Below are 107,942 nucleotides of genomic sequence, written 5' to 3' on the forward strand. Positions count from 1 at the left end.
CAGATGGCACAGCTCACTCACCGCCTCGGGCGCCCCCTTGGCCGCCAACTGCCAGCCGCTGGCGGGATCGCGCCAGAGGCGCGAGAAGACCAGAAGATCGGGGCTGAGGGGGTACTCCCGCTCCAGGGGCCAGTCCCCGTGAAGGTGCTCGGTGCCCTGCAATTGGCCCTGGGCCAGACGAACGATCGCCTGCTCCATGGCATCCACCGGGTTCGGCCGACTGGCAAGCACCGCCAGCTCCAGCAACGGATGGAAGGGTTCGCCGAGCTGCTCCTGTGCCGTCGACCCGCCAATCAGCTCGGGCCATCGCGCCAGCTCGGGCCAGGTGATCAGCGCGTTCACGGCCATGCGGTTCTCGGTGAGGGTGCCGGTCTTGTCGACCGCCAGCACCGTGGCGCTGCCGAGGCTCTCCACCGCCGCCGGCCAGCGGGCCAGCACGCCGCCGCGGGCCAGACGCAGGGCCCCCAGGGCCAGGAACAGCGACAGCACCACGGGAATTTCATTGGGCAAGACCGCCAGCGCCAGGGCCAGGCCCGCCAGCAGCGCCTGGGGCCAGTCGCCGCTGCTGGCCCCGTTCAACGCCGTCAGCAGGGCGCAGAGGGCCAGGGCCATCACCGTGAGCCGCTGGGTCAGGCGCCGGGTCTGGCGCTGCAGCCGGGTGGGGGGCGCCTTCAAGGTGGCCAGGCTGGAGCCAAGGCGCCCCAGGGCCGTGGCTCCACCCACCGCCTCGACCCGAACCACCCCGCGCCCACCGGCCACAAGGGTGCCGGCGCGCACCGGCGCACCAGGCTCCAGCCGCGGCACCGGCAACGACTCCCCGGTCAGCAGGGATTCATCGAGACTCAAACCAAGGCTCTCCACCACCGCCCCATCGGCCGCCACCCGATCCCCCTCGTCCAGGAGCAGCCAATCGCCCACCTGCACCTGCTCCACGGGAATCCGCAGCTCGTCTCCGTTGCGACGCACCCGCGCCTGGGGGGCCGAGAGGGCCGCCAGGGCGGCCAGGGCCTTGCGGCTGCGCTGCTGCTGGACCCCATCGAGCAGGGAGATGAAGGCCACGAACGCCAGCAGCACCACAGCATCGGTGGGCTCTCCGATCAGGCCGTAGAGGACGGCGCAGGCCAGCAGCAACAGATTGGTGGGCTCCAGCACGCTCAGCCACCCCATCCCGGCTGGCTCAGCATGGCGCCAAGAACGGGAACCGACGGCAGAGGTAGCGTTGCTCTTCTTGTCTCCAGCGGGCTCTCCGCATCTGCATGCCGCAGTCGCTGTTCGAGAGCCTGAAGCGCTCGCTGGTGGGGGATCCGCTGCCCACCAGTGCCCATGGCGAGGAACGGCTCAACAACGCCGAAGCGCTCGCGATCCTCAGCTCCGATGCCCTCTCCTCGGTGGCCTACGCCACCCAGGAGATCGTGCTGGTGCTGGGCGCGGCCGGCGCCGCTGCCCTGGGCTTCACCCTGCCGATCACCGGGCTGATCGTGCTGCTGATGGTGGTGGTGGCGATGAGCTACCGCCAGACCATCAAGGCCTACCCCCAAGGGGGTGGCTCCTACCGCGTCTCCCACGAGAACCTGGGCCCCCTGCCCGGTCTGGTGGCCGGAGCCTCGCTCTCGATCGACTACGTGCTCACCGTGGCGGTGAGTGTGGCGGCGGGCATCTCCGCCCTCACCTCCTATTTCCCCGTGCTGGAAGCCGAGCGGGTGCCGCTGTGCCTGCTCGCGGTCGTGCTGCTGATGGTGGCCAACCTGCGTGGCCTGCGCTCCAGCGCCAAGCTCATGAGCCTGCCCACCTACCTGTTCATGGTCACGATCTTCGTTCTGATCGTGGGCGGGCTGGTGAAGGTGGGCCAGGGTGAACTCGCCGCCCTTCCGGAGGCCGAGCAGAGCCTGAAGCTGGCCCAGGCCCATGGCAAGGAAACGCTGGCCATGGGCAGCTTGCTGCTGATGCGGGCCTTCAGTTCCGGCTGCGCCGCCCTGACCGGGATCGAGGCGATCAGCGACAGCGTCATGGCGTTCAGGCCGGTGGAATGGCGCAATGCCCGGCGCGTGCTGACGGTGATGGTGCTGCTGCTGGCGAGCATGTTCACCGGCATCAGTGCCCTGGCGCACCAATTAGGAGTCGTCTACCGGGAGAACGGACCAACGTTGCTCTATCAGATCGGCCAGGCGGTGTTCGGAAACGGCCCGCTGCTGTTCGTGCTGCAGCTCGCCACCCTGCTGATTCTGCTGTTGGCGGCCAACACCGCCTACGCCGATTTTCCCCGCCTCTCGGCCTTCCTGGCCCAGGACGGCTACATGCCCCGCCAGTTGGCCTCGCTGGGGGACCGGCTGGTGTTCAGCAACGGCATCTTGATGCTCAGCGCCCTGGCGGGCGCGCTGGTGGTGATCTTCGGCGGCAGCGTCAGCCGCCTGATCCCCCTGTATGCCGTGGGGGTGTTCACCAGCTTCACCCTCTCCCAGGCCGGCATGGTGGTGCACTGGTGGAAGGAGAAAGGCAAGGGCTGGCTGGGCAAGGCCCTGGTCAACGGCTTCGGCAGCCTGGTCACGGCGGTGGTGTCGGCGGTGCTGCTGTTCAGCAAGTTCACCCAGGGGGCCTGGCTGGTGGTGGTGGCCGTGCCCCTGGTGGTGGGGCTGTTTCTGACCATCAAGGCCCACTACCTCCAGGTGGCCAAGCGTTTACGGATGGCGGGCGACGTGCAGCTGCACCTGCCCGATCCGCCGGCCACCGGCGGGGCTCCGGTGGTGGTGCTGGTGGGCCAGTTGCACCGGGGCAGCTTCGAGGCGATTCGCTACGCCCGCAGCATCGCCGGAGAATTGGTGGCCGTTCATGTGGACCTGGGGCTGGGCAAGGCCGACGCCTTCCGCGATCAATGGCAGCGCCAGCTGCCCCAGGTGCCGCTCGTGGTGCTGGAGTCGCCCTTCCGGTCGCTGCAGGCTCCGGTGCTGGATTTCGTGCATCAGTTCGAAATCGACCACCGCAAGGACCGCGACAAGTTCTGCACGGTGGTGCTGCCGGTGTTCGTCACCCGCCACCGCTGGGAGAACCTGCTGCACAACCAGTCCACGATTTCCCTGCGCAGCGCCCTGCGCCGCCAGGGCACCCGGGTGGTGACCACGGTGGGCTTCTATCTCTGAAGCGTTCACAGGCCAGGGGCTGCCACTGAGCCCTGCTGAGCTGAGCGCCCATGAAAAAGGGAGCGGTGCCAGGCACCGCTCCTGAACTTGCCTCTGGCCCCTGTGGGCCTGGGGCTGGATTCACCAGAGGCCGCGGATGGGCTGGGGTGCGGGAGCGACGTAGGGCTCGGGCTGGGGGGTGGGAGCCACGTAGGGGGCGGGAGCCGGCTCGGGCTGAACGGCCACGGGGGCTGCTGGAGCACCACCGAAACGGAAGCGGGCACCGAGCTTGGCGCCCCAGTTGTTGGTGGAGCCGTAGTTGACGTCGGAGCCGTCGAAGCTCGTGGCGCCCTGATACACGCCTTCCAGGAACACATCGGTGTTGCGGCTGGCGGCGTAGGTGACGCCCACCTTGGCCTGATAGCCGAACAGGCCTTGGTTGTCACTGCTGGTGCGGCCCAGCGGGGTGTTGATGCTGGGGGTGCTGAGGTTGGTGTAGCCGATGCCGCCGCCGATGTAGGGGGTCCAACGGCTGTTGGTGGTGATGTCCCAGTAGGCGCTGGCAAGCACGTCGTTCTTGTTGACGATGCCCGAGCTGTCGGCACTGCCGAAGCCATCCACGCTGATCCGATTGACGCTGCTGCGGCTGTAGCCATAGGTGAGCTCGGTGCGGATGGCGCCGAAGTCGTAGCCGATGCCGGCCTCACCGGAGAAGCCACCACCCTGCTCGATGTTGCCACTCAGGGGGAAATTGCGGGCATCCCAGCTCAGGTCCTGGGGCCAGCTGGCACCGAGGCCAATGGTGGCGTACCAGCCGGTGACGTTCGAATAGGACGCGGGAGTGGTGCCCCATTCCTGGGCGCTGGCGGGCTGGGCGGCGAGGGTGCCGCCGATCAGGGCGCCACCGGCACCGAGCAGAAGCAAAGCCTGAAGAGAGGTACGCATGGAAAGGTCCAGAACGGTTCTGTTCTCCTTGTATCGAGGTTTACAGCCCCTGACCGGGGCAACAGTGTCACTGGAAGCGCTGTCACAATCGCGACATAAAACGGTTGGTTTCGAATCCCTTCGCCCCCCCTGCGGCGTCCGTAAAACCAGAGCAGAGCGTTGGAGGCCCAAGCCATGTTTCTCAAACTGAGCCAGGACGGCAGCCTGGTGGAGCTGTTGGAGCCCGCCCAGCTCTGGGATCCGTTCATCCTTGTGCTGCAGGGCCGCCTGCATGCGGGGGAGGAACTGCAGGATCCCCAGGGCTTCGCCAAATCCGAGCTGCGCTTCCTCTCGGATGAGCCCCTGCCCCGCTGCTGGCAGGACCCAGGCTTTCACGCGGCCCTGGGCAAGAAGCTGGCCAGACCAGCCGGCCTGACCACGGCCTGAGCCCGGGCGACTGGCCCCAGGCGACTGGCCCCGGGCGACTGGAGGGAGCCGCGGCTCAACCGAGCAGTTGCTTGCGCAACTTGCGGATGCGCACCAGCAGTTCGGCGCGGTTGCGCTGACGCAGGGCAAGGCGGGCCAGGAACCCCAGCACGCTCACCACCCCCACCAGCTCCAACAGCCCCCCCACCAGGGGAACCTCATCGATGGCTGAAAGGGTGGCCCCGGTGATGCGCAACAGGAGCACCGCCACCACCGCCAGTGCCAGCACCTGCAGGACCGGCAGGAGATCCCGCAGGGAGCTCAGCTGGAGCGAGCTGATCTGACGCAGGAGCTCCCGCACCACCGGGTAGGGCAGCCCCGCCCCAGGGGCAGGGGCCGGCCCCGCCGAGGGGGGCTCGGGGAAAACGTCCGGAGTCGCCGCGACGGGCACCAGGGGACCCTCCTCCGCCAGGGGAATCGAGAGAATCAAGCGTTCGGGAGCCGGGGCCTCGCCAGGCTCCCCGCCGGCGGGGGCGGGATCGGAGAAGGGCAGCACCACGGGCTTTCAGACGGCCGCCAGGCCCTTCTCGTTGAAGACCCCTTCAAACAGCACCGAGCTGAGGTAGCGCTCGCCGGAATCAGGAAGGACCACCACGATCGTCTTGCCGGCGTAGGCGGGTTCCTGGGCCAGGCGCACCGCAACGACCGTGGCTGCCCCGCAGGAGATGCCCGCCAGGATGCCCTCCTCACGGGCGAGACGCCGAGCCATGGCGACGGCTTCCTCGTCGCTCACCTGCTCGATCCGGTCCACCAGATCGAGATCGAGGTTGTCCGGCACGAAACCGGCGCCGATGCCCTGGATCTTGTGGGGACCGGGCTTGATCGGCTCACCCGCCTTGGTCTGGCTGATCACCGGGCTGTTGATCGGCTCAACGGCCACGGACACCAGGGGCTTGCCCAGGGTGTGCTTGATGTAGCGGCTGACGCCGGTGATGGTGCCGCCGGTGCCCACCCCGGACACGAACACGTCGACATCGCCATCGGTCTGCTCCCAGATCTCCGGGCCGGTGGTGTCGTGGTGCACCTGGGGATTGGCGGGATTGGCGAACTGCTGCAGCAGCACGTAGCGATCGGGGTCGGAGGCGGCGATGGCCTGGGCTCGGGAGACCGCACCGCTCATGCCCAGGCGGCCTTCGGTGAGCTCCAGGTGGGCCCCGTAGGCGGTGAGCAACTTGCGCCGTTCGAGGCTCATCGTCTCCGGCATCGTCAAGGTGAGCCGGATGCCGCGGGAGGCGGCGACGAAGGCCAGGGCGATGCCGGTGTTGCCGCTGGTGGGCTCGATCAGTTCCTTGCCGGGGCCGAGCAGCCCATCCTTTTCGGCCTGCCAGATCATCGCCGCCCCGATGCGGCACTTGACCGAATAGGCGGGGTTGCGGCCTTCAATCTTGGCCAGCACCCGCGCCTGGGCGTCGCCGACGACGCGGTTGAGCTGCACCAGGGGGGTGTGGCCGATGCTCAGGCTGTTGTCAGCGAAGACGGCGCCCATCAAATGGTCGTGGTAGGTGAGCGCACCCTAAGGGAGCCCTCCGGCTCGGGCCAAGACCGGCTGTCAAGTCAGGCAGACACCACCTGCAGGCGTTGCGGAGCCGTACATTTCAGCGATTCCGGTCCCGCAAGGAGTCGCCAGCGATGGGCCTCAGCGCACTGCAGCACGGTGGAGCGGCGGTGCTGCCACTGCTGCTGCTGTCGATCGTGGTCGTGGCCATCGGGATCGATCGGGCCCGTTACTGGAAGGTTCAGGGCCTCGGCCCGGCCCGGGCCGAACGGCTGCTGGCGGAGGCGCTCCAGGGCAGCTCGGACCCTGGCCAGTCACGGCTGCGTCAGGAGCTGCTGCTGCGCCAACTGGAACGCCAGGGCGCCAGCGGCGAAGCCGTGCTGGAAGCCGCCGCTGTGATCGGCCCCCTGCTGGGCCTGATCGGCACCGTTGCCGGGCTGATCCGGGCCCTGGCGGAGCTGGGCCCCCAGCTGGTGCTGCCCAGCGGCGGCGCCAGCCTGACCAGCTACTCCCAGGTGCTGGTGAGCACTCTGCTGGGGCTGGTGGTGGCCTTGATCGCCACCGTGGTGCTGCGCACCAACCGGGGCCTGCGCCTGCGGCAGCGGCAGCAGCTCGAAACCGCCGGCTTGCGCCTCGCCCTGGAGGCTCAGCCGTGAGCCCGCCGCTGTTCGCCCTCACCGGCCTCACCCTGGTGTTGCTGACGGCTGTGGCGACCGTGCCGGAGCTGCTGCGGGCGAACGAGCCCAGGGTGAACCTGCCTCCAGCCAAGGAGACCCGCGCTCCCTGGGTGGTGGTGCGCTCCGGGGGCGGCCGCTGGTTTCTCAATGGATCTCCGATCGAGGCTGGGGCCCTGGTCGCCAACCTGAACACCGCTCCACCGGGGGGAACGGTGCGCTTCCTGGCCTCCTCGGCCCTGGCCACCGGCGAGGTGAGCCGCTCCCTGGCCTGGCTGCGCCGGCAAAGCCGCCAGCCGGTGCTGCTGGAGCTCGCCCAGAACCCGCGATGAGCCCCTTCAACCCCACGGTCAACAGCGCCACCGGCGCTACCGGGAGCCTCGATGGCCTTGCCTACGGGGCCCTCTCCACGGCCCTGGTCCTGCTGGCGGCGGGGCTCCTGGTGGTGCCCCAGCTCCTCGCCCTGCGGCCCGCCCACAGGGGGGTGGTGGCGCTGCACCTGGCCGCTGACGGCGGCCTGCGGCTCTGGAACCGCCCGATCACCCCCCAGCAGCTGCCCCAGGTGTTGCGGGAGGCTGGTCGGATCAGCCCCAAAGCCCGGATCCGGCTGATCCCTGACCCCGCCACCCCCTGGGGGGTGGTGCAGTCCGTTCTTCCCATGCTCGAACTCGGTGTCCTTCCTTTCGAAGTTCAACTTCCCCGATCCCCGGCCCAACCTTGAGCGCTTCGTCCCGCGGTCTTGGGCCGCTCGGCTCATGGCGGCCAAGCCCTCACCGGCGTTAATGGCCCGTTGGCCCGGGCCCTGGCGTGCCCTGGCCCTGCCCGTGGGCGTCGCCGTGGCGCTCCATGCCCTGGGGCTTGCGGGGGCCACCCTGGTCGAGTCCAGGCGCCCCACGCCGGCGCTGCTCACCAGCGGCGACGACACCCCGGAACTGTTGCGCTTCAGCCGCCGTGCCAGCCAGGTGTCGGGCCAGCTCACGAGCCAGGGCCAAGCTCCGAACCTGAGCCTGGTGCCCTTGCCCCTGGACAGCACCCTGCCGCCACCGCCCCCCGACCTGGCCTTCCTGGGCCAGGCCGGGGGACCCCCCGGCGGCAAAGCCGCCAAGGGCGGCGCCCGAGTCGCTTCCCCCAAATCAGCCAGCGGATCCCCAGCGCCCACGGCGCCGCCCCCCCTGCGCCTGGGAGAGCTGGTGACGGCGGAGCGGGCTTCCCTGGAGGGACTTCCCAGCGATCCGCTTGTCGCCTTCAAGCTCGCCGCTGCCCTCGCCGCCCGTTCGGACAGCGCGGTCGACTCCCCGGTCCCCGACAAAGCCGCCGAAGCGATCGCCCGGCGCCAGCTCAAGCTGACCGCTGGCGGCGAAAAACCCTTCCTGCTGCTCTGGAAACAGGCACGTCCCCTGACCGGGCGCCCAGCGGCCCTGGAGGAACTGCCCGAAGGGGTGGAGGTGCGCAGCCTGAGTCTGGCCGCCGTGCGCCGTCAGGGTCTGAGGCAACCCCACGGCCTCTCGATCAGTTACGGAACAAGCCTGCTGCTGCTATGGGTGGAGGGCGAGGAGCTCTGGCTGATCCAGCAAAAGAGCTGAAGCGTCGCCGACCTCCTTAGGTTGCAGGTGTTGACTCGATCCGATGGGGATCTCCCTGGTGGTGCGCTGGCAGGCCGGTTCAGGGCAGCCCCTGGCTCTCGGTGCTGATCCCCGCCCGCGATGAGGAGCGCACAGTGCCCCACCGGCTGCTTCGGCTGCTGGCCGCCCTGCGGCTCTACAGGTGAGGCCGCTCCAGGGAGCTCAGAGCACCCGTTTGAGGTGCTCCGCCAGCCGCAGGGCCAGGGCGATCACCGTGAGCCCGGGCCCGACGCTGGGGCAGCTCGGGAACACGCTGGCATCGGCCATGTAGAGGTTCACCAGCTGATGGCTCCTGCCGTGGAGATCCACCACGGAGGCGGTGGGATCGCTGCCCATGCGGGCGGTGCCGCAGGCGAAGCCCAGCACCGCCAGCGGCGACTCGCCGCGGGGATGAAGCGGAAAGGCCCGCACCACCGTGGTGGCGGGGTCCGCTTCCAGGGCCTTGATCGTGGACAGCCAGCGGTAGACGAGACGGTCGTGGGCCTCGCGGTTGTTGGCGGTGTAGGTGATCTGCACGCCCTCGCCCCGCAGGCTCACCCGGTTGGCGGGATCGGGCCTGACGCCGCTGCTGGCCCACCAGCTCACCGTGCGCACCGCCAGCTGCTCCAGCACGGCCTTGGGCAAAAGCCGCGTGACCAAGGAAAGCAGGGGCGGCGATTCGGCGAACAGCGGATCCTGGAGCACACCGCCACCGTTGCGGATCTGCCCCAACGGCACGCACACGTTCTTGTCGCCCCAGTAGTAGTCGTTGATGGCCAGACCACAGCCGTAGCGGCCGGAATCGGGCTGGGCCGCCAACTGCAGGATCGAGGAGAGCTGGGGCTTCATCAGGTTGCGGCCCACCTGGCCCGAACCGTTGGCCAGCCCATCGGGATGCTGGTCGTTGTGGGAGCGCAGCAGCAGAGCAGCGGTGTTGATCGCACCGGCCGCCAGGACCACCACATGGCCGTTGAACAGCCAGTTCTGGCCGTCGATCTCCGCCTGCACCCCCTTGACCTCGCGGCCACTGGGGTTGACGTGCAGCCGCGTCACCCGGGCCCCCGTGCGCAGGGTCACCCGTTGGGAGGCCACGGCCCCATCCACCCCGAAGCGCTCGGCGTCGCCGCTGGGATCAAGCTGCGACATCGACCAGCTGATCGGAGGGTCATAGGCGGTGACACCGAGGCGGGCCAGGTCGGTGCGCAGGCTCTCGAGGATCGGTTCAAGCGGCCGGGGTGGATGCAGATACTCCCCCGTGCGCGGCGGCTCGGTGGGGTCGACGCCCTGGCGCCCGTGCACCCGATAGAGCCGTTCGGCGCGGTCGTAGTGGGGGGCTAGATCGGCGTAGCTGAGCTCCCAGCCCGCACAGGAACCATCGAGATGGCGCTGGGGGGCGAAGTCCCGCTCGCGGAAGCGCTCGAGCACCCCACCCCAGATCTTGGTGTTGCCCCCGAGGGCGTAGATCATCTGGGGCGGAAAGGGATCGCCATCGGTGCCGAACCACTGCTCGCCGGGGTGATAGCGGGTGTTGCGGATCAGATCGACATCCGCCAGGTTCTGATCGGTCAGGGCCATGGCGCCGCCCCGTTCCAGCACCAGCACGCTCTTGCCGCTCTCAGCCAGGGCTCCCGCCAGGGTGCCGCCGCCGGCGCCGGTGCCGATCAGGATCAGGTCATAGGTGTGGTCGTCGATGATCACGGCATCACTCCTTCAGCGCCAGACGTAGAGGAGCAGAAACAGCGCGATCCAGATCACATCGACGAAGTGCCAGAACAAGGAGGCGGCCACCACTCCCTGCTCACCGCCGTCGTAGTTGCCGGGAAGAAACGACCTCACCAGCATCAGGGCCATCAGCAGCACCCCCGTGGCCACGTGCAGGCCATGGAAGCCCGTGAGCAGGTAGAAGGTGCCGCCGAAGGTGCCGGAGGTGAAGCCGAAGCTCAGGGATTGCCATTCCAGCGCCTGGCCGTAAAGGAAGTAGGCCCCCATGGCCATGGTCAGCAGCCAGAAGGCGCGGAAGCCCCAGAGGGAACCGCGGTGCTTGAACCACTCCGCCAGAACGATCGTGCCCGAACTCGACACCAGGACCACCGAGTTGATCAGGGGGGTGCGCCACTCGAGCCCCTCCACCCCCGGCGGCAGCCAGTCACTGGCCGAGAGCTTCAAGACGGCGTAGCCGCTGAAGAAGGCCAGAAAGATGACACTCTCTGAGCACAGAAAAATGATGAACCCCGTGAGTGTGTGATTGCCATGGGCGGCATGGCCGCCATGGGATGGGGCAGCTTCGAGGGAGGCGGAGGCCTCAGCTGGAGCGGGAGTGGAACTCATGCCCTCACCGCCAGCAGCGCCAGGGCCTGCTCAATCTCCTCCTGGTGCTCCACCAGGGGCCTGCCGGTGCCGTAGCCGTAGGGCGCACTGATCACCGTGGGCACATCATCCTCGAAGTTCTCCAATGGCGGCGGCGAGGGCAGCAGCCACTCCAGACCGATCGCCCGCCAGGGGTTGGCGCCGGCGCGCTCGCCGCGCACCACCGAGCTGACCATGTTGATCAGGAAGGGAATGATCGAGACCCCCAGCAGGAAAGCGCCGAGGCTGGCGAGCACGTTCCAGAAGGCGAACTCCGGGTCGTAGGAGGACACCCGCCGTGGCATGCCCATCAACCCCAGGGGGTGCATGGGCAGGAAGTTGAGGTTGGCGCCCACAAACGTGAGCAGGCAGTGGAGCTTGCCGAGGCCCTCGTAGGGCATGCGGCCGGTGAACTTGGGAAACCAGTGGTAGATCGCCGCGAAGATGCCCATCACGGCGGCGCCGTAGATCACGTAGTGGAAATGGCCCACCACGAAGTAGGTGTTGTTGACGTGGATGTCGATCGGCACCGTGGCCAGCATGATGCCGGTGATGCCGGCAAACACGAAGTTGACCAGCCCCCCCAGGCAGAACAACATCGGTGTGGTGAGCTGCAGCTTGCCGCCCCAGAGCGTGGCCAACCAGGCGAACACCTTCACGCCGGTGGGTACGGCGATCAGCATCGTGGTGACCATGAACAGATCGCGCATCCACTGGCTCACGCCACTGGGGAACATGTGGTGCACCCACACCACTAAGCCCAGGCCCACGATCACGAACGAGGCGATCGCCACAAAGGGATAGCCGAACAGCGGCTTGCGGGCATAGACGGGAAACAGCTCCGAGAAGATGCCGAACACCGGCAGGATGATCACATACACCGCCGGATGCGAATAGAACCAGAAGAAGTGCTGATAGAGCACCGGATCACCACCGCCGGTCGGGTCGTAGAACGTGGTGCCCACGGTGAGATCGAGCAGCAGCATCACGGCGCCGCCGGTGAGCGCCGGCAGGCCGATCAGTTGGATCGTCTGGGCCGCCAGGGCCGTCCAGCAGAAGATCGGCATCCGGAACAGGCCCATCCCAGGGGCGCGCATGCGCAGGATCGTGGTCACGAAATTGAGGGCGCCCAGGATGGAAGAGATACCGGAGAGGGCCACGGCCAGGATCCAGAGGGATTCACCGTTGATCAGGTGGCCCAGGGGGTTCTGTACGCTCACCGGCGGGTAGGACCACCAGCCCGCCGAAGCCGGTCCGCCGGGGACGAAGAAGCTGGCGATCAGCACCAGCCCGAAGACGGGAAACATCCAGAACGCCACCGCATTCAGGCGCGGGAAGGCCATGTCCGGGGCGCCAATCATCACAGGGATCAGCAGGTTGTTGAGCCCGTTCAGCACCGGAAAGGTGAACAGGAACAACATGATCGTGCCGTGCATGGTGTACAGGCCGTTGTAGACCGTGCGGTCGACCAGATCGGCCGCCGGGGTGAGCAGTTCGCCCCGCATCACCATCGCCAGGAAGCCCCCGATCAGGAAGAAGGCAAAGGAGAGCACCACGTATTGGATGCCGATCACCTTGGCGTCGGTGCAGAAGCTGAAGTACCGCAACCACGACGGCGGCGATGGCTTCGGTGGAGATGGGCTGGGGCTGGTGGGGGAGAGGACGGTCATCGCTCAGGCGTCGTGGGGGAGAGAAGCGGAGCCGGGAACATTCACCAGGGGCGGCGGCGCGGGGGGCACCGTGGCCCAGCGGATTCCCCCCGCCGGCTGACGCGTGAGCCGCTCGGCCTCCTCAACGGCCAGGCTCAGGCCCGGTTGCAGGGGCTGGTGGGCGGCGGCCACGAGCCAGGAGGCGAAGGCCTCGGGGGGCTCCACCACCACATCGGCCTGGTTGGCGGCGAACCAGGCACCGCTGAACTGGGAATCCCGCAGCCGGTAGCGGCCGCTGCGGGTGGGGGTGAGCGAGAAATCGATCGCACGGCCCGGCACCACGTCCTGCTTGAGGCGGAAGGCGGGCACGTAGAAGCCATGCAGCACGTCCGGGGAGGTGAGCACGAAGGTGACGGGCTGATCCAGGGGCAGGTGCAGCTCGGTGGAGGAGACCTGCGCCCGCGGGTAGCGGAACTCCCAGGACCACTGGCGGGCGATCACCTCGATCCGCAAAGGACCCGTGTCCTCAGGCGCCCCAGGGCTGCGGTCGCTGGCCTCGATCACCGCCCCAGGGCCAACTGCAGCCCCAGCCCCAGCCGCAGCTCCAGAGCCGTGCACGTGCTCCATCGGCCCCAGCACCCCGAGCTCACGGTTCACGCGGATGCTCACCACCGCGATCGCCATCACGATCACCAGCGGAATCACCGTCCAGACGATCTCCAGCCGCGTGTTGCCCTCCATCGGCGGGCCGTCCTCCTGGTCGTACTTCTCGGCGCGGTTGAACAGCAGCACCCAGAGCAGCACCGAGAGCACCCCGAGAAACACGAAGCTGCCGATCGCGGTCTCGAGGCTGAACAGCCCATCCACCAGCGGCGCGGCATTGGAGGCCTGCACAGGGAACCAGCGGTAGGACTGCTCCCCCATCCAGAGGCTGGCGAGCACCAGTACCACCAGCCAGAGGCCAAGCAGCAGCCAACGGATCACGGCAGCGCCTCCCGCAGGTCGGCACCGGAGGCCAGCAACTGGACTGCGGTGATGTGCACCCCGAACTCCGCCGCCAGCTGGGCCCCGAGGGTGCCATGCAAACCCATGAGCACCGCGATGCCCAGGCCGGCCAGCAGGTAGCTCCATTGCACCTGGCGGCCCATGTCCTTGCGCCAGGCGAAGCGCTGGAAGCCGCGCCAGAGCGCCATCAGCGCGATCAGCAGAAGCAGGGCCACGCCGCCCACCCCATGCCAGAGCATCGTCACCTGGCTGCCGAGGCCGAAGGGGCTGAGCACCCCTTCGAGCGGTTCGGCCAGCAACATCTCATAGAAGCCACTGGCGACGGTGAAAAAGCTGAGCAGAACGCTGGCCAGCAGGTTGTACCAGCCCACATCGTGGAAGCCGGCGCGCGTGACCGGCAGGGCCAGGAAACGGAACAGCCGCTTCTCGAAGGGGTAGAGGGCGCCGATGATGTCGAAGCCGATGGCGACGGCATAGAGGCCGATGCTCAGATGCACCAGGTTGGGGTGAATCGGCAGGCCGTAGGGCAGGCCGTTGGGGCCGAAGGCCAGCTCAGGACCCATCAGACCAGCCCCCGTCGCAGGGCATCCACCACCGGCACCGTGTGCAGGCCGTAGACCCAGATCAGTCGATCCCCCAGCACCACCTGCACCACCACGAGTGCGCTCAGCAACGCGCCCGCCCCGAGGAACGCCACGGGGAGTTGCTTGGGATCCCGCAGCCGGATCACGTAGCGCCAGGCCGTGAGCACCGAGAGCACTCCCGCCAGGGCCCAGCCCAGGGTGGTGTGCTGATTGAGCAGTTCCCGCGAGGCGCCGTAGGGGTTGGCCAAGCCCGCTTCGATCGAGCCAATGATGATCGCCACGAAGATGGTGGCGGTGGATACCAGCAGGTTCCAGAAACTCACCTCCAGCAGGGCCGGACGCTTGGCCACCAGGGCGATCAGATCAAACACGACCACCATCAGGGCCGAGGCGATCACGAAATGCACCACGATCGGGTGCAGCGTGTCGGGCCACGGCAGGTTGTGGTCGTTGAGGGCCGGTAGCAGCTCGAGCATGGACCGCTCCCGCCTGGTCGCGCGTTCTCTCAGTGTGTCGGCAGTCGCAGGCCACTGCGGGCAATGTCACCAAAAGGCTTCACGGTTGCGGCTCTTAGGCTGCTGCCTACTTACAACCGGCCTTCTCGATCGTGCTGCCGTTCGTCTCGGCGACGGCGCTGACGATCGCCATCGGCGGGGTGGCGATCGCCGCCGGGGTGGCCCAGTTTCTGCGGCTCACCGGCGAGGCGGAGCTGAACGGCAAGCTCTTCCGTGGCCTCTCGGGCCTCTTTTATCTGGCCACAGGCGCCTGGATCCTGATCCACCCAATCGACAGCGAGGTGAGCCTGACCCTGCTGGTGGGCCTGCTGCTGGTGTTCGAGGGGGTGATGGAGCTGGCGGGCGCCGCCTCCATTGCCGGTCAGGCGCGGGGACTGGTGATCGTCGATGGGGTGGTGACGGCGATCCTGGGCGGGCTGCTGGTGGCCGAGTGGCCGAGCGACAGCCTCTGGGCGATCGGCACCCTGTTTGGCGTGGCCCTGTTCTTCTCGGCGATCAACCTGATCACGGCACCCACCGCTCCCGCCGCCTGAACATGGGGGGACCAGCAGGTCCTGGCGGGGTCAGGACTGGCAGTTCTTGCCCCAGGTCTGGGTGCAGGTGCCGTCGTCGTTGCAGGCCACCGCTTTGATCGGTCGATCGAAGCGCTCGGAGAAGGCCTGCTGCACGATCGCCGAGGGGGCTTCGCCCTTGAAGACCTTGGTGGCTTTGCAACTGGCCTGGGCCAGGGCCGCAGGTGCGAGCAAGGGGATCGTGAGCAGGGGCAGGAGCAGGAGACGTCGCACGGGCACTAGAAGCGCACGAATCCAATCCTACCCAAGGTCTTTGCTGAGCGATCTGCCCAGTTGCGAGCCGATGGGGCTGACGAGCACCAGCGGAACAAGCGACTGAATCAGGTTGAGAACGCCGCCAAAAGCTGGATTTGAGGCCATGGCCGTTGAAACCACCTCCGTTGTAGAGACCACCGTTGAATTGGCCGTTGTTGAATGGCAGGCTGTCGTTCCCCCAACGGGGAACGACGAGCTGTACCTCCCACTAGCGGAAGACGCCCGTGACCCCATGATTGGCAATTGGCAATGGCCATTGGCCAGCTGACGTCGCTGTCATTGCACAGGACTGGCCGCTGCGTTGGCGACCAATCCATGCAAAAACGAAAGAATTTTGCATCACCAGAGTGAGGTATTCTACGAGTTATCGCCAAAAGGCTTTTGATCTTCAGGGGTTGGCGCGCCTAAAAGTATCAATTGCAGTGACCAACTCAGGACTTGAGGAGCCAGTGATGAAGTCAAGCTTAAAGGTTTGGCCCTTGCTCAAATACTCGGCGTAGGCGGAGCGTAGATGAGGCTTGAAAGTGTCTGATTTCTGAACGTAAGCCGTGAAGAATGGAACAGCGGTGCCACTGATATAGCTACCAATCAAATTCTGACTTGGAATGGTGAGAGTGCCCACAGATTCAATGGCCTCCTTGATGCCTGGGTCGATTTGCGAGAAGTTCACATGGGCCTGCCCCTCAGCCATCATCCAGTACTTCTGGGGGGACTTAAGCCAGGTGAAACTGGAGGCCTGCTCAAGCGCTGCAGGTGCGGCGGGATCATAACTACCTGAGGCAAGCAAGACGGGAATAGCGATGCGGCTTAGCCCCACCGGACCGAAGATAGAACGGTTGACTGGATTAGCTGCAAAAACAGCACCGGCTCTAGGATCCTGAAGTTGGTAGGCCTTACGAGGCAAGAGAAGTGCCCGGCACTCAAGCAATAAAGAAGGAACCAGGCCACCAGTCTCCTTATCGCAAGACTTCTGGAGGTAATCAAAATCAATTGTGGCCCCAGAAAGGGCTAGAGCGGTATAACCACCGAAGGAATGACCAAATACGCCCACACTAGCAAGATCCAGCCTACCACCATAGTCTGAGGCATTGCGACGATTCAATTCGTCTAGAACAAAGCTCAGATCTTTCGGACGATTAATGAAGTCATTAATATCAAAAAGGTCTTTGTGCAGGCCACGTAGTGTTTCCTTCAGCCGAATGCTATCGCTTCCTGGATGCTGAGGTGCTGCAACAACAAAACCATAGGACGCTAGCTGTCGAAGACCCTCCGCATAGGCTTCTGGGCGAGAAAATAGCCCATGGGAGAAAACGACTACATGAATCTTCTGCTGAGAATCACCAACAGGGCGATATACATTTACATAAAACTTTCGATCACGAGTTTTGTCATTCAGGTTCCATACCGCTTCTTCAACCTTGAAGGGGCCCGGCTTGCGCGGATCAGGCAGATTGGCATAGTTAAAGTTTGAATCAGTTGCCGCCTCCTTTGCCGTGAGGGAACGGAGCAGCTTGGTGAGAGTATCGGTTGCCACAATTATTTTTTTACCTACTTTCGCCCCAGCCTGGATCTTCTCTCCTTGGATCCGAACGCCTGTCGGAAGTTGCTGGAACACGCTCAACAAGCTCAGTCCTTCCTTGGAGAAGGCTGCACCAATCATCGCTGAGCGCAAGGCATACATCCCATTACCACCACTGCTGAGTGTGATGCCATTGCCGAGGCGCTTCAAAACCGATTCACCGATACCAGAGTAAAAGAATCTGCTGACCAGCAGAGGATCCAATTTTGCTTGCTTCACCAGGACAGTACGCAGACGTTCCTGCTGTTCCGGTGTGGTGAACTGCAGGAAAAATGCCAGGTCATCTGGAACGACACCACCATCGGCAAAGGTTTTGAGAGAGCTGATTTTTAAAGAGCGAATCAGCGGACCATAGGAAAATGAAAGAGTTTCACTTGCGCTTGCCGGCAAACCAACAACGAGTGCACAAGAAAGGCTTGCGGAAAGGAATGCGAGTGCACGTTTTTTCATTTACCCAAGTTTGAAACTCATCTAATTTTAGCACAATATAAAAATCTGTCCGCAGGCATCCTCGGAAACTGGACTACTGTTACACTTCTATCTGGCATCGTGGCGCAAACCGATCGACGTTTATTGCAGAAGAGTGGCTTGGATGGAGGGTCAGGTTCTTCTGTTAGAGAACATCAGCAGCTTCTCAAACCAAAATTTGACCGATCACCCTTCATGCCGTCATTCTCAACACCCTGATTTTGGGTTCCCAAAGCTGACGAGCAGCTTTTCGCGGCACTGGCGGTTTGATGCCGCCGATGCGGTGGTCTTAATCTTGCCGGATGGCGTGGTTCATTAACCTCGGCCGGCTGAGGCTGAAGCGCTAGAAAAGCCTTAGGACTCAGCTGCCGTTGCCGTAGGCCACCTGGCAGGCGGCATTCAGCAACTGGGCCTCGTTCGCTGATTGGGGCGGCTGGTCTGAGAACAACCCTTGCTGGCAGTCCACCTGGGCGGCCAGGGGCTCCCCTGATGAGATGTAGGTGAAGTTTGCGCCGTAGGGCGCAGTGGCCTGGAGTGAACTGTAGTCGAGTTGGTAGAAGCTCTGGGGCACGGCGATCACCGTGGATTGTTGAGCGACAGATTGGTTGACCAGAGCATTGATGGTGGCCGCTGTCGCCAAGCCCGTGAGGCCCCAGGCGGCTGAGCTGGGTCTCCACCAGCCCCAGCCCACGGGATTCACCCGATACCAACCAGTGCTCCAGCTGCGTGCACCCCAGTAGCCAGTCCGCCCCCAGGCGGGATTCCAGGCGCCCCGGGCGCCTGGAGCGCGGGCGAATCCAACACCGGCAGCGCCGTAGCCCGCGCCTGGGCGCACCCCAGCGCCTGAGGCCGGGCCACCCAGTCCTCCACGGTTGACGCCGCCCGCACCGAGACCAGCGCCACCGCCTACACCGGCGCCACCGCCAAGACCCGCGCCGCCGCCTGCACCTGCGCCACCACCGAGCCCTGCTCCACCGCCCAGACCACCGCCGGCTCCTGCGCCACCGCCAAGACCCGCGCCGCCGCCTGCACCTGCGCCACCACCGAGCCCTGCTCCACCGCCGAGACCACCGCCGGCTCCTGCGCCACCGCCAAGACCCGCGCCGCCGCCTGCACCTGCTCCCCCGCCGGGGCGTGCACCACCGCCCAAGCCACCGCCTGCTCCTGCGCCACCGCCGAGACCCGCGCCGCCGCCTGCACCTGCTCCCCCGCCGGGGCGTGCACCACCGCCCAAGCCACCACCTGCTCCTGCGCCACCGCCGAGACCCGCGCCGCCGCCGCCACCCCTACCGCCACCTAAGCCGCCGCCGCCACCCCTACCGCCACCTAAGCCGCCGCCGCCTCTGCCTCCTCCCCCACCGAAACTCCGACCCCCACCGCCTCTGCCGCCACCGCCTCCGCGTGCCTCTACAGCGATCGGTGCACAGAAGCTGGTCAGCAGGGAAGCCAGGGCCAGGGTTCTCCACCAGGTGCCTGCAATGGGGGAGTACATGATGTGACCACGATTTAATAAATATTTTTTAGACGAGGAAAACACAAAAAAACCAGGCCATTCTGAAAATGTCACATGACTGCAGCTCAGGTCTGAGTTTGTGAGCGGAAGGCAACTGCTCTACCGACTACGGGCAAGGCAGCTCTAAAATGCACACCCTTTCCGAGGCAGCAGGCCATGCGGCAGATCCTGTGAGCGCGAGAAATTAGTGGACGAGATAAAAGTTGTGGTGCCTTGGCGGGCGCTGCTCAACCTGATGGAACCCCACAACCTCAAAATTGGCAGGAAATGCTTTCGCCCGCAGGATTAACGGTCAGCAATCCTGCGAATGTGCGCGCTGCAACAATGGTATTCGTTCAATGGCCCGGCGAAAGAGGAAGTACTGATCGTGTTGCACAGCGTGCGAGGGTTTGTCTGCATCGAACTAGCCAACAATAAGGATTTCAAAAAAGATCGCCCTTCCTGTCTATTTATATGGGGAATGATGCGCCGTTCTGCACATGCTCGAGAAATAAACGGTTGGCAAGCAGATCTTTCAAGCGGACACAATAAATTTCAACGAGAGAGAATAAACCAGAGCAAGGGGTAGGATTTGTACGCCAGATTAATGACCGCACGTAGTTCTGCTCCTGGGGATCTCAGCATTCGCCGAAATACTCAAATCCTCAATCGACTAGGAAGCATTCTCAACAGCGCCAGTCAAGAATGAAGCAAAGAATACGTTGACGCATTTCACAGGGATCTCACAAGCAAAAACAGTAAATTGCGGCCAAGCTGGAGGTAAAGAAAGCCAAGATCGGCCGACCAGGCGCAAGGCACCACCAGGGCAGTAGCCAAAAAATGCATTGCTTACACCAGAATTGTGTAGGGTATATTCTCCTGCCTGCAGAAGCGACGGATGCAAGGCCTTAGAAAGCCAAAAGCCTGCGAATTGTGGATCCAACAAAATCTGCAATACACAGCACGCGAAAAAACAGATTCCTCCGTGAAGTCTGATCCGACATCAAGACTTGCTCATCACGCCAAGGATTGATTAAGACAAAGTCTAAATCTGCCGAAGAAAACCGTCCACTTCAGCCGAGGGCCCAACTCCTCGCTGGTGAGCTTCCCGGTCAACCTCAGACAGCGGCTGTCAGCGCGGCCTTCAGCGGCGCTTCCCCGACAACCTGATTGGCCTGCCCCTGGCGATAGGCGGCCAGTTGATTTTCGATCTGCCGGCGCACGATCTCCCGGTACTCCATGAAGTGCTCGTTGTGGGCACACACGGCCAGGTATTGCTCAATCACCTTGGGGTTGGAGCGAAGGATGTCGAACAGGTGATGCCAGAAGGCCCAGCGGGTGGAGCGCTTGATCCCCTGACGCCAGCAGACGATCAGCAGCGCCCGGATCACCACCGGATCAGGAAGCTTGAAGGCACTCTTCACCCTGGCTGGGCCAAGTTTGAGGAAATAGCGATGCACCCGATCGAGGTACTTGCGCGGTTCATAGAGCTGGCAGAACGCTTCGACATACTCCTGGGCAATGTCTTCCACCGGCCGGGTCGGCACGAAGTTCATCAGGGTGGTCTGGTTGATGTTGCCAACCTTGTCGATCAGCCTCCCTTCCCTCTCAAGCCTGTGCCAGAGAGCCGTGTGGGGCAGGGCCTGGAGCATGGCGAAGGTGGTGGTGGGAATCCCCGCCGCTTCTGAGAAGGCAACGATCCGCTGGCCGGCACCGACCTTCTCCCCATCGAAGCCGATGATGAATCCGGCGATCACCCTCAGGCCGGAGCGGGTGACCTTATCGATCGAGTCGAGCAGAGGCGAGCGCATGTTCTGGAACTTCATGGTCGCCGCCAGGCTGTCGGCGTCGGGGGTTTCGATGCCCATGAAGACAGCGGCAAAGTTGCAGGCCAGCATCTGATCGATGAGTTCCTGATCATCCGCCAGATCGAGGGAGGCTTCGGTATCGAAGCGGAAGGGATAACCATGCTCTCGCTGCCATTGCTCCAGCGCCGTGAGCATCAACTTGACATTGCGCTTGTTGCCGATGAAGTTGTCATCCACCATGAACACCCCACCCCGCCAGCCGAGGCTGTAGAGGCTCTCAAGCTCGCCGACGAGTTGTTCCGGCGACTTGGTCCGGGGTTTGCGCCCATAGAGCACGATGATGTCGCAGAATTCGCACTGAAACGGGCAGCCGCGCGAGAACTGCACGCTCATCGAGTCGTAGGCCCCAAGCTCAAGCAGGTCGTAGCGGGGGATGGGGGTGGAGGTCACATCCGGCTTGACGCCCTCGGAGCTGAAACGACCTCCCTTCTCGCCCTTCTCCCAGGCAGCCACGAACAGGGGCAGGGTGATCTCGCCTTCATCGAGAATCAGGTAGTCGGCGCCGGCGGCAACAAGCTCCTCGGGGGTGGAGGATGGGTAGGGACCGCCTACGGCCACGGGCTTGCCGTGATGCCTGGCCAGATTGATCTGGCGAATGATGTCGTCTTTCTGAACGATCATCGCCGACATGATCACCAGATCGGCCCACATCCACTCTTGATCGGTGACTGGCCTGATGTTGACATCAGCCAGCTTGAAGGTCCAATCCTGGGGCAGGATAGCCGCAACAGTGATCAATCCAAGGGGCGGGAGGAGAACCTTCCGATTCACCAGCTCCAGTATTTTCTCGTAGCTCCAGAATGTTTTAGGAAACTCGGGATAAACCAGTAAGACATTCATTCAGTGGTATCCACATCTGGGGCAGAGCATTGATTAGATCTGGCTCCAGTGGGCGAACTATGGCACGGCTTACCGTTCAGGCATTTCTTTCGGTGAATTCTTGAATCCGGTCTTGCCTGAGGGTTGGCGGCAGCGGAGAGCAATCAACGCCCACCCCCCGCACGCCAGGCTCCCGCTCGGGGCGCAACAGCAACGCCTGAGGCTGGGCCTCCCACTCCACCGGCTCCCACCCCGGGAACAGGGGCAACGCCTGCGCCTGCAGCACCGGCTCCAACGCCAGGGGCGACTCCAACCCCAGAGGCTGGACCACCCACTCCTCCTGCTGCAGGAGCACCTACAGCGGCACCCCTTACGGCAGGAGACGCCAGACCGGGGCCAGCCGCACCTGCACCCAGGCCCGGACGTACACCGACGCCTGATGCTGGGCCTCCAACGCCTCCTCGAATGGGTCGAGCTTCAGCGCCAAAAGGAAAGAACAGAATGCAGCTGAGGGTAATCCCACCCATAAAAATAAAATTCTTCATCGATGCCACAACGTCTGTTGCAAGCCTAGCGGCTGAACAGGCAGCCGACTCGGACTCAGCTGCTTTGTGAATCTGTATTGCCAACAGATCAGGAAACTTCACACTCGAGACCGGCATTTCAGCAGCCAGCTGGAGCATGTGAAGGAATGGGTGTCATCGTTTCTGTCACTCATTGGATTCAAGTCGATGGCACGAAGTCAACCCTTGAGGCTTCCAAGGTTCTTACTTCCCTGAACCACACCCGTAAGTGGGCCTCATGACCCGAAGGAAGTGGGCCCACTCAGGTGTTAGAGGAATCCAGCACGACGGCCATGTCGAACAACTGACGTAGCGATGTCGGTTCGATGCCGTTGACGGATCCAATCACAACGACGCGCGTGTGCGGCCTTCGCTGGCCCCACTCATTCTGAAAGGAAATCTCCACGCGCTTGCCGACCACCTGGAGCACAGCAGGCTGATCCAGTGCTTCGGCAACGTAGGCCACCCCCTTGGCCCGGTAGACGGTCGCCGGCAATTGCCGTAGTGCCTCACGAAGAGACTCCAGAACAAGCGGCTGATCCGTTTCGTAGCTCCAGGTGGTGAAGGCCTGCAAGTGATCGGTAGGGTCATGCTCGCAGTGCCCATGGGTGCAGTCAGGTTGCTCCAAGGAATGCAACTTGGATTCCAGCTGAACTGGATCAAATCGCCCAGCACCCATTAGCACCTCAAGTGGAACATTTCCCTGGCATGATTCGATGAGGCGATAGCGGCGGAAGCGTTCATCAAGCCATTCCGTGATCCGGTCAATATGTGATTGCTCCACAAGGTCGACCTTGTTCAAGATCACGAGATCGGCAAAGGCAATCTGACGAATCTTGAGTTCCATCATTTCGGGAACTGCAAACACCTGCTCGGCATCAACCACGCACATGATGCTGTCCAACCGTACTTGGTCGCGGATAAATTCCGCCGTAAAGGTCAGCATGATGCCAGAGGGATCGGCGACACCACTGGCTTCCAAAAGCAGGTAGTTGGGCCGCTCAGGTCGGTTGATCGTCTCGATTACCGTCTGGGCCAGGTCATCACGGATCGTGCAACAGATGCAACCGTTGGCCAAGCTGATGACATCACTTTCCACACCAACGACGAGCTCGGCATCGATATTGATGGATCCAAAGTCATTCACGAGAACGGCAACGCGCAGCCCGTGATTGCCGTTGAGGATGCGATTCAATAGGGTCGTCTTACCGGATCCGAGAAACCCGGTGAGGATCGTCAGCGGAATGGCTGTTAGATGATCAAGCATCACATGGACCACCAGTGGTTTGTTTCATCAACACCTCAACGTTGATCTTAACCTCCGGCCAACTATGGGCCAGATCATTCTTAGCAAATGCCGGCGTGTACTTGCCGGGATCGATCTCGATCAAACGGTAGATCTCATTTTGCTGCGCCTCTCGAATGAGCCTGGGCTTGGGGGCAGTGGTGACCTTGGGTAGCGGTTGCCCGCCGGGTTCGGCAGACCCCGCAAGCATCTGCTGCCGTGTGTTCTTGGCTGGAGCACCAAGGCAAGGCAGAGCCCAGATTCCCTGCGGCTTGATTGCCTACATTAACCGCCTTCACATCTGGAACGCCGATCACGAACAGGCCATCCCAGTGGAAGCACATTTCAGAAGTAATTTCTCCGTACAGCTGTGACTTACATTCAATGTGTTTGACGGCTACTCGTCACCCCAAAAGATTGACTGGATCTTCTTGACGATTTTATCTTTCACAATGCTCTTGATGTCAATCTTGAAATCCTTGGGCCAGTTCGGATTGGGCTCACGGTAGACATCCGGAGGATAATACTTCTTCGGATCGATCTCCAGTGCCAGCCGCGTCTCTGGATCTTCGATATCCGACAATCTGCGCCTTGGATTCGGAAAATCGACGGTGGTCTTGTTCAGGCTGATGTCGAATAGTTCCATCGCCTCCTTGGCCGATGGACGAGAGAAGTTTGCCGACTCGGGCAACGCCGCCTTGCGAGTCCAGATGGCCTTCTTGGTGACGTTGACGACGACGCCATCCGGTGCACCGAACTGGAAGAGGCCGTCCCAATGTGTGCGCACGCCCGCCAGAATTTCAGGGATCAATTCCTCGTCGTAGCTGAGGTGTGTGGCCATCGCCAGGCGCGGCTGCACCTGCTTGAACAGGTAGCCCGCTGCGTAGTGAACCGTATGCGCCACATCAATGGGGACAAGGCCCATGAGTGGTGGAATGCCGAACTTAAGGGCCTGGATGTTCATGGTGTCGGGTTGCAGCTCAGACACGAAGACGTCAACACCCTGGGAGTATTTCACTGTATTTTCATCTGGACGGCCATCACCTGTGAAAACGAAAGAAAGGCCATTCCAGTCGAGGCGATAGGCCGAGGCTCCGTCCTTGCCGTGGACACGACGCCAGTGCCGGATCACCACGCCGTCTTCTTCATAGCAGATGCCGTTATCATCGCGATAGTCAAACTCGTTGACATCGACTTCGTAACCATCCCCGATTGGAAAGAGGTTGAAGCTGTCGGTGTGCCAGTGGGTCATCGCCTTCATCCCCTCGATCATGGCTTTGAGGCCATCCTTGGGTGTGCGGCCGGAGGGGCCGGTCACGCGGAGCGGCTTCCAGCGCCCCATCCAGGGGGAAAAAGCGTAGATGTAGGGAAGCTCGCCGTAGTGATCGACGTGCAGGTGGGTGATGAAAATGTCGTTCACCAGCTGGAGTGGCACCTGCATGGCGACGATGTTGCGCAGGCAACCAGGGCCGAGATCGAAGAAGAAGCGCTTGCCGTTGCCCAGCTCGACCATGATCGACGTGCCCGCCTGCCTGTGTGTGGGTGGCACCGGCGCGCTGCCCACAAACGTGATGCGCATCTCGTCGCTGCCAAGCTCTTCCACGCCAGGGAAGAAGGTGTTGGCGTTCGCCACAGAGGGTGTGGGCCGGTAGTACGGCGGCAGCGTTATCCCCGTACTTGGCCCGCCACCGTAGGGATTCCTCGAACCAGAAGCGGAGCTGTTATCGATCGCCATTGATTGCTCTCTCTGATCAGTGATGGTGATTGGCTGCTGCTGCTGCCGCGAGTTCTGAAACTCAACATGCACTCAGTTTGCACGTTGCGATCGATTCAGCCTCGCAACATGACTGGGGCAGTGGCCTCAATTTCGTTGTGCTGGCGGTGTTTTTTTGCAAATTTAGCGCAAGTTTCGTTCACGGTACCGGCCAGGTGCCCATTGTTACGCTTGGGGGACGTCACACCGTGGCACCAGATCAAAAGGCGCTCCAAGCCTGGAGGACGGCGGATAGCTGGAGCGCGCGTTGTGTCGCGGCAGGACAGTCCACGAGCCAAATCCCGCAGGGATTGGAGCCCGGGAGATCAGAAGAAGAACTTGACCCCGGCTTCGATACCGTTCTGATCGATGTTGTAGGCATTTTCAGGGGTGGCCCCATTGGTGCCGCCCAGGTGCATGTAGCGCCAGGAAAGATTCAGCTGGGTGGAGTTCCCGATCGCATAGCCCACGCCCACCTGGGTGTTCCAGGAGTAGTCATCGGCATTGTTCACACCGAAGCCGCCGATGTCGCCGCGGGCGAAGAGCCTCAGGCGGGGTGAGAGAAACACCATCGCCTGGGTGCCGATCAGGGGTTGGACCACGGTGCCGCCGAACTCACCGGTGCGCACGATCGTTCGCGATGGCCGCTCGAAGGTAGCCGTGCCGCCAGGCCTTGTCGCCGAGACACTCTGGTTCGGTCCCTGCACCGTGGCCGTCACGGAAGGCCCCTGCACGCTGAGGGTCCGGGTCGGTGTCTCGCGCTCGAAGCCGAGGTTGAATCGCATGTCGACGAGCCGAACGCCCGCGTAGGGAATGATCGCGAAACTGCCGGCCTTGGCGGTCGCCGTTTCTCGATCTCCGAAGCGGTAACGCAGGGCGAAGTCGTAGATGCCCTGAATGTTCCCCACGCTGGCGGCCACGCTGCTTTCGCTCGAGCTGGCCTTGAGGCTGGGCCCACTGACGCCGACGGTGACGCCGCCGCGCGTGAACTCCCTGCCTGCAAAGGCCTTTTCAAACTCCCGGCCAGGGATTGTTCTCCCCTCTGCGCCCTTTAAAGACACATAGCTCAGGTCGGTGAGGAACCCGAGGCGGTTGTACTCGACGCTGCCGCGGATGGCGGCGATCCCGGTCAGGGGGCGCAACACCTGATCAAGGCTGAGATCCAGGTCGGCGGTGATGCCTTTCACCGTGGTGCTGCCCGTGGTGCGCAGGGGGGCAAAGCCGTAGAGCTCCACTGAGCCGGCCCAGGTGGAAGCCGGAGCGGGAGCCGTTACTGCAGCGGCTGGCGCAGCTTCGCCCTGCGGGGCCTGCGGAACCTGCTGGGCTGTGGCGTTCGGCGCGATCGCCAGCAGCGCCAGGATGCCGCCGGTTGCGCCCATCGCGGACGCTAAAGATGATCGAAAATCTCTTGAAGGCACTGGATTCTCAAAATTGTTGAGCCACCTTAGCAAAGGTAAAAGGGGTCACCAAACAGCGACGTTTCGACCTCAGGGGCTGCAGGAGACAAGGCCCTGGCCGATGGGCTGGTGGTGAACACCAAGTGCTGCCAGCGCCCATCAGTCCTGCGCGCCCCGCACTGGAAGCAGCTTCCCGCCGGTAGCCAGGGCAGCTTCGGAGAAACGCATCGCCACCACCTCTTCATTCATCGTCCAGAAGTGATGGGAGCGCTCCAGCTAACCTGAGCCAGCCTGGAGGCCGCTCCCTCATTGACGATCCCCACCCGCGCAAGGGCCCTGGTGCTGGCCGCTCTCTCCACCCTGCTGGTGGGACCGTCCCAGGCTGGATCCCCGTGGTTGAAGTGCAGCTTCAACGAGCCCACCGCCACGAACCCCGGCAACACTGTGAACTGGTTCATGATGAGCCAGGAAGCCAAGAAAAGCGTGGAGTTCATCAACTCCTCCAAAGAAAAATTCACCCTGAGTGCGCTTTATACCCCCAGTCAGATTGTGTTCATCTACCCTAAGTTGGTGAGCCGCGATATCAGCTATGAAGTGGAGTTCCGCCTCAACCGCAAGACCCTGGCGATCAGCAAACAGGTCAGCAATGAGCTCGATACTTCCAGCGGCAGTTGCGTCTTCACCTCCGCTCCATGAGCACCAGGCTCAGCCGCTGGATCTACGGGGTTCTGGGGGCTCTCGCCCTGGTGATGGTCCTGCTTCAACCGCTGAGCCATGCCGCTCCGCTGCTCGCCGCGGGCGATGGCACTCCATCGGCACCATCCCCGGCGGCTTCGGCCGGCAGCTACGAGGTGGCCAACGTGCACATCCTCGGCATCCCCGCCATCAGCGTCGCCTCGCCGGTGGTCACGTCCGGCAGGGCCGGCCCCAACGCCCTCCGCCGGGCGTCGGTGATTGAGGGAAATCTCTCCCTCCTCTACTTCCCCCAGGTGCTGTGCGGCAGCGCCCAGGCTCTGAGCGAAGAGCTGCTCGAACGCCTGGTGCTGAAAGGCTCCGACCGGGCCTGCAGGGGGGCTGGCTGGGGCCTTGGCGGCCACCCGGACGACCTGAAGATCGAGGTCGTTCGCGACGCCGACGGACTCAACGTGCTCGAGGCTCGGTTGCCGAATCACGCCGAACCCCTGCCGCTGCTGACGGTCACCGCGGCTGATTCTCGCTTCAACGGCATGAGCTCCGATGCCCTTGCCCGGCGCTGGAGAGGTCTGCTGGAACGGCGACTGCGCCACGCGCGCCGCATGCTGCAGGCCGACGCCCTGCAACAGCGACTGGGGATCACCGTGATCGCCGAGTTGTTGCTGGGGGCGGTTCTGGCCCTGACCCTGTGGCTTCTCTCCCAAAGCCGCCGGCTCTTCTCCCGTTGGCAGCTGATCGAGAGCACCAGTCTCAACCTGCGGCAGAGGCTGGCCCTGCAGCTGAGCAAGGGCGCCAACAGCTTGATGTTCCTGATCGTGCTTGCCCTGGTCACTGTGATGGTGGGCCTGGCGGTGATGGTGGTGCCGGGACAGATCCCCCTGGGACTGGCGCTGCTTCTTCAGCCGTTAAGCGCCTTGGTCAAAGTGTTGCTGGTGGGTCTGCTGGCGGTGCTGCTGCGGCTGCTCGCCGACTTTCTCCTGCACCACTGGTCCGCCAGCCTGCGGGTACCACTCGATCAGCGCGCCCGGCGGGAGCAGCGCTACCGCAGCCTGCTGCTGGTGTCCCATCGACTGATCGACCTGGGTTGCATCACCCTGGTGGCGGTGCTGATCCTGATCGGCATCCCCGGAGTGCAGGACGCCTCCGCCTCCGCGCTGGTGACCGGAGGGGCCCTGCTGGGTGGTCTGGCCTTCGTGTTCCAGAACCTGCTGCGGGATTTCGTCGCAGGTCTGCTGGTGCTGATCGAAGACCGCTATGCCATCGGCGACTTCGTGGAGATCGCTGGGCTGGGGGGAACCGTGGTGGATGTGGGTGTTCTGAGCACCTTGCTGCGCACCATGGATGAACGGGTGGTCGTGATCCAGAACGCCAGCCTGGATGTGGTCAGGGTGGTCAACCACACCAAGTTCCGCTCTGGCGTGGATGTGCGCCTGGTCCTGGCCCAACCACTGGACGACGTTGACCGGGCCCTGGCGGTCATCGCGGCGGCGGCAGCAGGCTTTGCCACCGATCCCGACTGGGCCAGCAAACTACTGAAGGCCCCCTGGTGTCGCGGGGTGGTGGCGATCATGCCCCTGGGGGTCGACGTATCGGTGATGCTGACCACCAGCGCCGGCGAGCAATGGCTCTGCGGCCGAGAACTGCGCCGTAGACTGCTCAAGGCCCTGGCGGAGGCCGATGTTCTGCTGGCTAGAAGCTCGCCGGCAATTGAACAGTGAAGCAGCTGCCCTCCCCGGGCTCGCTGGTGCCCTGAATGGCGCCGCCGTCGGGGCGGTCGCTGCGGGCGCGCCAGAAGCGATCGAACACCTGGGGCCGTATCCAGGGCGCACAACTCCGTGCCGCTGATCAGTACAAAGCCTCCAGCCCTTGCCAAGAGACATTCCTGTTCACCGCCTTGTGCCATCAATATCAGTCAAGCAAGCGAAGGCGAGAATTCGCGGTTGCTTGAAGCCATCGCGGCGCTCAGGATCAACACCGGAAAGAAGCTCAAAGCCCTCATCAAGGCTGCATGCCTAGGGCCGCAGGTTCAAGATGTTGGGAGACAGAGTTCACAGGACTTCCTTGAGAGCCTTACTGCGGAGCCAAGAACGTAAAAGGCTGGGCCTCCTTGAAGTTGGCCGTCTGGTCCCCGCCCAGACCGGGATTCGTGTGGAGGGAGAGCTTACGGACGCCTGAAACCGCCTTGAAATCGATCTGAGTGAGCTTGACCCATACAAGACTGGGGCTGGCCGTGTCTTCGAAGAAGTAGACCCTGTTCTTTTGGTCCGCGACCGTACGCCAAATGGTTGATGAGATGTTGGGTTGGCCCGGCGTACTGATACCGCGGGGGACGCTGACGTTACGCATCACGCTGAAGACGGAGGCGACCGCCTCGCGCGGATTGGCCGACTGCTGAGCTGCGTTGATGTAGAAGCTGGCGCGGGCAAAGCGATCGGCAGCGCGGTTCGTACCAGGCAGCATCACCGTGCCGCCGATTTGCTTCCAATATTCATTCAGGGCCAGCTGCTGGTCGTAAGCGGGAGAATTCGTCATCACTTGATACTTGCGACCATGGTGGATCACAAGCTTTCCACCGATATACTCAAAAATGGCCGAATCGCCAGAGGGATCTGAAATCGACAGGTGAATCTTGCCCTCGACTCCATTCGGGGCGATCACACTGATCGGGCGGAAAGCCTCCTTGCGCATTGCTGCGACGGCCTCGTCGACTGTTGCGAAGCGGTCGAGGACGTATTGCGTCCATGCGGCGATGGAAACCTGGGGACGGGTGTCGTTCTTGGCGCTTGGATATTCACTTTCCACCAGGAAGAGCAAATTAGCGACCAGCCCCTTTTCGTTCATGCCGTCGGCCGTACCCGCTTCATAGACGGATGCGATCACACTGCCGTAATGACTGACCCACTGAAGACCCTTAACTCCCATGCCGCCATCACGTTTCATCCCTCGAGGGAAGATCCACAGATTCGTCTGCATGTCTTCTAGCCAGTCCATACTTCTGCCGGTGACGGTCTGCCCCTCCTGTCCGAAGTAAACTGCGCGGCTACAGGCCGATGCGGGGTGAATGGGTAAGGCGATCAAAGAAGCGAACAGCATTGAGGCCCATGAATGCTTGAGCAAGCCCATCTGAGATATCCCGTTGTGGCATCAATTCATTGAGTCATCATTCCACTTGTTCGTTGCGCGTTCAACCAATTACCTTCGATTGTGACATCTTCCCTCGTCGCGCCAATCAAACAGCCTGGCGATTGCAGCGACTCTGCAGCCCAGCCACAGGCGCTTCTGATGTTCTTGCTCACTGCCGATCAGCCATCTACGCCGGGTACAGCTGAAAACGATCGAGGCCCGGCATCGGCCAATGACTTAAAGCCGCTCGCCCAGCAACCGCGCCTCCGATGACGCGGCAGCCGTGAGCTCCGACAGCTCCTGGCGCTGCTGCGTGGATGGATCGGGCAGGGCGGCCAACACCCGGTAGCGGCGCAGGGCCCACTGGGGCGCGATCAGCAGACCTGCCAGCAGCGCCAGCGCCGAGCCCAGGCTGTAGTCGATCCAGCGGTGGGGGATGTACCAGGCCACCAGGGGGCCATAGCCGATGAAGGCCACGCCGCTGGAAATCAGCGCCGTGCGCAGGTAGCCGGAGAGCCCCAGGGCGTTCACCAGGGACGCCGTGCCCCCCATCACCAAGCCCACCGCCAGCTCCGACATCCCAAAGCTGTTGAACACCAGCAGCGGCATCAGCACCCCGAGGCTCACGCCGATCAATCGGTCCTTCACCCTGGCGGCGGTGGCCCCCACGCTGTCGTCAAGCAGCAACACCACACCGAAGTAGAGGTATTTGGGGGTGACGGCTCCGATTCCCTCGCCGATCGCCAGGGCCAGGCTGGCCAGCACGAGCTTGCGCCAGAACCAGGGGGAGCGAAAGCCCCGGCCCAGACGCTGGGCCAGGGGGAGATCAGGGGGTGCTTCCGGTTTCACCTCCGCGATCACACCGTCAACCTTCCCGGCTCCAGCCGGGGCCAGCAGGGCCTGCACCAGGGAACCCACCACCAGACCCAGAACCACCCCCACCAACTGACGGGCCGTGGAATCCAGGGTGGGGCCCGCGCTGAGCAGGGGCAACACCGCCAGCACCGGCAGCAGCACCCCGAGCGGGGCGAGCTTGGCCGGGAAGGTGAGGCCGATCACCAGACTGCCGGCCGCCGCGATGGCGAACAGGAACACCTCAGGCGCGCCACTGAAAGCGGCGCTGATGCCCAGGCCGAAGAACAGCCCCAAGGCGGCCACGGCGGTCAGGGCCGGATAGAAAACCAAAGGCCAGGGCGTGAAGTCAGGTCGGATCACCAGGGCGGCGATCAGAGTGGCGTAGGCCACGGGATGGGAACCGAGAGCGAAGGCGTGGGCCACGGCGTTGGCCAGGGCCGCGGCGAGGCCAATGGTGAGCGCAAGCCTGAGTTGCCGCCCCAGGGGGAGGCTGCCGGCCGCCGCCGTCACAGCCGTGGGCCCCTGAGCGCCTGCACCCAGCCCACCAGCAACACGACCAGCAGCAGGGCACACCAGAACCAGAGCCGCGGCGCCACGCTGTGGGCGGCCACGACCAGCAGCAGCAGGGCAAGCCAGGGGGCCGGCGTCAACCAGGGGCTCAGCCAGCGCCGTAGCTGACGGCGGGTGTTGTTGATGCTCGCCATGGCTTAGACGCCCCCCAGCCAGCGCAGGAACGGCAGGACGAAGCTGAGCAGGGAGCGCCGTTCCACCGTCGCCGAGACCAACCCCGGCGCCCCGGCTTCAATCGGCAGGTTGGGCCCCTGGCCCCGGCTCCAGCGCAGGCCGCTGGGGGTGGGGGCCGTTTCCACCTCCACCCGGGCCAGCACCAACGGTGAGGTGGCCTTGTCTCCCAGCACCGCCAGGGGATCCCCCCCCTCCCCGAAGGCCTCCTGGCGCGTGCGCACCATCAGGCTGCTGGCCTCCTCGGCGCCCCCCACCGCCGCCGCCAGGGCCTCCAACCCCAGGGGGGCTGGGGAGAGGGACACGATCCGGCCCCGCACGGTTCCGTAGCGCTGCTCGGTGCCGCCGTACTGGGCGCGGGTCTGGAGCTGGGGCTCGAGTTCGATCTCGTCTCCCCGTCGCAGCCGCGCCGCGTCCGCTTCGGTGAACAGGGCCACGGCGATGCGCGGGCCCCGGGCCACCCGTTCACCAACACTGCCGATCCGCTGCCCTGGGGCAACGCTCTGGCCGGGATTGACCGCCAGCGAAAGCAGCTCGCCGCTACGGGGGGAGAGCACCACCTGGGCCGACTGACGGGACTTGATCTCGCTCCGGTTGGCGTCGAGCTGGGCCAGGGCTCCCTCAAGGGAGTGGATGCTGGCCGCATTGCGCAGGTAGAGATCCTGGGCACCGATCCAGAGGGGGCTGTAGCGGGGGATCACCTCCTCCCTGCGCAGGTCGTCGAGGGCACGAACCTGCTTCTCGATCGGTTGGTTGCTGGTCCGGATGGCGGCGATCTGGGCCCGCAGGGCTGCCTGCTGGAGATCGATGGCCTTGAGCTGCTCCTGCAGGGCGCCGAGATTGGGCCCCACGGCACCGCCGCCGGGAGCGGCCTCATCGATGCGATTGATCGTGGCGACGAGTTGGCCTTGTTCCACCGGATCGCCCACGGCGAGCGCCAGGCGTTGGATCTGGCCGGCTGAACGGGCATAGATCCCCACCCGGCTGTGGGGATCTAGGAACACCGCTGCCCCATGGACCACCACGGGAATGGTGGGGCCCGTGGCCCAGTGCACGGTCGCGGCGCTCACCAGCAGCATCGGCAGCAGGGCTGCCCCCCGCTCCAGGAAACCTGCGGGTGGAGGAGGCGCTGCGTTCAAAACAGTCCTGCGCTCGACACCTACCCTAGCGATGGTTCCGCTCCTCCAGAAGCCTTGCTGCGACGACACCTGACGGGGATCGTGCTGGGGCTGGGGAGCTGGGCAGGCGTGCTGGTGATCCTCCCCCTGACGCTGAGCTTCGGTTCGAGTGCCCGCGCGGACCAGGCTCCAGGCGCGTCCCAGCCCCTGGCCCTCAGCCTGCTCCAGGCCCGGGAGCTGGGGCTGAACCAATCCCTGGGGCGCCGCCAGAGCAGCCTTGGGGTGCGACAGGCCGAGGCGGCCCTGGCGATCACCGGCAGCCGCTTCCTGCCCCACCTGAACCTGGTCGGTCTGGGGAGCTACGCCCAGGTGGGGAGCAACGTCGGCTTCATTTCCAACCTGGCCACCGTCGGCGATCTCAACTTCTCCCTGGGACGCAATGGCTACACCGTGATCCGGAACAGCTTCGGCAACGTCGGACTGGCCCTCAATTACAGCCTGCTCGATTTCAGCCGGACGCCCCTGCGCCAGGTGGCCAGCGCCGAGTTGGGGGTGAGCCGGGCCGTCAACGCGGAACAGGAACGGCGCAGCCGCTTTGAGATCACCGCCGGGTATCTGAATCTCCAACTCGCCGATGCCCTGATTCCGGCGTGGCAGGCGGCCCTGACGCTCTCCAACCGGCTGCGCCGGGATGTGGACGCCATCCGGGCCAAGGGCCTGGCGGCCCGCATCGACAGCTTCCAGGCCGAGGCCCTGGTGGCCACCGATGAAGCTGGATTGGCCGAGGCCCGCGGCCAGCGGCGCATCGCTTCGATCAGCCTGGCGCGGGTGCTGAACCTGCCCGCCCAGCAGACGCTGGTGGCCAGCGATTTCCTGAGCCCCGTGGCCGCCTGGCCCCTGGATGAAGCGGCCAGCCTCGCCGCCGCCCTGCGCCAGCGGCCGGCCCTTGAGGCGATCGAGCTACAACGCCAGGCGGACCTGGCCAGGGCCCGGCTGGCCCGCTCCGCCCTGCTTCCCAGCCTCGGGGTGGTGCTGGGGGGCGGCATCAACGGCGACAAGCTGACGTTCGCCAACACAGGCAACCTCAACGCCTCCGCCGCCGTCGGATCGAAAGGGGTCGCTGGAAGCCTGCCGGTGGCCAGCAACGGCACCGCCTCCGGCTCCTTCTACGACTACGGCGTCCTGCTCACCCTGCGCCAGCCCCTGTTCGACGGCGGAGCCAGCCGTTCCAGCGCCGAGCTGGCCCAGCTGCTGGCGGAGAGCAAGGCGGTGGCGCGCCAGCAGGCCGAACAGCTGATCGTGCAGACCGTGCAGACCTGGCTCAGCTCCCAGCAGACCGCCGGCCTGCAGCTCGAAGCGGCCCGGCGGGCCGTTGCCGCCAACGAGCGGGCCGTGGGCGATGCCCAGCTGCGCTACCGGGGCTCCGTGGCACCGCTGACGGACGTGCTGATCGCCCAGCGTGATCTGCAGGTGGCCCGGGCGGCCCGGGCCACGGCGATCCACCGTTGGAACCTGGCCCAGGCGGGCCTGGAGCTGGAAACGGGGGAGCACGATGATCGTCCATGGGCCTTCCCACCTGCTGAGGTCCCAGCCCCACGCCAACAACGCCACCCATCTGCTGCAGCACGGCGGTAGCGGCATCAGGCCTGCGCTCTGAGCAACGCAAAACCCCGCCGCTGCTGAACCAACCAGTCGTCCGCCGTTCAGCCGCAAGCGCCGTCCCTACGCTGGACGTAGGGATGCTCCAAGGGTGACCATGCTGTCCGATTTCCACACGGCCCTGGCCGTCTCCAAGGGCACCGGACTGCTGCCCAGAGACAGCCAACCGGACGAGACCCACAGTGGACACACCGTGGATGGCTACGTGCTCCGCGATGCCCATGGGGCGGTGCTCTGCGAGGTGCCCCTGGAGGCGCTGCGCTCCTGGCTGCCATCGGATGGGATCGACCACCCCCTCAGCATCGAGGCCATCATCGGCGCCCCCACTGGTGAGCGCTGGGAGTATTGCTTTCTGCTGGTCGAATTCGCCCCGAAGGAGCGCGGTTCCGTGCTGGAGCGCGTACTGATTAACGGCCAGCCGATCTCCACCAGCACCAGCGACGGTCCGTTGCCCACGGCGCAGTTCCACGAGCTGCTCAACCTGATGGGCGACCGTGGCTGGGAGCTGGTGACCAGCGCCTTGCGCAACCTCGATGACCAGGGCTTCGGCCGCTCCTATTCGCTGATCTTCAAGCGCCGCCCCGTTGACTGAACGAGCAGACCCAACCTCGATCTACACCCACCCCTCATCCAGTGTGCACCCATGGGCCACCGACACGACAAGCACAAAGGAACCTTGGCGGAGAGCAGCGCTTCCGAGACTCCACAGAAGAAGCTCTCCCGCAAGAACTACGAGCGGGAACTCGAAGGGCTCCAGGTCGAACTGGTGCAGCTCCAGCAGTGGGTGGTGAAGACCGGCGCCAAGGTCTGCATCCTGTTTGAGGGGCGGGACGGCGCCGGCAAGGGGGGCGCGATCCGGCGGATCACCGAGCGGGTCAGCCCCCGCGTCTTTCGGGTGGTGGCCCTGCCGGCCCCCAGCGACCGGGAGAAGACCCAGATGTTCGTGCAGCGCTACCTACCCCATCTGCCCGCCGGCGGCGAAGTGGTGATCTTCGATCGCAGTTGGTACAACCGCGCCGGCGTGGAACGGGTGATGGGCTTCTGTTCACAAGAAGCCGTGGAGCGGTTCCTGCGCATGGCACCCAGCGTGGAAAAGGCGATCGTGGATTCAGGCGTGACGTTGCTGAAGTACTGGCTGGAGGTGGATCAGGAGGAGCAGACCCGGCGGCTGGAGGGGCGCATCCACGACGGCCGCAAGACCTGGAAGCTCACGCCGATGGATCTGGAGTCGTATAGCCGCTGGTACGACTACTCCCGCGCCCGCGATGCCATGTTCGCCGCCACCGACAGTGCCCATGCCCCCTGGTTCGTGGTTGATTCCAACGACAAGAAGTGCGCCCGGCTGAACATCATCCGCCACCTGCTCGATCAGATCCCCTACGAGCCCATCAAGGCCCCGTCGATCACGCTGCCAAAACGCCAGAAGCGCGGCGATTACGTCGACCCGAACAGCTCGCCCCAGCGGATCCCAGAGCCGTTCTGACCCCATCGATCTGCTCGGGGTTGGGGGCGTCGAAGTTGTCGAGATCGACGTGCATCGCCTTCACCGCCCGGGCGGTATCGCCGGTGTCCTGGCGGCGCACGGCCAGCTCGCGCTCCAGCCGCTGGGCGCCGCCCATGTAGGCGGTCATCTGCACCCGCCGGAGCGACGCCAGGGGCATGCCCAGTTCCATGGCCACCGAAGTGGCCGTGGCGTTGTGGCGGCCGTAGGGCCAGACGATCGCCCGCGGGCAGTACCCCCGCCGCTGCTCGATCAGTTGGCTGTTGCGCTCAAGATCAACCCCGAGGCGGCAGCGATAATCGACTTCGCTCTCGTACCCATGGCCCGGACTGGAGCGGCCAACTGCAGGCGGCATTGGAGGCCAGCCCCCGGGGCGAGGTGGAGGGAGGCACCGTGCTGGAGCGGCTCAACGAGCAATTCACCGGCCAGGAGGCGGAAGCGGTGTTCGACACCTTCATCAGCTGGACCCGCAGTTGCGGCCTGTTCCGCTACAGCCGCGAGCAGAACCGCTTCCAGCTGGCGGCAAACGAACCCCAAGGGGGCTGAGCCCCCATCGCTCAGGCCGGCTCAAGCGTCCAGCCGCCCCGGCCATCAAGCCGCAGCAGCGACTGGTGGAAGGCCCGCAGGCTGGGGCGATGCCCGACGCTGATCACGGCGACGCCCTGGCGCTCCAGCAGCCCATAGAGCTGTCGCTCGGCGTCGAGATCCAGGGCGCTGGTGGCCTCGTCGAGCAGCACGAAGGGGCGCTCCGCCAGCAGCAGGCGGGCGAAGCCGAGCCGTTGCTGCTCGCCGCCGGAGAGCAGCCGCGCCCAATCGTCTTCGACTCCCAGATCCGGATAGCGCTCCGCCAGGGAACCGAGTCCCGCCTCGACCATTGCCTCCCGCAGGGCGTCATCCGGCAACGGCGGCGCCTCCAGCGGCAGGCCGTAGAGGAGCTGCTCCCGCAGGCTGCCCAGGGTCATGTAGGGCGCCTGGGGCAGCACCATCCATTCAGACGGGGACGGCCCGCTGAAGGAACCGCCGGCGGCGGGGGCCAGCCCACAGAGCACCCGCAGCAGGCTGGTCTTGCCGCAGCCACTGGGGCCGGTGATCAGGAGCCGCCCCCCGCGCTGCAGGCGCAGATCAAGGCGCTCGATCAGGGGCGGGCCGCCCCCCGGATCGGAGACGCTGAGCTGGTGCAGCTCAAGCTCGGGCGAGTCGACGGCGCGCCTTGGTGCGGCCATCGAGACCGCCGGTTTGCGGGGGCGGGTCACCATGGCGCCGCGCAGTTCGCCGATCCGGTGCAGGCTGGCGAACAGGCTGGAAAAATCATCGGCGCGCACGATCAGAAACGACAATGCCGCCTGCACCTGGCCGAAGGCGATGCTTCCCACCGTGAGCTGACCGAGGCTGACGCGGCCACTGAAGTAGGCGCCCGAGAGCACCAGATAGGGCACGAACTGCATCAGGAAGCCGTAGAGCCCCGTGCCCTGCTCCACCAGCACCCGCCAGCGGATCACCCGTTCAAAGTTGAGGAGCACCCGGGCGAAACGGCCCCGCAGCCCCCGCGCTTCCCGGGCCTCGCCGCGCAGGAAGGCGATGCTTTCACCGTGGCTGCGCACGTGCATCAGGGCGAAGCGGAAATCGGCCTCGAGAGATTGCTGGCGAAACCCCAAAGCAGCCAGCCGCCGCACCAGCTGCACGATCACGCCGTTGCCCAGCACGGTGGCCACCAGCAGGGTCAGCACCAACAGTCCACTGATCTGGAACAGCACCAGCACGTAGGCCGCCAGGGACAGCAACGAGGTGCAGAAACCGAAGAACAGATCGGTGGAACTGAACACCGCCCGTTGGATGTCGTCGGCGATGCGCTGGTCGGGGTTGTCGATCCCCCCCACGCCTGCGGCTCGGGCCTCCAGGTGGTAGTAGTTCTGGCCACCCAGGTAGGCGTCAGAGAGCACCGTGGTGGTGCGATCGCGCCAGGCCAGGGCGAAACGCTGCTGGCCGTAGCTGTTGAGGTACTGCACCGGCAGGGTGACCAGATAGATCGCGCTCAACCCCGCCGCCGTTCCCCAGAAACGCTCGGCGCTGCGCACGTTGAGGGCCTCCATCACCGCCCCATTGCCCTCGGTGAAGGCCACATCCACCGCCGTGGCCACCACCAGCACCAGCACCAGAGCGGCCAGGGCCAGCCAGCGCCTCGCCAGCACCCGCCCCAGCCGTCGGGCCGCCACCAGGGCCCCGATCAACCCCGCCAGGGTCAGCCCCACGGCGATCAGGCGGATCTGAGCACTGCCGTAGAGGGTCAGGGCCGAGCGCAGGTAGGGGAAGGCCAGATCAAGGCGGGCCCGGCCGAGGGCGGCATCCAGCAGCTGGGCCGCGGCGCCGATCACCAGGGCGGAGAGCCCCAGGGCCAGGGTGGCCGCCACCAGCAGCAGGGCGGCGAAGGCCAGCAGCGGGCGCTGGCGCTGGCGATGGCGGGCCGGCAGCAGAAAATCCGCGGCCAGTTGACGAAACTCGGCGGCAAAGGTGACCAGCGTGGGGCTCACGCGTTCACCGTCTGCCGGTAGAACCAGCCCTTCGCCGCCTCAGCGGCCAGCACATAGGCCAGCAGGATCAGGGCCAGCAGCGCCAGGAAGCTGGCCGGCAGGGGCACAAAGCCGAAGGGGGCCGCCAGGGGGGAATAGGGCAACAGCAGCGTCAGCAGCACCACCACCAGGGTGGCCAGCATGAGGGGACGGGAGGGGCGGCTGCGCAGAAGCGGGCCCCGGGTGCGCACCACCAGCACGATCGAGGCCGCCGAGATCACCGATTCCACGAACCAGCCGGTGCGGAACTGGGCGGGATCCCCCCGCAGCACCCAGAGCAAGACGGCGAAGGTGAGGTAGTCGAACAGCGAACTCACCAACCCGAAGGTGAGCATGAAGCGCTGGATGAAGGGAATGCTCCAACGCCGGGGGCGCTCGATCCAGTCGCGATCCACCCGGTCGGTGGCGATCGTCATCTCCGGCAGATCGGTGAGCAGGTTGGTGAGCAGGATCTGCTTGGGCAGCAGCGGCAGAAACGGCAGCAGCAACGAGGCGCCGGCCATCGAAAACATGTTGCCGAAGTTGGCGCTGGTGGCCATGAACACGTACTTGAGCGTGTTGGCGAAGGTGGTGCGCCCCTCACGGATGCCATCGGCGAGCACCGCCAGATCCTGCTCCAGCAAAACGATGTCTGCAGCCTCCTTGGCCACGTCCACCGCGCCCTGCACCGACAGGCCCACATCGGCGGCATGGAGAGCCGGGGCGTCGTTGATGCCATCGCCCATGTAGCCCACCACGTGGCCCGCCCGGCGCAGGGCCGCGATCAACCGTTCCTTCTGGTTGGGCTCCACCTCGGCGAAGATGTCGCAGGCCTGGGCCCGCAGCGGCAGCGCCTGATCACTGATCGAGAGCAGCTGGGAGCCGGTGATCACCTCAGGCTCCAGCAGTCCGGCCTCCCGGCCGATGCGGGCCGCGATCAGGGCGTTGTCGCCGGTGATCAGCTTCAGCCGCACCCCCAGCCCCCGCAACTCAGCCACGGTGCTGGCGATGGCGGGCTTGAGCGGATCGCTCAGGGCCACCAGGCCCACGAAGCGCATCCCCCGCTCCGACTCCCGCGTCGCCACCGCGCCCGTGAGGTCCTCGCGAACGGCCACCCCCAGCTGCCGGTAGCCCTCGGCGCTGAGGCTGCGGTAGCGCTCCTGCAGGCCCTCGCGCACCGCCTCGATCGGCACCACCGAACCATCGCTGCGCTCGGCCGTGGTGCAGACCTCCAGCACCCTGTTCAGGGCCCCCTTGGTCACCAGCACGCTCTGGCCGCGGTGGGCGAGCAGCACACTCTGACGCTTGCGCAGGAAGTCGAAGGGCACCTCATCGAGCTTGCTCCAGCCCTCCAGATCCAGGGGTCCCCGCCCCTTGATCGCCGTGTCAATCGGGTTGACGTACCCGCTCTGGAACGTGGCGTTGGCGTAGGCCAGCAACAGGGTGCGGGCGCTGTCAGTGCCCTCGACCCCCCAGGCGAACTGAACCTGGGCCTCCCCTTCAGTGAGGGTGCCGGTCTTGTCGGAGCAGAGCACATCCATGCTGCCGAAGTTCTCGATCGAGGCCAGGCGCTTGACGATCACCTGGCGCCTGGCCATGCGCCGGGCGCCACTCGCCAGGTTGACGCTGATCACCGCCGGCAGCAGCTGGGGCGTCAGTCCCACCCCCAGGGCCAGGGAAAACAGGAACGAATCGATCACCGGGCGCTGCAGGTAGACGTTGAAGGCGAAGATGGCGACCACCAAGGTCAAGGTCACCTCCAACAGCAGGTAGCCGAAGCGACGCACACCGCGCTCGAACTCCGTCTCACTGCGGCGCAGTCGCATCCGCGCCGCGATCGCTCCGAAGGCGGTGCCCCGACCCGTCTGCACCACCACCGCCCGGCCGGTGCCGCTGACCACATGGGTGCCCAGGTGCAGCAGGTTCAGGCGGCCGCTCAGGGGGGTTGCGGCGGGGTACTCCCCCACCTGCTTGTTCACCGGAAAGCTCTCGCCGGTAAGGGCCGCCTCATCCACGCTCAGATCGCGCTCCTCGATCAGGCGGGCGTCGGCGGGAATGCTGGCTCCGGCCGAGAGCAGCACGATGTCACCCGGCACCACCGCCGTGCTCGGGATGATCAGCTCGGCTCCATCGCGCCAGACATTGGTGCGCAGTTCGACGGTGCGCAGCAACTCACGTACGGCCCCCTCGGCGCCATGTTCCTGGATGAACCCCAGCAGGCCACTGACCAGCACGATCACCAGGATGATCAGCCCGTCCACCGGGGAGTCGAGCAGAAACGAGAGCAGCGCGGCCGCGGCCAGGATCAGGATGATCGGGCTGGTGAACTGGCGCAGCAACAGCTCGGGGGCCCCGGAGCGCGTCGGTGCGGCCAGGCTGTTGGGGCCATGGCGCCGCAGGCGTTCGGCCGCCTGCTCTTGGCTGAGGCCCCGGGGCCCCACCTGCAGTGAGGCCAGCAGGTCGGCGAGGGGAACGCTCCAGTAGGGCTGCACGGCGGGATCGGCAGTGGATCCGCTTGGAAAGGATCCTTGCCGCCAGAATGGAGGATTCAACCGCCTTTGATGCTCAGCAAACGCACCGGTGGCGTGATGGCCGGCGTGGTGGCCCTGCTCGGGGTAGGCGCCTGGGCGATCAGCCATTGGGGCATCGAGAGCACCGACGACGCCCAGATCCAGGCGCACCTCTACCGGATGTCGAGCCGCCTGCCGGGCACCGTGGCCCAGGTGCTCGTGGAGGCCAACCAACCGGTGCGCAAGGGGCAGGTTCTGCTGCGCCTCGACGACTCCGACCAGCGGGCCGCCGTGGGCCGGGCGGAGGCCGATCTGGCCGCGGCCCTGGCCAAGGCCGAGGCCGCCCGGGTCACCGTGGGCGCCGACCGCAGTGAGGCCGACGCCAGCCGCCAGCAGGCGGACGGCGCCCAGTTGGAGGCGAAGGCCGAACTGGAGCGCACGCGCACCGATCTGGAGCGATTCCAGCGGCTCCACGCCGCCGGGGCCGCCTCCCAGCAGCAACTGGAGCTGGCCCGCAGCCAGTTTCTGCAGGCCGAGGGGCGCCTGAGTCGCAGCGCCGGCAGCCGCGCCACGGCCCAGAGTGATCAGGCGAAGATCTCGGTCGATCGCAGCAAGGCGGTGGCCGCCGCCTCCGAAGTGCTCCAGGCCCGTTCAGCCCTGGCCAGCGCCAGGCTGCAGCTGGGCTACACCACCGTGGTCGCTCCAGCCGATGCGGTGGTGGGCGCCCGCGAGGTGGAACCGGGCCAGTCGGTGCAACCCAGCCAGGGGCTGCTCAGCCTGGTGGGGCGCAGCCTGTGGGTGGAGGCCAACTTCAAGGAGACCCAGGTGGGGCAGATGCGCGCGCACAACCGGGCCGAGGTCCATGTCGACGCCCTGCCCGGGGTCAGCTTCCAAGGGCAGGTGAGCAGTCTCTCGCCGGCCTCCGGGGCCCGCTTCGCCCTGCTCCCCCCCGACAACGCGACCGGCAACTTCACCAAGGTGGTGCAGCGGGTGACCGTGCGCATCGACCTCGAGCCCGCCGCCCTGGAGCGCTGGCGGGCGCGGCTGAAACCGGGGCTCTCGGTGACGGCCCAGGTGCACACCTGAGATGGCCTCCTCCCTGGCCAACTCCCTGGCCGCCGCTCCCGGGAAAACCCCGCTGACGCCAGCGGTCTGGCTGATCATCGCCACCGCCTCACTCGGGGCGTTCCTGGAGGTGCTGGACACCAGCATCGTCAACGTGGCCCTGACCAGCATTCAGGCCAACCTGGGGGCCACCCTGGCGGAGGTGGGCTGGGTGGTGACCGGCTACGCGATCGCCAACGTGGTGATCCTCCCCCTCACCGCCTTCCTTGCCGATGGCTTCGGCCGGCGCAGCTACTTCGTGTTCTCCCTGGCGGGCTTCACCGCCGCCTCGGTGCTCTGCGGCCTGGCCCCCAACCTGCCGGTGCTGGTGGCGTCGCGGATTCTCCAGGGGCTGCTGGGGGGCGGCCTGCTGGCCAAGGCCCAGGCCATCTTGTTTGAGGCGGTTCCGAAGGACCGCCAGGGGTTCGCCCAGGCGATCTTCGGGCTGGGGATCATCACCGGCCCCGCCCTGGGTCCCACCTTCGGGGGTTACCTCACCGATCTGCTGGGCTGGCGCTGGATCTTTCTGATCAACCTGCCCTTCGGCATCCTGGCGGTGCTGATGGCCCTGCGCTCCCTGCCGGCAGATGAACCCAAACCGCCACCGGCCCTGGCCTCCGTCGACTGGATCGGCATCGCCCTGCTCACCGGCGTGATGGCTTCGCTCCAGGTGGTGCTGGAGCAGGGGGAGCAATACGCCTGGTTCGAAGACACAGGCATCGTCGCCCTGACGCTCACCTTTGTGATCGCCCTGCCGCTGTTCATCGCCTGGGAGCTGAGCCGCGAGCGGCCGGCGGTGGACCTGCGGGTGCTGCGCCACCGCAGCCTGGCGGTGGGCAGCCTGTTTTCGATGATCGTCGGCTTGGGGCTCTACGGCACCGTCTTTCTGATCCCGATCTATGCCCAGTCGGTGCTGCACATCACGGCCATCCAGACGGGTCTGCTGGTGCTGCCCGGGGCCCTGGCCTCCGGCGCCACGATGCTGGTGCTGAGCAAGAAGGTGCAACAGATTGACCCCCGCAAGGCGATCGCCGCCGGCAGCCTCATCACCAGCCTGGTGATGTTCGCCCTGGCCTCGATCAACCCCGGCACCGGCGAAGACGCCCTGTTCTGGCCGCTGATCTTCCGGGGCATCGGCACGGTGCTGATGTTCCTGCCCCTGAGCCTGGCGGCCCTGGGGGATCTGCCCCCCGAGGAGATCAACGCCGGCAGCGGCTTCTACAACCTCACCCGCCAGCTGGGGGGCAGCTTCGGCATCGCCCTGCTCACCTCCCAGCTGAGCCACCACGAGGCCCAGCACCGGGCCCGGCTCACCGAGGCCGCCGGCGCCCTCGACATCGGGCTGAGGGAACGCCTGGAGCAGCTGCAGCTGGTGCTCCAGCAGCAGGGGGTGGATCCGGAGCTGGCCGCCCGGCGCGCCCTGAAGCTGGTGGATACGAGCATCAACGGCCAGGCGGCCCTGCTGGCCTACGGCGATGTCTTCCACCTGTTGGCGCTGGTGTTCCTGGCGGCCATCCCCCTGGTGTTGCTGCTGCGCGCCCCCCGCCGCCTGCAGCCATGAACTCCCCTCAATCGGCGCCGGTGGTGATCGTGGGGGCGGGTCCGGCCGGCGCCAGCCTGGCCCTGCAACTGGCCCGCGCCGGCGTGCCCGTCACCTTGATCGAGGCTGCCAAGGAGTTCAGCCGTCAGTTCCGCGGCGAAGCGTTGATGCCCTCAGGCCTGGGCGCCCTCGCCGCCATGGGGCTGGAGGCGCTGCTGGCGGAGTTGCCGCAACGCACTCTGGAGGGCTGGAGTTTCAAGATCGAAGGCCGGGAGCTGTTCAGCGCCGATGAACCGCTCGGTTCGGCCCGCCCCTGCACCCTGGTGGCCCAGGGGCCCCTGCTGGAGGCCCTGGTGGAGCAGGCCCGTGCGCTGCCGGGCTTCACCTGGCTGCCGGGCACGGCCGTGGCCGATCTGATCGAGCATGGGGGTCGGATCAGCGGCGTGCGCCTGGCCGATGGCCGCTGCCTGGAGGCCGCCCTGGTGGTGGGCAGCGATGGGCGCCGCTCACTGGTGCGCCAACGGGCCGGCCTGGCCCTCGACGCCCTGGGCTCAGCGATCGATGTGCTCTGGTTCCGGCTGCCGAGTGCGCCTGAATTCGAGCGACCGAACCGGTTCACCACCCTGGTGGCCCAAGGGCAGATCTGCAGCCTGTTCGCCGGCACCACCCCGGGGGAGCTGCAGCTGGGCTGGGTGGTGAGCAAGGGCAAGGCGGCCGCGACCACGGACCAGCGAGGGCCCCAGGACTGGTGCGAAGCCTTTGCCCAACTGGCCCCCGAACCCCTGGCCCGACACCTGCGCCAGCAGGCCGGGGCCCTGGTGGGCCCGGTGCGGCTGAACGTGGAGGTGGGCCGCTGTCCCCTGTGGCAGCGGCGCGGGCTGCTGCTGCTGGGCGATGCGGCCCACCCGATGAGTCCGGTGCGTGCCCAGGGGCTGAACATGGCCCTGCGGGACAGCCTGGTGGCCGCCCGGTTGCTGACCCCGCTCTGGTCAGGCGGTGGGCCGGATCCGGCCGCCCTCGATGGGGTCCTGGAGAGCATCCAGGCGGCCCGGTTCCCTGAGATCAGTGGCGTTCAGGGTCTGCAGGCCCAGGAGGCGGCCCGGGGAGAGCTGCTGCGCTCCCAGGGCGCCCTGCGCTGCGCTCTCGCCTTGGGAGCGCCCCTGGCGGGAGTGCTGCTGAAACGCCACTGGATCCACCAGCAGCGTGTGCTCCGCGACGGTCTGCCGTTGCCCAGCTGCGTGGGATCCTGAACGCTCGGCCCAGCGCGTCGCCGATGACCTCCGACCCGGCTCTTGCGGCCTTCGGCTCCAGCTTCACCGCCATCACCCTGGCGGAACTGGGCGACAAGACCTTCTTCGTGGCCCTGCTGCTGGCGGCCCGCCACCGGGCCCGCTGGGTGTTCAGCGGAGCCTTCGCCGCCCTGGCGGTGGTGACCGTGATCTCCCTGGCCCTCGGCTACGGCCTGCGCAGCCTGCTGCCGCCTGCCCTGGTGCCCTGGCTGGCGGCGGCGCTGTTCGGGGGCTTCGGCCTCAAGCTGTTGATCGATGCCCAGGGCCTGGGGGCAAACGCGGCCGCCCAGGAGGCGGAGGAGGCCGAAGAACTGGTGGAGCAGGCCGAAGCCCGTCATCCCTCGGCCACGGCCTGGGGCGTGATCCGCGAGTCGTTTGCGCTGGTGTTCATCGCCGAACTGGGGGATCGCACCCAGTTCGCCACGATCTTTCTGGCCACAGGCCCCGGCTTCGGCTTCGCCGCCCTGCTGGCGGGCAGCCTGCTGGGCCACGCCCTGGTCACCGCCCTGGCGGTGGGGGCGGGCCGCTGGATCGGCCAGCGGATCAGCGAACGGCTGCTGTTCCAGCTCAGCGGTGGATTGTTCCTCGTCTTCGCGCTGGTGGCCCTGCGCCAAGCCCTCGCCTGAGCCCGCCGATGCCCCCCTCCCACACCCACGAGCACGAGCACGACAACAGCCATCCCGCCGTGGGGATCCAGCAGCAGCCCCACCCCCGCCAGCACGAGCACAAACCCGGTTCAGCGGCGGCCTTCCGCTGGAGCATCGTCCTCAACAGTGCCCTCTCGGGTCTGCAGCTGGCGATCGGCTTCGGCTTCGGCTCCCTCGCCCTGATCGGTGACGCCGTCCACAACCTCGGCGACGTGGCCGGGCTGCTGCTGGGCTGGGGGGCTGAGCGGCTGAGCGCCAGGCCCGCCAGCGCGCGCTTCACCTACGGCTACGGCCGCAGCACCCAGCTGGCCTCCCTGGTGAATGCGGTGCTGATCCTGATGGCCGCCGCGGTGGTGATCGTCGAAGCGCTGCAGCGGCTTGGGCGGCCAGTGGAGATGTCCACCGGGCCCGTGGCCTGGGCCGCCGCCGCCGGCATCGTCGTCAACCTGCTCTCGGCCCGCCTGTTCGGCCATGGGCACCAGCACGACCTCAACCGCCGCGCCGCCGTGGTGCACCTGCTCACCGATGCGGCCGTTTCGGCGGCGGTGCTGGGCAGCGTGCTGCTGGTGAGCCTGACCGGTTGGACGGTGCTCGATTCGATCACCGCGATCGGCGTGGGCGTGGCGGTGGCCTGGAGCGGCTGGTCACTGCTGAAGGAATCCCTGGCGGTGGCCCTCGACGGGGTGCCCCGGGAGATTGATCGCCAGACGGTGGAGGCGACCATGCTGGAGCTGCCGGGGGTGATCGAGGTGCACCACCTGCACATCTGGGGCATGAGCACCTCCCAGAACGCCCTCACCGCCCACATCATTCGCACGCCCGGCGCGGGCGACGACATGGCCTTGCTGCATGAGGCCAAACGCCGGCTGGCGGCCCTGGGGATCGCCCACAGCACCCTGCAGCTGGAGCCTCCCCCAAGCCTCCACCCAGCTGATCCACCCAGCTGATCCACCCAGCCAGCGACCGCCGGCCTTGATGAGGCCTTTAACAGCAATTATCCAGGTTTCAACATCATTCTTGGCTCAATCATTAAAGCAATCAGAAATAAAATCCCCTGGCAGCCGATTTTCCCGCGCCAAGCGTTAGACCCATCCCACTCAACCCATTGACAACGGGAGTGGGCCTTCCTCGACCCAAACCGTGACGGCAATGAAACCCTGTCTGCTGCTGATCGACGACGATCTCGATTTCTGCCAGCGGATGGTGGCCGAACTCAATGGGGCCGGGTTCGACACCCGCTACGCCCTCGACGGCATCCATGGGCAGGCCTTGGCACACCAACTGTGCCCCGATCTGATCATGCTCGATCTGATGCTGCCGAAGGTGGACGGCCTCACCCTCTGCATGCGGCTGAAACGGGATCCGCGCACCACCGCTGTGCCGCTGGTGATTCTCACCTCCCTGCGGGACATCAGCGACAAGGTGAGCGGTTTCAATGCCGGCGCCGATGACTACGTGATCAAACCCCACGACAGCGAGGAGCTGATTGCCCGGCTGCGGGCCCTGCTGCGCCGCAGCAGCGGGCAGTCCATGCCTTCGCTGCGGGGAGAGGTGCTCACCTACGGGCCGCTCACCCTGTTGCTGGATCGCATGGAGGCGATGTGGTTCGACCGGGCGATCCGCCTCACCCGCCTGGAGCTGGAGGTGCTCCACTGCCTGCTCCAGCGCCATGGTCAGGCCGTTCCCCCCGAGGAAATCCTCGCGGAGGTCTGGGGCTATGAGCCGGATGTGAACGGCATCGAATGCCTGCGGGTGCAGATCCGCCACCTGCGCGGCAAGCTCGAACCCGACCCCCACCGGCCCACCTATCTCAAGACCATGTACGGCGTGGGCTACTGCCTGGATCTGCCCATGGAGCAGCAGCGCTTCGGCTGAGCCACGGGCGGCTCACTCTCCCCACATCCGCAGCAGGTTGCTGTAGCTGCGGCAGAGCAGGTCGAACACCTCGCCCTTGCCGCCGCCCGCGAACAGGGTCCGCCGGGCCGTATCGAGCTCGAACAGCAGCTCCCGTTGCTCGGCGCTGCGCACCCGGCTCTGGATCCAGCCCACCGCCACCAGCCGCTCACCGGCGCTCACCGGCTCCACCCGGTGCAGCAGGGTGCTGGGATACACAAGGGCATGGCCCGCCGGCAGCCGGAACGCCTCCTCTCCGTGGGGTTGCTCCAGCACCAGCGCACCGCCTTCGTAGTGGTCGGGAGCGGAGAGAAACAGCGTGAACGAGAGATCGGAGCGGCCCCCCTCCATGAAGGCGTTGTCCACGTGGCGGCCGTAGCCGTCAGCGGGGCCGCTGCGGCTGAACAGCAACCCATGGACCCGCACCGGCAAAGCCGCCGACTGCAGCAGCGGCTGGGCCAGCAAGGCTGCGCTCACCTGATTCGCCAGGGACCGGTGCAGGGCGCTGGCCCGATCCAGCTGCCGGTTGCGCTTCACCTGGCGGGCGTGCCAGCCGGCGGTGGCGCTCCCCGCCAACCAGGCCCCTTGCTCGGCCTGCAACGCCGCCAGCAGCGTGGAGGCCGCCTCGGGGCTCAGCAGGGCTTCGAGCTCAAAACGCATCGCGGCTGATCAGCCCCTCAGCCACAGCACCGTTTGGTAGAACACGAAGCTGCTCAACCAGGCCAGCAGCAGCGACCAGAACACCGCAAAGGCCGTGAACCGCCAGTTCTTCGATTCGCTGCGGATCACCGCCACCGTCGACAGGCACGGGGTGTAGAGCAGGGTGAAGATCATGAAGCTATAGGCCTGGGCCCAGTCGAGGTCCAGGGCCAGGGCCTGACCCAGCCGCACCGGGTCGGCCTGGGTGTAGATCACCGCCAGCCCCCCGAGCACGATCTCCTTGGCGATGAAGCCGAACAGCAGCGCCACGGTGAGCTTGGGGTTGATGCCGATCGGGGCCAGCACCGGTTGCAGTGCCTGGCCGAGCATCCCCGAGAGGGTGCCGGCACTGGCGGGGGGAACCCCCACGGGCAGGTTGTTCATCAACCAGATCGCCACCACCCCGAAGATGATGAACCGCCGCGACCAGATCCAGAAATGGCGCACTTCGCACCAGGCCCGGTTGAGCATCTGGGCCGCGGTGGGGAAGCGATAGGGCGGTAGTTCCAGGATCAGCGGCTCATCGCTGCTGAAGCTGCCTTTGAACAGGGCCGCCGTGACGATCATCGCCACGAAACTGAGCAGGTAGAGGCTGAAGATCACCAGGGCTCCCTGGCTCGGGGCAAAGAGGGCCGCGCTCATGAACAGGAACACATTCAGGCGCGCCGAGCACAGCGAGAACGGAATCACCAGCATCGAGAGCAGGCGCAGGCCACTGGAGCGCATCACCCGGGTACCGAGCAGTGCCGGCACATTGCAGCCGAAGCCCATCAGGGAGAGCACGAAGGAGCGGCCATCGAGCCCGAGGCGCTCCATCAGGCCGTCCATCAGGAAGGCCGCCCGCGAGAGGTAGCCGCTGTCTTCCACCACTCCCATGGCCAGGAAGAACAGGAAGATCACCGGCAGGAACGCCGCCACCGTGCCGATGCCCTGGTAAAGGCCATCGATCAGGAAGCCGCTCAGGAAGGGGGGAAGGCCGCCCAGCAAGGGCCGCAGCAGCTGGGCGCCAAGGCCGTTGAGCACGGTGGCGAGCCCCGTCTGCAGCGGCACCCCCAGGGCGTAGATGCCCTGGAACATCAGGAACATCGCCCCAAAAAACAGAGGCAGCCCCAGCAGCGGATGCAGCAGCAGCGCGTCCAGGCGGCGGGTGGTGGCGTCCTTGAGGCGATCGGGCAGCCGCACGGCGGCCTCCAGCAGGGGCGCCAGGGCGGCATCGAGTGCCGGATCATCGAGCAGGAAGCGGCCGGGATCGAGGCAGCACACCGGCGGGTCCCCCACCGTCAGCCGGGCCTCGAGCGCCGCTCGGACGGCGGCGAATCCCGTGCCGTACTTGGCGCTGATCGGGAACACCGGCAGGCCCAGCTCCCTGCTCAGGGCGCCATCGTCAATCGTGAGGCCAAAGCGGCGGGCCTCATCGACCATGTTCAGCAGCACCAACACCGGCAGCCCCAGGCTGCGGGCCTGGAGCACAAGCTGCAGCTGTCGGTCGATCTGGCTGGCGTTGAGGATCACCAGCACCAGATCCAGCGGGGTGCGCTCCAGGAACCCCCGAACCAGCAGCTCGTCTTCGGAGTAGCCGCGCAGGTCGTAGATCCCCGGCAGATCCACCACCCGCACCATCTGGCCGCCCAGCTCCAGCTGGGCCTGCATCAGATCGACCGTGAGCCCGGGCCAATTGCCGATCTGGGCATGGGCGCCGGTGAGCCGGGTGAAGAAGGTGGATTTGCCCGTGTTGGGCATCCCCAGCAGGGCCACACAGGGGCGGCGATCGGCTCCCTGGGGCTCGGAACCCTGGGGGATCGCCGTCGATTCAGGGCCTGGCCCGGAAGCACGGGGGGCAGCAGGTGGCGAGGCGGGTGGCGATGTGGTGGCGGGGCCCATGGCGCGCCGGCTCATGCTCCATTCTCGCAAGTTTCCATGCGGATGCACTCGGCGTCGCAGCGGCGCAGCATCAGCTCGGTCATGCCGACGCGCACATGCAGCGGACCGGACCACCAGGCCCGCCGCAGCACCTGCACCGTGCGGCCCTTGCAGAGCCCGAGGGCACTCAGCCGCTGCGACAAGCCCGCTTCAGCCGCCACCGCAAGGATCCGTCCCGACCGTCCCACCGCCAGACGGGCGAGGGACAGGGCTTGGCCCGCTGGAGGGAGGCCCATGGGCGGGCTTATTGCAACTGAATCTCAGTATCGTAGCGCCGTCGCCGCCCGGGGCAGATGGGTGATCACCAGATGCCGTTGGGCATCGATGCTGAGCCAGCCCTCATCCCGCAGCAGCCCGATCACCCGGGTCACCGTCACCCGGGTGGTGCTCAGGGCGCTGGCCAGTTCCTGGTGGGTGAGCCGCAGGTTGAGGCGCAGGCCGGTGTCGCAGGGCTGGCCGTACTCCTGGGCCAGCAGTTCCAGGAACCCCCGCACCCGCTCCTCCACCCGACGCAGACCGAGCAGCGCCAGCAGCACTTCGGCCTGGCGGTAACGGCTGGAGACCGCCTGCATCAGCGCCATCGCCAGATGGGGGCTCTGCTCGATCTCGGCGCAGGAGAGGCAGAGCAGATCGGTCTCACAGAGGGTGATCGCCTCGTAGGCCTCCACATTGGTGAGCGGATCACCGAAGGGCTCATTCGGCCCCGCCAGACCGAGAAGCAGTTCATCGCCATGGATGGAGACGGCCCCCAGCTTCACCATGCCCCGCACCACCAGCCAGATGGTGTTCTTGAGCAGTGGCACGGAACTGCCGGTGCTCAGATGAACAAGATTGCGCTTCTGGTAACTGGATTCGAGAACCTCGCGCAGGCCATCACTGCGGCCCGCATCACGGGGCGGTGTCGCAACCATCGGAGTGACCAAAAGGAACCTGCCCAGCGTATGGAGGAGCACATGGAAACGGGCAAAGCTTTGTTAGCCAGAAGGTTAAGTTCTGGCTAAGGCTCACCCACGGATCCAGAAAGAAACCTGGCCCATCAAAAAGGGTCCCCAGGGACCCTTTGGAAAACCTTGAGATCACAGCACGATCGAAAAGAATCGAGCTGCGATCAACAGAGCAATCAGTCCTCAGGAACCGATGCTGCCGACGGCGGCCTTGGCCTTCTTCAAGATGCTGTCGCGCAGGGGCACGTAGCCCAGATCATCGGCCAGACCCTGGGGTTTGGGGCTGAGGGTGTAAAGGAAGGCCTCGCGAAGGGCGGCAGCCTTGGCGCCGTTACCGCTCTTGTAGGCCAGGATCCAGGTGAGGGTGGTGATCGGGTAGGCCTGGGCGCCGGCGGGATTGGGATCTTCACCGGCCAGGTTGGCATCCAGGGTGATGCTGTTGAGGGCGGCCGTTCCACCTTTGAGGTCGGGCTTGATGAAGTTGCCGGCCTTGTTCTGAACGGCGGCCGCCTGGATCTTGCCCTTGACGAAGGCGCGGCTGACATAGCCGATCGAACCGGGGGTGTTGGTGAGCACCCCGGCCACACCCTCATTGCCCTTGCCGCCCACCCCCACGGGCCAGTTCACGCTCTTGCCTTCGCCCACCTTGCTCTTCCACTCAGGGGAGAAGCTGGAGAGGGAGTTGGTGAACGAGAAGGTGGTGCCGGAGCCATCGGAGCGGTGGGCCACGGCAATCTTGCCCGGGGCGCACTTGAGCTCCTTCCAGTCCTTGATGGTGCCCATGAAGATGCCAGCGACCTGCTTCTGGGTGAGCTTCAGGCTGCAGCCTGGCTTGTTGTAGGCGATGGCGATCGTGCCGCCGGCGGCGGGGAACTGCACCACGCCGCGCTTCACCTTGGCGGCGTCAGAGGCCTTGATCGGCTCATCGGTGGCGCCGAAATCGACGGTGCCGGCAATGAACTGACGCACACCAGCGCCGGAGCCCACCGACTGATAGTTGACCTGAATGTCCTTGGCCTTGGCCAGATCGGCGAACCAGCGCTGGTAGAGCGGCGCGGGGAAGGTGGCACCGGCGCCGTTGAGGTTGGGGCCCGCTGAAGCGGAGGCACCAACGCCGAGGGCGGCGAGGGTGGAGAGAGTCAGGGCCTTCTTGGCGAAGGTCATCAGATCAGCCATGGCGGGTGCCCACAAGATCTAGCCGCTGGACCCCCCGGCATCGTTATGGGCTGGTTAACCCGCGCTCAAGATTTGATTGAGCTTTCGCCGCTCCTTGGGATCGAGGGCCTCCTGGGCCAGGAGCCTCCAGCGGCCCCAGTTGAGCCCCTCGCGCCGCTCCAGCTCAACGGCCAGGCTCGGCAGCACCTCGGCCAGGGGCCTTTCAAGTTGCTCACCCAGGGCTGCTCGCAACACCTGCAGATCCTGGAGATCCCCCAGGCAGCCCTGAACGGCCTTGAAGCGCTCGATCCAACCGCTGGGGCGCCCCCCGAGCAGCGGTGCCAGGTTCTCCAGGCCGTAGCGGGCCCCCTTGACCCGTTTGCGCAGATCGTGGAGCACCGTGGCGTCCCGGTGGGGATCGGCGGCCCACCAGCCCGGATGGGTCATCAAGCCGCTGAGGCAGGGCGCCGGCCATTCCCCCAGCCAGTCGATGGCGGGCTCCTGCCCCAGGGGGGTGAAGCGCGGTTGGCGCAACCAGCCCTGGAGGGCCCCGAGCATCGCCAGGTAGCGGCCGCGCTTGAGCTGGTGCTCAAGATCGAGGAAGGCCAGCCGGCGGTCGCGGCGCAGGCGCTTGAGGATCGGCTTGAAGCGTTCCCGCTCCGGCGCGCTCAGCAACGGTTGCAGGTCGTGATCGAGGCGATCGCGGAGCACATCGAGATCCCGCGCCACCCCCAGCCGGCGGGCCACCCGGGCGATCCGCTCCTCACTGACGGCCTCGGGCAGCACCAGGGCCCGCTCGAACTGCACCAGGACCGTGCGCAGCCGGCGCATGGTCACGCGCAATTGATGCAGGGGTTCAGGGTCCTCATCGGCGAGCACCTCGGCGTGGAGGGCGACGATGCGCTTGAGGGCTACGGCGAGGCGATCGGCGGCATAGGCACCGGCGCTCAGGTGGCGATCGATCGCCGCCGGCTCAGGAGCTGCTGGGGCACTCATCGCCGCCGCCCCGCCTGGGGGGAGCGCCGAGTGGAGCGGCTCGCCGTCCAGTTCTCGAACCAGCCGCGGCGCCAGAGCACATAGGCCTGCAGGCCGGCCACGAAGGCCATCGCCAGCAAGCTGACGTAGTAGCCGTATTTCCAGTTGAGATCAGGCATGTTCTGGAAGTTCATGCCGTAGATGCCCGCAATCAAGGTGAGTGGCGCGAAGATGCTGGTGATGATCGCCAGGGTCTTCATCACCTGGTTCATGCGATTGCCGGTGCTGGCCATGTAGGCATCGGTCACCGCATCGCAGTGGTAGCGCATCAATTCACAGCTGCCGAACAGCATCTCCACGTGCTGACTCATGTCGGTGAAGCCCTGCAGCGCCTGCTCCCCCAGCACCCGGTGGTTCTGGCGCAGCATCGACTGGATCTCGGTGCGCAGCGGCCAGATCTGCCGCCGGATCACCCGCAGGTTGGCGCGCACCTCATAGGCGCGGTTGATCACCGCGGGGGTGGGCTCCCGCAGGGCCCGCTCCTCGAGATCGTCGAGGCGCAGGGCGAACTGCTCAAGCAAGGGAGCGATCCCATCGAGCAGTTCATCGATCACGTAATGGAGCACGTCGTCGAGATCGGCCGCGCCGGACGACCCATGGCCCACCAGCCAGTCGCTGAGAGCAGGAAAGGGCTCCCCACTGGGCACCTCCTCCACCGACACCAGCAGGTGATCGAGCAGCAGCAGCCCCAGCTGCTCGCTCACCACCGTGAGGCTGCCTGGCGCGAAGGACATGCGGTGCAACACCACCACCAGGCCATCGCCAAAGGAATCCACCCGGGTGCGCTGGGGCTGCTCCAGCAGCGGGCTGTGAAAGGCCATCGGCACATCAAGCACCCGCAGGGCCTCGGTGATCCGCCCGATCTCCGCGAGACCCTGAATCCGCAGCCACAGGGGCCGCCCCAGGGCCGCCAGGGGCTCAAGATCAGCAACGCTGCGCAGCCTGTGGCTCTGGACCCCCCACTCGCCGAACACGATCACCGACAACTCGGTGGGGGCCGGGCCGTCGTAGCGGGCGAGGGCGGCGGGCAGGTCACCGGGGCGGGCCTCCAGGCGCCGGGTCTCCCGGGCGCCGGGGGTCAGGCGGATGCCATGCGACTCCAACATCGTCGCCGAATCCAGTGGACGTCTGAGGCTAGTTCGATCGACCGGTGTGATCCACCGCACATGAACCCACCGCTTGAACGCTGAGATTGGATGATTCCACTAGCGTCAGCGCGACGCGGTTGAACCTGTGACGGCCTCCGACGACGACGCCTTGGACATGGATCTGCTCGCCAACGGCGGAACCCAATCACCCCTGGAAGGCCACAGCGGTTACCGCGGTGACGACTGGAGCCCGGAACGACTGGCCTTTCACCAGAACCTCGAGCAGTTCGCCGAAAGGGTGGGGCTGATCGTGGGCCTTCAGGGCAACGGCAAGGTGAGCCAGGAGCAGGCCTACGCCGAAATCAAGGCGATCTGGAACTCCCTCAAGGAGAGCAAGAACGCCCTGCTGCAGTCGGACGCGAAGCGCTGAAACCGAACCGAAGCGCTGAATGAACTCCGGCAGCGCCAGCGGCGCGCTTATCGGGGGCGGCCAGGAAAGCGGGTGGCTCGGCGTTCTGGGCAGGGCGTGCGCCTACCGTCTGGCCGATCACACCCGGGAAACCTGCTCGCTCTCCGGCAGGGCCCCTGCTCCGCAGCGCCCCGCTCGCCGATCACAGAGGCCCTGCAGGTCGCCCCGGCCGGTGAGCCGCAGCCGCCAGCGGGCCCAGAGGGCATAGAGCGCATCCACCAGCGGAGCGATCAGCGGCCAGGCGGTGGGGGCGTAGATCCAGCCCAGCCCCACCAGCCGGTAGGCCTCCCGGAAGACGGCTACATCCTTGATCACGCGGCCATCGGCGGCGAGCCCACGCATGCTCCCCATCGCCTCGCCGTAGCTGATGCCGCCATGGGCCGAGGGGTCGTAGTCGGCTGCGTCGATGTCGACGAAGCGAATCAGCCCCCGGCCCCGATCGCGGCCCCGCAGGGTGTCCACCTCCCGGCGGCAGAGGGGACAGGCCCCGTCGAAGAGAAGGATGAGCGCAGGTTGGTCAGCCATGGCCTGGATCCTGGCGCAACGCGAGGCGTCAGCGCGTCAGCTCGCCTGGAGCAGCCGCAGCTGCTGCTCCAGCTTTTGCTTGAGATGCCCCTGGACCAGGTTGCAGAGCTCATGCACCAGCGGGTCGGCGACTTCATAGGTGAGGCGTGTGCCCTCGCGCACGGAACGCACTAGGCCGGCGCGCTGCAACTGACCTAGTTGACGGCTGATGTGGGACTGACTGAAACCCGTGGCCTCGATCAGCGCCGCCACATCCATGGGCCCTTGGTGCTTGAGCTGGCAGAGCAGCTGCAGCCGGGCCGGCTCGCTCAGCAGCCGGAAGAACTGACTGAGCTCCTCAAGGAGCTGGGGGCTCGGTGGGGCGCCCGCGGCGGAACGGCGCATTGGAAGGTTTTATGACGTTAGAAGCATTATGCATTCCCCATGCGATCGGTGACGACTTGCGTTAATAGCCTTTATGCGGTTAACGTCATAACAGTTGCCCAGGGTCGCCCTCTCGCGCTGATGTCCCATTCACCGCCTGCCATGACCACCACCCCCACCCGCCTCTCCGCCCACGACCTGGCTGATCAGCTCGCCGCAGGCGAGGTAACGGTGGTTGATGTGCGCGAACCGATGGAGTACGCCTCCGGCCACATCAGCGGCAGCCTCAACATCCCGCTCGCGCGCCTCCCCCAGGCCGATCTGCCCCACGGCCCCCTGGTGCTGGTCTGCCAGAGCGGCAACCGCAGCGCCAAAGGCCTGAGCCAGCTTCTCCGCCAGGGTCATCCCCACCCGGTGGCTGACCTGCTCGGTGGCGTGCCCGCCTGGCAGCAGGCCGGGTTCTCCGTGCGCAAGCTCAAAGGCGCCCCCCTGCCCCTGATGCGCCAGGTGCAGATCGCCGCTGGCTCCCTGGTGCTGCTCGGGGTGATCCTCAGCCAGGCCGTCGCCCCGGGCTGGATCTGGCTGAGTGGCTTCGTGGGGGCGGGCCTGGTGTTCGCCGGCGTCAGCGGCTTCTGCGGGATGGCCCGGCTGCTGGCCGCCATGCCCTGGAACAGGGTGTCCATGTGATCAGCCCGGTGCTGCTGCTCCTGGCCGCCGGCGGGGCCCTGATCGGTTTCCTGCTCGCCGTGCTCGGCGCCGGCGGCTCGATCCTGCTGATGCCGCTGCTGATCAGTGGTGCGGCCCTGCCGACTCGGGAGGCGGTGCCCCTGTCCTTGCTGGTGGTCACGTTGATGGCCCTGGGCAATGTGGGGCCCTATCTGCGCCGCCGCCAGGTGGCCCCGAAACCGGCCCTGATCCTCGGCCTGCCGGCCCTGGCGGGCAGCTGGATCGGCGGCAGCTTCGTCAAGGCCGGCCTGGTGAGTGAGCCGGTGCAGCTGGGGGTGTTCGCCGCCGCGGCGCTGCTGGCCGCCTGGTTGCTCACCCGGCGCCGGGCCGCCGCTGGGGCGGCGGAGCCGAGCCCGGCGGGTTCTGCGCTGGTTCTGGCCAGCCAGGGCGTGTTGATCGGTCTGCTCACGGGCATCGCCGGGGTGGGCGGTGGTTTTGCGATCGTGCCCGCCCTGGTGCTGCTGGCCGGCCTGCCGATGCAGATCGCCAGCGGCACCAGCCTGCTGCTGATCGCCCTCAACAGCGTGGTGGCCATGGCCGCCCTGGGGCACTGGCCCGCCGCCAGCCTGCCCCTGCTGCAGCCCCTGCTGCTGGGCGGCTTCGCCGGGGCGGTGATCGGCCAACGGCTGGCACCGCACCTCCCCGACCGTCAGCTGCGGCGCGGCTTTGCCGCCCTGCTGCTGGGCTCGGCCCTGCTCACCGGCGGCGAAGCCTGGCAACGGCAACACAGGGTCGCCAGCCTGCGGCCCATGCCGACCGCCACAGCCTCCTTCCGCGTTCCACACCCTCTGCGTTGATCTCCCCCCATGAATCCCTTTTTCCAGAGCGACACAGACAAATCCTTCGAGGCGGCCTGCGCGGCCCTGGAGGCGGCCATCCCCGCCCACGGCTTCGGGCTGCTCGCGGTGCACGACCTGGGGGAAACGCTGCGCTCCAAGGGTCTCGACTTCCCGGAGCAGTGCCGGGTGTTCGAGGTCTGCAACCCCCAGCAGGCCGCCAAGGTGCTGCGGGCCGACATCAATCTGGCCACGGCTCTCCCCTGCCGGATCAGCGTGAGCCGCCAGGACGGCCGGACCCGGATCGCCATGGTCCGCCCCGCCGTGATGCTCAGCGCCCTCTCCAGTGATCCCGAGCTGGCCGAGGTGGCGCGGCAGGTGGAAGCCACCACGATCGCGATCATCGAAGCGGCGGCCTGAGCCGCCCCGCTGCACGCCCCAGGCGCGGCCCGTCAGGCGCGGCCCAGGAAGCCGCTGAGCAGGCACCCCAGGCCGATCACCAGAAACAGCCAGGGGGAGAAGCCCACGGCGGGGCCCAGGACCACGCCGGCCACGATCACCAGCCAGGGGCAGCAGCGGGGCCAGGGGGCCCAGAGCCCTGAACCCCCTGAGAGGGATTCCGAGCGCTGCCCGCCGGGGTTGACGACCAGGAACAAACGTCGCATCACTCAGCGCGCACCGCCTTCTTGTCCTGCTCCAGCAGGTGCTCCAGGAGCAGCTTGAGCAGCAGCGACACGATCGCCACACCACCGAGGATCAGGGCCGCACCGTAGGCCAGTTCGGTGTGATATTGCTTGTAGGCGTCCTCCACGAACAACGGCAACGTCTGGGTCTTGCCGGCGATGTTGCCGCTCACCACCGCGACGGCGCCGAACTCCCCGAGGCAGCGGGCCGTGGTGAGGATCAACCCATAGAGGGCCGCCCAGCGCACCGAAGGCAGGGTGACCTTCCAGAACACCTGCCAATCCGTGGCGCCGAGGGTGCGGGCGGCTTCCTCCTGATCCCAGCCCTCCTCCTCGAGGGTGGGGATCACCTCCCGGGCCATGAACGGAAAACTGACGATGATCGTCGCCATGACGATGCCGGGCCAGGAGAACAGGATCTTGAAGCCACTCGATTCCACCAGCCCCCCGAACAGGCCATGGGTGGGGCTGTAGAGCAGCACCAGCATCAGGCCCACCACCACCGGTGAGATCGAAAACGGCAGATCGATGATCGTGAGCAGCAGCGCCTTGCCGCGAAAATTCCGGCGGGCGATCGCGGTGGCGGCCGCCAGCCCGAAAAGGGCGTTGGCGGGCACGGCGATCGCCGCCACGATCACGGTGAGCCGCAGGGCACTGAGCAGGTCGGGATCACTCAGGTTGGCCAGGAAGGCGCCCACCCCCTTGGAGAGGGCTCCCACCACCACGTTCAACGCCGGCATCAAAATCACCACCCCCACATAGAGGCAGGCGATCAGCGGGATCAACAGGCCCGCCCATGGGGGGCCCTTGGCCCCGGGGCGCCTGGGGGCGGGAGCGGGGACGCTCTGGGGCTGGAGGCGGAGATCCGTGGAAACAATCATGACGGTTGGAGGCAAGGGGACGGAGGCTCAGCCGGCCGAGTTCAGCTCACCGGAATAGCGCTGCCCCCAGATCTGGATGAAGTTGATCACCAGCAAGCTCAGAAGTGAGAACATCAGCATCACCGTGCCGATCACGGTGGCCGAAGCAATGTCGTATTCCTCCAGTTTCTGCACGATCAAGGTGGGCGTGATCAGGTCCTTGAAGGGCACGTTGCTGGAAATCATCACCACCGAGCCGTATTCCCCCACCGCCCGGCTGTAGCCCTGGGCCACGCCGGCAAGGATGGCCGGGAACAGCTGGGGCAACACGACTCGAACGATCGTCTGGAGCGGGGAGGCCCCCAGGCTCCAGGCGGCCTCCTCCTGCTCCTTCTCCAGCGCCCGCAGCACCGGCTCAACCGTGCGCACCACGAAGGGCAGCGAGATGAACAGCATCGCCACCCCGACACCCACCCAGGTGAACGACACCTTGAGGCCGAACAGCTGCATCAGGGGTGCCCCCAGCCAACCGTTGGTGCTGTAGACCGCCGTCAGCGCCAGGCCGGCCACGGCCGTGGGCAGTGCGAAGGGCAGATCGATCAGGGCATCCAGCAGCCGTTTGCCGGGAAAACTGGTGCGCACCAGGGCCCAGGCGATGACCAGGCCGAACACCCCATTGATCAGGCTGCAGGCCAGGGCCAGACCGAAGCTGATCTTGTAGGTGGCCACGGCCTCAGGCGCGGTGGCCGCCTCCCAGAAGTCGGCGGGGCCGATCCCGGAGGCCTTGAGCAGCAGTCCGCCGATCGGCAGAAACAGCACCAGCCCCAGATACAGCCAGGTGATCCGCCAGGGCCAGCTGGGCAGCTTGATGGCCGGCAGCAACCGGCGCTTGATCGAGGCGAGTGCCATCCCTTCTGGCCTGACGGGTGATGGGCCGGACCGTACCATCGCCCAGGCCAGGATTCAACGGTTCACCGGTGGGGAACAGGCTAAAATCCCGCGTCCCCTGCCATCGGCATGGGCGAAACCAGTTGCTTGGCCTCTGACCCATGGGCATCCGCGTCGCCGACGTCACCAAGTGCTTCGGCGATTTCATGGCCGTTCACGATGTGAGCCTCGATGTGGAGACCGGCTCGCTCGTGGCGTTGCTGGGTCCTTCAGGCTCGGGCAAGAGCACCCTGCTGCGGCTGATCGCGGGCCTGGAAACCCCCGACGTCGGGCGCATCTGGATCACCGGCGAAGAAGCCACCGAACGCTCGGTTCAGGACCGCAACATCGGCTTCGTCTTTCAGCACTTCGCCCTGTTCAAGCACCGCAGCGTGCGCCAGAACGTGGCCTTCGGTCTGGAGCTGCGGGGCTGGAAGCGCGAAGCGATCCGCCGCCGGGTGGATGAACTGCTGGAGCTGGTGCAGCTCCAGGGCTACGGCGGCCGCTACCCCTCCCAGCTCTCCGGCGGCCAGCGGCAGCGCGTCGCCCTGGCCCGGGCCCTGGCCGTGCAGCCGAGGGTGCTGCTGCTCGATGAACCGTTCAGCGCCCTCGATTACAAGGTGCGCAAGGAGCTGCGCGCCTGGCTGCGCAGCCTCCACGACGAGATGCACGTGACCACGGTGATCGTCACCCACGACCAGGAGGAAGCGATGGAGGTGGCCGATCGCATCGTGGTGATGAACCAGGGCCGGATCGAGCAGATCGGCACCCCAGCCGAGATCTACGACCACCCCGAGACCCCCTTCGTGATGAGCTTCGTGGGGGAGGTGAACATCCTGCCCAGGGGCCTGCTCTCCGATCAGGGGGTGCCGCCTTCCACCGATGCGCCGCCGGGTTCCCCCCTGTTCGTCCGGCCCCACGACGTGGAGGTGTTCACCCAGGCGGTCGCCGGCGCGATCCCGGCGCGGCTGCGGCGGCTCAGCCACATGGGCCGGGATCTGCAGGCGGAGCTCGTGCTGGTCGATGGCCAGACGGTCCTGGCCCAGATCCCGCGCGATCAGCTGGATCCCAGGGCCCTGACCGTGGGCGACACCCTGCACATCCGCAGCCGTCAGGCCCGGACCTTCGAGCCTGATTACTCGATCTGAGCGGGGCACTTCAGATGAAATACATCGCCTGGGCCTGCAGCAGCCCGTCACGCTGGTCCAGAAGTTGCTGCAGGTTGGCGCCCTCCAACAGGGCCAGGCGCGCCTGCTCCAGCCGGGCCGCCAGGCTGTCCAGCACCTCGAACTCGGGGGTCTGGCGGCCGGTGGCCTCGCGGGGAGGGTTCTCTCCCTCCAGGCAATGAACAACCTCCGACACCCGAACCTCAGCCGGCGGACGCATGAGTTGGTAGCCCCCCTTGGGGCCACGGATGCTGCGCAGGATGCCGCCCCGGCGCAGGCTGGTGAGCATCTGCTCCAGGTAGCGGTCCGGGATGTTCTGGCGGGCGGCGATCTCGGCCACCTGCAGCACCCCGCCGCTGGCGTGGATGCTGGCCAGCTCGATCAGTGCCACCAGCCCGTACTCGGTCTTCGCACTGAACGCCAAGGCGACCTCAAAGAGCTACGCACCAGCCGGATCATGCCAGCAACCGCAGCCCGGGATCGATGCCATCCAGGCTCCGAACGATGGTGCCCGGACCACAGGGCGGGTCCACCCAGGCCCTAGATTGTCTTTGTACCCAATCGGACTACCGTGGTTCAATCGTTTTCCGTCCTCGGGCGGCGCGCTGCCCTTGGCCTGGGCGTGGCCGTGATCGCCGGCCTGCCCCTGGCCGCCAGCTCCTCCTTCTCCCTATTCGGCGCGCCCGCCCAGGCTCAGCAAAAGAAAGAACTCCTGCTGGTCAGCTACGCCGTCACCAAGTCGGCCTACGACAGGATCATTCCCCTGTTCCAGGCCGACTACAGGAAACAAACCGGTCAGATCGTGAGCGTCAAAACCAGCTATGGCAGCTCCGGCTCCCAGACCCGGGCCGTGATCGATGGCCTGGAGGCCGATGTGGTGGGGCTGGCCCTGGCTGGCGACATCCTCAAGATTGAGGAAGCCGGCCTGATCAAGCCAGGCTGGGAGAAGGAGAACCCCAATAACTCGATCATCACCAACTCGCTGGTGGTCTTCTTCACCCGTGCGGGCAACCCCAAGAAGATCACCTCCTGGAAAGACCTCGACAACAAGAACGTCGACGTGGTGACCGCCAATCCCAAAACCTCCGGCGGCGCCCGCTGGAACTTCCTGGGTCTCTGGGGCTCAATCACCCAGACCGGCGGATCCGAAACCCAGGCCCGCAACTTCGTGACCACGGTCTACAAGAACGTGGAGGTGCTGCCCAAGGATGCCCGGGAAGCCACCGACATCTTCGTGAAGCGCAAGCAGGGCGATGTGCTGCTGAACTACGAAAACGAGGCGATCCTCGCCAAAAAGACCGGCGAATGGACCGTTCCCTACAAGATCCCCAGCCCCAACATCCTGATCGAGGGTCCGATCGCCGTGGTCGACAAGAACGTCGACAAGAAGGGCACGCGCAAGGTCGCTGAGGCCTTCACCAGGTTCCTCTACACCCCGGCGGCCCAGAAAGTCTTCTCCGAAAACGGCTTCCGCCCGGTGACGGCGCAAGGCAAAGCGGCCGCCAAGGGCAGGTTCCAGTCGGTGCCGACCTACACCGCAAGCGAGTTCGGTGGCTGGAGGGCGATCAACGCCAAGATCTTCGGCAAACGAGGCCTCTGGGATTCGATCTTCGCCAGGAGCCGCTGATCAGCTCGCCGCCAGCCACTCCGGGCCCTGCCGCACGGGTTGAAGGCCGCACGGGTGGAGGGTCACGCAGAATGAAGGCCTGCTCCCGCTTGATCGAGTCGGCGTCAGACCCTCACCCATGTGTGAACTGCTGGCCCTGAGCGCCAACACCCCCACCGACATGACCTTCTCCTTCCGGGGTCTGGCCCGGCGCGGTGGTGCCACGGGCGACCACGGCGATGGCTGGGGTCTGGCCAGCTTCGATCCCAGTGGAGGCGGGGTGAGCATCTACCGGGAAAAGGAAGCGGCGGCCTTCTGTCCCCTCGCCGCCCAGGTGGCGGACCTCAACCTCAAGGCCCATTGCTCGATCGCCCACATCCGCAAGGCCACCAAGGGCGAGGTCGCCCTGGAGAACTGCCACCCCTTCCACCGCCGCTGGGGCGGCCAGGATTGGGTGTTCGCCCACAACGGCGACATCCATGAATCGCTTCCCCCCGGCAGCACCTACCTCCCCCTGGGCAGCACCGACAGTGAGGCGGCCTTCTGCTGGATTCTCGAAACCCTCAGCGCCGCCGGCCTCAGCCCCAACAATGAACAGGGCCTGTTCGAGCAGCTGGTGCGTTGCTCCGATGAGTTGGCGGCCATGGGCATCTTCAACTGCCTGATCAGCAACGGCGCCTGGCTGTTCGCCTACGCCAGCACCAAGCTGCACACGCTCACCCGCCGGGCCCCCTTCACCACCGCCACCCTGGCCGATGACGACCTCACGCTGGATTTTTCCCAGCTGACCACCCCCGACGACGTGGTCACGATCGTGAGCACCGCGCCGCTCACCACCAACGAGCACTGGCGCGCCCTGGAGCCCGGTGAGGCGCTGCTGCTGAACGCCGGCGAGGTGATCCGCCAGCACCGGGGCCGTTAGATCCCCGCCCCGCCATCGAAGGTGTCCTGGCTGGCCTTGGCCTGGCTCACGAAGCTGCCCGGGGGCACGCTCTTGGTGACCCAGACGTTGCCGCCGATGGTGGAGCCGGCGCCAATGGTGATGCGCCCGAGCACCGTGGCACCGGCGTAGATCACCACGTCGTCTTCGACGATCGGATGGCGGGGCTGACCCTTGATCAGGGCGCCGCTTTCGTCGCGGGGGAAGCTGCGCGCCCCCAGGGTGACCGCCTGGTAGAGCCTCACGCGCTCGCCGATGATGCAGGTCTCGCCGATCACCACGCCGGTGCCGTGGTCGATGAAGAACTCACCGCCGATCGAGGCCCCGGGATGGATGTCGACGCCGGTTTCGGAGTGGCCCAGCTCCGAGATGATCCGCGCGATCAGGGGCAGGCCGAGCCGGTAGAGCTCATGGGCGATGCGATGGGTGGTGATCGCCCGGATACCCGGATAGCAGAACAGCACCTCGTCGAGGTTCTTGGCGGCGGGATCCCCCAGGTGAGCCGCCAGGAGATCCCCCTCCAGCAGGCGCCGGATCACGGGCAACTGGGCGGCGAAGCGCCCCGTCAACTCGTTCGCCTGGCGCTGCAGGGCGCCCAGATCAAGGTGAAGCGCGCTGCCGCTGAGCCACAACTCCCGCTTCACCTGCTCGGCCAGCTGCTGCAGGGTGTGATCGAGGGTGTGGCCGATGAAGCTGCTCAGGTCCGCCCCGGAGCGGTCAGAAGCACCGAAATGGTGGGGGAAGAGCACCGAGCGCAACCCCGTGAACACCCGTTGGAGCAGCTCCGGTGAGGGCAGAGGGAAGGGCTGGTGACGGGCCCAGTCGAGACCGGAGTTGTTGGTGGGATGGGCCAGAGCCTCGACGATGTCGCTCAGATCCCAGGCGGCCTGGCCGCCATCGACCCCGACGCGGGAACGATCGGCCTTGACGATCCGCATCGGGATGGGGGGCTCGGGGGGAACCATGGCGATCGAAGCGAACCCCGCATCGGAACGTCCAGGGCTGAATTGATCCTGCCACGCCCCCAGGGGGGAAGAACCGGCCCAGCCATCACAGACGTAGCCAGGGCCACACGGGCGGCCACGGGCGCTGCGGTTAGCTGAGCCCAAAGCATCCCTCCCTTGAGTCGCAGCGTTTCCTTTGGCGAGGCCTCGCGTTTCTGGCTGCAGCTGGGTCTGATCAGCTTCGGCGGTCCCGCCGGCCAGGTGGCGCTGATGCACAGCGAACTGGTGGACCGCCGGCGCTGGCTCTCGGAGCGCCGCTTTCTGCATGCGCTCAACTACGCGATGGTGCTCCCCGGGCCGGAGGCCCAGCAGCTGGCCACCTACATCGGCTGGCTCAACCACGGGGTGGCCGGAGGCCTGGTGGCGGGCAGCCTGTTCATCCTGCCCTCGCTGCTGCTGCTGATCGCCCTCTCCACGGTCTACGTGGTCTGGGGTCAGCTGCCGGCGCTGGCGGCGGTGTTCTGGGCGCTCAAGCCCACGGTCACGGCGATCGTGCTGCAGGCGGCCTGGCGGGTGGGCCAGCGCACCCTCCACAACGCCGTGCTCGGGGCGATCGCCGTGGCGGCCTTCATCGCCCTCACGCTGCTGAAGCTGCCGTTTCCGGCCCTGATCGCCGGCGCCGCCCTGATCGGCTGGATCGGTGGCCGGCTCCGCCCCGAGCTGTTCCGGGGTGGGGGGCGCCATGGCGCCGCCAGCGGCGGGGCGGTCCAGGAATCGAACCTGGAGATTCTCCATGGCGATGACTCGCCCACACCGGAGCACGCCCGTTTCAGCCAGCGGCGGTTGGCGCTCACCCTGCTGGCGGCGGCTCTGGCCCTGGGTCTGCCCCTGGCCTGGCTCACGGCGATCCAGGGCTGGAATGGAGGCCTGGTGACCATGGCGCGCTTCTTCACCCAGGTGGCCCTGGTCAGCTTCGGCGGCGCCTATGCGGTGCTCCCCTACGTGAGCGAGGCGGCGGTCAACCAGTTCCACTGGCTCTCCGCCAGCCAGATGATCGACGGCCTGGCCCTGGGGGAGACCACCCCCGGGCCGCTGATCATGGTGGTCAGCTTCGTGGGCTTCATGGGCGGCTGGAACACCCCGCTGTTCGGTGAAACCCAGGTGTGGAGCTCGGCAGTCGCGGCGGCGCTCACCGTCACCTGGTTCACCTTCCTGCCCTCGTTCGTGTTCATCCTCGCGGGCGGGCCGCTGGTGGAGGCCAGCCGCGAGGACCTGCGCCTCGGTGGTGTGCTCACGGCGATCACCGCCGCCGTGGTGGGGGTGATCGTCAACCTGGCGGTGTTTTTCGCCGGCCACGTGCTCTGGCCCGAGGGCGCAGGCGGGGCCTTTGATGCACCGGCCCTGGCGCTGATGCTGGCGGCCGGTTGGGCGTTGCTGGCCTGGCGCTGGTCGGTGCTGAAGGTGATCGGGGTGGCCGCCCTGGTCGGCCTGCTGAGACTGCTGCTGGAATCGCTGGGCTAGAGGATCTGGGCCAGGAACTGGCGGCTGCGCTCGTGGCTGGGGTTGGTGAAGAAGGTGGCTGGATCGGCCTCCTCCACCACCTGGCCTTCGGCCATCAACACCACCCGGTGGGCCACCTCACGGGCAAAGCCCACCTCATGGGTGACCACCACCATGGTCATGCCGTCGGCGGCCAGGTTGCGCATCACCTCCAGCACCTCGCGCACCATCTCCGGATCGAGCGAGCTGGTGGGTTCATCGAACAGCAGGATGCGCGGCTCCATGCACAGGGAACGGGCGATCGCCACCCGCTGCTGCTGGCCACCGGAGAGCTGACCGGGGTACTTATCGGCCTGCTCGCGGATGCCGACCCGCTCCAGCAGGGCGTAGGCCTGCGCCTCCACTTCCGCCTTCGGGCGCTTGCGCACCTGGATCGGCGCCAGGGTGAGGTTCTCAAGCACGCTCAGGTGCGGGAAGAGGTTGAACTGCTGGAACACCATCCCCACCTCACGGCGGATGGCGTCGATGTCGCGCAGGTCGTTGGAGAGCGCCCGGCCATCGACGGTGATGCTGCCCTGCTGGAAATCCTCCAGGGCGTTGAAGGTGCGGATGAAGGTGCTCTTGCCCGAACCCGAGGGGCCCATCACCACGACCACCTCGCCCCGGTGCACCGTGAGATCCACGCCGCGCAGGGCATGGAACCCGTTCGGGTACCACTTCTGGACCCCACGGGCCTCGATCATGCATTCGGCGGAGGGCTGGCTCATGGTTCAGGCAGGGCGGGTGGTGTCGAGGCGGCGTTCCAGGGCACGGCTGCCCAGGCCCAGGGCAGCGCAGCAGCACCAGAACAACACCGCCAAGGTGAGGTAGACCTCGGCGTTCTTGCCCAGGTAGGCCGGGTTGGCCATCACCGAGCGCGCCATGCCGAGCAGATCAAGCAGGCCGATCAGTGAGAGCAGGGTGGTGTCCTGCAGCAGGGAGATGAACTGCCCCACCATGGTGGGCAGGGCGGTGCGCAGGGCCTGGGGCAGCACCACGGCGCTGAGGGTCTGGAGCACGGAAAGCCCCAGGGATCGGGCCGCCTCCACCTGGCCCCGGGGCACCGCCGCCAGACCGGAGCGCACCGCTTCGGCCAGGTAGGCGGCACAGAACAACGTGAGCACCGCCGCGGCCCGCCAGACCCGATCGGGGGCGAGGCCCCCCGGCAGGAGAAAACCGAGGATGTTCTGGCCCAGGAACAACAGGGTGATCAGCGGCGCGCCGCGGATGAACTCGATGTAGAGCACCGAACCCCAGCGCAGCAGCGGCAGTTCGCTGCGCCGCCCCAACGCGAGCAGCACCCCCAGCGGGAAGCTCAGCAGCATCGCCAGGCTGGCCAAAAGGAGCGTCAACAGCAGACCGCCCCACTCGGAGGGGGCCACGCTGCCCAGCCCCAGGCCGCCGGCAATCAGCCAGAGGCCCACCACATAAAGCAGGGGCCAGCCCAGGGGCAGCAGACGCCGCTGGGCTGCGGGCAAGCGCTGCAGCCAGGCGGTCCCCCAACGGCCGAAGGCCCAGCGCAGGGCCAGCAGCAGGGCGGTGATCGCCCACCAGCGCAGTTGCAGGGGCAGGCTGAGCGCCAGGGCGGCGGGGGCCCAGAGGCCGAGGGCCACGAGCAGACCGGCGGCCAGCCTGTCGTTGAAGGGCCAGCGGCGGCCCCGCAGCAGCCCCCAGCCCAGGCCGGTGGCGGCCGCCAGCAGGCCCACCAGCAGCCACAGGCGCCACTGCTGCTCGATCGGGTAGCGGCCCACCGCCAGCAGGGTGCTGTTGGCCTGGATCACCAGCCATTGGGCCCGACCGAAGGCCCAGCGCCCGAAGGCCAAGGCCGCGGCCACGATCGCCACGATCAGCACCGCACTCACCGCCCCATCGAGGGGGGTGGCCATCAGTTCCCGGCGCAGGCGTTGGGGAAGGGAGCGGGTCATCAGCGTTCGCGGATCTGTACCAGGCCGTTGAGCCCGTTCATCAGCGCCGAGATCAGCAGATCGAGCACCAGGTAGGAGCCCAGCAGCAGCAGGATCACCTCCACCGCGCGACCGGTCTGGTTGAGGGTGGTTTCAGCCACCGAATAGAGGTCGGCGTAGCCCACGGCCACCGCCAGGGAGGAATTCTTGGCCAGGGAGATGTATTGGCTGTTGAGGCCCGGGATGATCACCCGCAGGGCCTGGGGCAGCACCACCCGGCGCAGGGTGGTGGCCCAGTGCAGCCCCAGGGAGGCGGCGGCCTCCCACTGCCCCTTGGGCACCGCGGCGATGCCGCCGCGCACCACCTCGGCGATGAAGGCGCCGGTATAGGCGATCAGTCCGGTGAGCAGCGCCGTGAACTCCACCGAAAGCCGCAGGGGGGCGTGCCAGACCCCATTGATCAGCTCCGGACCCTGCCAGAGCCAGCCGGCTTCGAATCCAGCGCCGTAGAGCCCCGATTTGGCCAACACCAGGCCCGGCAGCTGCAGGGCGCCGGTGCCGTTGGGCAAGGAGAGAAACACGACGAAATACCAGAACACCAGTTGCAGCAGCAACGGGATGTTGCGGATCACCTCCACGTACACGGCCGCCAGGCGCCACAGCAGACCATTGCTGCTGAAGGAGGCCATGCCCAGCAGGGTGCCCAGCAGGGTGGAGCCCACCAGGCCCAGGAGCACCGCCCGCAGGGTGTTCGCCAGGCCGGCCAGCAGCGCGCGCCAGTAGGGCAACTCGGCGTTGAAGGGCAGCACCGACTCGGAGAGATCAAAGCCGGCCGGCTGCCCCAGCCAGCGCCAGCTCAAAAGCAGGCCAGCGGCGCTGAGATTGCGCACCAGGTTGCCGAGCAGAAAGGCGATCACCACCAGGATCAGCAGACCCACCAGGGCCTGCACCAGCCAGGGAATCACGCGCCGGTCCCGCCACCAGGGGGGCCTGGGCGCCGCCGCGGGAAGAGGGGTCTGGCTCAACGGAAGGGAGGCGAGTAGATCAGGCCGCCTTCTTTCCACTGGCGGTTCAGACCGCGCTCCAGCTTGAGCTTGGAGTTCTGCCCCACGTTGCGCTCGAAGATCTCGCCGTAGTTGCCCACGGCGCTCACCGCCTTGACCACGAAATCGGGCGGCAGGCCCAGCTGCTTGCCGAAGTCTCCCTCCACCCCCAGGAAGCGGCGCAGGTCGGCCAGGTTGGGATTGGCCTTGGCCTCGGCCACCTTGGCGGCCACGTTGGCCTGGGTGATGCCCAGCTCTTCGGCCTGCATCAGGCCGTAGATGGTCCAGCGCACCGCATCGGCCCAGGCCGGATCGGCGTTCACCGTGGCCGGGGTGAGGGGCTCCTTGCTGAGCACCTCCGTGAGCAGCTCGTGGGCCTTGGGATCGGGGAAGCCGGTGCGCTTGGCCGCCAGCTGGGAGCGGTCACTGGTGACCGCCAGACAGCGTCCGCCGAGGTAGGCGGTGTAGGTCTGGTCGCCGGTCTGGAACTTCAGCGGGTTGTAGGCCACCTTGAGCTCGCGCATGCGGTCGGCGAGGTTGAGCTCGGTGGTGGTGCCGCTTTCCACGCAGATCGGCTTGCCGGCCAGATCCTTGAGGGTCTTGACACCGCTGGCCACGGGCACCATCACCCCCTGACCGTCGTAGAAGGTGGTGGGCGCGAAGCTCAGGCCATTGCCGCCGGCGGCGTCGCGGCTGAGGGTCTCGGTGGTGTTGCGCGAGAGCAGATCGATTTCACCACTGGCCAGGGCGGCGAAGCGCTCGCTGGAGTTGAGGTCGCGGTATTCGATCTTGTCGGGATCATTGACCACCGCGGCCGACACCGCCTTGCAGATGTCCACATCAAGGCCGCTGTAGCGGCCATCGGATTCCACAAAGCTGAAGCCAGGAAGCTTGCCATCCACGCCGCAGAGGAGCTTGCCGCGGCTGCGGATGGTGCTGAGCTTCTCGCTCTGAACCCCATTGCCGCCGCTGTCATTGGCGCAGCCGCCCAGCACCAGGGCCAGCAGCAGGGGGGCGGCGAGGAAGCGGCGATGCAGAGGAGCCATCAGGGCCAGGGAAACGTGCCAGCAGTGTGCCAGCGGCAGCGGACCGCTCCAGTAACCATGCCGACAGGGCCGGCCTCAGGCCAGGGCGACCCTCAGGCCAAAGCAGTCCCCATCTGAAGCAACCCTTCAACCCCCTGCCAACCGAGGTAGGCCGCCAGCAGCAGCGCCAGCACGCCCACCAGCGGTTCGGCCCGGTGCACCAGCCAGTCCTTGATACGGGAGAGCGGCGCTTCCAGCCGGCCACCGCTGAGAATCCAGATCAGGGGCGGCAGCAGCAGCAGCGAGCTGGCCATCAGCACAAACACCGAACCGATCTCCAGGTCGGTGATCAGGCCGGGACGGTTGGTGAGCACCAGGCCCGCCTCCTTCACATAGAACACGAAGTTCTCCGGGCTGATCAGGGCGCAGCCCATGCCCAGGCCCAGCAGCGGCGCCAGATCCAGATCGGGGAGGCGTTGCATCAACTGCATCGCCCAGCCTTCCTCACCGATGCTCACCGCCGGGGTGAGCTGGAACAGGCCCAGCCCCAGCAGGGCCCCGGCGCCGATCAGATCCACCAGCACCTGGCCGCGGCCGCCCTGGTGCAGCAGGTGGGTGAAGCGCTGGCCGAAGACCACGAAGGCCCACAGGGCGCCGCCGTTGGCCAGGGCCCAGCCGGTCAGGAAGCTGCCGCTGCGCAGCAGGGGCTGCTGGCCCAGCAGCAGCAGCGCCACCAGGGCGATGGTGATCGGCGAAAAGGCCACCCCCAGGCCGAGCATCGTGGTCTGGGCGAACCAATGGAAGGGGTGCATGCCGAAGCCTGTCGTCGCTCGATTCTGATGATCGGGCCGCTGCGCTGCGACGGCGGCGGCCCAGCGAGCAACACTGCGTGGGCTTTGCCTTCCGAGCGGGATCAACCGCCATACATTGCAGAAAGAGACAGGCGTGCCGCCATGAAAGCCCACCAACTCCAGACCCTGCGTGCCCTGTTCGCCCACCCCGTCAGCCACGGGATCAGGCTCAGCGAAGCCGAGGCGCTCTGCCATGCCCTGGGCGCCGAGGTGGATCAGCACGGCGGGCGGCTGCAGATCCGGCTGGAGGCGGGGCCTGAAACCTGGCTGCACTGCGGTGGGCACCACCGCACAACCCTCGATCCGGAGGCGGTGCTGCGGCTGCGCCATTTCCTTGAGGAGGCGGGCGTCAGTCCAGAGCATCCCGAAACCGAAGCCGATACTCCCCGGGGCGACCAGGGCCACCGCCTGGTGCTGCACCTGAGCCATCAGCACACCGACGCCTTCCAGCTGGAGGGCGAAGCGGTGGAGCATGCCGTGCTTCGCCCCGAAGGGATCTGGGGCTCAGGCCAGAGCCTCACCCATCGCCACGACCGTGACGTCGCCGGCCAGCGGGCTCCCCTCGACCACGACTACCTCAGCCGGATCACCGCGGCGATCGCCGCTGCCGATGCCGTGCTGCTGCTGGGCCATGGCACCGGTGAGAGCGACCTGCGCCAGGTGATGCTGCGCCATCTCAAGACCCACCGCCGCGATCTGCTGGAGCGGATCGTCGGGGTGGTGACCCTCAACGACGCCGACCTCGGTGAGGGGGAACTGCTGGCGATCGCCCGCGAGCAGTTCGGCAACCTCCCCCACCGCCAACTGCTGCGGGTGCCGGGGCAGGAGCTGAGGGAAGCCTGAGGCCAGGGGCGAGCGAACGGGCCAGGACTCGGCCAGGCCTTGGGAGTCGCCGGATCAAGGCAGCCCCTGCCTAAGGTCCCCCGATGGCGCCTTCCCGGAACACTCCCCGCAAGCGTTTCGAGCAGCGCTTCGAGCGCTGGCTCTGGCGCGTCCGCCTGATGGCGATCGTGCCGGTGGTGATGAGCCTGGTGAGCACCGCCGCCTCCTTTGTGCTGGGTACGCGGGAGATCTTCAAGGCGCTGTTCAAGATTTTCGGCGGCCAGTTCGAGCCCAAGGGCGAGGCCAAGCTGCTGGCGGAACTGGTGTCGGGGGTGGATCTCTACCTGATCGGCATCGCCCTGCTGATTTTTGGCTACGGGGTCTATGAACTGCTGATCTCCGACATCGAGGCGGCCAAGGGCCACGACCAGAACAGCAGCGGATTGCTGGACATCCGCAGCCTCGACGGGCTGAAGGAGAAACTGGTCAAGGTGATTGTGGTGGCCCTGATCGTGGCCGCCTTCAAGGCGATGCTGAGCTTCCCGATCACCGATGGCACCTCGCTGGTCTTCTTCTGCGCCAGCGTGCTGCTGCTGGCCGTGAGCGGTTACCTGGTGACGGGCGGCCCGCCGGGCTCCCGGGGCCCGAAATGAGCGGACTCCCGCTCCAGGCCACGGACCCAGGCACGCTGCGCCTGAGGCGCCCCGACGACTGGCATGTGCACCTGCGCGAGGGGGCTCTGCTGCAGGCGGTCGTGGGGGCAACGGCCCGGGTTTTCGCCCGGGCGATCGTGATGCCCAACCTCAGCCCACCGATCACCACCGTGGCGGCGGCGACGGCCTACCGGGACCAGATCCTGGCGGCGCTTCCCAAGGCGGCCGCGTTCACGCCGCTGATGACCGCCTACCTCACCGACGCGAGCGAACCAGACGAACTGGAGCGGGGGTTCCGCGCCGGGGTGTTCACGGCCTGCAAGCTCTACCCCGCCCACGCCACCACCAACTCCGCCGCAGGGGTGAGCGAGCTGGCCCGCATCACTCCGGTGCTGGAGCGCTTGCAGGCGATCGGCATGCCCCTGTTGATCCACGGGGAGGTCACCGATTCGGAGGTGGACATCTTCGATCGCGAGCGGGTGTTCATCGAACGGCATCTGGAGCCGCTGCTGGGCCGATTCCCCGCCCTGAAGGTGGTGCTGGAGCACATCACCACCACCGAGGCGGTGGATTTTGTGGCCGCCGCCGGCCCGCAGTTGGCCGCCACGATCACCCCCCATCACCTGCAGATCAACCGCAACGCGATGTTCCACCGCGGGCTGCGCCCGGATTTCTACTGCCTGCCGGTGGCCAAGCGGGAACTGCACCGGCTGGCCCTGCGCCAGGCCGCCACCTCCGGCAACCCCAAGTTCTTCCTGGGCACCGATTCAGCCCCCCACCCCCGGGGCGCCAAGGAATCGGCCTGCGGCTGCGCCGGGATCTACAACGCGCCGGTCGCGATCGAGAGCTACGCCCAGGTGTTCGAGCAGGAGGGAGCCCTGGGTCGCCTTGAAGCCTTCGCCTCGGAATTCGGACCGCGCTTCTACGGCCTGCCGCTGAACGATGGAACGATCGAACTGCAACGGCAAGCGCAGGTGGTGCCGATGCTGCAGGAGTTCGAGAACGGGAGTGCGCTGCCGGCCGACCGGGAGCCTCTGGCCCTGGTGCCGTTCCACGCCGGAGACACCATGCCCTGGAGGCTGAACACCAACAAGTGACAACGGTGACAGTCAGCAGCTGTCACAGGCTCCATGCTGTTGCTGTGTCGATGCGCAGCAAGACGATGGTTGTCTCTCCTCTAGCCCCCAGCCGCACCCGGGCCTACCGCCTGGTGGATCAGCACGGATGCCCCCACCCCGTCCTCGACGACCTCTATGACTCCCCCGACGCGGCCTGGGGCGACGCGGTGCAGTGGTGGAGTGAGCAGGGGTTGGGCAGCCTCGAGTCGATCGGCATCGGCGTGGAAGTGAGCACCGCTTGTGGTGACTGGCGCACCCTGCGCCATCCTGGGGCCTGAGTTTTCTGAGCACCACGGCCCAGCTCCCCAGGTCCATCGGTACGCGCCTGCGGGGCGCTGAACTCCTTTCCCATCCAGGCCTCAACAAGGGCACCGCCTTCAGCCGCGGCGAGCGCCTGGCCCTGGGCCTCGAAGCCCTGCTGCCCTACCAGGTGGAAAGCCTGGAGCAGCAGGTGCAGCGGGTCTGGGCCCAGTTCCAGGAGCTGGCCGATCCGCTGCAGCGCTTCACCTTCGCGTCGGCCCTGCGCCAGAACAACCTCACCCTTTTCCACCGCTTCCTCGAAGAGCACATCGAGGCGGTGCTGCCGATCGTCTACACACCGACGGTGGGTGCGGCGATCCAACGCTTCAGCGCCACCTACCGCACCCCTTCACAGGGGATCTACCTGGCGGCACCCGATCAGGAGCGCCTGGCTGAACTGCTGGCCCAGGGCATGGTCCAGACCGGGCTCCACCCAGCGGAGCTGCTGCTGGTCACCGACTCCGAAGGCATCCTCGGCATCGGCGACCAGGGCATCGGCGGCATCCACATCTGCCAGGGCAAGCTCGCGGTCTACACCCTCTGCGCCGGGCTCGATCCCGAACGCGCGCTGCCGGTGGTGCTCGATGTGGGCACCGACCGCGCCGACCTGCTCGCCGATCCCCTCTACCCCGGCTGGCGCCAGCCGCGCCTGCGTGGAGCGGCCTACGAAGACTTCATCGCCACCTTCGTGGCCGCCGTGGAGCAGCTGGCACCCCACGCCTTCCTGCACTGGGAAGACTTCGGCACCGCCAATGCCCGCCGCAACCTGGAGTCCTACCGGCACCGGCTCGCCAGCTTTAATGACGACATCCAGGGCACCAGCGGCGTGGCCAGCGCCGCCGTGCTCGCCGCCGCCCGGGGTCTGGGCCAGACCCTGGCGGAGCAGCGCATCGTGATCTTCGGCGCCGGCACCGCCGGCTTCGGCATCGCCGAGCGGCTGGCGCGGCTGCTCGAGCGCGGCGGCATGGGGCCCAAGGAGGCACGGCGGCGGATCTGGCTGATCGATCGCCAGGGGCTGCTGCGCAGCGACCACTACGATCTCCCCCCCAGCCTCCGGGCCTTCGCCAGGCCGCTGGAGGAGCTGACGTCCTTCCCCCGGGACGCCCATGGCGCCATCAACCTGCAGACGGTGCTGGAGCAGGTGCGGCCCAGCGTGCTGATCGGCACCTCGACGGTGGCCGGGGCCTTCAACCGCGCCGCGGTCGAGACGATGGCCGCCGGGGTGGAGCGGCCGATCATCCTGCCGCTCTCGAACCCCACCGCCCTGGCGGAGGCCCAGCCCGCCGACCTGCTGGCCTGGACGGGCGGACGGGCCCTGGTGGCCACCGGCAGCCCCTTCGAGCCGGTGAGCGTGGCGGCGGGCCTGCGGGTGATCGGGCAGTGCAACAACTGTTTTCTGTTCCCGGGTCTGGGACTGGCCTCCGTGGCCGTGGGGGCGCGGGAGGTGAGCGAGGAGATGATCGATGCGGCCCTGGAGGCCCTGGCCCTGGCGATCCCCGCCACCCACGATCCGCAGGCTCCGTTGATGCCGCCCCTGACGGCCGTTCAGGCGGTGTCGCGGGCGGTGGCCGAGGCCGTGGCCTTCGCGGCGGTGGACCAGGGCCTGGCCCGGCTGGCCCGCAGCCACCACGAGGCGATCGAGCGGCTGAACGCTGCCACCTGGAGTGCCCGCTACCGTTTGATCGAGGCGCTCTGAGCCCACCCATCGCCGAGCAGTCCATGGCCGCCCGCCTCGCCATCGGAGCGATCCACGTCAGGCCGGAGGTGATGGAGTGGATCGGCCAGGAAACCCTCGATCGGCTGTTGATGCGCCACCGGCGCGGCGACTGGGGGCTCGTCGATGGCCGGGACGCCCGGGCCAACACCCTGGCCGCCTACCACCAGCAGGGGGGCCTGCGCAGTGTGTACGACGTGGGCGGCGAGATTCAGGTGTGGATCATCACCGGCGATCTGGGTCTCGACAGCCTGCACACCACGGTGCTGATTCCCAGCGATGAATGAACCGGCCAGCTCAGCGGCGGTTCACGGCTGACCAGCCGGCGGCCTGCCGTAACTTCAACGGGCCCCACCCATCGGCCCCATGACCCAGCGCCTGACGATCCGCTGCGCCCGTTCGCTCCAGCGCCTGGCCCAGGCGAGTCTCCCGGCTGTGGTTGCCCTGGCCGGCTTGGGTGCCGCCGCCCAGGCCGCGCCGGTGTGCACCTTCCTGGCGCCGATCGGTGGCAACGGGACGAGCCCGATCATTTCCAAGTCGGTGGGGCGCGGTAAGGCGATCGGCAAGACCAACTGGAACACCGACTTCGTGGTCAACCAGCCCTACACCAGCTTCAAGTTCTTCTTCACCGCCAATTCCTCCGACGCCGGTGCCAAGTACCCGGTGGAGGGGTTCATGAAGTTCAGCGATGGCTCCAACTTAAAAGTGATCAACGAGACCATGAACCCGCCGATCGGCACCGGGCGGATGTTCGGCCCGTTCCCCGCCATCCCCGGCAAGCAGGCCAGCCAGATGAACTTCAAGGTGGGCGCCAGCAGTGACCCCGGAGCCCTGGGCTTCAGCTACCGGATTTCAGTGCAGGGCTGCAACTAGGGCGTCCTGGGCGATGGGGGCAGGGGGACTTGAACCCCCACAACGTTGCCGTCTGCGGATTTTAAGTCCGCTGCGTCTACCAATTTCGCCATGCCCCCGGCCTGCGCATCCTAGATTTCCCTCACACAGCATCCTGGTTCCGTGGCCTTGCCTGGTGTCCTCAGCTCGATGTCCACTGAGACCCTTCTGGTGCTCGGGGCCTATGGCGCCATCGGCGCCGCCTACCTAGTGGTGGTGCCCCTGGCCCTCTACTGGTGGATGAACCGCCGCTGGACCGCCATGGGCAAGATCGAACGCACCGCCGTCTACGGGCTTGTGTTCCTGTTCTTCCCGGGTCTGATTCTGTTCGCCCCCTTCCTCAACCTGCGACTCTCCGGCCAGGGCGAGGTCTGAGCCATGACCCGCGGCATGGCGATCCTGCTCGGGCTCGGAGTGTTCGGCCTCGGCGGCCTCGGCTACCTGGGGTTCCAGGCGGCGGGCTTTGAGGGCTTCTCCGCCGGCATCGCCGCCGAGGCGCTGCTGATCGTGCTGGTGCTGGGCTGGACCGGCAGCTACCTGTTCCGGGTGGTCACGGGAAACATGACCTACATGCAGCAGCGCCGCCGCTACCGCGCCGCCTACGACGCCGAAACCGACGAAGATCTGCAACGCCAGTTCGATGCTCTCTCCCCCGCGGAGCAGGAGAAGCTGCTCAAAGAGGTCGGGCAGCTCAAGGCCGACTCCGAGCTCTGAACTCCAACCCATAGGCTCACTGGCAACTCCGAGCGCCAACGGCCGATGGGCGGCACCCTCCTCCAGCAACGGTTCCAGCTGCTCCAGCAGCAGCAGCGCTGCGCCCTGATGCCGTTCCTGGTCGCCGGCGACCCCGACCTGGCCACCACCCGAGCCGCCCTGCTGGGGCTCCAGGGGGCCGGCGCCGATGTGATCGAGCTGGGAATCCCCTACAGCGACCCCCTGGCGGATGGTCCGGTGATCCAGGCCGCCGCCGGCCGGGCCCTGGCCGCCGGCACCACCCCGGGGGCGGTGCTGGAGCTGCTGGGCGGCCTGCGGGGGGAGCTGACCATTCCGGTGGTGCTGTTCACCTACAGCAACCCCCTGCTCAACCGCGGCATGGAGGCCTTCTGCGCCGCCGCCGCCGCCGCCGGGGTGGCGGGCCTGGTGGTGCCGGATCTGCCCCTGGAGGAGGCCGACCAGCTCTCGGTGATCGCCGCGGCCCATGGCCTTGATCTGGTGCTGCTGGTGGCTCCCACCACCCCCGACGAACGCCTGGCGCGCATCGCCGCCGCCAGCCGGGGCTTCACCTATCTGGTGTCGGTGACAGGGGTGACCGGCGTGCGCTCCAACCTCCAGCAGGGCGTTGAGCAGCGGGTGAAACAGCTCAAGGCCCTGGGCCCCACCCCCGTGGCCGTGGGCTTCGGAATCTCCGACCCCGAGCAGGCCCGCCAGGTGCGCGCCTGGGGCGCCGACGGGGCGATCGTCGGCAGCGCCCTGGTGAAGGTGATGGCCGAGGCAGTGGATTCAGGAAGCTCGGCCCCCTTGGCCGCCGTCCACTTCTGCGCTCGCCTGCGGGCGGCTCTGAATGACTGAAGCCCTGATGCCCGCCCTGCTGATGGCCCTGGTCCGGCTGGCGGGGGGCCTGCTGGCGCTGGGATTGGCCCATCTGATCGCCCGCCGACTGATCCGGGGCGTGGACCGCCGGGACCCCGCACTCACCGAGCGCTTCATCCTCGATCGCCTGGAGGGCACCGCCCTGGGCCTGGGGGCGCTGGGGGTGCTGCTCTGGGCCTGGAGCGCCCTGGCCCTCGGTGGCCTGGCCGACCGGCTCGCGGGCGCCCTGGTTCAGCTGCTGGTGGTGGTCCTGGTGGTGCGGCTGCTGAACCGGATCCTGCTCAAGTTGCTCACGGTCGCCATCACCCGGGTGGGCGATTCCACCGCGGTGGAGGGCCTGATCGCCCTGGCTCCGATGCTGCGTTTCGTGCTCTGGGTGTTGGGCTTGCTGGTGTTTCTCCAGAACCAGGGGGTGCGGCTCACCGCGGTGGTCGGAGCGCTGGCGGGGGCGGGCCTGGGCATCGGCTTCGCGCTGCAAGGGCCGGCCAAGGATGTGATCAATTACCTCACGATCCTGTTCGATCGACCCTTCGAAGTCGGTCAGCTGATCCGCTTCGATGACGTCTGGGGACGGGTGTCGAGGGTGGGGTTGCGCTCAACCCAGTTGCTCAGCCTCGATGGTGAGCGTGTGGTGATCAACAACGGCGACCTGCTGGGCAAGACGCTGCGCAATTACGCCGATCTGAAGGAACGCCGCGTGCTGCAACGTTTCATCCTTCACAGCGGCACCCGGGCCGCGGAAGCGAGCAGCGTTGCCACATTGGTGCGCCAGGCCGTGGAGTCGGTGGAGGGGAGCCGCTTCAATCGCTGCCACCTGATCCAGTTGACTGAGCGGGGGCTGGTGTTTGAAATCTGCTATTTCCTTCCAGGCGCTGATCTGGTGGCGTCGCTGGACGCCCAGCAACGGATCAATCTGCAGCTGCTGGAGCGAATGGTCGGTGCCGGACTGCGGTTCGCTGAACCACCTCCGGCACCGGGCGCCTAGCTCATTCCTCGTCGTCGTCGCTGCTGCCGACCGGCATCAGGCGGATCTGCTTGCGCCCCAGCTTGATCTCGAAATCATCACCGGGCTTGAGATCCAGCAGGGCGGTGTAGGCCTTGCCGATCAGCAGATTGCCGTTGCCCTGCACGGTGGCCACGTAGCTCAGCTTGCGACCACCTTTGCCCACCGCAGCGCCGCTGGAGCCAAGGGAGACTCCCTTGGCTTCGAGCAGGGCCTCATAGAAAGCGGTGAAGTTCAGGCGCTCGGATCCATCCTTTTTGGTGGAGACATAACCGCTGGCCCGCACCAGGTCGGATTTACTGACATCACCAAGCTCCTTGACTTTTGCAAGGAGATCGGAACCCGTGAGTGCCACAGTTGAAACGCTAAAGACAATCAGAATATAGCGAACAACCGGCGAGGTTGGTCAAACCGGATGGAACTGGAATGACACCGATCACACCTGCGGCCCTGAGGAGCCCCCGCCACTAACCTCGCGGGGATCCGACCACCGTGGCCATGGCAAAATTCGTGCTCTGGGGCACCTACTGCGACAACGCCCTTGAGCGGCGAGGCCCCTTCCGCGAAGAGCATCTCGCCGGCCTGCGGCAACAGCAACAGGATGGAGTTCTGATCACCCTCGGGCCCACCGAAGGCAGCACCCATGTGTTCGGTATCTACGAAGCCGGCACGCAGGAACTGGTGGAAACCCTGCTGCGCCAGGATGTCTATTGGCGCAACGGAATCTGGACCGAGCTGAAGGTTTATCCCTGGATCCAGGCCTTTTGAGCTTGCTGCCACACCCAGGCCCCCACCGCCTCGGCTCCCCCGGGTCCGAGGGCCTCGCCGTAGCCCCCCATCTGGCCGAGGCCGTTGGCGGCCACCAGGGCGATCGCCTCCGCACTGGCGAGTCCGCGCCGCTCCAGGGCCTTGAGCTTGAGGGTCTGGGAGCGGCGGATGATGTTGCCGCCGTTGATATGGCAGGCGGCGCAGTGATTCGCGAACAAGCGGGCGCCCTGGCCAGAGGCCCCCTGGGCTGATTTGTCATCAGCGCTCAAACCCCCGGCGGGCAGGGGCCACAGCACCACAAGGAGAGCAAACCCCAGCAACAGGGCCAGGCCCCAGCGACCCAGGGCCGCCAGGGCCTGGGCCTGCTGTCGCTGGGCAGGAGGGGGCACACTGAGCGAGACGTTGCCCATGGAGCGCAAGGGGCCGATGGTGTCGTTTCTGCACAGCGCCGACTGGCAGATCGGCAAACCCTATGCCCGGGTGAGCGATCCGGATAAGCGGGCACGACTGCGGCAGGCGCGCCTGGAGGTGATCGATCGCCTCGGGCCCCTGGCGCACTCCAGCGGTGCGGCCTTCCTGCTGGTGGCGGGCGATCTGTTCGATTCCCCCACCCCCAGCTCCAGCGACGTGAGCGCCGTCTGTTTCGCCCTCGGCCGCCTGGGCCTGCCGGTCCTGGTGATCCCCGGCAACCATGACCACGGGGCACCCGGATCGCTCTGGCACTCGGCCTTTTTCCAGGCCGAACGGGAACTGCGCGCCCTGAACCTTCAGGTGCTGCTGGAGCGTCGGCCGCTGGTGCTGGAGCAGGCGGTGGTGCTCCCCTGCCCCCTGCTGCGGCGCCAGGACAGCGAGGACCCCAGCGGCTGGTTGCGGGAACTCGACTGGGACACCCTGCCGGCGGAGCGACCGCGGATCGTGCTGGCCCATGGCGCCACATCGGGCTTCGGCGCCATCGATCTGGAGGCCGACGAGGACAACCCGCCGGCCGCCAACAACCTGCTGCGCCTGGAGGACGCCCTGCTCGCGTCGGTCGACTACGTCGCCCTCGGCGACTGGCACGGCCTCAAGCAGGTGGCCGAGAAGGTCTGGTACGCGGGTTGCCCGGAGCAGGACCGCTTCCCACGCTCCAGCGACTACCGCTCCGGCCAGGTGCTGCAGGTGGCGGTGGAACGGGGCGGAGCCCCCACGGTCACGATCCAGCCCACCGGCCGTCTGAACTGGCATCAGCTGCGGTTTCGCTTCAACGGCGATGAGGATCTCGGGCGCTTCGAGCAACAACTGCTCGGCCTGTTGGGCGATCGGGTCGGTCAGGACCTGCTGCTGCTGGAGGAGGAGGGCCAGCTCAGCCTGCAGGGCCACCGCCGCCACGCCCTGCTGCTGGAGCGACTGGAGGCCCAGCTGCTGCGCCTCAAGCGCCGCGGCCACTGCGAGGCCAGCCCGGAGGGCGATGAGCTGGCCGAGCTCACCCTGCGGCCCGGCGACCCCCTGATCGCCAAGGTGGCCCATGCGCTGAACCAGCAACTGGAAGACGCCCAGGCCACAGAGCAGGCCACTGAGCAGGCCATGGAGCAGCCCGAGGAAACGGGCGCCGTGGTGCGCCTGGCCCTCAGTGAACTGCACCAGCTGGTGCAGGAATGCAGCCCCTGAGCCCATGCGTCTGCTCTCCTGCCACCTGCGCCGGGTCCGCCTGCACAGCGACCTGGAACTGAGCTTCGATCCCGGCCTGACCGTGGTCGGCGGCCCCAACGAGGCCGGCAAGAGCACCCTGGTGGAAGCCCTGCACAAGGGTCTGTTCCTGCGGGCCACAGCCACCGGCCGTGGGGTGGAGGAGCTGCGGGCCCGTCGCCATGGCGGCCAGCCGGAGGTGGAGATCCGTTTTGAGGCGGGCGGCCAGCGCTGGCAGCTGCGCAAGCGCTTCTCCGGCGCCAGCGGCACCTGCCACCTCAGCAACGACGCCGGCCTGGCCCTCTCCGGTGGCGCCGCCGAGGAGGCCCTGGCCCGACTGCTGGGGGTGGGCCAGCCGGTGGAGGGACGCCGCATCGCCCAGTTGCCGGAACGCTGGGCCCACCTCTGGGTGCGCCAGGGGGAAGGTGGCGCCAACCCCCTCTCGGGCCATGGCGAGCGCTACGACCTGGGGCGCCTGGTGGAGCAGCTGCAACGACGGGGCGGCACCGAGGCCCTCCACTCCCCCCTGGACCGGCAGGTGCTGGAGCGCATCACCGAGCAGCTGGAGGTCAGCTTCACCAGCACGGGCCGCGTGCGGGCCGGATCGGCCCTGGCCCTGGTCCGCCAGGACGATCAGGAGGCCCAGCGGCGGGTGCACCTGGCCCAGACCCGCTGTGAGGAACTGGAAGCCTCGATGGAGCAACTTCGAGGCCTCCAGCAACGGCTCGAGCAGATCGAACGCATCGAGCGCCCGGCCCTGGAGCAACGCCAGGCCCTCGCCCACAGCCTGCGCCTGAAGCAGGCGGAGCTGGAGCCCTCGCGCCAGCGCCTGCACGTGCTGGAAGCCACCCTCCAGCAGTTCCAGTCACTCAACTCCCAGCGGGAGCGCCAGCTCCTGGAGCAGCAGCGGCTCCAGGGGGAGTTGGATCAGGCCGCCGCCGCCCTGGGCCGGCTCCAGGCCCAACAACTCGAGCGCCGGGAGAGCCACGCTCAGCAGCTGGCGCGCTCCAAGGCCCTCAGGGAGCGGCAGGAACGGCTGGAGCTACAGCTGGAGCTGGCCCGCCTGGAGAGCAGCGAACGCCAGCTGCTGCTCCACCGCCAGCAGTTCGAGAGTTTGCAGCAGCAGGCCGAGCAGGCCAAGGTCACCCTGGCGGCCCTGCCGGCCATCGACCAGACCCAGGTGCGGCAGCTGAGGGAAGCCGAACAACGGGCCGAGCGCACCAGCGCCCGCTGCGACGCGATGGCCACCAGCCTGGAACTAATCAGCTCCGACCAGACGGTGCAGCTGGGGGGGGTGCCGCTGGAAGCCGGGGCCCCGCGCACCCTGCTGGAGCCCACGGAGCTCAGCATCGGCGTGGGCGTGCGGCTGCGAATCAGCCCGGGGGGTGGCGACGCCCTGGCCCTGGCCCGGCGCCAGCGCCAGCAGGAGCAGTCTGCGCTCACCGCCCTGCGCGCGGAACTGAAGGTGAGCAGCAGCGAAGCCGCCGAGACGATCGAGCGCCAGCGGCGTCAGTTGGAGACGGAGCTGGCCAACCTGCGCCAGAGCGCCAGCACGATCCCCTGGAGCGGCCTGAGTGATCGCCTCGCCGCCCTGGCCCCCCAACGGGCCCGCCTGGTGGCGGCCCTTGCGGCTGCGCCCAGGGCCGAGGCGCCCGAAGCGGAACCTGAGCTTGGCGAACAGGAGGTGGGCGCGCTCGAGAGCCTGGAGCCAGCGTTGGGTGATCTGCGCCAGCTGCTCTCAGGCCTCAACAGCGCACTGGAGGCGAGTCAGCGGGCCCAGGACAGCGACCGGGAACGGGAACAGGCACTGGCGCAGCAACTGGCGGAACAGCGCCAGCGCTTTGATCAGTTGCAGGGCTCCCTGCTGGCCCTGGAGCAACGGCGGCAGGAGCTGCTCAGCAGCCACGGCGACCTGGAGCGCCTCAGCGCCAGCCTCGGCCAGCAGGCCGCGGAGCTGCGGGCCGAGGAAAGGGTGCTGGAGTCGATGGCGCGGGAGCTGCTTGAACTGGATCCACGGGCCGATGACCCAGCCATGGATGTGACGCCTGCAGCGGCCCCCGGAGAGGCCGCTGGCGCGATCGGCGAACTCCCCACAGGCCTCGAGGCCAGAATCAACGCCGAGAGGAGCCGGCTGGAGGGGGAAAAGGACGGCCTCTTGACCCGCAAGGGGCAGTGCGAGCAACTGATTGGGAGTTTGAGCTCCAGTGACCCACGCGCCGAGTTGGAGTTCCGCCAGGCGGAGTGGGAGGCCACCCGGGCGGAGCGGGCGGCGATCGAGCGGCGGGTCGCCGCCCTGCAGCTGCTGCAAACCCTTTTTCTGGCGGCCCAGGATGATCTCGCCAGCCGCTACGGCGCGCCGTTGACGGCCGCCCTGGGGCCCTACCTGCTGGCCCTGGGCCAGGCGGCGGAGGCCCCCCAGTTGCAGCTCGATCCACAGCAGGGCTTTGGGGATCTGCTGCTGCGGCAGGACGGCGAAAGTTTCGGCTTCGAGCGGCTGAGCGGCGGCATGCGCGAACAACTCGCCTCGGCCCTGCGGCTGGCGCTGGCGGAAGTGCTGCTGCCGGCCTACGACGGTTGCCTGCCGTTGGTGTTCGACGATGCCTTCACCAACACCGACCCACAGCGCCTACCGCTGATCAGGCAGATGCTGGCCCTGGGTGTCAGCCGTGGGGTGCAGGTGATCCTTTTGACCTGCACCCCCGATGACTATCTCGAGCTGAGCGAACCACCCCACGGCGGACGACTGGAATCCATCCAGTGATGGGGTTGAACGGGCCTCGCCCCCACTCACGGGCCAAGATTGTGCCCTTGATAACATTTCGGCCCGTTCGCAAGCGCAGCCAAGGGCTGCTGTGGTGCGGCACCCAGGGACGCCCTCCTGGCGCCCGCTGGGGAATCAATCCTCGTCGTCTTCGCTGGAGCCGGCGGGGATCAGGCGAATCTGCTTGCGGCCGAGCTTGATCTCGAATTCATCACCGGGCTTGAGATCCAGCAGGGCGGTGTAGGCCTTACCGATGAGCAGATTCCCGTTGCCCTGCACCGTGGCGATGTAGCTGAGCTTGCGGCCGCCCTTGCTCACCTTGCCGCTGGAGCCAAGCTCCACGCCCTTGGCCTCCAGCAGGGCCTCGTAGAAGGCGGTGAAATTCAGGCGCTCGCCGCCGTCTTTTTTGGTGGAGACGTAGCCGGCGGCACGCACGATATCGGACTTGCTCACATCACCAAGTTCTTTGACCTTGGAAAGCAGCTCGGAACCCGTAAGGGGTGACATTAACGTTGCGATGAACTTGACAAATTCAAACTACACCATGCAGTCCAGCTCTGACCACCAAGTCGACGAACTAGTCGGGCTTGTCTCCACCGGCGCGGCGGGTGCGTTCATAGCGTTGGTAGAGCTCGGTTGGTGATCTGTAGCGCTGGGGGAGGGAATCGTGGAGTCGCTGAAGGTTGTGCCAACACAACGTGCGCTCGATCGTCTCCAGGCCCCGTTGTTCCCCCACCAACCGCCTCAGGGCCATGCAATAGGCGGAGAATCCTGCCTCCAGCTCGCCGATGGTGAGGGGTTTGTGTGTGGCCATGGCCTTCAACTCCGATCCATGGACTTGGCTAAACCGTAAAAAGGAGCCGACACCCCGCGCCGGTCCCAATCAAGGAAGCAGCGAAACTCTTTTCAATTCTTCGCAGCCTCCCCGTCAACCTAGTCCCATGGCCTTGCTTCGCCCCCTGCTGCCCGAGGACCTGCCCCAGCTGATCGAGGTCTACCGGCAAGCGGTGCTCGATCAGGCTCCGCCGCTGTACAGCCCGCGCCAGGTGGCGGCCTGGGCCGGCCACAGCGCTGGAGTCGCGCTGGAGGCGGAACTGTCAGCGGGATTCGGCCTGGCCAGCTGCTCCGAGGGGGGCGCCACGATCGAGGCCTTCGCCCTGCTGCAGCCGATCGATCGCCTCTCGCTGCTGTATTGCCGCGGCCGCTCCAGCCGCCAGGGTCGCGCCTCGGCCCTGCTGGAGGCGCTGGAGAACCATGGCCGCAGAATGGGTGTAACGCGCCTGCGCACCGAAGCCAGTCAGCTCTCGAGGCCCCTGCTGGAGCGCCGGGGCTGGCGGGTGGAGCGGCCCGAACAGGTGCTGTTCGCCGGCGTGCTGTTCGACCGCTTCCGCATGGGCAAGTTCCTGGACGAACCAGGCGTCCCCACACCTTGAACCGAAGCCATGGCGGAAGCCGACCTGCAACGCTTTCTCGAAAAAGTGCGCCAGTTGCAGGCCTTCGTGGCCCTGGGCGAAACCCAGCCGGAGTTACGCCGCGCCCTGCGGGAGTGCGGCCACCACCATCAGGTGGTGGATCTGGCGGCCCGCTGGGGGTTCAGCATCGGCCGGCGCTGGGGTGAGTCCAACGGCCCTGACGGTCCACGGGCCGGCAACCTGCTCGCCCAGCCATGCCCCTCACCGGGCCAGGAGCGCAGCGACGTGCTCCTGGAAGCCCCTGGCTTGCGCCTGGAGTCGATCCATTCCTGCTCAGCTGTGAGCCCCGAAGGTCAGTGGTACGACCAGAGCGAAACGGAATGGGTGCTGTTGCTCCAGGGCAGTGCCAGGCTGCGTTTTGAGGATGAGCCCCAGCCCCGGGATCTGGCGGTGGGGGATGCGCTGCTGATCAGTCCGCATCGGCGTCATCGGGTCGAGGGAACCGATCCTTCCCCAGGAACCGTTTGGCTCGCCCTGTTCCTTGGGACGACGAGCTGATCGCCACCGGCTGGCGCACCAGCCAGTAGGCCGCGGCCAGGGACAGCACCACCAGGCCCAGCCCGGCCAGCAGTAACGGCTTGTCTTCCGACCCAGGCGGAAGCACGATCACCTTTCGCGCCACCGCCGTGAGCGCGGTGACCAGCACCAGCTCGATCTGGATCACCTTGCGGCGCAGATAGGCCGTGAGGTTCTGCAGCACCTCCAGGGCGATCAGCACGTTGAGCACATCACCCAGCACTCGGGTGAGTTCATCCCCCAGCCAGGTGGTTTCCGTGTTGAGCAGATCGCTCCAGACCAGCTGCAGCAGGTGGATGCTGGCCACCACCACCACCAAAGCGAGGATCAGCGAGAGGGCCTTGGCCAGCAGGCGTTCCCCCTGGTCGATCCCCCGCAGGAAAGCCTGGTCGTCCTGCAGGATCCGCAGCAGCCGCTTCATTGGCTGAAGGGACTGAACTGGGGCTTGGCGGGGGTGTCACCCGGGGGGTTCGTGAGCTTGGTGTCACAGGTGATGGCGCCATCGGCGGCCGTGACGCAGTTCTCGGGCGTGACCGTGGTGCTCGGACCCACCTTGCCGCGGTTCCCGGGACTGAGCAGGAAACGCTGGCTCTGGGCCAGGGCCCCAGGAGCGGCAAGCACCAGAGCGGTGGACCCCAGGGCCAGCAGCATCGATCCAATCAACAGCCGTGGCGACGAAGCGGACATGGGCGGGCGAGAAAAGGGTGATGGTGACAGTTTGCCTGGGACCATCAAGGCTTGAGGTCGGCGCGAATCTCTTCGAGCAACAGGTCGAGCTGGCCCAGGGGATCCTCGAAGTCAGTGCCCCCTTCGGCCTGCCCCTCCTCGCCCTGCCACTGCTCCTCGATGCCACAGAGACGCTCGGCCAGGCCGGCGAGACCGGCGCGGCCATAGGTGCGCTCGAGCTCCCCCAGCAGCACCGGCATGCGGATCGAACTGGCCCTCAGGGCGCGGCGCAGATCGGCCTGGGTGCGGCCGGTGTGGCGCAGCCATTCCTTGAGGAAGGTCTGCAGCTCCTCCAGCTGCTCCGTGCTGAGGGTGGCCATCACCGGCTGGGGGGAAACCAGCGATCCAGCTTGCGCTGCGCCCGCAGGCGGATGTCCGGTGTGAGGTGCCGGCCGCAGAGGCCCAGCAGGGCCGTGAGCGCCACCAGATCGTCGCTGAAGCCTGCCGCGGGGATGAAATCAGGAATCAGATCGAGGGGCAGCAGCAGATAGGTGAGCGCCGCCAGCATCGTGAAGCGCACCTGGTAGGGGGTGTCGCCATCGAGCAGCAACTCCAGGCACTCGATCGCCGGTCGGGCCAGCAGGCGGCCGGCCCGGCGCAACAACCGCCGCAGGGTCCCCTCATCGACAACGGTGCTTTCAAGCACCTCGGTCTCGACCGGATCCGCTGCGCCGTTGGCTGATGACATGGCCTGGCCCGCCGAAAAAAACGAACGCCCTCATTGTGGGCCGCCCCTGCCGGTGGGGTCGAGCCCTGGTTATCCGCCCACCCTCGGGGTGATGGCCGTCAGCCGGCCTCCTTCGGGCCATGGCCCACCGAAGCGCCAGGCCCAGGCCCCCGCTACGGTCGTCGGGCTAACAATCCAGCTCCGATGCCCGGCTTCGCCGTCCTGCCCACCGACGTGCTCACCAGCGCCGGGGTGGCCTATGCGCACTACGTGAGCATCATGCTCTGCTTCGGCGCCCTGGTGCTGGAGCGGCGTCTGATCAAGGCCAACCCGAGCCGGGGGGAGGCCACCTTGATGGTGATCACCGATGTGGTCTACGGAATCGCCGCCCTCACCCTGCTGGTCAGCGGCATCCTGCGGGTGCTCTACTTCGGCCAGGGAACGGAGTTCTACACCGCCAATCCCGTGTTCTGGTGGAAGGTGGGTCTGTACATCGCCATCGGCACCCTTTCGCTCTATCCCACGGTCACCTACATCCTCTGGGCCCTCCCCCTGCGCAAGGGGGAACTGCCCCAGGTGAGCGAAGCCCTCGCCAACCGCCTCGCCTGGATCCTGAACATCGAACTGGCGGGCTTTGCCGCCATCCCCCTCTTGGCCACCTTGATGGCCCGGGGCGTGGGTCTGGCGGGCTGAGCCCCCACCCCACCACCGCCGTGTCCGAGCGTCGCCCCCGCTGGCCCGTCCAGGGATGGCCCCTGGCGCTGGGGCTCCTGCTGGTATTGGTGGCTGGCCAGGCCACGGGCGGCGCAGCCACGCTGCCGGCCGATCGGTGCCCTGCCGCCGTTGCGGTGCGGGTGATCGAAAGCGGCCAGGAACCGCTTCGGCCCACCCCACTCCCGGCCCCCAGCCCCGACGACTACCGCAATCGGATCAATCCAACGCCCGCCGGCTGGGCCCGGCGGGACCATTGGTGCGTCTGGGTGGAGCCGCTGGGGGGCAGGGAAGCGGAGCTCATCTGGCAGCGCCGCTGGCTGGGGGCTGTGGACGCCGCCCTGGCCACCTGGGAGAGATACATGCCGATCAGTCGGGTGGAGGATCCAGGCCGTGCCCAGGTGCGGCTTTACCGCAGGCGGCCACCGCTCATCGCTGAAGGCCGCCCGCAGCGGGCCAGCCACGGCCGTGCGCTGCTGCTGCTGGTGGAAGCCCAGCGCCAGGGGCAGCCGCTGGGCCAGAGGTTGCTGGAGCCGCGGGTGGAGGTGCTGATCAGCCCCGACCAGCGCCAACCGGCGATCCAGGCCACGGCCCTGCACGAACTGGGCCATGCCTTCGGCCTCTGGGGCCACAGCAACGACCCCGCTGATGCGATGGCGGCGGTGCCTGGAGCGCAACCGGTGCTGGAGCTCAGCCCCCGCGACTTGGCCACCCTGCGCTGGCTGCAGCAGCAGTCCGCCCTGGGGGGCCCTGGCCTGGTGCAGAACGGCCCTTAATGCTCACTCCCGCCGTGGCGCCCCGCGCCGCTCGGCCAGCACCTCCTGCACCCGGCGCCAGCTGACACCGTGGTGGGCCAGGGCTACCTGCACATGGAAAAGGATGTCGGCCGCTTCGCCGGCGATGGCGTCGGGGTCGTCGTCCTTGCAGGCCATCACGAATTCGGCGCTCTCCTCGCCCACCTTCTTGAGGATGCGGTTGTCGCCGCCCTCGAGGAGCTTGTTGGTGTAGCTGCCGGGCTCGGGCCGGTCGCGGCGCCCCTCGATCACCTGCGCCAGCTCGGTGCACACATCAGCCGGGGGCGGCAGGGCCGTGGACCCGCCGGCGCTGCGCTCGGGGCCGGGTTCAAAAAAGCAGCTGCGGGCGCCGGTGTGGCAGGCCACGTTGCCGGTCTGCTCGATTGTGAGCAGCAGCACATCGGCGTCGCAATCGAAGCGCAGATCCCGCAGCCGCTGGGTGTGGCCGCTGGTCGCCCCCTTGGGCCAGAGCTCGGCGCGGGAGCGGCTCCAGTAGTGCACCTCGCCCGTGGCCAGGGTGCGCTCGATCGCCTCGCGGTTCATCCAGGCCACCATCAGCACGGCGCCATCGAGCCAGTCCTGGGCCACCGCCGGAATCAATCCGGCTTCGCTGAAGCGCAGCTGATCGATCAGCTGCTCACTGAAGCGGGGGTCGGGGGGCTGAAATGATGCCACCACAGGGAACCGATCCGGCGGGGTCCGATCCTCCCGCACCACGATGACAGCCGCCTACACCTGCTCCAAGACCTTCAGCGGCTACCCCTGCTGCCACCGCCAATGGCGCCACGACGGCCACTGCCGTTTCGTGCATGGCTACAGCCGCAGCTTCAGCGTCGACTTCCGCGCCCACCACCTGGACGCGTACGGCTTCGTGGTCGATTTCTCCAGCCTCAAGGATCTCGAGGCCCAGCTGGCGGCCCAGTTCGATCACACCTTCCTGGCCAACGCCGACGATCCGCTCCTTCCCCTGTGGCAGGCGTTGCATGGGCAGGGCGCCCTGGACCTGCGGGTGATGGAGAACGTGGGCATGGAGGCAAGCGCCGAACTGGTCTGGGGTTGGGCCAATGAGCTGCTGCGCGAACGCGAGGAGGGCCGGGCCTGCTGTTGGCGGGTCGAGGCGCGCGAGAACGAGAAGAACGCCGCCCGCTTCCAGGCGCTGCCCGACTGGTACGAGGCGGACGCCTCGTGATCGTGCCCGTGGAGCGGCTGGCGACGGCCTGGGCGGTGTTTCAGGGGCTGGTGATCGAGGCGATGCCGTTTCTGTTGATCGGGGTGACGATCGCCTCGATCGCCCGCTGGCTCAGCCCCGGTGGGGCCTGGCTCCAGCGCCTGCCCTCCCACCCCTTGGGGGGCCCACTCACCGGCGCCGCCCTGGGTTTCGCCCTGCCCGCCTGCGAATGCGGCAACGTGCCCGTGGCCCGGCGGCTTCTGGCGGGGGGTGCACCCCTGGCCACGGCCCTGGGCTTCCTGTTCGCCGCCCCGGTGCTCAACCCGATCGTGCTGGCCAGCACCTGGGCCGCCTTTCCCGATCGCCCCTGGCTGCTGCTGGCCCGTCCCGCCGGGGCCCTGGTGATTTCCCTCGTGTTGGCCAGCCTGCTGCGGCTGCTGCCGGAGGCAGAACTGCTCACCCCTGCCCTGCTGGAGGAACGCCGGCTCAGCCAGCCCCTGGGGGCCGTCGGGCTGCTGGAGCGCCGCGGCGGGATGGTGGGGGCCCCGCCGGCGGCCGCCACTCCGGCCGTGGTGCCGCGGGCGCCGCTGGGGGAAACCCTGGGCCATGGGGTGCGGGAGTTTCTCAACCTGGCGGTGCTGCTGGCGCTCGGCAGCGCCATCGCCGCCATGGTGCAGACCCTGCTGCCCCGCAGCTGGTTACTGGCCCTGGGCAGCGCCCCCACCCTCTCGATCCTGGCGCTGATGCTGCTGGCGGTGGTGGTGTCGGTGTGCAGCAGCGTCGATGCCTTCCTGGCCCTGGGCTTCGCCGCCCAGGTCACCCCCGGGGCGCTGCTGGCCTTCCTGATCCTGGGCCCCGTGGTGGACCTCAAATCCATCGGCCTGTTCGGGGTGCTGCTGCGCCCCCGGGCGATCGCCCTCACCACCGCAGGGGCCACCGTGGCGACCCTGCTGATCGGCCAATGGGTGAACCTGTGGAAACTCTGAACGCGCTGCTGCGGCCCCTGGCCCTGGGCTTCTGGGGCCTGGTGCTGGTGCAGAGCGGCCTTAGCGGCCGACTGGATCTGCTGGTGCGCGCCGTCTTCCACCCCCTGATCATCGGCAGCGGCGTGGTGCTTCTCGCCCTGGCGGCCCTCGATGGGGTGCGCATGGGGCGTCAGCGGCCTGCGCCCCGGCGGAACCGCACCAGCCGCAGGGAACGCGCAGCCCTGCTGCTGGGCTTCGCCCTGGCCCTGGCGATGCTGCTGGTCCCTCCGGTGCCCTCCTTTGCCGATCTGGCGGCCAACCGACCCGGCGGCCAACTGGAGGTGCAGGAACTCAGCTTCGTGTTGCCGCCCGCCCAACGCAGCCTCACCGACTGGGTGCGGCTGCTGCGCAGCCAGCCCGACCCGGCTCTCTACGCCGGCGACCCGGTGCGCATCAGCGGCTTCGTGCTGCCGGTCCCCGGCGAAGCGCCCGAGCTGGCCCGGCTGTTGGTGCGCTGCTGCCTCGCCGATGCCACGCCCTTTGGTCTGCCCGTGCGCTGGCCCGCCGGCCAACCGCTCCCCCAGGCCGACCAGTGGCTGGCGATCGAGGGGGTGATGGCTCTCGACACGACATCCAATCCACCCCGCAGTCTGGTGATCCCAGGCCGCATCACGCCGATCCAGCGCCCCCGCAGGCCCTTCGAACCATGACGCCCTGGGCACTGGCACTGACCACAGGACTGGCGCTGGCCGTCCTGCAGCAACAGCTGCTGCTGCGGCATCCACCCCGGCTGCTGGGAATCGAGGCGGCCGACACCAGCTCCGGGCCCGGGACCCTCGATCTGCGTTTCAGCCGCCCAATGGACCAGGCCAGCGTGGCGGCCGCCAGCCGTCTGACACCGACCTCGGAGCACCAATGGCTGGGGGACGGCAACCGGCAGCGGCTGTTGCTGGCCCCGGGCGTACGGGTGGAACGGCCCCTTCAGGTTGCGGTGGGCGGCCGCGACCAGCGGGGCCTGGCCCTGGCGCCACGGACCTGGCTCTGGGATCCACGCCCCCGGATCGTGGCGGTGGTGAGCGTGGCGAACGGCGAGCAGCTGCAGCTTCGTGACCACGACGGCCGCTGGCGCGCCATGGGCCCGATCTGGCCATCGATTCCGATCCTGGAACCCCTGGGGGACGGATCGGGGGTGGCCCTGGTGAGCGCCGATGGGCAAGGACGCCAACGGGTTTGGCGGGTGGACCTGCGCCAGCGCAACCTGGCCCCCCGCAGCACCGGCCTGGCCGCGCCACGGATCGCTCCCCCGACTGGGCTCAGCGACGAACCGTTGGTGTTCGCCTACCTGAGCTCCAACCGGCGCGGGGATCTTCTGGTGCAGGAATCCCGTGAGGCTTCCGGCCAGGGCCACACCGAACTCCACCGGCGCGACGGCAGCACGGTGAGCCTTGATCTCAGGGCCAGTGGCCCGGTGCTGTTGGTGCCCCAGGGGGGCGCGATGGTGGTGCCGGAGGTGGAGGGGCTGAGTCTGATGGGGATGGCGGGGCCGGCGGGGGGGCGCCAGATGCTGCCCGGCAGCCGCGATCTGAGCAGTTTCTGCCCGGTGGGGGGCCGCGCCCTGCTGGTGCAGCATCGACCCGACTTCACCCGCGCCCTGGAGATCGTCGAACCGGGCCAGGCGCCCCGCACCCTCTGGGTCGGTCCCCAGGCCCTGGTGGCCAGCGCCTGCGAGCGCAACGGCTCCCGCGTCTGGGCGCTGACGATCGAAGGCCTGGGCCAGCCGCGGCTGACCCTGCTGGCCCTGGACCGCACCGGCAAGCGTCTGGGGCAGCGGGAGCTGACGGGCTGGGAGCTGGAGCCCGGCACGGGTCTGGAGTTGGATCCCAGCCGCAACCAACTGCTGCTCACCCTGAGGCCGATGGCGGTGGGCGGCCGCCGCACCCAGGCCATGCCAGCCCTGGTCGACGCCACCAGCCTGGAGTTGCGCCTGCTAGATCGGCCGGTGCGCCAGGCCCGCTGGCTGGTGCCGGGCTGAGCAGGTTCAGGCCCTGGCGACGGACATGCGCAGGGAGGAGACCCCCAGGGCCACCAGAAATCCCAGCAGTTGAACAATCACCACGCAGGGACCTGAGGGCAGATCGAAGCTGCCCGAGAGCAGCAGGCCGAGCACCGCGCAGACGGCGCCCAGCCCGGAGGCCAGCAGCACATAGCCGTTGAAGTGACGGCTCACCAGCCGCGAAGCGCAGGCGGGAATGACCACGAAGGCACTGATCAGCAGCACCCCCACCGCCTTGATCGAGATCGCCACCACCACCGCCAGCAGCACGATGAACAACAGCCGGTGCAGGGGCACCGCCACCCCACGGGAAAGGGCCAGGGGCTCATCGAGGGTGAGCAGGATCTGATCGCGGCGGGTGAGCGCCAGATAGCCCAGGGCCACGGCGAGCAGCCCTGAGATCAGCCCCACATCCAGCCAGGAGACCCCGAGGATGTCGCCGAACAGCAGCTGGTGGATGCCGCCCCTGTAGCTGCGCACGAAGCTCAGGGCCACCACTGCCAGGGCCAGCGATGAGGAATAGACGATGTTCAGCAGTGCATCGGTGGGCAGGGGGCTGCGCGCCACCAGGTGGTTCACCACCAGGGCGAAGACCACCGCGAACGGAATCAGCACCAGGGTGGGGTTCAGCCCCAGCAGGATGCCCAGGGTGATGCCGAGCAGGGCGGAGTGGCCCAGGGCGTCACTGAAGAAGGAGAGCTGGCGCAGGACCGCGAAGCTGCCCAGCAGGCCGCCGAGGGCGCCGGTCAGAAGACCGCCCAGCAGGGCCCGCTGCATGAACGGCAGTTGCAGCAGATCGCTGAGCAAGGGCCCCTCCGTCATGGGCTGGAAGCGTGCTGGTGCTGGTGGTGGTAGGGCACGTAACCGCGCCCGTAGACCCCCTCCAGCTGGGCCGGGCTGAGGGCATGGTCGGGGTGGCCAGCACAGCGCAGGTTGCGGTTGAGGCAAAGCACCCCATCGCAGGTGCGGCGCACCATGTCGAGGTCATGGGAAACCTGCAGGATCGTCCAGCCCTCGGTGCGGCGCAGCTGGAAGAGCAAATCGTGGAACTGCTCGGCGGCCTGGGCATCCAGCCCCGACTGGGCCTCATCGAGCACCAACAGGCGCCGGGGGCGCACCACGCAGAAGGCGAGCAGCACACGCTTGGTCTGGCCGCCGGAGAGCTCGCTGATCAGCCGATCAGCCAGATCCAGGCAGCTTGTTTTGCGCAGGGCCGCGGTCACCGCCTGCCGCCGCCGCTCGCTGCCGCTCCAGGGCAGCCGCGGGCCGGCAGGGTCCCAGCCCAGAGCCACGAATTCGGCCACCGTGAGCGGGCAGCGGTTGCGCACCGCGAAGCTCTGGGGCAGGTAGGCCACCTGGGCGCGCACGGAGGCCGGCAGCTGGCCCTGGCGGCCCATGGGCCGGCCCAGCACGCGGATCTCGCCCTCCTGGCGGGGAATGATCCCGAGCAGGGCCTGCACCAGGGTGCTCTTGCCGGCACCGTTGGGCCCCACCAGGGCCGTGTCGGTTTCCGGCGCCAGCTCGAAGCTCACGTTCTCGACGGCGCGGACGCCCTCGCGCCGCACCGACAGATTCCTGACTTCGAGAACCATTTCCAGCATCCCTTCAGCCTACCGGCGGGAACGGCGCCCTCAGCCTCCGAGGGCCTTGACCAGATTCGCGGCGTTGCCGCGCAGGGTTCTGGCGTAGGTGCCCGGTGCCGCCGCCGAATCGGGGCCCGTCTCGAGCGAATCGAACGCAATCACCTTCACCCCAAGATCGTTCGCCAGCGCCTGGAAGGATCCGCTGCCCTCCTGGGGCTCGCTGAGCAGGGCCTTGAGCTGGGTAGCCTGGGCCAGGCGCGCCACCCGCCTGAGGTCGGCCGGGGTGGGGTTCTCCTCGGGCACATTGACCACGAAGCTGGCCTTCAGCCCATAACGCTCAGCGAAGTAGGGAGCGAAGTCGTGGAAGGCCACGAAGGTCTTGCCGGCATAGGGCTTGAGCTGGGCCGCCAGGTCGGTGTTCAGACGCTCCAGCTCGGCCGTGAAGCGGGCCGCGTTCGTGGTGAAGGTGGCCTTGCAGGCGGGCCTGGCGGCGATCAGGCCATCGCGGATGCTGGTCACCTGCTGCGCAGCCCGCAGGGGATCCAGCCAGATGTGGGGGTTGATCTCGCCGTGGTCATGGCCTTTGGCCTCGATCTGGTCCGCACCATGGTGATGGCCGCCGCCCGCCCCAGGGAGGCTCAGCGTGCTGATGCCCTGGCTGGTGTCGATCACCCGCAGGCGCGGGTTTTCAGCGCCGGCGATGAGCTTGTCGAGGAAACCCTCGAGGCCCAGTCCGTTCTTGACGAGCACATCGGCCTGGCGAAGGCGGGCCAGATCGGTGGGCGTGGCCTGGAAATCATGGGGGCCCACTTTGGTGGGGATCAGGGCGTTCACGGTGGCACAGTCGCCCGCCACAGCCCGGGTGAATTCGGTGATCGGCAGGAAGGTGGTGACCACGGCCAGGGGCTTCTCTGTTTTTGAGGCGGTGGCCTTGGGCTGACATCCCGCCAGCAGGCTGGCCGTCGCCAGCAGCCCCGCGATGAACCGGGCGCGAGCACGGATCCAGGCCTGGGGCGGCGCTTGCGGTGTGCGGCTCAGGTGGGGCATGACGGCCTGACGTTTCGGCAGTGCGCCCAACCGGAAGCCAGCGCTGTTTGAGAACGATACTCAGTCCAGCCTGAGCCTCACGCTCCTGGGCCGCCGGTCTCACCTCGCTCCATAGGATTCCCCCATGGAGGCCTCCCGTCCCGCCACCCTCAACGGCAAGCAGCAGCACCTGCTGGAGCAACTGCGCCTGGCCAGCAGCGAGCTCTCCGGGCAGGACCTCCACGCCCAACTGCGCAGCACTCCGCAGTCCATGGGCCTGGCCACGGTCTACCGGCACCTGCGCCAGCTGCAGCAACAGGGCCTCGTGCGCTGCCGCCACCTGCCCAGCGGCGAGGCCCTGTTCGCCCCCACCGAACGCGACGAGCACCATCTCACCTGCGTCGACTGCGGCCGCACCGTGCCCTTGCCCGCCTGCCCGATGCACGGCGACGATCTCAGCCCCCAGCAGCTGGACGGCTTCCAACTGCTGTTCCACACCCTGGAGTTTTTTGGGCTCTGCCCGCTCTGCCAGGAACGCCAGCCGGGCTGAGGCTGCGAGAACGATTCTCAATCCATGGGCTAGGTTGGCCGTGGCCATCGCCCGAGTGCCCGATGGCACCCCGTGAGGTGCTGGTTGAGCGCGCAACAGCTGCCAACGCCCTCACACTCGCTTCAGCTCACACCGCCGCGCCGCCGCCTGCATTCATGACGCTTCCCAGCTGCTCGCGCTCGCCCCTGCTGCCCGCGGCCCCATGGGGCCTGCTCGGCGCCCTGGCCCCCTTGGCCTTCGGGGCGGCCCCCTTGGCCCTCGGCGCAAACCAGGCCCAGGCCGCCGAGCTGAACCTCAGCGACCTCAAGCGCTATGGCGGCCCCATCGAAGCGCGGGAGCAAGTCACCAGCCTCACTCAATTCTCCGACGTTCAGCCCACCTCCTGGGCCTATCAGGCGCTCTCGAACCTGGTCGAGCGCTACGGCTGCGTCGCCGGCTACCCCAACGGCAGCTTCAAGGGCGCCCAGGCCCTGACCCGCTGGGAAGCCGCCGCCCTGCTCCATGCCTGCCTCGATCGGATCACTGAAGTGACCGACGAGCTCAAGAAGCTCATGGCTGAATTCCAGAAGGAGCTCGCCGTGCTGCGCGGCCGCGTCGATGGCCTCGAAGCCAAGGTTGGTGAGCTGGAGGCCACCCAGTTCTCCACCACCACCAAGCTCTCAGGCCTGGCCACCTTTGTGGTGGGGGCCAATGCCTTCGGCGGCAGCGATAGCGCTGCTGTGGATGCCGCCCGCGCCGAGGTGGGGGCGACCACCCTCACCTACGACCTGCAGCTGAGCTTCGACACCAGCTTCAGCGGTAAAGACCTGCTGCGCACGATCCTGCGGGCGGGCAATTTCGCGGCCTCCGCCTTCGGTGGCGCCGGCCCCACCGGCATCCTCTCCAGCCTGGAGGTGGCCTTCGAGGAGGACGCCGGCCCCGATGTGCTGGGGATCGACAAGCTCTATTACCAGTTCCCGATCGGCCGCTCCTTCACCGCCACCGCCGGCGGCCGGGTGGGGCAGGAGGACATGCTGGCCCTCTGGCCGAGCGTGTACCCGAGCGACACGATCCTGAACGTGCTGACCCTCAACGGCGCACCGGCGGCCTACAACAAGAACCTCGGTCCCGGCGCCGGCCTCTGGTGGCAGAACGGCGGCGTCAGCGTCAGCGCCAGCTACGTAGCCGACAACGGTGCCATTGGCGATCCCTCGCTGGGGGGCATCGGCAGCCGAGCCTCCGCCGGCACCGGCACGGTGCAGCTGGGCTACGCCCAACCGCAGTGGGCCCTGGCCGCCATCTACTCCTACGTGCAGTCGGGGGTGGAGGTGCCGGGGACCACGCCACTCACCGCCACCGCCTTCGCCGACCCCGCCAGCCGCACCCTTGCCTTCGGCCTGGGCGGCTATTGGCAGCCCAAACAGAGCGGTTGGTTTCCCTCGATCAGTGCCGGCTGGGGGGTGAACAGCACCTCCTACGACACCCGCCCAATCGATGGGGCGCCGAGCACCAGCCAGTCGTGGCTGGTGGGCCTGAACTGGAGCGATGCCTTCGCCAAGGGCAACGCCGCCGGGGTGGCGGTGGGTCAACCGGTGTTCGCCACGGCGCTCACGGGCGGCGACAGCCCGGCCGATGGCAACTACGTCTGGGAGGCCTGGTACAAGGTTCAGGTGAGCGACGCGATCTCGATCACGCCGGCCCTCTTTTACCTGAGCCGGCCCCTGGGCCAGACCACCGCCCCCGGGGCGAGCTTCCACCAGCTGGGCGGGCTGATCAAGACCAGCTTCAACTTCTGAGCCCCACCGGCGCCCCCTGGGCTGATCGCTCAGGGCTCAGTCCCAATCAAAGGTCACCAGGCGCTGGCCGGGCAGCAGTTGTTCGCTCTCGGCCCGCAGCTCCCGCAGCAGCTCGACGCTGATGTCCGGGTGCTGGCGGATCTCCTTCACCAGACGCTGCACGTCGTCGGAGGTGAGGCCGACGCTGGCGACCCGCTCCTGCAGGCGGGCGCGGAACTGCTCGAGCAGGGCCAGCTGCTCGGGCCCCAGGGGCTTGGCACCTGGATGGTCGATCTCCATGGCACTCGGTGACGGTTGGTCGGACCCTAACCCGAGTCCTCCGTGGCACCCAGGCGCCAGACTGGCGCCAACGATCCGGTCTCGATGAGCACCAGCACCGCCCCCCAGAGCAGCGCTCTCCCTTTTTCAGGCGAGAAGCCACTCCCCGGCCCCCTGCCGGTGACGATCCTCACGGGTTTTCTGGGGGCCGGCAAGACCACCCTGCTCAACCACATCCTCAGCAACCAGGAGGGGGTCAGAACCGCCGTGCTCGTCAACGAGTTCGGTGAGATCGGCATCGACAACGAGTTGATCATCGCCACGGGCGAAGACACGGTGGAGCTGAGCAACGGCTGCATCTGCTGCACCATCAACGGTGAACTGCTGGGCGCCGTCGAGCGGATCCTGCAGCGCCCCGATCCGGTGGACTACCTGGTGGTGGAGACCACCGGCCTGGCGGACCCCCTGCCAGTGGCGATGACCTTCCTGGGCAGCGACCTGCGGGATTCCACCCGCCTGGATTCGATCATCACTCTGATCGACGCCGAGAACGTCGACGACACGCTGCTGGAGGGCGAGGTGGGCCGGGCCCAGGTGGTCTACGGCGACATCCTGATGCTCAACAAATGCGACCTGGTGAGCGAGGAGCGGCTGGCGGAGCTGGAGGCCAAGCTGCGCGCCATCAAGACCGATGCCCGCATCCTGCGCTCGGTGAAGGGGGAGGTGCCCCTGCCACTGCTGCTGAGCGTGGGGCTGTTCGAATCGGATCGGGTGGTGGCCGAGCAGCAGGCGCCCGCCACAGCTCACGATCACGCTGATCACGACCACGGGCACGGCCACGATCACAGCCACGGGCACGGCCACGGGCACAGCCACGGCCATGACCATGACCACAGCCATGGCAGCCCAGCTACCGCCGATCACCTGGCGATCGCGGGCTACACCTCCCTGTCGTTCAGCTCCGAAGGCCCCTTCGCCCTGCGCAAGTTCCAGAACTTCCTCGACAACCAGCTGCCCGGATCGGTCTTCCGCGCCAAAGGGGTGCTCTGGTTCAACGAGAGCGAGCGGCGCCATGTGTTCCACCTGGCCGGCAAGCGTTTCTCGATCGATGACTCCGACTGGCCGGGTGAGCGCAAGAACCAGCTGGTGCTGATCGGCCAAGACCTCGACCACGCCAAACTGCGCCAGCAGCTCCAGGCCTGCGTGGCCAAAGATGCGGGCAAAGGATTCGGCTGAGGGGCCCCGAACAGCCACGCACGACACAACAGAGCCTGTCGATCTGGTTAGTGTTGGGCCACTGCGCGCCGGGGTCCATGGCTGAACTGCTGCTCTTCACCGGTGTGATCGCCCTGTTCGTGCTGGCGTTCTGGCTCACCATCGACTCCGACGACGACAACGGCGGTGGTGGCCTGATGCAACCGGCGCTGGTGCCGATTCCCGTGCGGATCAGCCGCAACAGCCGCGGCTGATCCGCTGGGGCGAACCTACGGCCACCTCCTCTTACGAGGTAACAATTGCTACGCGCTTTTGAAGCATCGCTGCGACCACTCGATCGGTCGCGTTTTTAGCTTCAAGGCCGTGATCGGGCCCTTCGGCCCCCTGCCTGAATGCTCCCTCCGCTGACTCCGCTGCGACCTGACTCCAGCGCTCGCAATCGGCTTCTGATCAGTCTTGCCCTGGTGGGAGCAGCCCTCGCCGGTGGCTTAGCAGTTCAGGCTCAGCAAGCGAGCGGCGGCGCCCCAGCCGCCGAGATCGGCGTCTACTCCGGCCGCCACTACAACACCGACAAAGAGCTCTACCGCCAGTTCACCGCACGCACCGGCATCAAGGTCAATCTGCTGGAGGCCAAGGATGACGCCCTGATCGAGCGCCTCAGGAGCGAGGGCAAGAACAGCCCCGCCGACGTGCTCGTGCTCGTGGATGCCGCCCGCCTGGAGAAGGCCACCTCCCTGGGGCTGTTCCAGAGCGCCCGCTCCGCCGCCCTGCTCAAAGACGTGCCCCTCAACCTGCGCGATTCCAAGGGCCGCTGGTATGGGCTCACCCGCCGGGTGCGCCTGGTGGTGGTCAACCCCAAGCAAGTGAAACCCGGAGCCATCCGCACCTACGCCGATCTGGCCAGCCCCGCCCTCAAGGGCAAGCTCTGCCTGCGCGATCGCAGGAGCGTCTACAACCAGTCGTTGGTGGCCGATCAACTGATCCAGCGCGGTGAGGCCGCCACCCGGCAGTGGATCAAGGCTCTGACGGCCAACGTCAGCCAGCCCTTCTTCAGCTCCGACACACCCCTGGCCCGGGCCGTGGCCAGCGGGGAGTGCGGCGTGGGAGTGGTGAACTCCTATTACGTCGCCCGGATGCTCACCGGCCAGGGTGGCGCCAGCGACCAGGCCCTGGCCCGCAACCTCAAGGTGGTCTTCCCCACCCCCGCCCACGTCAACATCAGCGGCGCCGGCGTCACCCGCCACGCCCGCAACCCCCAGGGGGCGATCCGGCTGATCGAATTCCTGGCCTCCCCCAGCGGCGGCAAGGGCTACGCCGAAGCCAACAACGAATACCCGCTCAAGGGCTATGGCAACAACGCCACCTTGAAGAGCTTTGGCCCCTTCAAGGCCGATGCCGTCACCGTGGAGCAGATGGGGGCGAAGAACCGCGCCGCCGTCGAGCTGATGGAGGCGGGGGGCTGGAAGTAGGGCTCCTAAACTGAGCTTTACCTCAGTGTCCATGGCAGCCGCTGGCAAGGCTCTAGCAGGGGTCGAACCCAGCCGGGAGAGGCCCAGCCGGGGGGTGCTGGCCGGGGGCGTTCTGTTGATCTGCGGCCTGGCCCTGGCCCCGATCGCGATGCTGATCGGCTTCACCGCCCTGGGCTCCGGGCCCGCCGCCCTGGCCCTGGGGGCCGATGGCCGCGAGCAGCTGCTCAACACCGTGGCCCTGGTGGCGGCCGTTGGTGCCCTGGGCGCCCTGCTCGGCACCGCCAATGGCTGGCTCACCGCCTGCTGCCGGTTTCCCGGGCGCCGCTGGCTGCGGATCGCCCAACTGCTGCCGCTGGCCACCCCCGGTTACCTGCTGGCCGCCACCTTGATCGACCTGGGCAGCCAATGGCAGCTGCGCGTCCACGGGCTGGGTTGGACCGTGCTGGTGCTGACCCTGACCACCTACAGCTACGTGTTTCTGCTGGCAACCGAGAGCTTTTCGGCGAGCGGCCAGCGCCAACTGGAGGCCTGCCGCAGCCTCGGGGTGGGCCCCTGGGGCAGCTTCGCCCGGGTGGCCCTGCCGATGGCGCTGCCCTCGATCGGGGCGGGGATCGCCCTGGCCGGCATGGAGGTGGTGAATGAGCTGGGGGCCGTGGAACTGCTGGGGGTGCCGACCCTCTCGAGCGGCATCCTGCAGCGCTGGCAGGGGGAAGAGGATCCGCGTGGCGCCGTGGGCCTGGCCCTGTTTGCCCTGGTGATTGTCAGCCTGCTGGTGGGGGCTGAACGCCAGCTGCGCGGCCGCAGCCGCCGCTGGGCCCTGGCCCACGGGGGCGATGCCCCCCAGCGCTGGCCCCTGGGGGGTTGGCGCACCCTGGCGGCCCAGACCCTGACCCTGCTGCCCCCGCTGGCCACCCTGGGGCTCCCCCTGCTCTGGGCCGCCCTGAGCTGGGACCAACTCCAGGGGGAATCGGCCGCTGAGCTGCTGGGGCTGAGCCTGCGCAGCCTGGGGCTGGCCCTGGCGGCCGCGGGGATCACCGTGGGCAGCGCGCTGCTGCTGTCGATCGCCCGCCGCTGGCTGCCCTCGCCGCTGCTGCAGCGGCTCAGCTTTGCCGCCGGCATGGGCTATGCGGTGCCGGGCACCGTGCTGGCCCTGGCTCTGATGCTGATCGGCGGGCCGCTGGCCCTGAGCCCCCTGCTGCTGCTGCTCTGGGGCTATGGCGACCGCTTTCTGGCGGTGGCCAAGGGCGGGCTCGATGCGGCCCTCGAGCGCCTTCCTCCCAGCGTCGATGAAGCCGCCACCGGCCTGGGCTGCAGCTGGCCCCAGGTGTTGGCCCGGGTGCACCTGCCGCTGTTGAAGGAGCCCCTGCTGGTGGCGGGCCTGCTGGTGTTCGTCGACACGGTCAAGGAGCTGCCGCTCACCTTCGCCCTGCGCCCCTTCGACTTCGACACCCTGGCGGTGCGGGTGTTCCAGTACGCCAGTGATGAGCGTGTGGGGGCGGCGCTGCTGCCGGCGCTGCTGATCCTGCTGCTGGGGCTGGCGGCCTCGCTGGCGCTGGTGCCCAGCCTGGAATCAGGCCGCCGCCAGGGGGGCTGAGACCACCAGTTCCGGGGCCAACCGCAGGCCGCTCTCACCCGCGGGGGCCGACCTGCTGGCTCCCCCCTTCTGAAGGCGGAAGCGTTCATGATCAACCACTCAACGCCCGGGAGGCTGTTATGAAGCAGGGTTCATTGAACGTCCACTCAGCTCTTCTTGCTGGGGTTCATTCCCGATCGATGAGTGCATCCGGCTGATGTTGTCAGCCATGGCCATCAAGCCGGCTCGGATCGACTGAATATCATGACCCCGCATCAGTTTGAGAGTCAGGGTCCGCAACAGGGCAAGTACCTGGATCAATACGCCGTCGCGCTTCAGAATTCCGTTTCTGATCAGCGATCTGAACAAGCGCCCACCGCCGGAGTGGGGCTTGTATATATTTGAAACGATGGCCTCCAACTTATTGCATTTGCTGTCAAGTTATCCTATCGATCCAGTAGAGAATGGGCCCCGCTGAACCGTCCCTCTCTACTTATTTCTTTTCAAGTCGGCCCAACTTGATCCCATCGCAGCTCCCTCCATGCAGCCAACAAACATGGTTGATCTCAGTTTAAAAGTTCATGGGCAGCGGACCCCAGAAACTGATCAAACGAAATCAGGCGCTGTCGAAACGGGCCTGCAGCGCTACCTACCTTTGGTAGGAGATGTGACCCGCAAGCACCCTATCGCCTATCACGCCACACGAGCTGCCACCCGTGTTGTGAATGCCGTACAAATGGCCGTGGGCGAATCCTACGCGAACGGACTGGAACTTCCCGATCCAGTCCTGAAGGCACTGTTTGATACAAGCATGCCGTTCTTCTTTAAGTATGTGCCTGCTCTACTTGCCCCCTATGAGTGGGTGTTGCAGGAAACCGACCAAGTGGCGGAAGGCTCGAAGGATCTGATGAAGATCCAATATGACCTACCACAGGGAATGCTCAATACAATGCTAGGCAACGGCAAAGTGATTTATCCCAAATACAGCATGGGCCTTTGGGACAAAGGGGCCGCTGATCTCGAGCAATCTCAGATACAGATGATTGATGACATCATAGAAAAATTAGATATCAAAGATGGCGATAACATTCTCGACTTTGGCTGTGGCTGGGGATGCATCCCTAATTATATCCTATCAAAGTTTCCCAATGTCAGAATGACCGGGATTAATCTCAGCCATCATCAGTGCGAGTTTATACGTCAACGCATGCAGGATCCGCAAAGTCATCTGGCATCGGGTCGCTTCACCCTCGTCGAAGGCGACCTGAATGATCCATACTTTGAAGAGAAGTTTGATAATATTCTTTCCATTGGCGTTTTTTGCCATGTTGGCAACCTCACCAATGCCTTTGCGAAGCTGGCTTCCTTCTTAAAGCCAGGTGGCAAGTTCTTCCTTCATATCATCACCGTACGCACACCGAATAACATTTCCAGCGCCTTTACGCACAAGTATATTTTCCCCCACGGGCGCTACTGGAATTACGATGCCGTTCCAAGCCACAACAGAAATCTGAAGACTGTCCAGCGCTGGTACATGAATGGTAATAATTACTCGCGTACATTTGCAGAGTGGTTGAAGAATTTTGACGCCCACATTGAAACCAACAAAGATTTAAACTATGGCGCCATGGACTTCTCCCGATTCCGGCGTATTTGGCGTTTTTATCTAATCTGGTTTGTTTCAAACTTTGCCAGCTGTGATGGCGAGATCAATGGCAACGGCCAATTTCTCTTGACCCATAACTAGGGCTTGATAAAAATCCCAAAAGCTATCCAAGTAGCCATGTGCTTGGAAGAAACTGTCTCGCTGTCAAAGCTGCAAACGCGCAAGATTGGCCTCGGACTGGCATATTAAATAATCAATATCCAGCCTGCCCTCTTCAGTGGCTTGAGCAGCAACAGCAGGAAATAATCCAGGCAAAGAGAGAATAACCCAGCCAAACATAACCAAGAGTCTTTCCGACACTTGTCACATAAAGAGCCATTGAGATCACGCCTTCAGTGTCTCAATCAGTTTCGTGATGATCTGACTATCACCTGACTCCGCTCAGCCGACCGCCAGGGGGGCTGAGGCCACCAGTTCCGGGGCCAGCCGCAGGCCGTTCTCTCCGGCGGGGGCCTCCAGCAACCTGGCCTGGCGGATCTTCGAAATCAGCCGGGTGCTGGTGACCCGGGTGGTGCCGATCAGTTCACCGATGCGCTCGTGGGTGAGTCGGAACGGCAACTCGCACCAGACGCCGCAGCGGCGCCCGAGCCGGCGCACCAACAGGGAGAGCAGGGCATGGAGCCGCTGATCGGCGGAGCCCAGGTGACGGATGCGCAGCAGTTGCAGGGTCCACTCGTTGACCGGATCGAAGCCGTCTGAGGCCAGGGGCTCGGCATCGCTGCGAAAGACCAGGGGCGTGAGCGCTTCGACGCAGACGCCTTCACTGCAAAGACGATCGGTGCGCAGCTGGTCGCCCGGCTGCAGGAAGGCCAGGGTCATGCCCTCGGTTTCCTCGCAGGGGCAATAGACCCGGGCCACCCCTTCGAGCACCTCGATGCAGCTGCCGGAAGGCCGCAGGGCGGGATCCAGCAGCACGGTCTGGCCGACGGGCATGCGTACGGCAGGGGCGGGTTGATCGGGCAGGAAACGGAAGCTCATCGGTGGGGACGGGCAGGCCCCAATGGGCCCTGTTGCGAATGACTCTCAACCTAAACAAGTATGGAGCGCTTTGCAAGCGATTCTCAATAGCAAGATTGGATCGCCTCAGCGGGGCCGCCTGTGATCCAAGGACCGAGGGGCTGTGCGATCGGATGCACGCTTCCGTGTGATCCGTCGGGGCCTCGCCATGGGAACCCCCCAGGCTGAACCCACGTTCTTCCAAAACAGCATGGTTCGCCTGCACGGAGACCGCTCCAGCCTTCTGGCCGCCCTCGCCGCCGAATGGGCCGATCAGCAGCTGCAGCTGCCAGGCTCCCGCTGGCCTGAGCTCAGACCTGCTCCGCCGCGGCGCAGGGGGGACAGAGCCCCCGCACGTTGAGCACGCATTCCAGCAACCGGAAGCCATGGCCGGCGGCCGCCTGCTCGCCGGCGCTGAGCACCGCGGGGCTCTCGAATTCCTCGGTGCGGCCGCAGCGCACGCAGACCAGGTGGTGGTGGTTGCGGTGGGTGTCGCTTGCCAGCTCGAAGCGCCGGCCCCCTTCTGGCAGCTCCAGCTCCTGCAGCAGTCCGAAGGAACTGAGCAGCCGCAAGGTGCGGTAGACGGTCGCCAAAGAGACGCGCCCGTCGGAGCGAATCAGACGCTGGTGAACCTCCTCGGCGCTCAGATGGCTGCCTTCGCCGATGCGCTCGAACAGTTCCAGCACCCGTTGACGCTGGGGGGTGAGCCGCCGTCCACGGTCATGCAGGTTGGTGCGCAGGGCGTGGTCCGGCGGTGGGGGGCCGGCGCCGGGGATGGCAGACATTTCTCAAGAGTAGGCCTAATTGCGATTAAGCGGCCAACCCGGCGCAGGGGTCTGGGCCATCCAGCGCTGGTCGAGCTGGGCCGTGCCCGCCGCCAGCAGATCCGCCACCACGGTCACCAGCCGGTAGCTGAGGGCGACCGCCAGCAGGGGTCCTTCGGGCAGCTCAAGCCCCAGGCGCAGCAGCAGGGTGGCTTCGAACACCCCGAGCCCCCCCGGCGCCCCGGGCACCACCAGTCCGGCGGTCCAGGCCAGGGCAAAGCCCGCCAACCAGTGGCCCCAACCCAGGGAAAGCTGTTGATCAAAAGCCAGCACACAGCAGGCGAAGCCTCCGAAGCGCAGCAACACGAACACCAGCTCCGCCAGCAGAGGCGCGAGGGGATAGCCGCGCAGGGCTGGCGCGGTTGCCTCAGCCCCCTGCTGGTTCGCCAGCTCCAGCTTCAGGGCCCCATCCTCCGGAAACCGGGCGCTCAGCTGGGCCAGGCGCCGCCGCTCCAGGGCCCCCAGCAGGGGCCGGAACCAGCGGGGCGCCAGGGCCAGCAGCGGCAGCAGGGCCAGCAGCGCCAGCCGATCCGCCCCCTGCAAGGGCCACAGGCCCAGGGGCACCAGGGCCAGGGCCGCCGCCGCCATCAGCACCGGATCGAGCAGCACCGCCAGCACCGCTCGATGGGCGGGCAGGGGGCTGGCGGTGACGACGCCACCGCCGCGCAGGGCCTGGATCCGCTGCACCAGGTGCCAGATGCCGCCGGGCAGGTATTTGCGCAGGTTGCTGGTCAGAAACAGCAGCACCGTCGCCCCCCAGGCGGGGGTCAACCCCAGCCAGCGCAGGCAGATCCCCCAGGCCAGCCCATTGGCCACCAGGCTCAGCAGGCTCACCCCAACCCCCAGCAGCAGCCAGGCCCAGCCCTGGCCATCGAGGGAGAGCTGGGCCAATTGGCGGCCGTTGTTGAGCAGCGCCGCGAGCACGAAGCCCAGGCTCGCCAGCGCCACCCAGAGGCGGGATCCGCCCGGCAGAGGCGGAAGCTTCGGCAAGTGTGGCTGGAACAGCCAGTGGCGCTCCCTTAGCCAGCGGCGAAGGCTTTGCCAGCGGCGCTGGATCAACCCGATGGCAGGGCCCGTCATGACCTCTCCTCGCTGGCCCAGGCCGCCTGCACCGCCGCGCGCAGCTGCTGCAGCGAAAGGCCGTGGCGGCGGGCCAGCTGCGCGAGATCCTCATACTCCGGCTTCATCGAGCGGCGCCCCTGGGGGCTGAGCGCCTCCTTGATCCGCACCGGGCCCCAGGCGGTGGCCAGGCTGCGGCTGCGGCGGGGCAGGCTCCAGCGCTGCTGGAGCTGTTCGCGCACCCCCAGGCTGCTGCCGTGGGCCCACCAGACCTTGCGCAGAGCCCCGGCGCGATCGGGCGGCACCAGCACGCTGATCAGCGCCGCCGGGCGCCCCTTTTTCATCGCGATCGGCTGGCTGAACACCTCCAGGGCCCCAGCACCACGAAGCTCCTCGATCAAGAAGGCCAGATCCTCGGGGCTGGCGTCATCCACCTGGGCCTGCTGCAGAACCAGGGGCTGGAGGATCTCGCCGCCACCCGGCCCAGGGCTTGAAAGAGCGGGGCTGGGCTCGGCCAGCCAGAGGCGCAGCAGGTTGGGGCGATCGAGGCGGCGGCTGCCCAGACCAATGCCCACCCGCAGGGGCACCAGGGCCGGAGGCGCCGCGAAGCGACTCGCCCAGGTGGCCATCAGGGCCAGGCCCGTGGGGGTGGTGAGCTCTCCGGCGGGGAACCCTTCGCTGCTGGCCAGGGGCACGGCGGCGCGGGCCGCCAGCTCCAGCACCGCCGGGGCGGGCAAAGGC

At 66.9% G+C, this 107,942-nt stretch carries 120 protein-coding genes and 1 tRNA gene (2 of these 121 cut by a window edge); 57 read left to right on the forward strand and 64 right to left on the reverse strand.

Annotated features, from left to right (window positions below; genetic code table 11):
• Positions 1–1,167: the beginning of a cation-translocating P-type ATPase gene (locus KBZ13_RS03885; protein WP_255006496.1), read on the reverse strand. 1,287 nt of this gene lie to the left of the window's left edge; only the first 1,167 of its 2,454 coding nucleotides appear in the window; its start codon is at positions 1,165–1,167; its stop codon lies beyond the left edge, outside the window.
• An 89-nt stretch (positions 1,168–1,256) separates the two neighbouring features.
• Between KBZ13_RS03885 and KBZ13_RS03890 the strand changes: the two genes are divergently transcribed.
• Positions 1,257–3,134, forward strand: a complete 1,878-nt coding sequence (locus KBZ13_RS03890) for an APC family permease (RefSeq protein WP_255006498.1) — start codon at positions 1,257–1,259, stop codon at positions 3,132–3,134.
• A 120-nt stretch (positions 3,135–3,254) separates the two neighbouring features.
• Here KBZ13_RS03890 and KBZ13_RS03895 read toward each other — a convergent pair whose 3' ends face one another.
• Positions 3,255–4,058, reverse strand: coding sequence for an outer membrane protein (locus tag KBZ13_RS03895; protein ID WP_255006500.1), 804 nt, complete (start codon positions 4,056–4,058; stop codon positions 3,255–3,257).
• A 174-nt stretch (positions 4,059–4,232) separates the two neighbouring features.
• Between KBZ13_RS03895 and KBZ13_RS03900 the strand changes: the two genes are divergently transcribed.
• Positions 4,233–4,484: an acetyltransferase gene (locus KBZ13_RS03900; protein ID WP_255006502.1), complete on the forward strand. Its 252-nt coding sequence runs from the start codon at positions 4,233–4,235 to the stop codon at positions 4,482–4,484.
• A 55-nt stretch (positions 4,485–4,539) separates the two neighbouring features.
• Here KBZ13_RS03900 and KBZ13_RS03905 read toward each other — a convergent pair whose 3' ends face one another.
• Together KBZ13_RS03905 and cysK are read right to left on the reverse strand one after the other, a co-directional pair.
• Positions 4,540–5,019 (reverse strand): CAAD domain-containing protein, encoded by a 480-nt coding sequence (locus tag KBZ13_RS03905; RefSeq protein WP_255006504.1) that lies wholly within the window; start codon positions 5,017–5,019, stop codon positions 4,540–4,542.
• Between the two features lie 9 nt (positions 5,020–5,028).
• The gene (cysK, locus tag KBZ13_RS03910; RefSeq protein WP_255006506.1) at positions 5,029–6,009 is read right to left on the reverse strand and encodes a cysteine synthase A; all 981 of its coding nucleotides are present in this window, start codon (positions 6,007–6,009) and stop codon (positions 5,029–5,031) included.
• 143 nt (positions 6,010–6,152) lie between these two features.
• On the opposite strand from cysK, the gene KBZ13_RS03915 reads away from it, so the two are divergent.
• From KBZ13_RS03915 to KBZ13_RS03930, 4 genes are read left to right on the forward strand one after another with little or no spacing between them, the layout of a single operon-like run.
• Positions 6,153–6,674, forward strand: coding sequence for a MotA/TolQ/ExbB proton channel family protein (locus KBZ13_RS03915; protein ID WP_255006508.1), 522 nt, complete (start codon positions 6,153–6,155; stop codon positions 6,672–6,674).
• Entirely contained in the window at positions 6,671–7,024 is a 354-nt protein-coding gene (locus tag KBZ13_RS03920; RefSeq protein ID WP_255006514.1) for a hypothetical protein, read from the forward strand. The genes KBZ13_RS03915 and KBZ13_RS03920 overlap by 4 nt, the downstream gene beginning before the upstream one ends.
• Positions 7,021–7,413: an ExbD/TolR family protein gene (locus KBZ13_RS03925; RefSeq protein WP_255006516.1), complete on the forward strand. Its 393-nt coding sequence runs from the start codon at positions 7,021–7,023 to the stop codon at positions 7,411–7,413. Before KBZ13_RS03920 ends, KBZ13_RS03925 begins: the two co-directional genes overlap by 4 nt.
• A gap of 34 nt (positions 7,414–7,447) precedes the next feature.
• On the forward strand, positions 7,448–8,275 hold the full coding sequence (locus KBZ13_RS03930; protein ID WP_255006519.1) for a hypothetical protein: 828 nt from the start codon (positions 7,448–7,450) through the stop codon (positions 8,273–8,275).
• Between the two features lie 201 nt (positions 8,276–8,476).
• On the opposite strand, the gene KBZ13_RS03935 is transcribed toward KBZ13_RS03930, so the two are convergent.
• From KBZ13_RS03935 to KBZ13_RS03960, 6 genes are read right to left on the reverse strand one after another with little or no spacing between them, the layout of a single operon-like run.
• Positions 8,477–9,991: a GMC oxidoreductase gene (locus KBZ13_RS03935; protein WP_255006522.1), complete on the reverse strand. Its 1,515-nt coding sequence runs from the start codon at positions 9,989–9,991 to the stop codon at positions 8,477–8,479.
• Positions 9,992–10,003: 12 nt separating this feature from the next.
• A complete protein-coding gene (locus tag KBZ13_RS03940) occupies positions 10,004–10,621 on the reverse strand; it encodes a heme-copper oxidase subunit III (protein WP_255006524.1) in 618 nt (205 codons plus the stop codon).
• Complete coding sequence (locus KBZ13_RS03945) at positions 10,618–12,309, reverse strand: cbb3-type cytochrome c oxidase subunit I (protein ID WP_255006531.1); 1,692 nt, start codon at positions 12,307–12,309, stop codon at positions 10,618–10,620. The genes KBZ13_RS03940 and KBZ13_RS03945 overlap by 4 nt, the downstream gene beginning before the upstream one ends.
• Positions 12,310–12,312: 3 nt before the next feature.
• Positions 12,313–13,269, reverse strand: coding sequence for a cytochrome c oxidase subunit II (locus tag KBZ13_RS03950; protein ID WP_255007121.1), 957 nt, complete (start codon positions 13,267–13,269; stop codon positions 12,313–12,315).
• Positions 13,269–13,856, reverse strand: a complete 588-nt coding sequence (locus tag KBZ13_RS03955) for a DUF2231 domain-containing protein (RefSeq protein WP_255006533.1) — start codon at positions 13,854–13,856, stop codon at positions 13,269–13,271. Before KBZ13_RS03955 ends, KBZ13_RS03950 begins: the two co-directional genes overlap by 1 nt.
• Positions 13,856–14,353: a DUF2231 domain-containing protein gene (locus tag KBZ13_RS03960; protein WP_255006535.1), complete on the reverse strand. Its 498-nt coding sequence runs from the start codon at positions 14,351–14,353 to the stop codon at positions 13,856–13,858. Before KBZ13_RS03960 ends, KBZ13_RS03955 begins: the two co-directional genes overlap by 1 nt.
• Before the next feature lie 131 nt (positions 14,354–14,484).
• Here KBZ13_RS03960 and KBZ13_RS03965 point away from each other — a divergent pair, with 131 nt between their 5' ends.
• Entirely contained in the window at positions 14,485–14,925 is a 441-nt protein-coding gene (locus KBZ13_RS03965; RefSeq protein ID WP_315859596.1) for an HdeD family acid-resistance protein, read from the forward strand.
• A 30-nt stretch (positions 14,926–14,955) separates the two neighbouring features.
• Here KBZ13_RS03965 and KBZ13_RS03970 read toward each other — a convergent pair whose 3' ends face one another.
• From KBZ13_RS03970 to KBZ13_RS03985, 4 genes are all read right to left on the reverse strand, one after another.
• Positions 14,956–15,177: a hypothetical protein gene (locus tag KBZ13_RS03970; RefSeq protein ID WP_255006536.1), complete on the reverse strand. Its 222-nt coding sequence runs from the start codon at positions 15,175–15,177 to the stop codon at positions 14,956–14,958.
• A gap of 430 nt (positions 15,178–15,607) precedes the next feature.
• Positions 15,608–17,248, reverse strand: a complete 1,641-nt coding sequence (locus tag KBZ13_RS03975) for an alpha/beta hydrolase (RefSeq protein ID WP_255006539.1) — start codon at positions 17,246–17,248, stop codon at positions 15,608–15,610.
• Between the two features lie 379 nt (positions 17,249–17,627).
• Positions 17,628–18,101, reverse strand: a complete 474-nt coding sequence (locus KBZ13_RS03980; RefSeq protein ID WP_255006541.1) for a hypothetical protein — start codon at positions 18,099–18,101, stop codon at positions 17,628–17,630.
• Between the two features lie 71 nt (positions 18,102–18,172).
• Complete coding sequence (locus KBZ13_RS03985; protein ID WP_255006543.1) at positions 18,173–18,562, reverse strand: hypothetical protein; 390 nt, start codon at positions 18,560–18,562, stop codon at positions 18,173–18,175.
• Positions 18,563–19,086: 524 nt separating this feature from the next.
• On the opposite strand from KBZ13_RS03985, the gene KBZ13_RS03990 reads away from it, so the two are divergent.
• Entirely contained in the window at positions 19,087–19,347 is a 261-nt protein-coding gene (locus KBZ13_RS03990; RefSeq protein ID WP_255006545.1) for a hypothetical protein, read from the forward strand.
• A gap of 529 nt (positions 19,348–19,876) precedes the next feature.
• Here KBZ13_RS03990 and KBZ13_RS03995 read toward each other — a convergent pair.
• The 6 genes from KBZ13_RS03995 to KBZ13_RS04020 all read right to left on the reverse strand — a co-directional run bounded on the left by KBZ13_RS03995 (position 19,877) and on the right by KBZ13_RS04020 (position 26,425).
• Positions 19,877–21,466: a B12-binding domain-containing radical SAM protein gene (locus tag KBZ13_RS03995; protein ID WP_255006547.1), complete on the reverse strand. Its 1,590-nt coding sequence runs from the start codon at positions 21,464–21,466 to the stop codon at positions 19,877–19,879.
• A gap of 76 nt (positions 21,467–21,542) precedes the next feature.
• Positions 21,543–21,800, reverse strand: a complete 258-nt coding sequence (locus KBZ13_RS04000) for a hypothetical protein (RefSeq protein WP_255007143.1) — start codon at positions 21,798–21,800, stop codon at positions 21,543–21,545.
• Between the two features lie 470 nt (positions 21,801–22,270).
• Positions 22,271–23,287: a CobW family GTP-binding protein gene (locus KBZ13_RS04005; RefSeq protein WP_255006548.1), complete on the reverse strand. Its 1,017-nt coding sequence runs from the start codon at positions 23,285–23,287 to the stop codon at positions 22,271–22,273.
• A complete protein-coding gene (locus KBZ13_RS04010; protein ID WP_255006551.1) occupies positions 23,268–23,504 on the reverse strand; it encodes a hypothetical protein in 237 nt (78 codons plus the stop codon). Before KBZ13_RS04010 ends, KBZ13_RS04005 begins: the two co-directional genes overlap by 20 nt.
• A 186-nt stretch (positions 23,505–23,690) precedes the next feature.
• On the reverse strand, positions 23,691–25,100 hold the full coding sequence (gene gntH / locus KBZ13_RS04015) for a guanitoxin biosynthesis MBL fold metallo-hydrolase GntH (RefSeq protein WP_255006559.1): 1,410 nt from the start codon (positions 25,098–25,100) through the stop codon (positions 23,691–23,693).
• Between the two features lie 272 nt (positions 25,101–25,372).
• A complete protein-coding gene (locus KBZ13_RS04020; RefSeq protein WP_255006562.1) occupies positions 25,373–26,425 on the reverse strand; it encodes a hypothetical protein in 1,053 nt (350 codons plus the stop codon).
• Positions 26,426–26,782: 357 nt separating this feature from the next.
• Between KBZ13_RS04020 and KBZ13_RS04025 the strand changes: the two genes are divergently transcribed.
• Together KBZ13_RS04025 and KBZ13_RS04030 are read left to right on the forward strand one after the other, a co-directional pair.
• Positions 26,783–27,139 carry a hypothetical protein gene (locus KBZ13_RS04025; protein WP_255006563.1) on the forward strand — a complete coding sequence of 119 codons (357 nt, stop codon included), beginning with the start codon at positions 26,783–26,785 and terminating at the stop codon, positions 27,137–27,139.
• A complete protein-coding gene (locus tag KBZ13_RS04030) occupies positions 27,136–28,854 on the forward strand; it encodes a mechanosensitive ion channel family protein (protein ID WP_255006565.1) in 1,719 nt (572 codons plus the stop codon). The genes KBZ13_RS04025 and KBZ13_RS04030 overlap by 4 nt, the downstream gene beginning before the upstream one ends.
• A gap of 352 nt (positions 28,855–29,206) precedes the next feature.
• Here KBZ13_RS04030 and KBZ13_RS04035 read toward each other — a convergent pair whose 3' ends face one another.
• From KBZ13_RS04035 to KBZ13_RS04050, 4 genes are all read right to left on the reverse strand, one after another.
• Complete coding sequence (locus KBZ13_RS04035) at positions 29,207–30,259, reverse strand: linear amide C-N hydrolase (protein ID WP_255006567.1); 1,053 nt, start codon at positions 30,257–30,259, stop codon at positions 29,207–29,209.
• 237 nt (positions 30,260–30,496) lie between these two features.
• The gene (locus KBZ13_RS04040) at positions 30,497–31,624 is read right to left on the reverse strand and encodes an FUSC family protein (RefSeq protein WP_255006568.1); all 1,128 of its coding nucleotides are present in this window, start codon (positions 31,622–31,624) and stop codon (positions 30,497–30,499) included.
• A complete protein-coding gene (locus KBZ13_RS04045; RefSeq protein ID WP_255006570.1) occupies positions 31,621–31,818 on the reverse strand; it encodes a hypothetical protein in 198 nt (65 codons plus the stop codon). Before KBZ13_RS04045 ends, KBZ13_RS04040 begins: the two co-directional genes overlap by 4 nt.
• Positions 31,819–31,821: 3 nt before the next feature.
• The gene (locus KBZ13_RS04050) at positions 31,822–32,994 is read right to left on the reverse strand and encodes a hypothetical protein (protein WP_255006571.1); all 1,173 of its coding nucleotides are present in this window, start codon (positions 32,992–32,994) and stop codon (positions 31,822–31,824) included.
• A 54-nt stretch (positions 32,995–33,048) separates the two neighbouring features.
• Here KBZ13_RS04050 and KBZ13_RS04055 point away from each other — a divergent pair, with 54 nt between their 5' ends.
• The 3 genes from KBZ13_RS04055 to ppk2 all read left to right on the forward strand — a co-directional run bounded on the left by KBZ13_RS04055 (position 33,049) and on the right by ppk2 (position 36,115).
• On the forward strand, positions 33,049–34,608 hold the full coding sequence (locus KBZ13_RS04055; RefSeq protein WP_255006573.1) for a TolC family protein: 1,560 nt from the start codon (positions 33,049–33,051) through the stop codon (positions 34,606–34,608).
• Positions 34,609–34,723: 115 nt separating this feature from the next.
• Positions 34,724–35,224, forward strand: coding sequence for a hypothetical protein (locus tag KBZ13_RS04060; RefSeq protein ID WP_255006575.1), 501 nt, complete (start codon positions 34,724–34,726; stop codon positions 35,222–35,224).
• Positions 35,225–35,275: 51 nt separating this feature from the next.
• A complete protein-coding gene (gene ppk2 / locus KBZ13_RS04065) occupies positions 35,276–36,115 on the forward strand; it encodes a polyphosphate kinase 2 (RefSeq protein WP_255006577.1) in 840 nt (279 codons plus the stop codon).
• Here ppk2 and KBZ13_RS04070 read toward each other — a convergent pair.
• Positions 36,036–36,488 (reverse strand): polysaccharide deacetylase family protein, encoded by a 453-nt coding sequence (locus KBZ13_RS04070; RefSeq protein WP_255006585.1) that lies wholly within the window; start codon positions 36,486–36,488, stop codon positions 36,036–36,038. The genes ppk2 and KBZ13_RS04070 overlap by 80 nt on opposite strands.
• Between KBZ13_RS04070 and KBZ13_RS04075 the strand changes: the two genes are divergently transcribed.
• Positions 36,488–36,679, forward strand: coding sequence for a hypothetical protein (locus KBZ13_RS04075; protein WP_255006588.1), 192 nt, complete (start codon positions 36,488–36,490; stop codon positions 36,677–36,679). The genes KBZ13_RS04070 and KBZ13_RS04075 overlap by 1 nt on opposite strands.
• Before the next feature lie 11 nt (positions 36,680–36,690).
• Here the strand turns inward: KBZ13_RS04075 and KBZ13_RS04080 are convergent, their stop codons facing one another.
• Both KBZ13_RS04080 and mgtA read right to left on the reverse strand, forming a co-directional pair.
• Positions 36,691–38,661, reverse strand: a complete 1,971-nt coding sequence (locus tag KBZ13_RS04080) for an ABC transporter ATP-binding protein/permease (protein ID WP_255006599.1) — start codon at positions 38,659–38,661, stop codon at positions 36,691–36,693.
• The gene (gene mgtA, locus KBZ13_RS04085; RefSeq protein WP_255006609.1) at positions 38,658–41,231 is read right to left on the reverse strand and encodes a magnesium-translocating P-type ATPase; all 2,574 of its coding nucleotides are present in this window, start codon (positions 41,229–41,231) and stop codon (positions 38,658–38,660) included. Before mgtA ends, KBZ13_RS04080 begins: the two co-directional genes overlap by 4 nt.
• 9 nt (positions 41,232–41,240) lie before the next feature.
• On the opposite strand from mgtA, the gene KBZ13_RS04090 reads away from it, so the two are divergent.
• The 6 genes from KBZ13_RS04090 (at position 41,241) to KBZ13_RS04115 (ending at position 47,644) form a co-directional block, all read left to right on the forward strand.
• Complete coding sequence (locus KBZ13_RS04090; protein WP_255006610.1) at positions 41,241–42,275, forward strand: HlyD family secretion protein; 1,035 nt, start codon at positions 41,241–41,243, stop codon at positions 42,273–42,275.
• Position 42,276: 1 nt separating this feature from the next.
• A complete protein-coding gene (locus KBZ13_RS04095) occupies positions 42,277–43,854 on the forward strand; it encodes a DHA2 family efflux MFS transporter permease subunit (RefSeq protein WP_255006624.1) in 1,578 nt (525 codons plus the stop codon).
• Positions 43,851–45,083: an FAD-dependent oxidoreductase gene (locus KBZ13_RS04100; protein ID WP_255006634.1), complete on the forward strand. Its 1,233-nt coding sequence runs from the start codon at positions 43,851–43,853 to the stop codon at positions 45,081–45,083. Before KBZ13_RS04095 ends, KBZ13_RS04100 begins: the two co-directional genes overlap by 4 nt.
• 23 nt (positions 45,084–45,106) lie before the next feature.
• Positions 45,107–45,748 (forward strand): TMEM165/GDT1 family protein, encoded by a 642-nt coding sequence (locus KBZ13_RS04105; protein WP_255006636.1) that lies wholly within the window; start codon positions 45,107–45,109, stop codon positions 45,746–45,748.
• An 8-nt stretch (positions 45,749–45,756) separates the two neighbouring features.
• Complete coding sequence (locus KBZ13_RS04110; protein WP_255006639.1) at positions 45,757–46,716, forward strand: cation diffusion facilitator family transporter; 960 nt, start codon at positions 45,757–45,759, stop codon at positions 46,714–46,716.
• A 202-nt stretch (positions 46,717–46,918) separates the two neighbouring features.
• A complete protein-coding gene (locus tag KBZ13_RS04115; RefSeq protein WP_255007125.1) occupies positions 46,919–47,644 on the forward strand; it encodes a response regulator transcription factor in 726 nt (241 codons plus the stop codon).
• A gap of 12 nt (positions 47,645–47,656) precedes the next feature.
• Here the strand turns inward: KBZ13_RS04115 and KBZ13_RS04120 are convergent, their stop codons facing one another.
• The 7 genes from KBZ13_RS04120 to KBZ13_RS04150 form a co-directional block, all read right to left on the reverse strand.
• Positions 47,657–48,322 (reverse strand): Fe2+-dependent dioxygenase, encoded by a 666-nt coding sequence (locus KBZ13_RS04120; RefSeq protein WP_255006641.1) that lies wholly within the window; start codon positions 48,320–48,322, stop codon positions 47,657–47,659.
• A 9-nt stretch (positions 48,323–48,331) separates the two neighbouring features.
• Complete coding sequence (gene feoB, locus KBZ13_RS04125) at positions 48,332–50,257, reverse strand: ferrous iron transport protein B (protein WP_255006652.1); 1,926 nt, start codon at positions 50,255–50,257, stop codon at positions 48,332–48,334.
• On the reverse strand, positions 50,254–50,517 hold the full coding sequence (locus KBZ13_RS04130; protein WP_255006654.1) for a ferrous iron transport protein A: 264 nt from the start codon (positions 50,515–50,517) through the stop codon (positions 50,254–50,256). The genes feoB and KBZ13_RS04130 overlap by 4 nt, the downstream gene beginning before the upstream one ends.
• Before the next feature lie 24 nt (positions 50,518–50,541).
• On the reverse strand, positions 50,542–51,192 hold the full coding sequence (locus KBZ13_RS04135) for a Crp/Fnr family transcriptional regulator (RefSeq protein WP_255006656.1): 651 nt from the start codon (positions 51,190–51,192) through the stop codon (positions 50,542–50,544).
• A 216-nt stretch (positions 51,193–51,408) separates the two neighbouring features.
• Positions 51,409–52,389 (reverse strand): phosphate ABC transporter substrate-binding protein PstS, encoded by a 981-nt coding sequence (gene pstS, locus KBZ13_RS04140; protein ID WP_255006659.1) that lies wholly within the window; start codon positions 52,387–52,389, stop codon positions 51,409–51,411.
• 66 nt (positions 52,390–52,455) lie between these two features.
• Complete coding sequence (locus KBZ13_RS04145; protein WP_255006661.1) at positions 52,456–53,376, reverse strand: CHAD domain-containing protein; 921 nt, start codon at positions 53,374–53,376, stop codon at positions 52,456–52,458.
• Positions 53,373–54,521, reverse strand: coding sequence for a CorA family divalent cation transporter (locus KBZ13_RS04150; protein ID WP_255006663.1), 1,149 nt, complete (start codon positions 54,519–54,521; stop codon positions 53,373–53,375). Before KBZ13_RS04150 ends, KBZ13_RS04145 begins: the two co-directional genes overlap by 4 nt.
• 127 nt (positions 54,522–54,648) lie before the next feature.
• Here KBZ13_RS04150 and KBZ13_RS04155 point away from each other — a divergent pair, with 127 nt between their 5' ends.
• Positions 54,649–54,933 carry a hypothetical protein gene (locus tag KBZ13_RS04155; protein WP_315859597.1) on the forward strand — a complete coding sequence of 95 codons (285 nt, stop codon included), beginning with the start codon at positions 54,649–54,651 and terminating at the stop codon, positions 54,931–54,933.
• Between the two features lie 117 nt (positions 54,934–55,050).
• Here KBZ13_RS04155 and KBZ13_RS04160 read toward each other — a convergent pair whose 3' ends face one another.
• Positions 55,051–55,497 carry a thiol-disulfide oxidoreductase DCC family protein gene (locus KBZ13_RS04160; RefSeq protein WP_255006665.1) on the reverse strand — a complete coding sequence of 149 codons (447 nt, stop codon included), beginning with the start codon at positions 55,495–55,497 and terminating at the stop codon, positions 55,051–55,053.
• A gap of 36 nt (positions 55,498–55,533) precedes the next feature.
• Positions 55,534–55,881 (reverse strand): ArsR/SmtB family transcription factor, encoded by a 348-nt coding sequence (locus KBZ13_RS04165; protein WP_255006680.1) that lies wholly within the window; start codon positions 55,879–55,881, stop codon positions 55,534–55,536.
• A 141-nt stretch (positions 55,882–56,022) separates the two neighbouring features.
• Here KBZ13_RS04165 and KBZ13_RS04170 point away from each other — a divergent pair, with 141 nt between their 5' ends.
• From KBZ13_RS04170 to KBZ13_RS04180, 3 genes are read left to right on the forward strand one after another with little or no spacing between them, the layout of a single operon-like run.
• Positions 56,023–56,547 (forward strand): rhodanese-like domain-containing protein, encoded by a 525-nt coding sequence (locus KBZ13_RS04170; protein WP_255006683.1) that lies wholly within the window; start codon positions 56,023–56,025, stop codon positions 56,545–56,547.
• 8 nt (positions 56,548–56,555) lie between these two features.
• On the forward strand, positions 56,556–57,383 hold the full coding sequence (locus tag KBZ13_RS04175) for a sulfite exporter TauE/SafE family protein (protein ID WP_255006685.1): 828 nt from the start codon (positions 56,556–56,558) through the stop codon (positions 57,381–57,383).
• Between the two features lie 9 nt (positions 57,384–57,392).
• Positions 57,393–57,782: a DUF302 domain-containing protein gene (locus KBZ13_RS04180; RefSeq protein ID WP_255006686.1), complete on the forward strand. Its 390-nt coding sequence runs from the start codon at positions 57,393–57,395 to the stop codon at positions 57,780–57,782.
• 32 nt (positions 57,783–57,814) lie between these two features.
• Here the strand turns inward: KBZ13_RS04180 and KBZ13_RS04185 are convergent, their stop codons facing one another.
• Genes KBZ13_RS04185 through cysT form a run of 3 tightly spaced genes read right to left on the reverse strand, consistent with a single transcriptional unit; the run spans position 57,815 to position 59,814 of the window.
• Positions 57,815–58,027 (reverse strand): hypothetical protein, encoded by a 213-nt coding sequence (locus KBZ13_RS04185; protein WP_255006688.1) that lies wholly within the window; start codon positions 58,025–58,027, stop codon positions 57,815–57,817.
• Positions 58,027–58,926 (reverse strand): sulfate ABC transporter permease subunit CysW, encoded by a 900-nt coding sequence (gene cysW / locus KBZ13_RS04190; protein ID WP_255006690.1) that lies wholly within the window; start codon positions 58,924–58,926, stop codon positions 58,027–58,029. The genes KBZ13_RS04185 and cysW overlap by 1 nt, the downstream gene beginning before the upstream one ends.
• A gap of 27 nt (positions 58,927–58,953) precedes the next feature.
• Positions 58,954–59,814 (reverse strand): sulfate ABC transporter permease subunit CysT, encoded by an 861-nt coding sequence (gene cysT / locus KBZ13_RS04195; RefSeq protein WP_255006692.1) that lies wholly within the window; start codon positions 59,812–59,814, stop codon positions 58,954–58,956.
• Positions 59,815–59,954: 140 nt separating this feature from the next.
• On the opposite strand from cysT, the gene KBZ13_RS04200 reads away from it, so the two are divergent.
• Positions 59,955–60,980, forward strand: a complete 1,026-nt coding sequence (locus KBZ13_RS04200) for a sulfate/molybdate ABC transporter ATP-binding protein (RefSeq protein ID WP_255006694.1) — start codon at positions 59,955–59,957, stop codon at positions 60,978–60,980.
• 10 nt (positions 60,981–60,990) lie between these two features.
• Here KBZ13_RS04200 and KBZ13_RS04205 read toward each other — a convergent pair whose 3' ends face one another.
• On the reverse strand, positions 60,991–61,422 hold the full coding sequence (locus tag KBZ13_RS04205) for an Rrf2 family transcriptional regulator (RefSeq protein WP_255006696.1): 432 nt from the start codon (positions 61,420–61,422) through the stop codon (positions 60,991–60,993).
• Positions 61,423–61,569: 147 nt separating this feature from the next.
• On the opposite strand from KBZ13_RS04205, the gene KBZ13_RS04210 reads away from it, so the two are divergent.
• Together KBZ13_RS04210 and KBZ13_RS04215 are read left to right on the forward strand one after the other, a co-directional pair.
• On the forward strand, positions 61,570–62,625 hold the full coding sequence (locus KBZ13_RS04210) for a sulfate ABC transporter substrate-binding protein (RefSeq protein WP_255006698.1): 1,056 nt from the start codon (positions 61,570–61,572) through the stop codon (positions 62,623–62,625).
• Positions 62,626–62,743: 118 nt separating this feature from the next.
• On the forward strand, positions 62,744–63,526 hold the full coding sequence (locus KBZ13_RS04215; protein ID WP_255006700.1) for a class II glutamine amidotransferase: 783 nt from the start codon (positions 62,744–62,746) through the stop codon (positions 63,524–63,526).
• Here KBZ13_RS04215 and epsC read toward each other — a convergent pair.
• Entirely contained in the window at positions 63,523–64,509 is a 987-nt protein-coding gene (epsC, locus tag KBZ13_RS04220; RefSeq protein WP_255006702.1) for a serine O-acetyltransferase EpsC, read from the reverse strand. The two genes, KBZ13_RS04215 and epsC, sit on opposite strands and share 4 nt — an antisense overlap.
• A gap of 156 nt (positions 64,510–64,665) precedes the next feature.
• Between epsC and chrA the strand changes: the two genes are divergently transcribed.
• Positions 64,666–66,009 (forward strand): chromate efflux transporter, encoded by a 1,344-nt coding sequence (gene chrA, locus KBZ13_RS04225; RefSeq protein ID WP_255006703.1) that lies wholly within the window; start codon positions 64,666–64,668, stop codon positions 66,007–66,009.
• Here chrA and KBZ13_RS04230 read toward each other — a convergent pair.
• The 5 genes from KBZ13_RS04230 to KBZ13_RS04250 all read right to left on the reverse strand — a co-directional run bounded on the left by KBZ13_RS04230 (position 66,006) and on the right by KBZ13_RS04250 (position 70,811).
• Complete coding sequence (locus KBZ13_RS04230) at positions 66,006–66,755, reverse strand: amino acid ABC transporter ATP-binding protein (RefSeq protein WP_315859598.1); 750 nt, start codon at positions 66,753–66,755, stop codon at positions 66,006–66,008. The two genes, chrA and KBZ13_RS04230, sit on opposite strands and share 4 nt — an antisense overlap.
• Before the next feature lie 3 nt (positions 66,756–66,758).
• Positions 66,759–67,952 carry an amino acid ABC transporter permease gene (locus KBZ13_RS04235; protein ID WP_255006705.1) on the reverse strand — a complete coding sequence of 398 codons (1,194 nt, stop codon included), beginning with the start codon at positions 67,950–67,952 and terminating at the stop codon, positions 66,759–66,761.
• Entirely contained in the window at positions 67,952–68,956 is a 1,005-nt protein-coding gene (locus KBZ13_RS04240) for an ABC transporter permease subunit (protein ID WP_255006718.1), read from the reverse strand. Before KBZ13_RS04240 ends, KBZ13_RS04235 begins: the two co-directional genes overlap by 1 nt.
• Entirely contained in the window at positions 68,953–70,020 is a 1,068-nt protein-coding gene (locus KBZ13_RS04245; RefSeq protein ID WP_255006720.1) for an amino acid ABC transporter substrate-binding protein, read from the reverse strand. Before KBZ13_RS04245 ends, KBZ13_RS04240 begins: the two co-directional genes overlap by 4 nt.
• 92 nt (positions 70,021–70,112) lie before the next feature.
• Positions 70,113–70,811, reverse strand: a complete 699-nt coding sequence (locus KBZ13_RS04250; RefSeq protein WP_255006722.1) for a GAP family protein — start codon at positions 70,809–70,811, stop codon at positions 70,113–70,115.
• A 141-nt stretch (positions 70,812–70,952) separates the two neighbouring features.
• Between KBZ13_RS04250 and KBZ13_RS04255 the strand changes: the two genes are divergently transcribed.
• The 7 genes from KBZ13_RS04255 to KBZ13_RS04285 all read left to right on the forward strand — a co-directional run bounded on the left by KBZ13_RS04255 (position 70,953) and on the right by KBZ13_RS04285 (position 76,330).
• Positions 70,953–71,693, forward strand: a complete 741-nt coding sequence (locus tag KBZ13_RS04255; protein WP_255006724.1) for a hypothetical protein — start codon at positions 70,953–70,955, stop codon at positions 71,691–71,693.
• An 83-nt stretch (positions 71,694–71,776) separates the two neighbouring features.
• Positions 71,777–72,325, forward strand: coding sequence for a YqhA family protein (locus KBZ13_RS04260; protein ID WP_255006725.1), 549 nt, complete (start codon positions 71,777–71,779; stop codon positions 72,323–72,325).
• Positions 72,322–73,422 (forward strand): dihydroorotase, encoded by a 1,101-nt coding sequence (gene pyrC, locus KBZ13_RS04265; RefSeq protein ID WP_255006726.1) that lies wholly within the window; start codon positions 72,322–72,324, stop codon positions 73,420–73,422. Before KBZ13_RS04260 ends, pyrC begins: the two co-directional genes overlap by 4 nt.
• Before the next feature lie 65 nt (positions 73,423–73,487).
• Positions 73,488–73,721: a hypothetical protein gene (locus KBZ13_RS04270; protein ID WP_255006728.1), complete on the forward strand. Its 234-nt coding sequence runs from the start codon at positions 73,488–73,490 to the stop codon at positions 73,719–73,721.
• Between the two features lie 35 nt (positions 73,722–73,756).
• Positions 73,757–75,439, forward strand: coding sequence for an oxaloacetate-decarboxylating malate dehydrogenase (gene maeA, locus KBZ13_RS04275; protein WP_255007130.1), 1,683 nt, complete (start codon positions 73,757–73,759; stop codon positions 75,437–75,439).
• 23 nt (positions 75,440–75,462) lie between these two features.
• Positions 75,463–75,744 (forward strand): hypothetical protein, encoded by a 282-nt coding sequence (locus KBZ13_RS04280; RefSeq protein ID WP_255006729.1) that lies wholly within the window; start codon positions 75,463–75,465, stop codon positions 75,742–75,744.
• 79 nt (positions 75,745–75,823) lie between these two features.
• Positions 75,824–76,330, forward strand: coding sequence for a hypothetical protein (locus tag KBZ13_RS04285; protein ID WP_255006730.1), 507 nt, complete (start codon positions 75,824–75,826; stop codon positions 76,328–76,330).
• A 14-nt stretch (positions 76,331–76,344) separates the two neighbouring features.
• Here the strand turns inward: KBZ13_RS04285 and KBZ13_RS04290 are convergent.
• A tRNA-Leu gene (locus KBZ13_RS04290) sits at positions 76,345–76,428 on the reverse strand.
• A 70-nt stretch (positions 76,429–76,498) separates the two neighbouring features.
• On the opposite strand from KBZ13_RS04290, the gene KBZ13_RS04295 reads away from it, so the two are divergent.
• The 4 genes from KBZ13_RS04295 to KBZ13_RS04310 are packed head-to-tail and all read left to right on the forward strand — an operon-like array spanning position 76,499 to position 78,923.
• The gene (locus KBZ13_RS04295; protein ID WP_255006732.1) at positions 76,499–76,723 is read left to right on the forward strand and encodes an NAD(P)H-quinone oxidoreductase subunit L; all 225 of its coding nucleotides are present in this window, start codon (positions 76,499–76,501) and stop codon (positions 76,721–76,723) included.
• 3 nt (positions 76,724–76,726) lie between these two features.
• Entirely contained in the window at positions 76,727–77,062 is a 336-nt protein-coding gene (locus KBZ13_RS04300) for a DUF3007 family protein (protein WP_255006733.1), read from the forward strand.
• Positions 77,063–77,107: 45 nt separating this feature from the next.
• Entirely contained in the window at positions 77,108–77,917 is an 810-nt protein-coding gene (gene trpA, locus KBZ13_RS04305; RefSeq protein ID WP_255006742.1) for a tryptophan synthase subunit alpha, read from the forward strand.
• Positions 77,910–78,923, forward strand: a complete 1,014-nt coding sequence (locus tag KBZ13_RS04310) for a mechanosensitive ion channel family protein (RefSeq protein WP_255006744.1) — start codon at positions 77,910–77,912, stop codon at positions 78,921–78,923. The genes trpA and KBZ13_RS04310 overlap by 8 nt, the downstream gene beginning before the upstream one ends.
• A 1-nt stretch (position 78,924) precedes the next feature.
• Here KBZ13_RS04310 and KBZ13_RS04315 read toward each other — a convergent pair whose 3' ends face one another.
• On the reverse strand, positions 78,925–79,296 hold the full coding sequence (locus KBZ13_RS04315; protein ID WP_255006745.1) for an AbrB family transcriptional regulator: 372 nt from the start codon (positions 79,294–79,296) through the stop codon (positions 78,925–78,927).
• Positions 79,297–79,439: 143 nt separating this feature from the next.
• Between KBZ13_RS04315 and KBZ13_RS04320 the strand changes: the two genes are divergently transcribed.
• Positions 79,440–79,709 (forward strand): YciI family protein, encoded by a 270-nt coding sequence (locus KBZ13_RS04320; RefSeq protein ID WP_255006746.1) that lies wholly within the window; start codon positions 79,440–79,442, stop codon positions 79,707–79,709.
• On the opposite strand, the gene KBZ13_RS04325 is transcribed toward KBZ13_RS04320, so the two are convergent.
• Positions 79,685–80,119: a c-type cytochrome gene (locus tag KBZ13_RS04325; protein WP_315859599.1), complete on the reverse strand. Its 435-nt coding sequence runs from the start codon at positions 80,117–80,119 to the stop codon at positions 79,685–79,687. The genes KBZ13_RS04320 and KBZ13_RS04325 overlap by 25 nt on opposite strands.
• On the opposite strand from KBZ13_RS04325, the gene KBZ13_RS04330 reads away from it, so the two are divergent.
• Positions 80,118–81,356 (forward strand): exonuclease SbcCD subunit D, encoded by a 1,239-nt coding sequence (locus KBZ13_RS04330; protein WP_255006747.1) that lies wholly within the window; start codon positions 80,118–80,120, stop codon positions 81,354–81,356. The genes KBZ13_RS04325 and KBZ13_RS04330 overlap by 2 nt on opposite strands.
• 4 nt (positions 81,357–81,360) lie before the next feature.
• The gene (locus KBZ13_RS04335) at positions 81,361–84,135 is read left to right on the forward strand and encodes an AAA family ATPase (RefSeq protein ID WP_255006748.1); all 2,775 of its coding nucleotides are present in this window, start codon (positions 81,361–81,363) and stop codon (positions 84,133–84,135) included.
• Positions 84,136–84,270: 135 nt separating this feature from the next.
• Here the strand turns inward: KBZ13_RS04335 and KBZ13_RS04340 are convergent, their stop codons facing one another.
• Entirely contained in the window at positions 84,271–84,642 is a 372-nt protein-coding gene (locus tag KBZ13_RS04340) for an AbrB family transcriptional regulator (protein WP_255006749.1), read from the reverse strand.
• A 70-nt stretch (positions 84,643–84,712) separates the two neighbouring features.
• Positions 84,713–84,949, reverse strand: a complete 237-nt coding sequence (locus KBZ13_RS04345; RefSeq protein WP_255006750.1) for a DUF3136 domain-containing protein — start codon at positions 84,947–84,949, stop codon at positions 84,713–84,715.
• A gap of 127 nt (positions 84,950–85,076) precedes the next feature.
• On the opposite strand from KBZ13_RS04345, the gene KBZ13_RS04350 reads away from it, so the two are divergent.
• Positions 85,077–85,568 (forward strand): GNAT family N-acetyltransferase, encoded by a 492-nt coding sequence (locus KBZ13_RS04350; RefSeq protein ID WP_255006755.1) that lies wholly within the window; start codon positions 85,077–85,079, stop codon positions 85,566–85,568.
• Between the two features lie 9 nt (positions 85,569–85,577).
• Complete coding sequence (locus tag KBZ13_RS04355) at positions 85,578–86,105, forward strand: Nif11 domain/cupin domain-containing protein (RefSeq protein WP_255006756.1); 528 nt, start codon at positions 85,578–85,580, stop codon at positions 86,103–86,105.
• On the opposite strand, the gene KBZ13_RS04360 is transcribed toward KBZ13_RS04355, so the two are convergent.
• Genes KBZ13_RS04360 through KBZ13_RS04375 form a run of 4 tightly spaced genes read right to left on the reverse strand, consistent with a single transcriptional unit; the run spans position 86,017 to position 87,537 of the window.
• Positions 86,017–86,544 (reverse strand): phosphate-starvation-inducible PsiE family protein, encoded by a 528-nt coding sequence (locus tag KBZ13_RS04360; RefSeq protein WP_255006757.1) that lies wholly within the window; start codon positions 86,542–86,544, stop codon positions 86,017–86,019. The genes KBZ13_RS04355 and KBZ13_RS04360 overlap by 89 nt on opposite strands.
• A complete protein-coding gene (locus tag KBZ13_RS04365) occupies positions 86,541–86,810 on the reverse strand; it encodes a hypothetical protein (protein WP_255006758.1) in 270 nt (89 codons plus the stop codon). Before KBZ13_RS04365 ends, KBZ13_RS04360 begins: the two co-directional genes overlap by 4 nt.
• A 44-nt stretch (positions 86,811–86,854) precedes the next feature.
• Positions 86,855–87,169 (reverse strand): hypothetical protein, encoded by a 315-nt coding sequence (locus KBZ13_RS04370; RefSeq protein WP_255006759.1) that lies wholly within the window; start codon positions 87,167–87,169, stop codon positions 86,855–86,857.
• On the reverse strand, positions 87,169–87,537 hold the full coding sequence (locus KBZ13_RS04375; protein ID WP_255006760.1) for a DUF1232 domain-containing protein: 369 nt from the start codon (positions 87,535–87,537) through the stop codon (positions 87,169–87,171). The genes KBZ13_RS04370 and KBZ13_RS04375 overlap by 1 nt, the downstream gene beginning before the upstream one ends.
• A 183-nt stretch (positions 87,538–87,720) precedes the next feature.
• On the opposite strand from KBZ13_RS04375, the gene KBZ13_RS04380 reads away from it, so the two are divergent.
• Together KBZ13_RS04380 and KBZ13_RS04385 are read left to right on the forward strand one after the other, a co-directional pair.
• Positions 87,721–88,209, forward strand: coding sequence for a DUF2214 family protein (locus KBZ13_RS04380; RefSeq protein WP_255006762.1), 489 nt, complete (start codon positions 87,721–87,723; stop codon positions 88,207–88,209).
• A gap of 20 nt (positions 88,210–88,229) precedes the next feature.
• A complete protein-coding gene (locus tag KBZ13_RS04385; protein WP_255006764.1) occupies positions 88,230–89,003 on the forward strand; it encodes a peptidase in 774 nt (257 codons plus the stop codon).
• Between the two features lie 3 nt (positions 89,004–89,006).
• On the opposite strand, the gene hisIE is transcribed toward KBZ13_RS04385, so the two are convergent.
• Positions 89,007–89,696 carry a bifunctional phosphoribosyl-AMP cyclohydrolase/phosphoribosyl-ATP diphosphatase HisIE gene (gene hisIE, locus KBZ13_RS04390; protein ID WP_409995604.1) on the reverse strand — a complete coding sequence of 230 codons (690 nt, stop codon included), beginning with the start codon at positions 89,694–89,696 and terminating at the stop codon, positions 89,007–89,009.
• 43 nt (positions 89,697–89,739) lie between these two features.
• Between hisIE and KBZ13_RS04395 the strand changes: the two genes are divergently transcribed.
• The 4 genes from KBZ13_RS04395 to KBZ13_RS04410 are packed head-to-tail and all read left to right on the forward strand — an operon-like array spanning position 89,740 to position 93,186.
• Entirely contained in the window at positions 89,740–90,210 is a 471-nt protein-coding gene (locus tag KBZ13_RS04395) for a 6-carboxytetrahydropterin synthase (RefSeq protein ID WP_255006766.1), read from the forward strand.
• Positions 90,211–90,218: 8 nt separating this feature from the next.
• Complete coding sequence (locus KBZ13_RS04400; protein ID WP_255007135.1) at positions 90,219–91,175, forward strand: permease; 957 nt, start codon at positions 90,219–90,221, stop codon at positions 91,173–91,175.
• On the forward strand, positions 91,163–91,864 hold the full coding sequence (locus KBZ13_RS04405) for a TIGR03943 family putative permease subunit (protein WP_409995605.1): 702 nt from the start codon (positions 91,163–91,165) through the stop codon (positions 91,862–91,864). Before KBZ13_RS04400 ends, KBZ13_RS04405 begins: the two co-directional genes overlap by 13 nt.
• A complete protein-coding gene (locus KBZ13_RS04410; protein WP_255006770.1) occupies positions 91,861–93,186 on the forward strand; it encodes a hypothetical protein in 1,326 nt (441 codons plus the stop codon). Before KBZ13_RS04405 ends, KBZ13_RS04410 begins: the two co-directional genes overlap by 4 nt.
• 6 nt (positions 93,187–93,192) lie before the next feature.
• On the opposite strand, the gene KBZ13_RS04415 is transcribed toward KBZ13_RS04410, so the two are convergent.
• The 3 genes from KBZ13_RS04415 to KBZ13_RS04425 are packed head-to-tail and all read right to left on the reverse strand — an operon-like array spanning position 93,193 to position 95,837.
• On the reverse strand, positions 93,193–94,029 hold the full coding sequence (locus tag KBZ13_RS04415) for a metal ABC transporter permease (protein WP_255006772.1): 837 nt from the start codon (positions 94,027–94,029) through the stop codon (positions 93,193–93,195).
• Complete coding sequence (locus tag KBZ13_RS04420) at positions 94,026–94,808, reverse strand: metal ABC transporter ATP-binding protein (protein WP_255006774.1); 783 nt, start codon at positions 94,806–94,808, stop codon at positions 94,026–94,028. Before KBZ13_RS04420 ends, KBZ13_RS04415 begins: the two co-directional genes overlap by 4 nt.
• Before the next feature lie 30 nt (positions 94,809–94,838).
• Positions 94,839–95,837 carry a metal ABC transporter solute-binding protein, Zn/Mn family gene (locus KBZ13_RS04425; RefSeq protein ID WP_255006785.1) on the reverse strand — a complete coding sequence of 333 codons (999 nt, stop codon included), beginning with the start codon at positions 95,835–95,837 and terminating at the stop codon, positions 94,839–94,841.
• 124 nt (positions 95,838–95,961) lie between these two features.
• Between KBZ13_RS04425 and KBZ13_RS04430 the strand changes: the two genes are divergently transcribed.
• A complete protein-coding gene (locus tag KBZ13_RS04430) occupies positions 95,962–96,366 on the forward strand; it encodes a transcriptional repressor (protein WP_255006786.1) in 405 nt (134 codons plus the stop codon).
• Positions 96,367–96,521: 155 nt separating this feature from the next.
• The gene (locus KBZ13_RS04435) at positions 96,522–98,141 is read left to right on the forward strand and encodes an iron uptake porin (RefSeq protein ID WP_255006795.1); all 1,620 of its coding nucleotides are present in this window, start codon (positions 96,522–96,524) and stop codon (positions 98,139–98,141) included.
• Positions 98,142–98,177: 36 nt separating this feature from the next.
• On the opposite strand, the gene KBZ13_RS04440 is transcribed toward KBZ13_RS04435, so the two are convergent.
• The gene (locus KBZ13_RS04440) at positions 98,178–98,420 is read right to left on the reverse strand and encodes a hypothetical protein (protein ID WP_255006796.1); all 243 of its coding nucleotides are present in this window, start codon (positions 98,418–98,420) and stop codon (positions 98,178–98,180) included.
• Between the two features lie 84 nt (positions 98,421–98,504).
• Between KBZ13_RS04440 and KBZ13_RS04445 the strand changes: the two genes are divergently transcribed.
• The 5 genes from KBZ13_RS04445 (at position 98,505) to KBZ13_RS04465 (ending at position 104,403) form a co-directional block, all read left to right on the forward strand.
• Positions 98,505–99,635: a CobW family GTP-binding protein gene (locus tag KBZ13_RS04445; RefSeq protein WP_255006797.1), complete on the forward strand. Its 1,131-nt coding sequence runs from the start codon at positions 98,505–98,507 to the stop codon at positions 99,633–99,635.
• A gap of 77 nt (positions 99,636–99,712) precedes the next feature.
• On the forward strand, positions 99,713–99,868 hold the full coding sequence (locus KBZ13_RS04450; RefSeq protein WP_255006799.1) for a hypothetical protein: 156 nt from the start codon (positions 99,713–99,715) through the stop codon (positions 99,866–99,868).
• A gap of 138 nt (positions 99,869–100,006) precedes the next feature.
• Positions 100,007–101,083: an extracellular solute-binding protein gene (locus KBZ13_RS04455; RefSeq protein ID WP_409995606.1), complete on the forward strand. Its 1,077-nt coding sequence runs from the start codon at positions 100,007–100,009 to the stop codon at positions 101,081–101,083.
• A 31-nt stretch (positions 101,084–101,114) separates the two neighbouring features.
• Positions 101,115–102,677, forward strand: coding sequence for an ABC transporter permease (locus tag KBZ13_RS04460; RefSeq protein ID WP_409995607.1), 1,563 nt, complete (start codon positions 101,115–101,117; stop codon positions 102,675–102,677).
• 520 nt (positions 102,678–103,197) lie between these two features.
• The gene (locus tag KBZ13_RS04465) at positions 103,198–104,403 is read left to right on the forward strand and encodes a class I SAM-dependent methyltransferase (RefSeq protein WP_255006808.1); all 1,206 of its coding nucleotides are present in this window, start codon (positions 103,198–103,200) and stop codon (positions 104,401–104,403) included.
• Positions 104,404–104,703: 300 nt separating this feature from the next.
• Here the strand turns inward: KBZ13_RS04465 and KBZ13_RS04470 are convergent, their stop codons facing one another.
• The 4 genes from KBZ13_RS04470 to larC form a co-directional block, all read right to left on the reverse strand.
• A complete protein-coding gene (locus KBZ13_RS04470) occupies positions 104,704–105,300 on the reverse strand; it encodes a Crp/Fnr family transcriptional regulator (RefSeq protein WP_255006821.1) in 597 nt (198 codons plus the stop codon).
• A gap of 329 nt (positions 105,301–105,629) precedes the next feature.
• Positions 105,630–106,103: a Fur family transcriptional regulator gene (locus KBZ13_RS04475; RefSeq protein ID WP_255006823.1), complete on the reverse strand. Its 474-nt coding sequence runs from the start codon at positions 106,101–106,103 to the stop codon at positions 105,630–105,632.
• A gap of 15 nt (positions 106,104–106,118) precedes the next feature.
• A complete protein-coding gene (locus tag KBZ13_RS04480) occupies positions 106,119–107,222 on the reverse strand; it encodes a lysylphosphatidylglycerol synthase domain-containing protein (RefSeq protein ID WP_255006832.1) in 1,104 nt (367 codons plus the stop codon).
• Positions 107,219–107,942: the 3' portion of a nickel pincer cofactor biosynthesis protein LarC gene (larC, locus tag KBZ13_RS04485; RefSeq protein ID WP_255006835.1), read on the reverse strand. It continues 494 nt past the right edge of the window; the window shows 724 of its 1,218 coding nt (coding positions 495–1,218); its start codon lies beyond the right edge, outside the window — the gene reads right to left on this strand; it ends in the stop codon at positions 107,219–107,221. The genes KBZ13_RS04480 and larC overlap by 4 nt, the downstream gene beginning before the upstream one ends.

Origin of the sequence: Cyanobium sp. ATX 6F1, from assembly GCF_024346315.1 — a bacterium.
Classification (GTDB): domain Bacteria; phylum Cyanobacteriota; class Cyanobacteriia; order PCC-6307; family Cyanobiaceae; genus ATX-6F1.

Coding starts and splice junctions, on each gene's coding strand:
- KBZ13_RS04160 (WP_255006665.1), bottom strand. CDS start 55,497: ATGGCTGACCAACCTGCGCTCATCCTTCTCTTCGACGGGGCCTGTCCC.
- KBZ13_RS04045 (WP_255006570.1), bottom strand. CDS start 31,818: ATGGCGAGCATCAACAACACCCGCCGTCAGCTACGGCGCTGGCTGAGC.
- KBZ13_RS04420 (WP_255006774.1), bottom strand. CDS start 94,808: ATGCTGGAAATGGTTCTCGAAGTCAGGAATCTGTCGGTGCGGCGCGAG.
- KBZ13_RS04340 (WP_255006749.1), bottom strand. CDS start 84,642: ATGTCACCCCTTACGGGTTCCGAGCTGCTTTCCAAGGTCAAAGAACTT.
- KBZ13_RS04245 (WP_255006720.1), bottom strand. CDS start 70,020: ATGGCTCCTCTGCATCGCCGCTTCCTCGCCGCCCCCCTGCTGCTGGCC.
- KBZ13_RS04355 (WP_255006756.1), top strand. CDS start 85,578: ATGGCGGAAGCCGACCTGCAACGCTTTCTCGAAAAAGTGCGCCAGTTG.
- pstS (WP_255006659.1), bottom strand. CDS start 52,389: ATGACCTTCGCCAAGAAGGCCCTGACTCTCTCCACCCTCGCCGCCCTC.
- KBZ13_RS03940 (WP_255006524.1), bottom strand. CDS start 10,621: ATGAGTTCCACTCCCGCTCCAGCTGAGGCCTCCGCCTCCCTCGAAGCT.
- KBZ13_RS03960 (WP_255006535.1), bottom strand. CDS start 14,353: ATGCTCGAGCTGCTACCGGCCCTCAACGACCACAACCTGCCGTGGCCC.
- KBZ13_RS04320 (WP_255006746.1), top strand. CDS start 79,440: ATGGCAAAATTCGTGCTCTGGGGCACCTACTGCGACAACGCCCTTGAG.
- ppk2 (WP_255006577.1), top strand. CDS start 35,276: ATGGGCCACCGACACGACAAGCACAAAGGAACCTTGGCGGAGAGCAGC.
- KBZ13_RS04110 (WP_255006639.1), top strand. CDS start 45,757: ATGCCCCCCTCCCACACCCACGAGCACGAGCACGACAACAGCCATCCC.
- KBZ13_RS04270 (WP_255006728.1), top strand. CDS start 73,488: ATGGTTGTCTCTCCTCTAGCCCCCAGCCGCACCCGGGCCTACCGCCTG.
- KBZ13_RS04135 (WP_255006656.1), bottom strand. CDS start 51,192: ATGGTTGCGACACCGCCCCGTGATGCGGGCCGCAGTGATGGCCTGCGC.
- KBZ13_RS04215 (WP_255006700.1), top strand. CDS start 62,744: ATGTGTGAACTGCTGGCCCTGAGCGCCAACACCCCCACCGACATGACC.
- KBZ13_RS03990 (WP_255006545.1), top strand. CDS start 19,087: ATGTGCGCGCTGCAACAATGGTATTCGTTCAATGGCCCGGCGAAAGAG.
- KBZ13_RS04465 (WP_255006808.1), top strand. CDS start 103,198: ATGCAGCCAACAAACATGGTTGATCTCAGTTTAAAAGTTCATGGGCAG.
- KBZ13_RS04105 (WP_255006636.1), top strand. CDS start 45,107: ATGACCTCCGACCCGGCTCTTGCGGCCTTCGGCTCCAGCTTCACCGCC.
- KBZ13_RS04380 (WP_255006762.1), top strand. CDS start 87,721: ATGCCCGGCTTCGCCGTCCTGCCCACCGACGTGCTCACCAGCGCCGGG.
- KBZ13_RS04360 (WP_255006757.1), bottom strand. CDS start 86,544: ATGAAGCGGCTGCTGCGGATCCTGCAGGACGACCAGGCTTTCCTGCGG.
- KBZ13_RS04480 (WP_255006832.1), bottom strand. CDS start 107,222: ATGACGGGCCCTGCCATCGGGTTGATCCAGCGCCGCTGGCAAAGCCTT.
- cysK (WP_255006506.1), bottom strand. CDS start 6,009: ATGGGCGCCGTCTTCGCTGACAACAGCCTGAGCATCGGCCACACCCCC.
- KBZ13_RS04180 (WP_255006686.1), top strand. CDS start 57,393: ATGAATCCCTTTTTCCAGAGCGACACAGACAAATCCTTCGAGGCGGCC.
- cysW (WP_255006690.1), bottom strand. CDS start 58,926: ATGATTGTTTCCACGGATCTCCGCCTCCAGCCCCAGAGCGTCCCCGCT.
- KBZ13_RS04115 (WP_255007125.1), top strand. CDS start 46,919: ATGAAACCCTGTCTGCTGCTGATCGACGACGATCTCGATTTCTGCCAG.
- cysT (WP_255006692.1), bottom strand. CDS start 59,814: ATGGCACTCGCCTCGATCAAGCGCCGGTTGCTGCCGGCCATCAAGCTG.
- KBZ13_RS04200 (WP_255006694.1), top strand. CDS start 59,955: ATGGGCATCCGCGTCGCCGACGTCACCAAGTGCTTCGGCGATTTCATG.
- KBZ13_RS04070 (WP_255006585.1), bottom strand. CDS start 36,488: ATGCCGCCTGCAGTTGGCCGCTCCAGTCCGGGCCATGGGTACGAGAGC.
- KBZ13_RS04370 (WP_255006759.1), bottom strand. CDS start 87,169: ATGGCCACCCTCAGCACGGAGCAGCTGGAGGAGCTGCAGACCTTCCTC.
- KBZ13_RS04395 (WP_255006766.1), top strand. CDS start 89,740: ATGACAGCCGCCTACACCTGCTCCAAGACCTTCAGCGGCTACCCCTGC.
- KBZ13_RS04350 (WP_255006755.1), top strand. CDS start 85,077: ATGGCCTTGCTTCGCCCCCTGCTGCCCGAGGACCTGCCCCAGCTGATC.
- KBZ13_RS04230 (WP_315859598.1), bottom strand. CDS start 66,755: ATGAGCCAGCCCTCCGCCGAATGCATGATCGAGGCCCGTGGGGTCCAG.
- KBZ13_RS04450 (WP_255006799.1), top strand. CDS start 99,713: ATGGCTGAACTGCTGCTCTTCACCGGTGTGATCGCCCTGTTCGTGCTG.
- KBZ13_RS04280 (WP_255006729.1), top strand. CDS start 75,463: ATGGCCGCCCGCCTCGCCATCGGAGCGATCCACGTCAGGCCGGAGGTG.
- pyrC (WP_255006726.1), top strand. CDS start 72,322: ATGAGCGGACTCCCGCTCCAGGCCACGGACCCAGGCACGCTGCGCCTG.
- KBZ13_RS03925 (WP_255006516.1), top strand. CDS start 7,021: ATGAGCCCCTTCAACCCCACGGTCAACAGCGCCACCGGCGCTACCGGG.
- KBZ13_RS03995 (WP_255006547.1), bottom strand. CDS start 21,466: ATGAATGTCTTACTGGTTTATCCCGAGTTTCCTAAAACATTCTGGAGC.
- KBZ13_RS04445 (WP_255006797.1), top strand. CDS start 98,505: ATGAGCACCAGCACCGCCCCCCAGAGCAGCGCTCTCCCTTTTTCAGGC.
- KBZ13_RS03955 (WP_255006533.1), bottom strand. CDS start 13,856: ATGGGTCCTGAGCTGGCCTTCGGCCCCAACGGCCTGCCCTACGGCCTG.
- KBZ13_RS04185 (WP_255006688.1), bottom strand. CDS start 58,027: ATGCGACGTTTGTTCCTGGTCGTCAACCCCGGCGGGCAGCGCTCGGAA.
- KBZ13_RS04435 (WP_255006795.1), top strand. CDS start 96,522: ATGACGCTTCCCAGCTGCTCGCGCTCGCCCCTGCTGCCCGCGGCCCCA.
- KBZ13_RS04020 (WP_255006562.1), bottom strand. CDS start 26,425: ATGGGCGCAACCGGCGGCATCCTGGCGCTGCTGGCGATCGCGCCGAAC.
- KBZ13_RS04035 (WP_255006567.1), bottom strand. CDS start 30,259: ATGGGCTTGCTCAAGCATTCATGGGCCTCAATGCTGTTCGCTTCTTTG.
- KBZ13_RS04410 (WP_255006770.1), top strand. CDS start 91,861: ATGACGCCCTGGGCACTGGCACTGACCACAGGACTGGCGCTGGCCGTC.
- KBZ13_RS03975 (WP_255006539.1), bottom strand. CDS start 17,248: ATGAAAAAACGTGCACTCGCATTCCTTTCCGCAAGCCTTTCTTGTGCA.
- KBZ13_RS04460 (WP_409995607.1), top strand. CDS start 101,115: ATGGCAGCCGCTGGCAAGGCTCTAGCAGGGGTCGAACCCAGCCGGGAG.
- KBZ13_RS04300 (WP_255006733.1), top strand. CDS start 76,727: ATGACCCGCGGCATGGCGATCCTGCTCGGGCTCGGAGTGTTCGGCCTC.
- KBZ13_RS04255 (WP_255006724.1), top strand. CDS start 70,953: ATGAAAGCCCACCAACTCCAGACCCTGCGTGCCCTGTTCGCCCACCCC.
- KBZ13_RS04165 (WP_255006680.1), bottom strand. CDS start 55,881: ATGCGCCGTTCCGCCGCGGGCGCCCCACCGAGCCCCCAGCTCCTTGAG.
- KBZ13_RS04285 (WP_255006730.1), top strand. CDS start 75,824: ATGACCCAGCGCCTGACGATCCGCTGCGCCCGTTCGCTCCAGCGCCTG.
- KBZ13_RS03930 (WP_255006519.1), top strand. CDS start 7,448: ATGGCGGCCAAGCCCTCACCGGCGTTAATGGCCCGTTGGCCCGGGCCC.
- KBZ13_RS04365 (WP_255006758.1), bottom strand. CDS start 86,810: ATGTCCGCTTCGTCGCCACGGCTGTTGATTGGATCGATGCTGCTGGCC.
- KBZ13_RS04440 (WP_255006796.1), bottom strand. CDS start 98,420: ATGGAGATCGACCATCCAGGTGCCAAGCCCCTGGGGCCCGAGCAGCTG.
- KBZ13_RS04120 (WP_255006641.1), bottom strand. CDS start 48,322: ATGCGTTTTGAGCTCGAAGCCCTGCTGAGCCCCGAGGCGGCCTCCACG.
- KBZ13_RS04145 (WP_255006661.1), bottom strand. CDS start 53,376: ATGAGTGCCCCAGCAGCTCCTGAGCCGGCGGCGATCGATCGCCACCTG.
- KBZ13_RS04335 (WP_255006748.1), top strand. CDS start 81,361: ATGCGTCTGCTCTCCTGCCACCTGCGCCGGGTCCGCCTGCACAGCGAC.
- KBZ13_RS04430 (WP_255006786.1), top strand. CDS start 95,962: ATGGAGGCCTCCCGTCCCGCCACCCTCAACGGCAAGCAGCAGCACCTG.
- KBZ13_RS04130 (WP_255006654.1), bottom strand. CDS start 50,517: ATGGGCCTCCCTCCAGCGGGCCAAGCCCTGTCCCTCGCCCGTCTGGCG.
- KBZ13_RS04250 (WP_255006722.1), bottom strand. CDS start 70,811: ATGCACCCCTTCCATTGGTTCGCCCAGACCACGATGCTCGGCCTGGGG.
- feoB (WP_255006652.1), bottom strand. CDS start 50,257: ATGAGCCGGCGCGCCATGGGCCCCGCCACCACATCGCCACCCGCCTCG.
- KBZ13_RS04415 (WP_255006772.1), bottom strand. CDS start 94,029: ATGACGGAGGGGCCCTTGCTCAGCGATCTGCTGCAACTGCCGTTCATG.
- KBZ13_RS04150 (WP_255006663.1), bottom strand. CDS start 54,521: ATGTTGGAGTCGCATGGCATCCGCCTGACCCCCGGCGCCCGGGAGACC.
- KBZ13_RS04295 (WP_255006732.1), top strand. CDS start 76,499: ATGTCCACTGAGACCCTTCTGGTGCTCGGGGCCTATGGCGCCATCGGC.
- KBZ13_RS04090 (WP_255006610.1), top strand. CDS start 41,241: ATGCTCAGCAAACGCACCGGTGGCGTGATGGCCGGCGTGGTGGCCCTG.
- KBZ13_RS03890 (WP_255006498.1), top strand. CDS start 1,257: ATGCCGCAGTCGCTGTTCGAGAGCCTGAAGCGCTCGCTGGTGGGGGAT.
- trpA (WP_255006742.1), top strand. CDS start 77,108: ATGGGCGGCACCCTCCTCCAGCAACGGTTCCAGCTGCTCCAGCAGCAG.
- KBZ13_RS04455 (WP_409995606.1), top strand. CDS start 100,007: ATGCTCCCTCCGCTGACTCCGCTGCGACCTGACTCCAGCGCTCGCAAT.
- KBZ13_RS04170 (WP_255006683.1), top strand. CDS start 56,023: ATGACCACCACCCCCACCCGCCTCTCCGCCCACGACCTGGCTGATCAG.
- KBZ13_RS04100 (WP_255006634.1), top strand. CDS start 43,851: ATGAACTCCCCTCAATCGGCGCCGGTGGTGATCGTGGGGGCGGGTCCG.
- KBZ13_RS04030 (WP_255006565.1), top strand. CDS start 27,136: ATGAGCACCAGGCTCAGCCGCTGGATCTACGGGGTTCTGGGGGCTCTC.
- KBZ13_RS04325 (WP_315859599.1), bottom strand. CDS start 80,119: ATGGGCAACGTCTCGCTCAGTGTGCCCCCTCCTGCCCAGCGACAGCAG.
- KBZ13_RS04095 (WP_255006624.1), top strand. CDS start 42,277: ATGGCCTCCTCCCTGGCCAACTCCCTGGCCGCCGCTCCCGGGAAAACC.
- KBZ13_RS04470 (WP_255006821.1), bottom strand. CDS start 105,300: ATGAGCTTCCGTTTCCTGCCCGATCAACCCGCCCCTGCCGTACGCATG.
- KBZ13_RS04310 (WP_255006744.1), top strand. CDS start 77,910: ATGACTGAAGCCCTGATGCCCGCCCTGCTGATGGCCCTGGTCCGGCTG.
- KBZ13_RS04010 (WP_255006551.1), bottom strand. CDS start 23,504: ATGCTTGCGGGGTCTGCCGAACCCGGCGGGCAACCGCTACCCAAGGTC.
- KBZ13_RS03895 (WP_255006500.1), bottom strand. CDS start 4,058: ATGCGTACCTCTCTTCAGGCTTTGCTTCTGCTCGGTGCCGGTGGCGCC.
- KBZ13_RS04475 (WP_255006823.1), bottom strand. CDS start 106,103: ATGTCTGCCATCCCCGGCGCCGGCCCCCCACCGCCGGACCACGCCCTG.
- epsC (WP_255006702.1), bottom strand. CDS start 64,509: ATGGTTCCCCCCGAGCCCCCCATCCCGATGCGGATCGTCAAGGCCGAT.
- KBZ13_RS03900 (WP_255006502.1), top strand. CDS start 4,233: ATGTTTCTCAAACTGAGCCAGGACGGCAGCCTGGTGGAGCTGTTGGAG.
- KBZ13_RS03915 (WP_255006508.1), top strand. CDS start 6,153: ATGGGCCTCAGCGCACTGCAGCACGGTGGAGCGGCGGTGCTGCCACTG.
- KBZ13_RS04330 (WP_255006747.1), top strand. CDS start 80,118: ATGGAGCGCAAGGGGCCGATGGTGTCGTTTCTGCACAGCGCCGACTGG.
- KBZ13_RS04345 (WP_255006750.1), bottom strand. CDS start 84,949: ATGGCCACACACAAACCCCTCACCATCGGCGAGCTGGAGGCAGGATTC.
- KBZ13_RS04235 (WP_255006705.1), bottom strand. CDS start 67,952: ATGACCCGCTCCCTTCCCCAACGCCTGCGCCGGGAACTGATGGCCACC.
- KBZ13_RS04375 (WP_255006760.1), bottom strand. CDS start 87,537: ATGTCATCAGCCAACGGCGCAGCGGATCCGGTCGAGACCGAGGTGCTT.
- KBZ13_RS04260 (WP_255006725.1), top strand. CDS start 71,777: ATGGCGCCTTCCCGGAACACTCCCCGCAAGCGTTTCGAGCAGCGCTTC.
- KBZ13_RS04425 (WP_255006785.1), bottom strand. CDS start 95,837: ATGCCCCACCTGAGCCGCACACCGCAAGCGCCGCCCCAGGCCTGGATC.
- KBZ13_RS03945 (WP_255006531.1), bottom strand. CDS start 12,309: ATGACCGTCCTCTCCCCCACCAGCCCCAGCCCATCTCCACCGAAGCCA.